The sequence below is a fragment of the Azospirillum brasilense genome (assembly GCF_007827815.1).
In the GTDB taxonomy this organism is placed as follows: Bacteria; Pseudomonadota; Alphaproteobacteria; order Azospirillales; family Azospirillaceae; genus Azospirillum; species Azospirillum brasilense_C.
Map to the genome: position 1 here is coordinate 221822 of NZ_VITH01000002.1, position 110240 is coordinate 332061.

Annotated in this window: 107 protein-coding genes, 1 other RNA gene and 2 pseudogenes (1 of these 110 cut by a window edge); 55 read left to right on the forward strand and 55 right to left on the reverse strand. The window is 69.3% G+C overall.

All coding sequences use genetic code 11. The features are described from left to right. Nucleotides 1–30 precede the first annotated feature (30 nt). The 4 genes and pseudogenes from FBZ83_RS32265 to FBZ83_RS04980 all read left to right on the forward strand — a co-directional run. Nucleotides 31–168: pseudogene (locus tag FBZ83_RS32265) on the forward strand (helix-turn-helix domain-containing protein); the annotation flags it as partial. Nucleotides 169–213: 45 nt separating this feature from the next. Next, the gene (locus FBZ83_RS04970) at nt 214–693 is read left to right on the forward strand and encodes a helix-turn-helix transcriptional regulator (RefSeq protein ID WP_247888149.1); all 480 of its coding nucleotides are present in this window, start codon (nt 214–216) and stop codon (nt 691–693) included. A gap of 104 nt (nt 694–797) precedes the next feature. After that, nucleotides 798–1175 (forward strand): VOC family protein, encoded by a 378-nt coding sequence (locus FBZ83_RS04975; RefSeq protein WP_145681352.1) that lies wholly within the window; start codon nt 798–800, stop codon nt 1173–1175. A gap of 8 nt (nt 1176–1183) precedes the next feature. Then, nucleotides 1184–1624, forward strand: coding sequence for an EVE domain-containing protein (locus FBZ83_RS04980; protein WP_145681353.1), 441 nt, complete (start codon nt 1184–1186; stop codon nt 1622–1624). A gap of 21 nt (nt 1625–1645) precedes the next feature. On the opposite strand, the gene FBZ83_RS04985 is transcribed toward FBZ83_RS04980, so the two are convergent. The 7 genes from FBZ83_RS04985 to rmuC all read right to left on the reverse strand — a co-directional run bounded on the left by FBZ83_RS04985 (nt 1646) and on the right by rmuC (nt 7684). Further along, complete coding sequence (locus tag FBZ83_RS04985; protein ID WP_145681354.1) at nt 1646–2992, reverse strand: branched-chain amino acid ABC transporter permease; 1347 nt, start codon at nt 2990–2992, stop codon at nt 1646–1648. Between the two features lie 83 nt (nt 2993–3075). After that, on the reverse strand, nt 3076–3813 hold the full coding sequence (truA, locus tag FBZ83_RS04990) for a tRNA pseudouridine(38-40) synthase TruA (protein ID WP_145681355.1): 738 nt from the start codon (nt 3811–3813) through the stop codon (nt 3076–3078). Beyond that, entirely contained in the window at nt 3795–4772 is a 978-nt protein-coding gene (gene fmt, locus FBZ83_RS04995; protein WP_145681356.1) for a methionyl-tRNA formyltransferase, read from the reverse strand. The genes truA and fmt overlap by 19 nt, the downstream gene beginning before the upstream one ends. A 39-nt stretch (nt 4773–4811) precedes the next feature. Next, nucleotides 4812–5318 (reverse strand): peptide deformylase, encoded by a 507-nt coding sequence (gene def, locus FBZ83_RS05000; RefSeq protein ID WP_145681357.1) that lies wholly within the window; start codon nt 5316–5318, stop codon nt 4812–4814. Between the two features lie 126 nt (nt 5319–5444). Continuing rightward, nucleotides 5445–5675, reverse strand: coding sequence for a hypothetical protein (locus FBZ83_RS05005; protein WP_014239339.1), 231 nt, complete (start codon nt 5673–5675; stop codon nt 5445–5447). A gap of 107 nt (nt 5676–5782) precedes the next feature. Then, nucleotides 5783–5992, reverse strand: coding sequence for a cold-shock protein (locus FBZ83_RS05010; protein ID WP_014239340.1), 210 nt, complete (start codon nt 5990–5992; stop codon nt 5783–5785). Nucleotides 5993–6193: 201 nt separating this feature from the next. Further along, nucleotides 6194–7684: a DNA recombination protein RmuC gene (gene rmuC / locus FBZ83_RS05015; protein WP_145681358.1), complete on the reverse strand. Its 1491-nt coding sequence runs from the start codon at nt 7682–7684 to the stop codon at nt 6194–6196. Nucleotides 7685–7847: 163 nt separating this feature from the next. Between rmuC and FBZ83_RS05020 the strand changes: the two genes are divergently transcribed. Further along, entirely contained in the window at nt 7848–8432 is a 585-nt protein-coding gene (locus FBZ83_RS05020) for an NUDIX hydrolase (RefSeq protein ID WP_145681359.1), read from the forward strand. Nucleotides 8433–8451: 19 nt separating this feature from the next. Here FBZ83_RS05020 and FBZ83_RS05025 read toward each other — a convergent pair whose 3' ends face one another. Then, entirely contained in the window at nt 8452–9627 is a 1176-nt protein-coding gene (locus FBZ83_RS05025; protein ID WP_145681360.1) for a ChaN family lipoprotein, read from the reverse strand. 141 nt (nt 9628–9768) lie between these two features. On the opposite strand from FBZ83_RS05025, the gene FBZ83_RS05030 reads away from it, so the two are divergent. Further along, nucleotides 9769–10506 carry an SDR family NAD(P)-dependent oxidoreductase gene (locus FBZ83_RS05030; RefSeq protein WP_145674790.1) on the forward strand — a complete coding sequence of 246 codons (738 nt, stop codon included), beginning with the start codon at nt 9769–9771 and terminating at the stop codon, nt 10504–10506. Nucleotides 10507–10723: 217 nt separating this feature from the next. Here the strand turns inward: FBZ83_RS05030 and FBZ83_RS05035 are convergent, their stop codons facing one another. The 3 genes from FBZ83_RS05035 to hemA form a co-directional block, all read right to left on the reverse strand. Further along, the gene (locus FBZ83_RS05035; protein WP_109070772.1) at nt 10724–11500 is read right to left on the reverse strand and encodes a response regulator; all 777 of its coding nucleotides are present in this window, start codon (nt 11498–11500) and stop codon (nt 10724–10726) included. A gap of 112 nt (nt 11501–11612) precedes the next feature. After that, nucleotides 11613–12158 carry a hypothetical protein gene (locus FBZ83_RS05040; RefSeq protein ID WP_145674787.1) on the reverse strand — a complete coding sequence of 182 codons (546 nt, stop codon included), beginning with the start codon at nt 12156–12158 and terminating at the stop codon, nt 11613–11615. Nucleotides 12159–12351: 193 nt separating this feature from the next. Then, complete coding sequence (gene hemA / locus FBZ83_RS05045; protein WP_145674785.1) at nt 12352–13566, reverse strand: 5-aminolevulinate synthase; 1215 nt, start codon at nt 13564–13566, stop codon at nt 12352–12354. A 545-nt stretch (nt 13567–14111) separates the two neighbouring features. Here hemA and FBZ83_RS05050 point away from each other — a divergent pair. Next, nucleotides 14112–14438, forward strand: a complete 327-nt coding sequence (locus FBZ83_RS05050; protein WP_145681361.1) for a hypothetical protein — start codon at nt 14112–14114, stop codon at nt 14436–14438. A 74-nt stretch (nt 14439–14512) separates the two neighbouring features. Here the strand turns inward: FBZ83_RS05050 and FBZ83_RS05055 are convergent, their stop codons facing one another. Then, nucleotides 14513–15928 (reverse strand): aspartate aminotransferase family protein, encoded by a 1416-nt coding sequence (locus FBZ83_RS05055; RefSeq protein ID WP_145681362.1) that lies wholly within the window; start codon nt 15926–15928, stop codon nt 14513–14515. 309 nt (nt 15929–16237) lie between these two features. Between FBZ83_RS05055 and FBZ83_RS05060 the strand changes: the two genes are divergently transcribed. Then, nucleotides 16238–16873 carry a glutathione S-transferase family protein gene (locus FBZ83_RS05060; RefSeq protein ID WP_145681363.1) on the forward strand — a complete coding sequence of 212 codons (636 nt, stop codon included), beginning with the start codon at nt 16238–16240 and terminating at the stop codon, nt 16871–16873. 50 nt (nt 16874–16923) lie between these two features. Here FBZ83_RS05060 and FBZ83_RS05065 read toward each other — a convergent pair whose 3' ends face one another. Next, nucleotides 16924–18672, reverse strand: coding sequence for a putative bifunctional diguanylate cyclase/phosphodiesterase (locus tag FBZ83_RS05065; RefSeq protein ID WP_145681364.1), 1749 nt, complete (start codon nt 18670–18672; stop codon nt 16924–16926). Nucleotides 18673–19134: 462 nt separating this feature from the next. Here FBZ83_RS05065 and FBZ83_RS05070 point away from each other — a divergent pair, with 462 nt between their 5' ends. From FBZ83_RS05070 to FBZ83_RS05085, 4 genes are all read left to right on the forward strand, one after another. Then, nucleotides 19135–19974 (forward strand): universal stress protein, encoded by an 840-nt coding sequence (locus FBZ83_RS05070; protein ID WP_145681365.1) that lies wholly within the window; start codon nt 19135–19137, stop codon nt 19972–19974. Between the two features lie 136 nt (nt 19975–20110). Then, entirely contained in the window at nt 20111–20515 is a 405-nt protein-coding gene (locus FBZ83_RS05075; RefSeq protein WP_145681366.1) for a hypothetical protein, read from the forward strand. 176 nt (nt 20516–20691) lie between these two features. After that, complete coding sequence (locus tag FBZ83_RS05080; protein ID WP_247888150.1) at nt 20692–21246, forward strand: hypothetical protein; 555 nt, start codon at nt 20692–20694, stop codon at nt 21244–21246. A gap of 161 nt (nt 21247–21407) precedes the next feature. Next, a complete protein-coding gene (locus tag FBZ83_RS05085; protein ID WP_145681367.1) occupies nt 21408–21743 on the forward strand; it encodes a hypothetical protein in 336 nt (111 codons plus the stop codon). A gap of 472 nt (nt 21744–22215) precedes the next feature. On the opposite strand, the gene FBZ83_RS05090 is transcribed toward FBZ83_RS05085, so the two are convergent. Further along, nucleotides 22216–23106 (reverse strand): LysR family transcriptional regulator, encoded by an 891-nt coding sequence (locus tag FBZ83_RS05090; protein WP_145681368.1) that lies wholly within the window; start codon nt 23104–23106, stop codon nt 22216–22218. Between the two features lie 451 nt (nt 23107–23557). Here FBZ83_RS05090 and FBZ83_RS05095 point away from each other — a divergent pair, with 451 nt between their 5' ends. Continuing rightward, nucleotides 23558–23803, forward strand: coding sequence for a hypothetical protein (locus FBZ83_RS05095; RefSeq protein ID WP_145681369.1), 246 nt, complete (start codon nt 23558–23560; stop codon nt 23801–23803). 27 nt (nt 23804–23830) lie between these two features. On the opposite strand, the gene FBZ83_RS05100 is transcribed toward FBZ83_RS05095, so the two are convergent. After that, a complete protein-coding gene (locus FBZ83_RS05100; protein ID WP_145681370.1) occupies nt 23831–25270 on the reverse strand; it encodes a DHA2 family efflux MFS transporter permease subunit in 1440 nt (479 codons plus the stop codon). A gap of 114 nt (nt 25271–25384) precedes the next feature. Beyond that, nucleotides 25385–26164, reverse strand: a complete 780-nt coding sequence (locus FBZ83_RS05105; RefSeq protein ID WP_145681371.1) for an enoyl-CoA hydratase-related protein — start codon at nt 26162–26164, stop codon at nt 25385–25387. A 205-nt stretch (nt 26165–26369) separates the two neighbouring features. On the opposite strand from FBZ83_RS05105, the gene FBZ83_RS05110 reads away from it, so the two are divergent. From FBZ83_RS05110 to FBZ83_RS05120, 3 genes are all read left to right on the forward strand, one after another. Continuing rightward, nucleotides 26370–28031 (forward strand): peptide ABC transporter substrate-binding protein, encoded by a 1662-nt coding sequence (locus FBZ83_RS05110; protein ID WP_348982498.1) that lies wholly within the window; start codon nt 26370–26372, stop codon nt 28029–28031. A 145-nt stretch (nt 28032–28176) separates the two neighbouring features. Next, nucleotides 28177–29142, forward strand: a complete 966-nt coding sequence (locus FBZ83_RS05115) for an ABC transporter permease (RefSeq protein ID WP_114861773.1) — start codon at nt 28177–28179, stop codon at nt 29140–29142. Further along, a complete protein-coding gene (locus FBZ83_RS05120; RefSeq protein WP_145681373.1) occupies nt 29139–30047 on the forward strand; it encodes an ABC transporter permease in 909 nt (302 codons plus the stop codon). The genes FBZ83_RS05115 and FBZ83_RS05120 overlap by 4 nt, the downstream gene beginning before the upstream one ends. 133 nt (nt 30048–30180) lie before the next feature. On the opposite strand, the gene FBZ83_RS05125 is transcribed toward FBZ83_RS05120, so the two are convergent. The 4 genes from FBZ83_RS05125 to FBZ83_RS05140 all read right to left on the reverse strand — a co-directional run bounded on the left by FBZ83_RS05125 (nt 30181) and on the right by FBZ83_RS05140 (nt 33324). Next, complete coding sequence (locus FBZ83_RS05125) at nt 30181–30645, reverse strand: protease complex subunit PrcB family protein (RefSeq protein WP_145681374.1); 465 nt, start codon at nt 30643–30645, stop codon at nt 30181–30183. A gap of 8 nt (nt 30646–30653) precedes the next feature. After that, nucleotides 30654–31274, reverse strand: coding sequence for a glutathione S-transferase family protein (locus FBZ83_RS05130; RefSeq protein ID WP_145681375.1), 621 nt, complete (start codon nt 31272–31274; stop codon nt 30654–30656). Between the two features lie 139 nt (nt 31275–31413). Then, the gene (gene hemN / locus FBZ83_RS05135; protein ID WP_186465979.1) at nt 31414–32820 is read right to left on the reverse strand and encodes an oxygen-independent coproporphyrinogen III oxidase; all 1407 of its coding nucleotides are present in this window, start codon (nt 32818–32820) and stop codon (nt 31414–31416) included. Between the two features lie 81 nt (nt 32821–32901). Further along, nucleotides 32902–33324: a DUF4112 domain-containing protein gene (locus FBZ83_RS05140; protein ID WP_145681376.1), complete on the reverse strand. Its 423-nt coding sequence runs from the start codon at nt 33322–33324 to the stop codon at nt 32902–32904. A 484-nt stretch (nt 33325–33808) separates the two neighbouring features. Here FBZ83_RS05140 and FBZ83_RS05145 point away from each other — a divergent pair, with 484 nt between their 5' ends. From FBZ83_RS05145 to FBZ83_RS05155, 3 genes are all read left to right on the forward strand, one after another. After that, nucleotides 33809–34045, forward strand: coding sequence for a hypothetical protein (locus FBZ83_RS05145; protein ID WP_145681377.1), 237 nt, complete (start codon nt 33809–33811; stop codon nt 34043–34045). 149 nt (nt 34046–34194) lie between these two features. Further along, nucleotides 34195–35271 carry a Tim44 domain-containing protein gene (locus FBZ83_RS05150; protein WP_145681378.1) on the forward strand — a complete coding sequence of 359 codons (1077 nt, stop codon included), beginning with the start codon at nt 34195–34197 and terminating at the stop codon, nt 35269–35271. A gap of 137 nt (nt 35272–35408) precedes the next feature. After that, a complete protein-coding gene (locus FBZ83_RS05155) occupies nt 35409–36221 on the forward strand; it encodes an ImuA family protein (RefSeq protein ID WP_247888151.1) in 813 nt (270 codons plus the stop codon). An 83-nt stretch (nt 36222–36304) separates the two neighbouring features. On the opposite strand, the gene FBZ83_RS31340 is transcribed toward FBZ83_RS05155, so the two are convergent. Further along, nucleotides 36305–36475 carry a hypothetical protein gene (locus FBZ83_RS31340; RefSeq protein ID WP_186465980.1) on the reverse strand — a complete coding sequence of 57 codons (171 nt, stop codon included), beginning with the start codon at nt 36473–36475 and terminating at the stop codon, nt 36305–36307. Between the two features lie 248 nt (nt 36476–36723). On the opposite strand from FBZ83_RS31340, the gene FBZ83_RS05160 reads away from it, so the two are divergent. Beyond that, on the forward strand, nt 36724–37413 hold the full coding sequence (locus tag FBZ83_RS05160; protein ID WP_145681379.1) for a tRNA-uridine aminocarboxypropyltransferase: 690 nt from the start codon (nt 36724–36726) through the stop codon (nt 37411–37413). Nucleotides 37414–37724: 311 nt separating this feature from the next. Beyond that, on the forward strand, nt 37725–38303 hold the full coding sequence (locus tag FBZ83_RS05165; RefSeq protein ID WP_145681380.1) for a tyrosine phosphatase family protein: 579 nt from the start codon (nt 37725–37727) through the stop codon (nt 38301–38303). Nucleotides 38304–38324: 21 nt separating this feature from the next. Here FBZ83_RS05165 and FBZ83_RS05170 read toward each other — a convergent pair whose 3' ends face one another. After that, nucleotides 38325–41612: an error-prone DNA polymerase gene (locus tag FBZ83_RS05170; protein ID WP_145681381.1), complete on the reverse strand. Its 3288-nt coding sequence runs from the start codon at nt 41610–41612 to the stop codon at nt 38325–38327. A 10-nt stretch (nt 41613–41622) separates the two neighbouring features. Further along, nucleotides 41623–43221 carry a Y-family DNA polymerase gene (locus FBZ83_RS05175; RefSeq protein WP_145681382.1) on the reverse strand — a complete coding sequence of 533 codons (1599 nt, stop codon included), beginning with the start codon at nt 43219–43221 and terminating at the stop codon, nt 41623–41625. 167 nt (nt 43222–43388) lie between these two features. On the opposite strand from FBZ83_RS05175, the gene FBZ83_RS05180 reads away from it, so the two are divergent. From FBZ83_RS05180 to FBZ83_RS05190, 3 genes are all read left to right on the forward strand, one after another. Beyond that, a complete protein-coding gene (locus FBZ83_RS05180) occupies nt 43389–43919 on the forward strand; it encodes a hypothetical protein (RefSeq protein ID WP_145681383.1) in 531 nt (176 codons plus the stop codon). A gap of 103 nt (nt 43920–44022) precedes the next feature. Next, nucleotides 44023–44586, forward strand: coding sequence for a HupE/UreJ family protein (locus tag FBZ83_RS05185; RefSeq protein WP_145681384.1), 564 nt, complete (start codon nt 44023–44025; stop codon nt 44584–44586). Between the two features lie 102 nt (nt 44587–44688). Next, the gene (locus FBZ83_RS05190; protein WP_145681385.1) at nt 44689–45795 is read left to right on the forward strand and encodes a TAXI family TRAP transporter solute-binding subunit; all 1107 of its coding nucleotides are present in this window, start codon (nt 44689–44691) and stop codon (nt 45793–45795) included. 28 nt (nt 45796–45823) lie between these two features. On the opposite strand, the gene FBZ83_RS05195 is transcribed toward FBZ83_RS05190, so the two are convergent. Further along, on the reverse strand, nt 45824–46486 hold the full coding sequence (locus tag FBZ83_RS05195) for a glutathione S-transferase family protein (protein WP_145681386.1): 663 nt from the start codon (nt 46484–46486) through the stop codon (nt 45824–45826). A 149-nt stretch (nt 46487–46635) separates the two neighbouring features. Here FBZ83_RS05195 and FBZ83_RS05200 point away from each other — a divergent pair, with 149 nt between their 5' ends. The 4 genes from FBZ83_RS05200 to FBZ83_RS05215 all read left to right on the forward strand — a co-directional run bounded on the left by FBZ83_RS05200 (nt 46636) and on the right by FBZ83_RS05215 (nt 52300). Further along, nucleotides 46636–48039: a leucyl aminopeptidase family protein gene (locus FBZ83_RS05200; RefSeq protein ID WP_145681387.1), complete on the forward strand. Its 1404-nt coding sequence runs from the start codon at nt 46636–46638 to the stop codon at nt 48037–48039. Nucleotides 48040–48199: 160 nt separating this feature from the next. Next, complete coding sequence (fliG, locus tag FBZ83_RS05205; RefSeq protein WP_035670918.1) at nt 48200–49222, forward strand: flagellar motor switch protein FliG; 1023 nt, start codon at nt 48200–48202, stop codon at nt 49220–49222. A 351-nt stretch (nt 49223–49573) separates the two neighbouring features. Beyond that, nucleotides 49574–51685 (forward strand): FG-GAP-like repeat-containing protein, encoded by a 2112-nt coding sequence (locus tag FBZ83_RS32270; protein WP_186465981.1) that lies wholly within the window; start codon nt 49574–49576, stop codon nt 51683–51685. A gap of 174 nt (nt 51686–51859) precedes the next feature. Next, on the forward strand, nt 51860–52300 hold the full coding sequence (locus tag FBZ83_RS05215; protein ID WP_145674738.1) for a MarR family transcriptional regulator: 441 nt from the start codon (nt 51860–51862) through the stop codon (nt 52298–52300). Between the two features lie 13 nt (nt 52301–52313). Here FBZ83_RS05215 and FBZ83_RS05220 read toward each other — a convergent pair whose 3' ends face one another. Further along, a complete protein-coding gene (locus tag FBZ83_RS05220; protein WP_145681389.1) occupies nt 52314–53240 on the reverse strand; it encodes a 2-hydroxyacid dehydrogenase in 927 nt (308 codons plus the stop codon). Between the two features lie 55 nt (nt 53241–53295). Here FBZ83_RS05220 and FBZ83_RS05225 point away from each other — a divergent pair, with 55 nt between their 5' ends. Further along, nucleotides 53296–53943, forward strand: coding sequence for a pseudouridine synthase (locus tag FBZ83_RS05225; RefSeq protein WP_145681390.1), 648 nt, complete (start codon nt 53296–53298; stop codon nt 53941–53943). Here the strand turns inward: FBZ83_RS05225 and FBZ83_RS05230 are convergent. The 5 genes from FBZ83_RS05230 to FBZ83_RS05250 all read right to left on the reverse strand — a co-directional run bounded on the left by FBZ83_RS05230 (nt 53918) and on the right by FBZ83_RS05250 (nt 61769). Further along, complete coding sequence (locus FBZ83_RS05230) at nt 53918–55555, reverse strand: ABC transporter ATP-binding protein (RefSeq protein ID WP_145681667.1); 1638 nt, start codon at nt 55553–55555, stop codon at nt 53918–53920. The two genes, FBZ83_RS05225 and FBZ83_RS05230, sit on opposite strands and share 26 nt — an antisense overlap. A gap of 49 nt (nt 55556–55604) precedes the next feature. After that, entirely contained in the window at nt 55605–56717 is a 1113-nt protein-coding gene (locus FBZ83_RS05235) for an ABC transporter permease (protein ID WP_137139256.1), read from the reverse strand. 160 nt (nt 56718–56877) lie between these two features. After that, complete coding sequence (locus tag FBZ83_RS05240) at nt 56878–57987, reverse strand: microcin C ABC transporter permease YejB (protein ID WP_038526163.1); 1110 nt, start codon at nt 57985–57987, stop codon at nt 56878–56880. Between the two features lie 29 nt (nt 57988–58016). Then, nucleotides 58017–59876, reverse strand: coding sequence for an extracellular solute-binding protein (locus FBZ83_RS05245; RefSeq protein ID WP_145681391.1), 1860 nt, complete (start codon nt 59874–59876; stop codon nt 58017–58019). Between the two features lie 93 nt (nt 59877–59969). Continuing rightward, nucleotides 59970–61769, reverse strand: coding sequence for an extracellular solute-binding protein (locus FBZ83_RS05250; RefSeq protein WP_247888153.1), 1800 nt, complete (start codon nt 61767–61769; stop codon nt 59970–59972). 230 nt (nt 61770–61999) lie between these two features. On the opposite strand from FBZ83_RS05250, the gene aqpZ reads away from it, so the two are divergent. Beyond that, nucleotides 62000–62740, forward strand: a complete 741-nt coding sequence (gene aqpZ, locus FBZ83_RS05255; protein WP_114861845.1) for an aquaporin Z — start codon at nt 62000–62002, stop codon at nt 62738–62740. A 256-nt stretch (nt 62741–62996) separates the two neighbouring features. Here aqpZ and FBZ83_RS05260 read toward each other — a convergent pair whose 3' ends face one another. Together FBZ83_RS05260 and hisN are read right to left on the reverse strand one after the other, a co-directional pair. Then, nucleotides 62997–63533: a hypothetical protein gene (locus FBZ83_RS05260; protein WP_145681393.1), complete on the reverse strand. Its 537-nt coding sequence runs from the start codon at nt 63531–63533 to the stop codon at nt 62997–62999. 31 nt (nt 63534–63564) lie between these two features. Beyond that, on the reverse strand, nt 63565–64347 hold the full coding sequence (hisN, locus tag FBZ83_RS05265) for a histidinol-phosphatase (RefSeq protein WP_145681394.1): 783 nt from the start codon (nt 64345–64347) through the stop codon (nt 63565–63567). Between the two features lie 142 nt (nt 64348–64489). Between hisN and nudC the strand changes: the two genes are divergently transcribed. Further along, a complete protein-coding gene (gene nudC, locus FBZ83_RS05270; protein WP_145681395.1) occupies nt 64490–65431 on the forward strand; it encodes an NAD(+) diphosphatase in 942 nt (313 codons plus the stop codon). A gap of 122 nt (nt 65432–65553) precedes the next feature. Here the strand turns inward: nudC and FBZ83_RS05275 are convergent, their stop codons facing one another. Both FBZ83_RS05275 and FBZ83_RS05280 read right to left on the reverse strand, forming a co-directional pair. After that, a complete protein-coding gene (locus tag FBZ83_RS05275) occupies nt 65554–66438 on the reverse strand; it encodes a prephenate dehydratase (RefSeq protein ID WP_145681396.1) in 885 nt (294 codons plus the stop codon). 14 nt (nt 66439–66452) lie between these two features. After that, nucleotides 66453–67241 (reverse strand): 3-deoxy-manno-octulosonate cytidylyltransferase, encoded by a 789-nt coding sequence (locus FBZ83_RS05280; protein ID WP_145681397.1) that lies wholly within the window; start codon nt 67239–67241, stop codon nt 66453–66455. A 239-nt stretch (nt 67242–67480) separates the two neighbouring features. Here FBZ83_RS05280 and FBZ83_RS05285 point away from each other — a divergent pair, with 239 nt between their 5' ends. The 5 genes from FBZ83_RS05285 (at nt 67481) to recR (ending at nt 71203) form a co-directional block, all read left to right on the forward strand. Then, the gene (locus FBZ83_RS05285) at nt 67481–68020 is read left to right on the forward strand and encodes a c-type cytochrome (RefSeq protein ID WP_114857667.1); all 540 of its coding nucleotides are present in this window, start codon (nt 67481–67483) and stop codon (nt 68018–68020) included. 135 nt (nt 68021–68155) lie between these two features. Further along, an RNA gene (gene ffs / locus FBZ83_RS05290) (signal recognition particle sRNA small type) lies at nt 68156–68253 on the forward strand. Nucleotides 68254–68352: 99 nt separating this feature from the next. After that, the gene (locus tag FBZ83_RS05295; RefSeq protein WP_145681398.1) at nt 68353–70209 is read left to right on the forward strand and encodes a DNA polymerase III subunit gamma/tau; all 1857 of its coding nucleotides are present in this window, start codon (nt 68353–68355) and stop codon (nt 70207–70209) included. Between the two features lie 3 nt (nt 70210–70212). Further along, nucleotides 70213–70536 carry a YbaB/EbfC family nucleoid-associated protein gene (locus FBZ83_RS05300; RefSeq protein ID WP_014239409.1) on the forward strand — a complete coding sequence of 108 codons (324 nt, stop codon included), beginning with the start codon at nt 70213–70215 and terminating at the stop codon, nt 70534–70536. 73 nt (nt 70537–70609) lie between these two features. Beyond that, nucleotides 70610–71203, forward strand: coding sequence for a recombination mediator RecR (gene recR / locus FBZ83_RS05305; protein WP_145681399.1), 594 nt, complete (start codon nt 70610–70612; stop codon nt 71201–71203). Nucleotides 71204–71361: 158 nt separating this feature from the next. Here the strand turns inward: recR and FBZ83_RS05310 are convergent, their stop codons facing one another. Further along, entirely contained in the window at nt 71362–72558 is a 1197-nt protein-coding gene (locus FBZ83_RS05310; protein ID WP_145681400.1) for a phosphoglycerate kinase, read from the reverse strand. A 149-nt stretch (nt 72559–72707) separates the two neighbouring features. Between FBZ83_RS05310 and FBZ83_RS05315 the strand changes: the two genes are divergently transcribed. The 4 genes from FBZ83_RS05315 (at nt 72708) to FBZ83_RS05330 (ending at nt 76786) form a co-directional block, all read left to right on the forward strand. Continuing rightward, nucleotides 72708–73814, forward strand: a complete 1107-nt coding sequence (locus FBZ83_RS05315; protein WP_145681401.1) for a class I SAM-dependent methyltransferase — start codon at nt 72708–72710, stop codon at nt 73812–73814. A 96-nt stretch (nt 73815–73910) separates the two neighbouring features. Next, nucleotides 73911–75518 (forward strand): CYTH and CHAD domain-containing protein, encoded by a 1608-nt coding sequence (locus FBZ83_RS05320; RefSeq protein ID WP_145681402.1) that lies wholly within the window; start codon nt 73911–73913, stop codon nt 75516–75518. Nucleotides 75519–75529: 11 nt separating this feature from the next. Beyond that, nucleotides 75530–76153: a ParA family protein gene (locus FBZ83_RS05325; RefSeq protein WP_014239415.1), complete on the forward strand. Its 624-nt coding sequence runs from the start codon at nt 75530–75532 to the stop codon at nt 76151–76153. A 111-nt stretch (nt 76154–76264) separates the two neighbouring features. Further along, a complete protein-coding gene (locus FBZ83_RS05330; RefSeq protein WP_145681403.1) occupies nt 76265–76786 on the forward strand; it encodes a DUF4405 domain-containing protein in 522 nt (173 codons plus the stop codon). Between the two features lie 18 nt (nt 76787–76804). Here FBZ83_RS05330 and FBZ83_RS05335 read toward each other — a convergent pair whose 3' ends face one another. From FBZ83_RS05335 to FBZ83_RS05340, 3 genes are all read right to left on the reverse strand, one after another. After that, nucleotides 76805–77569, reverse strand: a complete 765-nt coding sequence (locus FBZ83_RS05335) for a methyltransferase domain-containing protein (protein ID WP_145681404.1) — start codon at nt 77567–77569, stop codon at nt 76805–76807. 33 nt (nt 77570–77602) lie between these two features. Then, entirely contained in the window at nt 77603–77767 is a 165-nt protein-coding gene (locus FBZ83_RS31345) for a hypothetical protein (RefSeq protein WP_160174793.1), read from the reverse strand. 150 nt (nt 77768–77917) lie between these two features. Continuing rightward, a complete protein-coding gene (locus tag FBZ83_RS05340) occupies nt 77918–79372 on the reverse strand; it encodes a sensor histidine kinase (RefSeq protein WP_145681405.1) in 1455 nt (484 codons plus the stop codon). Nucleotides 79373–79539: 167 nt separating this feature from the next. Between FBZ83_RS05340 and FBZ83_RS05345 the strand changes: the two genes are divergently transcribed. Continuing rightward, on the forward strand, nt 79540–79872 hold the full coding sequence (locus FBZ83_RS05345; protein ID WP_145681406.1) for a hypothetical protein: 333 nt from the start codon (nt 79540–79542) through the stop codon (nt 79870–79872). Nucleotides 79873–79941: 69 nt separating this feature from the next. Then, nucleotides 79942–81387 (forward strand): D-glycero-beta-D-manno-heptose-7-phosphate kinase, encoded by a 1446-nt coding sequence (gene rfaE1 / locus FBZ83_RS05350; protein WP_145681407.1) that lies wholly within the window; start codon nt 79942–79944, stop codon nt 81385–81387. Between the two features lie 70 nt (nt 81388–81457). Here the strand turns inward: rfaE1 and FBZ83_RS05355 are convergent, their stop codons facing one another. After that, nucleotides 81458–81616 carry an entericidin A/B family lipoprotein gene (locus FBZ83_RS05355; RefSeq protein ID WP_114857656.1) on the reverse strand — a complete coding sequence of 53 codons (159 nt, stop codon included), beginning with the start codon at nt 81614–81616 and terminating at the stop codon, nt 81458–81460. A gap of 125 nt (nt 81617–81741) precedes the next feature. Between FBZ83_RS05355 and FBZ83_RS05360 the strand changes: the two genes are divergently transcribed. Together FBZ83_RS05360 and FBZ83_RS31790 are read left to right on the forward strand one after the other, a co-directional pair. After that, on the forward strand, nt 81742–82623 hold the full coding sequence (locus FBZ83_RS05360; protein ID WP_145681408.1) for an alpha/beta fold hydrolase: 882 nt from the start codon (nt 81742–81744) through the stop codon (nt 82621–82623). Between the two features lie 84 nt (nt 82624–82707). After that, nucleotides 82708–83436: a hypothetical protein gene (locus FBZ83_RS31790; RefSeq protein ID WP_247888180.1), complete on the forward strand. Its 729-nt coding sequence runs from the start codon at nt 82708–82710 to the stop codon at nt 83434–83436. A gap of 36 nt (nt 83437–83472) precedes the next feature. On the opposite strand, the pseudogene FBZ83_RS32455 reads toward FBZ83_RS31790, so the two are convergent. Then, nucleotides 83473–83973, reverse strand: a pseudogene (locus tag FBZ83_RS32455) (hypothetical protein); the annotation flags it as partial. Between the two features lie 147 nt (nt 83974–84120). Between FBZ83_RS32455 and lpdA the strand changes: the two are divergent. Next, nucleotides 84121–85521, forward strand: a complete 1401-nt coding sequence (gene lpdA / locus FBZ83_RS05370) for a dihydrolipoyl dehydrogenase (RefSeq protein ID WP_145681410.1) — start codon at nt 84121–84123, stop codon at nt 85519–85521. A 193-nt stretch (nt 85522–85714) separates the two neighbouring features. On the opposite strand, the gene FBZ83_RS05375 is transcribed toward lpdA, so the two are convergent. Genes FBZ83_RS05375 through fsa form a run of 3 tightly spaced genes read right to left on the reverse strand, consistent with a single transcriptional unit; the run spans nt 85715 to nt 88068 of the window. Beyond that, nucleotides 85715–86674: a tyrosine recombinase XerC gene (locus tag FBZ83_RS05375; protein ID WP_145681411.1), complete on the reverse strand. Its 960-nt coding sequence runs from the start codon at nt 86672–86674 to the stop codon at nt 85715–85717. A gap of 13 nt (nt 86675–86687) precedes the next feature. After that, complete coding sequence (locus FBZ83_RS05380) at nt 86688–87401, reverse strand: DUF484 family protein (RefSeq protein ID WP_145681412.1); 714 nt, start codon at nt 87399–87401, stop codon at nt 86688–86690. Nucleotides 87402–87411: 10 nt separating this feature from the next. Further along, nucleotides 87412–88068 (reverse strand): fructose-6-phosphate aldolase, encoded by a 657-nt coding sequence (gene fsa / locus FBZ83_RS05385; RefSeq protein ID WP_014239434.1) that lies wholly within the window; start codon nt 88066–88068, stop codon nt 87412–87414. Between the two features lie 88 nt (nt 88069–88156). On the opposite strand from fsa, the gene FBZ83_RS05390 reads away from it, so the two are divergent. Both FBZ83_RS05390 and FBZ83_RS05395 read left to right on the forward strand, forming a co-directional pair. Beyond that, on the forward strand, nt 88157–90436 hold the full coding sequence (locus FBZ83_RS05390) for a primosomal protein N' (protein WP_145681413.1): 2280 nt from the start codon (nt 88157–88159) through the stop codon (nt 90434–90436). Between the two features lie 159 nt (nt 90437–90595). Further along, a complete protein-coding gene (locus FBZ83_RS05395; RefSeq protein ID WP_247888154.1) occupies nt 90596–91099 on the forward strand; it encodes a cache domain-containing protein in 504 nt (167 codons plus the stop codon). An 86-nt stretch (nt 91100–91185) separates the two neighbouring features. On the opposite strand, the gene FBZ83_RS05400 is transcribed toward FBZ83_RS05395, so the two are convergent. Continuing rightward, nucleotides 91186–91509, reverse strand: a complete 324-nt coding sequence (locus tag FBZ83_RS05400; RefSeq protein WP_014239437.1) for a hypothetical protein — start codon at nt 91507–91509, stop codon at nt 91186–91188. A gap of 436 nt (nt 91510–91945) precedes the next feature. On the opposite strand from FBZ83_RS05400, the gene FBZ83_RS05405 reads away from it, so the two are divergent. The 6 genes from FBZ83_RS05405 to FBZ83_RS05430 all read left to right on the forward strand — a co-directional run bounded on the left by FBZ83_RS05405 (nt 91946) and on the right by FBZ83_RS05430 (nt 98038). Continuing rightward, a complete protein-coding gene (locus FBZ83_RS05405) occupies nt 91946–92515 on the forward strand; it encodes a F0F1 ATP synthase subunit delta (protein WP_038526237.1) in 570 nt (189 codons plus the stop codon). Beyond that, the gene (gene atpA, locus FBZ83_RS05410) at nt 92515–94044 is read left to right on the forward strand and encodes a F0F1 ATP synthase subunit alpha (protein ID WP_035671446.1); all 1530 of its coding nucleotides are present in this window, start codon (nt 92515–92517) and stop codon (nt 94042–94044) included. Before FBZ83_RS05405 ends, atpA begins: the two co-directional genes overlap by 1 nt. 72 nt (nt 94045–94116) lie before the next feature. After that, nucleotides 94117–95007 carry a F0F1 ATP synthase subunit gamma gene (locus tag FBZ83_RS05415; RefSeq protein WP_038526240.1) on the forward strand — a complete coding sequence of 297 codons (891 nt, stop codon included), beginning with the start codon at nt 94117–94119 and terminating at the stop codon, nt 95005–95007. 69 nt (nt 95008–95076) lie between these two features. After that, nucleotides 95077–96516, forward strand: a complete 1440-nt coding sequence (atpD, locus tag FBZ83_RS05420; protein WP_014239441.1) for a F0F1 ATP synthase subunit beta — start codon at nt 95077–95079, stop codon at nt 96514–96516. Between the two features lie 90 nt (nt 96517–96606). Further along, nucleotides 96607–97023, forward strand: coding sequence for a F0F1 ATP synthase subunit epsilon (locus tag FBZ83_RS05425; protein WP_145681415.1), 417 nt, complete (start codon nt 96607–96609; stop codon nt 97021–97023). A gap of 196 nt (nt 97024–97219) precedes the next feature. Then, the gene (locus FBZ83_RS05430) at nt 97220–98038 is read left to right on the forward strand and encodes an acyl-ACP desaturase (protein ID WP_145681416.1); all 819 of its coding nucleotides are present in this window, start codon (nt 97220–97222) and stop codon (nt 98036–98038) included. Nucleotides 98039–98263: 225 nt separating this feature from the next. Here FBZ83_RS05430 and FBZ83_RS05435 read toward each other — a convergent pair whose 3' ends face one another. The 9 genes from FBZ83_RS05435 to FBZ83_RS05475 all read right to left on the reverse strand — a co-directional run bounded on the left by FBZ83_RS05435 (nt 98264) and on the right by FBZ83_RS05475 (nt 107520). After that, nucleotides 98264–98761 carry an RNA pyrophosphohydrolase gene (locus tag FBZ83_RS05435; RefSeq protein ID WP_145681417.1) on the reverse strand — a complete coding sequence of 166 codons (498 nt, stop codon included), beginning with the start codon at nt 98759–98761 and terminating at the stop codon, nt 98264–98266. Between the two features lie 5 nt (nt 98762–98766). Next, entirely contained in the window at nt 98767–100014 is a 1248-nt protein-coding gene (locus tag FBZ83_RS05440; RefSeq protein WP_145681418.1) for a divergent polysaccharide deacetylase family protein, read from the reverse strand. Nucleotides 100015–100031: 17 nt separating this feature from the next. Next, the gene (locus FBZ83_RS05445; RefSeq protein ID WP_145681419.1) at nt 100032–101462 is read right to left on the reverse strand and encodes a S41 family peptidase; all 1431 of its coding nucleotides are present in this window, start codon (nt 101460–101462) and stop codon (nt 100032–100034) included. Next, the gene (locus tag FBZ83_RS05450) at nt 101463–102842 is read right to left on the reverse strand and encodes a murein hydrolase activator EnvC family protein (protein WP_145681420.1); all 1380 of its coding nucleotides are present in this window, start codon (nt 102840–102842) and stop codon (nt 101463–101465) included. 14 nt (nt 102843–102856) lie between these two features. Further along, a complete protein-coding gene (gene gpmI, locus FBZ83_RS05455) occupies nt 102857–104422 on the reverse strand; it encodes a 2,3-bisphosphoglycerate-independent phosphoglycerate mutase (RefSeq protein ID WP_145681421.1) in 1566 nt (521 codons plus the stop codon). A 145-nt stretch (nt 104423–104567) separates the two neighbouring features. After that, complete coding sequence (rlmH, locus tag FBZ83_RS05460; protein ID WP_145681422.1) at nt 104568–105026, reverse strand: 23S rRNA (pseudouridine(1915)-N(3))-methyltransferase RlmH; 459 nt, start codon at nt 105024–105026, stop codon at nt 104568–104570. Between the two features lie 41 nt (nt 105027–105067). After that, entirely contained in the window at nt 105068–105508 is a 441-nt protein-coding gene (rsfS, locus tag FBZ83_RS05465) for a ribosome silencing factor (protein ID WP_014239450.1), read from the reverse strand. Next, the gene (locus FBZ83_RS05470) at nt 105505–106122 is read right to left on the reverse strand and encodes a nicotinate-nucleotide adenylyltransferase (protein ID WP_145681423.1); all 618 of its coding nucleotides are present in this window, start codon (nt 106120–106122) and stop codon (nt 105505–105507) included. The genes rsfS and FBZ83_RS05470 overlap by 4 nt, the downstream gene beginning before the upstream one ends. 117 nt (nt 106123–106239) lie before the next feature. Further along, nucleotides 106240–107520, reverse strand: a complete 1281-nt coding sequence (locus FBZ83_RS05475; RefSeq protein WP_145681424.1) for a glutamate-5-semialdehyde dehydrogenase — start codon at nt 107518–107520, stop codon at nt 106240–106242. Between the two features lie 197 nt (nt 107521–107717). Here FBZ83_RS05475 and FBZ83_RS05480 point away from each other — a divergent pair, with 197 nt between their 5' ends. Continuing rightward, the gene (locus tag FBZ83_RS05480; RefSeq protein WP_145681425.1) at nt 107718–108599 is read left to right on the forward strand and encodes a c-type cytochrome; all 882 of its coding nucleotides are present in this window, start codon (nt 107718–107720) and stop codon (nt 108597–108599) included. A gap of 108 nt (nt 108600–108707) precedes the next feature. Next, nucleotides 108708–109451 (forward strand): sulfite exporter TauE/SafE family protein, encoded by a 744-nt coding sequence (locus tag FBZ83_RS05485; RefSeq protein ID WP_145681426.1) that lies wholly within the window; start codon nt 108708–108710, stop codon nt 109449–109451. Nucleotides 109452–109474: 23 nt separating this feature from the next. On the opposite strand, the gene FBZ83_RS05490 is transcribed toward FBZ83_RS05485, so the two are convergent. After that, nucleotides 109475–110158, reverse strand: coding sequence for an HAD family hydrolase (locus tag FBZ83_RS05490; RefSeq protein WP_145681427.1), 684 nt, complete (start codon nt 110156–110158; stop codon nt 109475–109477). Next, nucleotides 110155–110240, reverse strand: partial view of a glutamate 5-kinase gene (gene proB / locus FBZ83_RS05495; protein ID WP_247888155.1) — the final stretch only. The gene runs 1123 nt beyond the window's last position; the window shows 86 of its 1209 coding nt (coding positions 1124–1209); its start codon lies off the right edge, out of view — the gene reads right to left on this strand; its stop codon occupies nt 110155–110157. Before proB ends, FBZ83_RS05490 begins: the two co-directional genes overlap by 4 nt.

The window sequence follows — 110240 nt, forward strand, 5'->3', positions numbered from 1 at the left end:
CCGCTGTCGCGCGCCGAACGCCTCATCGACCTGATCCAGTGCCTGCGGCGCCATCGCCGGCCGGTCAGCGGGCATGTCCTCGCCGACGAACTCGGCGTCAGCCTGCGCACGATCTACCGCGACATCGCCACCCTCCAGGCGCAGGGCGCCCGCATCGACGGCGAGCCGGGCGTCGGCTATCTCCTCCAACCCGGTTTCCTGCTGCCGCCGCTGATGTTCGCGGAGGAGGAGATCGAGGCGCTCGCGCTGGGCATCCGCTGGGTGGCCGACCGGGCGGACGGCGCGCTGGGGGCGGCGGCGCAGAACGCGCTCGCCAAGATCGCGGCGGTGCTGCCGCCGGACCTCCGCGACCGCATGGACGCCTCGGCGCTGCTCGTCGGGCCGGGGGAGCCGATCATCGGGGACGGCGTCGACCTCGCCGTCGTCCGGCGGGCCATCCGCGGGGAGCGCAAGCTGTCCATCGCCTACCGCGACCGCGACGGGGCTGCCAGCGAGCGCGTCGTCTGGCCCTTCGCGCTCGGCTTCTTCGACCGGCTGCGCGTCCTGGTCGCGTGGTGCGAGCTGCGCGGGGCGATCCGCCATTTCCGCGCCGACCGCATCGTCTCCGTGACGGCGCTGGAGGCCCGCTACCCGCGGCGGCGGCAGGCGCTGCTGAAGGAATGGCGCGAGGCCGAGGGCATCCCGGCGCGGTGAGCGCGTCCGCGCACGACTGCTGACAGAAACTGTCAGTGTGGTGCCTTAGCTTGGTCTTCACCGGACGGGATCGCCCGCACCGGAGACCAGCGAGGAAGCAGCCCATGTTCAGCGCCAACACCATCCTCCTCTATGTGGACAGCCCGACCGCCAGCGCCGCCTTCTACGCCGACCTGACCGGTAAGCCGCCGGTCGAGGCGTCGCCCACCTTCGCCATGTTCGCCCTGGACTCCGGCGTCATGCTGGGGCTGTGGTCGCGCCACACAGTGGAGCCGGCGGCTTCCGTCGGGCCGCTCGGCGGCAGCGGCGAGATCGGCTTCCGGGTGGCCGGTGCCGAGGCGGTGCAAGCCCTTCACGACGACTGGGTGCGGCGCGGCCTGACCATCGCCCAGCCGCCGACCGCCATGGATTTCGGCCACACCTTCGTCGCGCTGGACCCGGACGGGCACCGCCTGCGCGTCTTCGCCCCGACCGAAGCGTGAGGTCCGCCATGGATCGGACCACCGCCAGCCGCAGCTGGATCGCCGTCGCCTCCGCCGAGCATGTCCGGCGGGGGCGGGCGGAGGGCTTCATGCAGGTCTGCCACGGCAAGGCGGCGCCGCTGCGTCGCATCCGCCCGGGGGACCGCGTCGCCTACTACTCGCCGACCGAGCGCTTCCAGGGGAAGGACCGCCTGCAGTCCTTCACCGCCGTGGGGATCGTGCGGGACGGCACGCCTTACCCGTTCGACATGGGCGGGGGCTTCGTTCCCTTCCGCCGCGACGTGCGGTGGCTGGACGGGCGGGAGACGCCGATCCAGCCCCTGCTCGACCGGCTGGACTTCTCCGCCGGGGTGCGGAACTGGGGCTATCCGTTCCGCTTCGGGCTGTTCACGGTGACCGACCGCGACCTGGACACCATCGCCGCCGCCATGGGGGCGGTCCTGTGCTGACCGGCTTGCGGTGTGGGGGCTTCAATCCCCCCGCCCACGGCTTCGGCCCATCAGCCCGTCCGGGCGGTAGATCAGGAAGAGGGTGAGCAGGCCAAAGGCCACGATGTCCTTGTAGGCGATGGCGAAATAGGCCGACCAGAAGGTCTCGACCAGCCCCAGCAGGGCGCCGCCCAGCATGGCGCCGGGGACCGACCCGATGCCGCCGACCACCGCGGCGGCCAGCGCCTTGAAGCCGATCAGATAGCCCGTGTAGAAATTGACCCCGCCGTAATAGAGCGCGATCACCGCCCCCGCCGCCGCCGCCAGTGCGCCGCCCACCGCGAAGGTGGTGGCGACGGTGCGGTCCACGTCCACCCCGACCAGCTCCGCCGCCCCCACATCGTCGGCGCAGGCGCGGTGGGCGCGGCCGTAGGCGGTGCGCTGCATGATCGCCCACAGCAGGGCGTAGAGCCCCCCGGTCATCAGCAGGATGACCGCCTGCGAGGTCAGGGCGGTGACGGTGAAGGCGCCGTCGCTGAGCAGCTCGTGCCGGTTGGCCAGGAACTGGGCGGGCCACCAGTCGCGGGCACCGTGCAGAAGCCGCATCCCCTCCTGATAGGCGATGGACAGGCCGACGGCGGCGATCAGCGGCGTGTGGTTGTGGGCGCGGCGCAGGCGGCGGAACACCAGCCGGTCCATGGTCCAGCCCTGGACGGCGGTGAAGGCCATCACCGTGGCGAAAACGCCCAACACCGCCAACGGCATCCCGCCCAGCCCAGCCATGCCCAGCGCCGCCGCCCCCATGGCGGTCAGCATGGCGCCGATCATCGTCAACTCGCCCATGGCGAGGTTGATCTGCCCGAGGATGCCGTAGACCAGCGTGTAGCCCAGCGCCAGCAGCCCGTAGACGCAGGCCACCGTGGCCGCGTTGATGAGCTGTTGCAGGAAGAACAGCAGCGGCGCCCAGTCCGTCCGCGGTTGCGGTTCCGGTCCGCTCGACTCCGGCGGCAGGCCGAGGCGGGCGGCGGGCAGGCCGGCCCAGATGCGCAGCATGGTGAATTGCATGGGCCGCAGCCGCCCCATGCGGTCGGTCGCCACCGCCACCAGCTCGTGCCGGCGCGAGTCGAAGAAGCGTCCGCCGAAGCGGCAGGCGATCCAGTGGGTGCCCGTTTCTGCGCCGCCGTTGTCCGCCCGGTAGGTCAGGCGCAGCGCCGGCTCGTCGCCGCCCAGCGCCTCCGTGTCCAGGATGGTGACGGGGCCGGAGTCGAAGGCCGGGATCAGCTTGCCGCACAGCGCGGCCTGATCGCCGTCCACGCCGCAGCCGGTCAGCAGCAGGGCGGCCATCAGCAGAAGGAACGGCGGGAACAGGCGCGGCGGACAGCGGTGCACGGCGGAGGGAACCCGGCCGGTTGTGCTTCGCCGGAGAGTCTATCGGCAATTGGCGACGAGCGCCAGACGCCGCCTTATGGGCGTCAGTAGCGGGCGTTGACGAAATACAGCCCATCGGGCGGGGCGGTCGGCCCGGCGGCGGAGCGGTTGCGGGCCTCCAGCGCGCGGCGGAGATCGTCGGCGCTCCATTTGCCGGCCCCGACCAACTCCAGCGTGCCCACCATGTTGCGCACCTGATGGTGCAGGAAGGAACGGGCGGCGGCGTGCACCCGGACCTCGTCGCCGACCCGCTCGACGGCCAGCCGCTCCAGCGTCTTGACCGGGGAATTGGCCTGGCAGAGCGCGGCGCGGAAGCTGGTGAAATCGTGCTGGCCCACCAGGACTTGAGCGGCCGTGTGCATCGCCTCGGCGTCCAGCGGCCGCATGACGTGCCAGGCGCGGCCCGTTTCCAGGGCGAGCGGGGCGCGGCGGTTGACGATGCGGAAGACGTAGCTGCGCCCCAGGCAGGTCATGCGCGCGTGGAAGTCCTCCGGCACCGCCTCGGCCAGCAGGACGGCCACGGGGGCGGGCCTCAGGTGGAAGTTCAGCGCGTCGCGCAGCTTCAGCCCGGTGAAGGGCTTTTCCAGATCGAAATGGCAGACCTGTCCCAGAGCGTGCACCCCGGCGTCCGTCCGTCCGGAGGTGTGGACGCGCACGGTTTCGCCGGACAGGCGCTCGATGGCATCCTCCAGGGTCTGCTGGACGGAGGGGCCGTTGTCCTGCCGCTGCCAGCCGACGAAGGGCCGGCCGTCATATTCGAGGGTCAGTTTCCAGCGCTGCATGCGGCGTCGCCGAGACGGGTGCCGACGGGCAGGGCGCCGTGCAGGCCGCGCAGGAAGTCCGCACCGCTCACGGGCGCCTTGCCCGGTCGCTGGACGATCAGAAGGCGGATAGCCCCGAAGTGATCTTCGCAGGCAATGGTCAGGTAATCATCCAGCAGTGTTCCGGTCGGCCTTCCATGAGGAATATCCTCAACTTCGGCCGCCAGCACCTTGATGCGCTCGACTCTGTTCGCAATCGGCACGTCGAACCAGCAACCGGGCCAAGGCGTCAGTGCGCGCACCTGCTTGTCAATATACGGAGCGCCTTTACTCCAGTCGAGCCGGCCGTCCTCGCGCGTCAGCTTGGCGGCGTAGGTCACGCCCGCCTCGGGCTGCGGCACGGCGGTCAGGCGGCCGGCGGCGAGGCCGTCGAGCGCCTCGACGATCAGGCGGGCGCCCATGTCGGCCAGCGCGTCGTGCAGGCTGCTGGCGGTGGTCTCGGCGGTGATCGGCACCGCGTCCTTCAGCAGCATGGCGCCGGTGTCCAGCCCGATGTCCATCTGCATGATGGTGATGCCGGTCTCGGCGTCGCCGGCGAGGATCGCGCGCTGGATCGGGGCGGCGCCGCGCCAGCGCGGCAGCAGGGAGCCGTGCACGTTCAGGCAGCCCAGCCGCGGCGCGTCGAGGATCGGCTGCGGCAGGATCAGCCCGTAGGCGGCGACCACCGCGGCGTCGGCCTTCAACTCGGCGAACTCGGCCTGGGCCTCGGCGTTGCGCAGCGACTTGGGCGTGCGCACGGGGATGCCGCGCTCCTCGGCGAAGCGGTGGACCGGGGATTTCTGGACCTGCTGCCCGCGCCCGGCGGGGCGGGGCGGCTGGCTGTAGACGCAGACCACCTCGTGCCCGGCATCGGCCAGGGCGCGCAGGCTGGGCACGGCGAAATCCGGCGTGCCCATGAAAACGAGGCGGAGCGGCGTCATGAAGAGTCGTCCAACGTCAGAAGGTTAGGCGTCAGAAGGTTAGGCGCGCTGCATCTTCTGGACTTTGCGCAGGATCATGTTGCGCTTCAGCATCGACAGGTAGTCGACGAACAGCACGCCGTTCAGATGGTCGATCTCGTGCTGGATGCAGGTGGCCAGCATGCCGTCGGCCTCGATCTCGCGGGTCTCGTTGGTCTCGTCCAGATAGCGGACGCGGACCGAGGACGGGCGGGTGACCTCGGCGTACTGGTCGGGCACCGACAGGCAACCCTCCTCGCACACCGACGTCTCGTCCGACTTCCAGACGATTTCCGGGTTGGCGAGGCGGATGGGGTTCGGCTTCTCGTCCTTGTCGTGCACGTCCACGACGATCACCCGCTCCAGGACGCCGATCTGCGGCGCGGCGAGGCCGATGCCCTTCGCGGCGTACATGGTCTCGACCATGTCGTCCATCAGCTTGGCGATGCGGGCGTCGACCTTATCGACGGGCTTCGCCTTCTGCTTCAGGACGGGGTGCGGGGCGACGAGGATATCGAGAACGGCCATGGGAACTCAGCAACGGTGCGTGGAGGTGCGACAATCCGTCAAAATATGAGGGGCGGGCCACGAGGTCAAGGAAGGCGCAAGGCACAACCCGGGGCGACCCGCCGATCCGGTCATGACGGCCGCTCCTCAGAGGGGCGAGCGGGTGATCGACTTGATGGGGCCGCGGGGATTGCCGGACATCTCGGCGATCTTGCGGTCCTGCTCCTCGATGAAGCCGCGGGCCGGCTCGTCGCCGTCCAGGCCGCCGACCAGCGTACCGGGGACCTTGCGGTTGGAGGTGCGGGCGCCGTCTTCGTACAGCACGTCGAACAGCACGAAGGCGCTGTCCACCGGCTGCTTCTTCTTGGTCTTGGCCATGGGGGGAACTCCGAACGTCAGGGGGGTGCTTGTAGAGGAAAAGCGCGCAACGGAAAAGGGCACCGGTTTCCCGGTGCCCCCTCCGATGCCGTGCCGTGAGACGTGGCTCAGACGGCCTTCAGGTTCTCCGCCGAGGTCTTGCCGCGCTTCGGATCGCGCTGCTCCTCGTAGGACACCTTCTGGCCTTCATTCAGGCTGCGCAGGCCCGCACGCTCGACCGCGGAGATGTGGACGAAGACGTCCGCGCCACCGTTGTCCGGCTGAATGAAGCCATAACCCTTGGTGCTGTTGAACCACTTGACGGTACCGACGGGCATGATTGCTCTCCGATTAGTATGAAAGGCGCCGCATCGGCCGGTGCGGCGCATCAGACTGTGTCCAGGCATAGCGACGATCTGGGCACCCGAAGGCGTAGCAGGCCGGCAGTCCGAAGCAGAATGACAGGAGGGAAATTGGGACCGCTCCTCTCCTTTGCAAGGCGAAACAAGACGGGCAAATCTGGGTTGCAGACTTCGGCCCTACGCTCTGGCCGCCGCGCGCAGTTCCGCCGCCCTCAATTCTGTTGCTCTCAATTCCGCTGCCCGGGGCTCGGCCGCACGAAGTTCCGGCGCCTGGAGCGGGCGCGGGGCGTGGTCCAGCGGTTCCAGCAGGGGAATCTCCTCGGCGCTGTCCGGGGTGGCGTGCAGGTCGCGAAAGCGGCGGGCGGTGACCAGCACGCGGGATTCCAGGCTGCCGACCGCCCCGTTGTAGCTGCCCACGGCCTTTTCGAGCTGCCCGCCCAGCCGTTCCATATGGCCGCCCAGATCGTGCAGCCGCTTGTAGAGTTCGGCGCCCAGCGCACTGATTTCGCGGGCGCTGTCGGTCAGCCGTTCCTGCCGCCAGCCGTAGGCGACGGCGCGCAGCAGCGCGATCAGCGTCGTCGGGGTGGCGAGGATCACCCGGTGGTCGATGCCGGCCTCGATCAGCGCCGGGTCGTGCTCCAGCGCCGCGGAGAAGAAGTTCTCGCCGGGCAGGAACAGCACGACGAATTCCGGGGAATCCGCGAACTGGTCCCAATAGGCCTTGGTGCCGAGCTGCTTCATATGCTCCCGCACATGGCGGGCGTGGCGCGACAACCCGTCGCGGCGGGCGCCGTCGTCGGCCGCCTGCACGCCGTCGAGATAGCCCTCCAGCGGCGTCTTGGCGTCCACCACGATGGTCTTGCCGCCGGGCAGCTTGACCACGAGGTCGGGGCGCAGCCGGCCGCCGGCGGCCTCCACGCTCATCTGCTCCACGAAGTCGCAATGGTCCAGCATGCCGGCCATCTCGCAGACCCGGCGGAGCTGGATCTCGCCCCAACGCCCGCGCGCCACCGGGCTGCGCAGGGCGCGGACGAGGTTGCCGGTCTCCGTGCGGAGCTGGGACTGGGTCTCCACCAGCGACAGCACCTGCTGCTTCAGCCCCTCGTAGGCGCCGGCGCGGCTGCGCTCCATCTCCTGGATCTGGCCGTCCATGCGCTCCAGCGACTGGCGCACCGGGGCGACGATGTCGGCTATGGCGGTCTGCCGCTTCTCCAGGTCGCCGCGCGCCTGCTCCTGGAAGGTCGTCAGCGTCTCCTTGGCGAGGTCGAGGAAGCTCTGGTTGTTCGAGCGCAGAGCCTCCGCCGAGAGGGCCTTGAAGCTGTCGGACAGGGTGGCCTGCGCGCGCTCCAGAAGGGCCAGCTTCTCCGCCGCCGACGCGCGCTCGCGGGCCAGCGTGGTGGAAAGCTCCGCCTGCCGTTCGCGGGCGGCGGACAGCTCGCCGGTCAGCCGGGCGATCTGGTGGTCGCGGGCCTCGACCTCCTCCCGCAGGTCGCCCTCGATTCGCTCGGCGACGTCGAGCCGGGTGACCAGTTCGGCGTGGATGGCGGCGGCCTCCGCCTCGGCGCGTGCGGCGTAGAGGCGCACGATCATGCCCGCCAGGATCGCCCCGAGAAGGGCGCCGGCAAGGCCGCCGAGAAGCACCGACTGTGCATCGAACGCGAACTGCATGAAATTCCCCGGAGATCGCTGCGAACGCCGAGACTACAGGAACGAATCAGGAAAGAGAACGGGCAATGAACAAAGAAGAACCCATCGGCGGTTCCGTTCCACTCGCGATTCGGGTCGGCGATGCGGGCTTGCCCGTCGTCCCCGTCTGCGCCATATCCGACGGATGCCCGACGATCCCTCCTCCCATTCCGGCTCTTCCCAAGGTCCCCTCAAGGGCCCCCGCGTCCGCACCATCCCGCCCGGCGAGGACCGCGAGCGGCTGACCTGTCCGGACTGCGGCTACATCGCCTACCAGAACCCGCTGATCGTCGTCGGGTCGGTGGCGACCTGGGAGGACCGCATCCTGCTGTGCCGCCGCGCCATCGAACCGCGCAAGGGCTACTGGACGCTGCCCGCCGGCTTCATGGAGGAGCGGGAAAGCACCATGGAGGGCGCCGCCCGCGAGGCGTGGGAGGAGGCGCGGGCCAGGATCACCATCGATTCGCTGCTGGCCGTCTACGACATCCCGCGCATCAGCCAGGTGCAGATGATCTTCCGCGCCCGCCTGCTGTCGCCGGACGTGTCGGCCGGGCCGGAAAGCCAGGAGGTCGGGCTGTTCCGCTGGGAGGAGATCCCCTGGGACGATCTCGCCTTCCCGACCGTCCAGTGGGCTTTGCGCGAACACCGGTCGCGGCTGGGCCGCCAGGACTTCGCCCCGGCGGTGAACCCCACGCCGGACGTGCTGGCGCAGTGGGAGCGGATGCTCTAACTCCGATCACTCCACCCCGTTATTCCACGGTGGGCGCGGCGGGGAACTTCGCCACGAGTTCCGCCGTGCCCTGCTCGCGCTTCACGGTCAGCGGCAGCCATGTGCCGGGGGCCTGACGCTGCACCACCGCCGTCAGGTCGGTGGCTTCGCGGACCGGAGAGCCCGCAGCGGCGACCACAAGGTCGCCCGCCGTCAGGCCGGCGGCGGCGGCGACGCTGCCCTCGGTGACGGAGCGCACGCGCACACCCTCCGGTCCCGGCTCCAGCATCACGCCCAGCCGGGGGCGGGGCGTCTCGGCCGGCGCCTCGCTCTCGCCAAGCCCGTAAACCGCATCGGCGATCCGCCCGTCCAGCTCGGCGCAGGGCCGGTCCTCGTCCCAGGGCAGCAGGACGACGCTGTTCCGGACGCCGAGGTCGGCCAGCTGATGGGGGACACCGTCGCGGCCTTCGATGTGCCCTTGGCCGAGGATGGCGACGACGGTGCGGTTGGTCTGGCGGTGGGTCTCGGCGATCCGCTCGGCCATGGCGCGGTCCCAGACGGATTGCGCCTCGACGAAGCGCTCGAAACTGCCGGAGCGGCGCTCGGTCGGGCCGTGGGCGGCCATCACCTGGCGCAGCCGCTCGGTGTAGGAGGCGGGGGGAGGGGCCGGGTCGCCCACGCCCTCCCGCTCGCCGGCGGGGACGGCGGCCCAGCCCTCGCGCGCGGTGCGGCTGACCAGCCCGCGGTCGATGTTGAGCGCGACCACCGGCAGCCGGTTCATCCGGGCGAAATGCAGGATCGGCAGGTAGAAGCGCGCGTCGTAGCCCCAGACCTTCGGCCAGTTGGTCTCGCGCAGCAGCTCCGCCTCGGTCAGCTGCCCGGCGCTCCAGCGGTCGAGGACCGGCTGGACGCTGCGTGGGAACATCTCCATGCCGACCGCCAGATCGGGGTTCAGCGCGTGCAGCGCCGCAAGGCTGTGAAGCTGCCAGCGGTGGTGGTCGGCGTCGTCGTGCCGCTCTCCCAGCAGCACGGCGGGCGATGCCGCGGCGCGGCGCAGCAGGTCGGCGGCGTTCAGCGGGCGCGCGGCGGCGTCGGCCCAGCCGCCGGGCGGCACGCAGGCATCGGTTCGGGCGGCGGCCTGCGCCGCAGCCGTGTCGCCCAGGCCGGCCAGCAGGCCGCCGGAGAGCAGAAGGGCAGCCATCAAACGGGGGAGCACGTCGGCGGCCCTCCTGGATATCGTGAAACGGTTGGACTCAGGCTGAAGGTTGGGCGGTGGAGCGCGCCCGTCAACGGTGGAGGGTCTGACCGGCAACGGCCGCGCTGGCGCGGTGCGACGAAGCGGGCTATCGTGGACATCATGCCGCACCGTAAAACCGTCATTCTGACCGGCGCGAGCCGGGGCATCGGCCACGCCACCGTGCAGCGCTTCAGCGCCGAGGGCTGGCGGGTCATTTCCTGTTCCCGCGAGGAGGTGCCGGACCATTGCCGGCGCGATCCGAACTGGACCCACCACATCCCGACGGACCTGTCCGATCCGGACAGCCGCGCCCGCTTCCTGGAGGAAGCCAACCGGGCGCTGGATGGAGCGCCGCTGCACGCGTTGATCAACAACGCCGGCATCTCGCCCAAGACGCCGATCAAGGAGCGACTCGGCTGCCTGAACGGGGCCATCGAAGGCTGGCACCGGGTGTTCGAGCTGAACTTCTTCGCCCCGCTGGTGCTGGCGCGCGGCTTCGCGGCGCCGCTGTCGCGGGCGAAGGGGGCGATCGTCAACGTGACCTCGATCGCCGGCCATTCGGTGCACCCCTTCGCCGGGTCGGCCTATTCGACGTCCAAGGCGGCGCTGTCCGGCCTGACCCGCGAGATGGCGGTGGAGTTCGCCGAGATCGGCGTGCGCGTCAACGCCGTGGCGCCGGGCGAGATCGAGACCGCCATGACCGGGCCGGAATACGACGTGCTGATCCCGCGCATCCCGCTGAAGCGCATGGGGACGCCGGAGGATGTGGCGGCGGTGGTCTTCTACCTGTGCGGCCCCGACTCGGGCTACGTCACCGGAACGGAGATGTTCATCACCGGCGGGCAGCATTTGTATTGATGCGGGTGGTCGCCCGTTGGGGGTAAGACTCTGGGCGCACAAGATTTACGCGGATTTCGCGGATTTAAAGCACGGATCACACGGATTTTTTCTGATGCTTGCTCGGCAATGGCTTTTTGAGAGGCTTCTGCTGAGCAAGATCAAAGAAAAATCCGTGTAATCCGTGGAAAGATCCGTGTAATCCGTGAAGTCCTTTTGCCCGCAAGACTCCTGAACCTCAGCCGAGGTTGTGCTTGGCCACCACCGCCGCGAAGTCGTCGCCGAAATGCTCGCCGACGCGGATGACCGAGACGCCGTGCGGGATTTCCTTGAGCGCCGGGTTGTCCAGGCTCATCGAGGTCAGCAGCGCCATCGGCACGTTGTGGGTGACGCTCATCGCGCGCAGGCCGCGGATCAGGTCCAGGCCGGACAGGCCGTCCATCACCATCGACGCGATCAGCATGTCCGGCGGGACGCGCACGGCGAGGCTGATCGATTCGATGGGGTCGCTGACCGTCACGGTGCGGAAGCCGCAGGCCGCCAGTTCGCTGCCCAGCTTCTTGGCGACGACCTTGGACGGGGTGACCAGCATGATCTCGACGTTGCTGATCTGGATGTCGGTGATCTCGAACTGGTAGCGCACCGGCAGGGCGCGGATGATCCGGTTCGTTTCCGCAACCTGCGGCTGCTCGGCGCGGTCCACCAGCTCGGCGATCCGGTCCACGAAGACCTGGGCGTCGTTCAGCTCGCGGGCCTCCAGCCGTTTCAGGCCGGACAGATACTCCTCCAGGCGGTGCGCGACGAGGCTGACGGTGGGGTAGCCGAAGCTGGTGCCCATGCCCTTGAAATTGTGGGCTTCCAGCCGGAGAACGCCAATGACCGCGGTTTCCTCCCGCGTGCCCTTGGCCACGCCTTCCAGTGCGGCGTTCATCACCTCCAACCGGTCGCGGGCGTCGTCCATGAATTCGACGCGCAGGCGGTCTTCGAGATCGTCGGGCGACAGGTTGGAAGCCATGGCGGGGGGTCCTGACTATGCTTTCGGGTTAGGCAGTATGGCCCGAAAACTACACCAGAACCCTAACGCGGAACAGACACTCGCATGAAAGGCGACGAAAACGCCGCGCCGATCACAACCGTGACAGGAGAGTGTTGAACCAGGCCAGCCGTTCCTCGGCCTGGGCGATGTCATGCTCCAGCCAATCGGCGAAATGGCCGTCGGTCCCCGCACTTCCCCGCTTCAGGTCGCCCAGGCGCGCCAGCTCGGTCTCGCAGAGCGAGGCGAGGTGGTCGATCTGGTCGCGCTGCGACTCGACGTCCAGCAGATGCAGGAAGCGCAGCTTCAGCGCGATGACCAGCTTGTTCAGCCCGTCCGCCGACGGAGCGCGGACGTTGGCGCGCATCAGCGTGTCGAACTCCGCCCGTCCGGCCTCGGTCGCGCCGAGCAGGGCGTTGTCCTCCATGCCGGTGCCGTCCAGCGCCTCGATCAGCCCCTCGTAGCGCAGCATCTCCAGCGACGTGCCCATGAGGTCGAGCGACGGGCCGACGATGCGGTCGAGGAAATGGCGGAGCGCGCCGGCCAGGTCGGCGTAACGCTGCGGCCCGTTCTGGATCAGCGTGCCCAGGACGGCGAGGCGCACGGCCTCCTTCGGCATCAGCGAGTTGTCACGGTACATGGCGAACCCCTGGGCGGTGGCGATTGGACGGCGGCTGTCGACGGTTGCGGACCGAACGTTGCGAAACGTTCTCAGCAACGTCTAAAGGTAAGGCGCTCCGGCCCACAAGTCCAGAGCGCCGATGCCGTTATCGCCGGGAGATCACCGAATCCCCTCCTGCGCGCGGGAGAGCGCGCAGGAGGGGGGGGAGGGGTTACGCCGCCAGACGCAGGTCCAGGCGGCTCCACACGTCGAGCAGGGCGTCGACGAGGCGCGCCATTTCGGCATCGCTGTGCAGCGGGGTGGGGGTGAAGCGCAGGCGCTCGCCGCCGCGCGGCACGGTCGGGTAGTTGATCGGCTGGACGTAGATGTCGTGCCGTTCCATCAGCTCGTCCGAGGCGCGCTTGCAGCGGTGGGCGTCGCCGACCATCACCGGAACGATGTGGCTGGCCGACGGCATCACCGGCAGGCCGGCCTCGGCCATCAGCCGCTTCAGCGTCGCCGCGCGCTCCTGGTGCTGGTCGCGCTCCGTCTGGCTCTGCTTCAGATAACGGATGCTGGCCAGAGCCCCGGCGGCCAGGACCGGCGACAACGAGGTGGAGAAGATGAAGCCGGCGGCGAAGCTGCGGATGCAGTCGACCAGCGCGGTGGAACCGGTGATGTAGCCGCCCTGCACGCCGAAGGCCTTGCCCAGCGTGCCCTCGATGATGGTCAGCCGGTCCATGGCGCCGTCGCGCTCGGCCACGCCGCCGCCGCGCGGGCCGTACATGCCGACCGCGTGCACCTCGTCCAGATAGGTCATGGCGCCGTGCTTGTCGGCGACGTCGCACAGGTCATGGATCGGGGCGACGTCGCCGTCCATGGAATAGACGCTCTCAAACGCCACGACCTTCGGGCGGTCCGGGGCGATCTGCGACAGCAGCTCGTCCAGATGCTTGGGGTCGTTGTGGCGGAAGATGTGCTTCTCGGCGCCGCTGTTGCGGATGCCGGTGATCATCGAATTGTGGTTCAGCGCGTCCGACAGGATCACGCAGTTCGGCAGCAGCTTGCCCAGCGTCCCCAGCGTCGCGTCGTTGGACACGTAGCCGGAGGTGAAGAGCAGCGCCGCCTCCTTCTGGTGAAGGTCGGCCAGTTCGCGCTCCAGCAGCACATGGTAGATGTTGGTGCCGGAGATGTTGCGCGTGCCGCCGGCGCCCGCACCCACGCCGTCGACGGCGTCGTGCATCGCCTGCAGGACGACCGGGTTCTGGCCCATGCCCAGATAGTCGTTCGAGCACCAGACGGTGACCTGCCGCTCCTTCCCGGAGGCGTCGCGGAAGGTGGCTTTCGGAAAGTTCCCCGCGTGCCGTTCGAGGTTGGCGAAGACCCGGTAGCGGCCATCCTGTTTCAGGCTGGCGATCTGGGTGCGGAAAAAGCTCTCGTAATCCATCGCGCGTTCCGTTCGCATTCATCCGAAGGGGCGGGTGCAGTCCGGGCAGTCCAGCCACCGGGCCTAGCACGTTAGGAAGATGGCATGATCGTTGCCGTGTTGCCACCCGGCATTGACCGAGGTCAAAAGGTCTGCCCTGTGAGACACCAATTCTCCCCGATCCGCCGCGGCGGGACCATTCGACCTATGGATGATCGCTTGGTCGGAGCGTTTCCCGCCCGGTGCCCGTCGCACCGTTGCCGCCGTTGGGAAACACCCTTTCGCCCTCCCGTTTCATTGATGATTCCAAGTGATTGCGGATGTTCCCGAGGTATAACGGAGCGCAAGTTTTGCTGAATATGCTGTCCGATTGCGCCGAATACCTTTGTTGAGCTCTTTTACGAACAAGGTGGTATGGACGCTGACAAGGGAAGGTGAGAGCATTCATTCAAGACGTTGATGAGGAGTGTTGCGCCATGAATGCCGTTCTGACCTTCGACAGCGCGCGAGGCCGGCGAGTGTCGGGTTTGGAGCCCGGCCGTGGCGCCATTGCCCCCGGTGGGAGCATGGTCATCCCTTTCCGCCCGGCGTCCGCCGCCGCTGTGTCCCCGGCGCCGTCCCTGCCGCGGCGTCCCGCCGTGCCGTCGTCGCTCCGCTCCGACGCGGTGACCCGTGCCGACGAGGGACCGACGGACGAGTCCGCTCCGCCGGCGGGGCGTCTGGCGCGTCTGATCTTCATGGCCAGCGTGGGCGGTTACATGGCCGTGCACGAGGACACGCTGGTGCAATTGAACGGGCGGATGGTCTGGCCGACCGCCGACGCGCTGATCCGCGACGCGGCAGCGGCCGGCGTCCCGGTCTCGTCCCACGTCATCAACACCGCCCGATCCTGAGCACCGCTTCGGAATGAAAAAGGGCCGCCCGCGCCGGATGGCGGGGCGGCCCTTTCCCGTCGCGGAACCGGCCGTTAGCCGCGCAGGACGGGGATCGCGGCGTCCAGCGCCGTGGTCAGGCGGTCGAACATCAGGTTGATGTCCGCCTCGCCGATGACCAGCGGCGGGCAGACCGCCACGCTGTCGCCCATGGCGCGGATGATCAGGCCGTTCTCCTGGCTCAGCCCGTTCACCACGGCGCCGGCCCGGCCCACCGGATCGAACGGGGTCTTGCTCTCCTTGTCGGCGACCAGTTCGAGGGCGCCGATCAGGCCGACGCCGCGCGCCTCGCCGACCAGAGGATGGTCGGCCAGGGCCTTCAGACGGCGCTGGAACAGCGGGGCGACGGCGCGGACATGGCCGATCAGGTCCCGCTCCTCGTAGATCTTCAGCGTCTCGATCGCCACCGCCGCCGCCACCGGGTGGGCGGAGTAGGTGTAGCCGTGGCCGAAGGTGCCGATCTTCTTGCTCTCCTCGACGCAGGCCCGGTAGACCGCGTCCGACACCATCACCGCGGAAATCGGCAGGTAGCCGGAGGACAGCTGCTTGGCGCAGGTTATGATGTCCGGCTGCATGCCCATGGTCTGGCTGCCCCAGAAATTCCCGGTGCGCCCAAAGCCGCAGATCACCTCGTCGGCGACCAGGAGGATGTCGTACTTCTTCAGGATCGGCTGGATCTTCGCGAAGTAGGTCGCGGGCGGGACGATGACGCCGCCGGCCCCCATCACCGGCTCCGCGAACATGGCGGCGATGGTCTCCGGCCCCTCGGCCAGGATCAGCGCCTCCAGGCTTTCCGCCAGACGGGTCGCGAAATCCTCCTCGCTCTCGCCCGGCTCGGCGAAGCGGTAATGGTGCGGGCAGTCGGTGTGCTGGATGCGGGCGATCGGCAGGTCGAAGTCGCGGTGGTTGTTCACCAGGCCGGTCAGGCTGGCCGTCGCCACAGTGACGCCGTGATAGGCCTTCACCCGCGACAGGATCTTCTTCTTCTCCGGCCGGCCCAGCGCGTTGTTGTAGTACCAGACCAGCTTGACGGCGGTGTCGTTCGCCTCCGACCCGGAGTTGGCGAAGAACACCTTGGACATCGGCACCGGGGCCAGCTTGATCAGCCGCTCCGCCAGATCGATGCCCGGCTCGTGGCTCTTGTGGCCGAAGACGTGGTAGGTCGGCAGTTTGCGCATCTGGCGGGTGGCGGCCTCGACGAGGCGCTCCTCGCCCCAGCCCAGCGACACGCACCACAGGCTGGCCAGACCCTCGATGTATTCCTTGCCGCTGTCGTCGAAGACGCGCACGCCCTCGCCGCGCTCGATGATCAGCGGACCCTGGGTCTCGTGCGCGTGCAGGTTGGTGTAGGGGTGGAGGAAATACGCCTTGTCGCGGCTGGCGGCGGAGTTCCCGGCGCCATGATTGTCGGGCCCGGAATTTTCAGTCGCCGCGACGCCCTGTTCGGTCATGATCTCTATCCCTGTGTTCACTGCCGGTGTCGGTCGTTGCCGATGCTGCTTCGCCGATGTTGAAAATGTTAAACGGCGCCCCCGATCATAGGCATGGTTGGCCCTCCTGACAAAGCCGGAGAATCGGGGGGTGGAGCGGGCATTCCCGTCCTGCATGGCACCCCGCCCGCTGGCGGGATTCTTCGCCACGCGGACACGCCGGTGCACGGTGTTAGAGAATGGCATCGGATCTCCGCGTCTCGGCGGTGGAAGACGCCTTCGGCCGGACCCGTTGCGCGAGGTCCGGCGATTCGGACGGGAAGGGGACACATGATCACTTTGTATGGAATGCCGAGCAGCGCATCGATGGCGCCGCACATCCTGCTGCGCGAGATCGGGCTGCCCTTTGACCTGGTCATGCTGGACCGCGCCACCGCGGCCCACAAGGCGCCGGACTATCTGCGCCTGAACCCCAACGGGCGGGTGCCGACTCTGGTGGAGGGCGATCTTGTGCTGTTCGAGGCGGCGGCGATCTGCCTGCATCTGGCCGATTCGCATCCGGCCGCCGGACTGGCCCCGGCGCTTGGCACGGCGGAGCGCGCGCGTTTCTACCAGTGGCTGGTCTTCCTGACCAACACCGTCCAGGCCGACATGATGGTCTATTTCTACCCGGAGCGCCACGCCGAAGGGGCGGAGGCGCAGGCCTCGGTCAAGGCCATGGCGGAGGCGCGGCTGCTGGAGCGCTTCAGGCTGCTGGACGGTCAACTGGGCGACGCGGCGTGTTTCCTCGGCGACCGCTACAGCGCCGTCGACCCCTACCTGTTCATGCTGGCCCGCTGGACCCGCTTCATGGGCACCCCGGCGCGCAGCCTGCCCAACCTCGGCCCCTACCTCGCCCGCGTGCTGGAGCGCCCTGCGGTCACGGCGGCGTTCGAGGCCGAAGGGCTCGGCGCGCCCTATTATTGATTGGAAGAAGGGTTGCCGCTCCGTCTTAAAAGCGGAGCGGCATCAGCCGCTCAGCGCGGCACCTGCCAGGGAAGATGCTCGGCCCCGACCAGCCGGTCGGCGTCGGCGGCGGGCATCGGGCGGGCGAAATGGTAGCCCTGTCCATAGTCGCAGGCCAGCGCGCGCAGCAGGTTGGCGTCGGCGCTCGTCTCGATGCCCTCGGCGATGACGTCGAAGCCGAGAAGCCGCGCCAGATCCATGATGATGCGGACGATGGCGCGGTTCTCCTCCGACTGGTGCATGGCCATGACGAAGGAGCGGTCCACCTTCAGGCTGTCGATGGGCAGCTTGTGCAGGTAGGACAGCGACGAATAGCCGGTGCCGAAATCGTCGATGGACATCTTGATGCCCAGCCCGCGCAGGGTCTGCAGCAGGCGGATCGACTGCTCGGCCTTTTCCATGACCGCGCTTTCGGTGATCTCCAGCTTGATCCAGGACGGCTCGGCCCCGGTCTCGCGCAGCACCTCGCGCACCAGCGCGACCATGTCGGGATCGTTCAGCTGGCGGGTGGACAGGTTGATGCTCATGAACAGGTTGGCGGAGCCGGGAAGGCGCTGGTCCTGCCATTGGGCGATCTGCCGGCACGCCTCGCGCAGCACCCAGGCGCCCAGCGTGACGATCAGGCCGGTGCTCTCGGCGATCGGAATGAAGACGCCGGGGGGGATGTTGCCGCGCTCCGGATGGTTCCAGCGCACCAGCGCCTCGAAGCCGGCCAGCCCGCCGGTGACCATCTCGACGATCGGCTGGTAGGCGACCCACAGCTCCTCGCCGCGCTCCAGCGCGCGGCGCAGGTCGTGCTCCAGCCGGACCTGTTCGACGACGCGGGCGTGCATGGCCGGGTCGAACCAGGCGTGGCGTCCGCCACCCTGCTCGCGGGCGCGGCCGGTGGCGATCTCCGCGTCGCGCAGCACGTCCTCCGGACGGGTGTGGGTGTCGCAGGAGGCGGCGACGCCGATGCTGGCCGACAGGAAAACCGAGGCGCCCGACGCCGTCTTGGCGGAGCGGACCAGCGACGCGATGGTGGACAGCCGCTCCTCCACCGCGAGCGGGTCCTGGGTGCCGCCGATCAGCAGCGCGAAGGCGTGGTCGCTGATGCGGGCGATCAGGTCGACCGACCCGGCCCGCACGCTCAGCCGCGTGGCGACGTCGGTCAGGATCTCGTTGGCGAAGCCCTGGCCCAGGCTGGTGCGCACGTCGACAAAGCGGTCGAAATCGACGATCACCACCGTGAAGGGTTCCCCCATCGCGTGGAAATCGGCCATGTGCTTGACCAGCAGCAGCCGGTTCGCCAGCCCGGTCACCGGGTCGTAGTAGGCCAGCCGGAAAAGGTCGTCCTGGGTGCGGCGCCGCTCCGTCATGTTCTGCATGATGACGAAGTAGCCGGCGATGGAGCTGTCCGGGTCGCGGTAGGGCGCGTACACCCGCAACACGTAGTCGTTGCCGCCGTTGGACCGGGGAAGCCAGCCCTCCACCTGCACCGTCTCGCCGTCGAGCGCGCGTTCAACCGCGGCGCTATTGTTGCGCAGCGTCTCCGGGCCCAGGATGTCGCCCACCGTGGTCCCGATGAGGGCGTCCAGCTTGCGGCCCATATAATCCAGATACGCCTGGTTGCCGTAGAGGTGCCGCCGCTGCGTGTCGAGCAGGCCGACCATCGCCGGCATGACGTCGAGAAGTTGCCGCAGGGTGTCGAGCGCCGGAGCCCCGGAAGCGGTGCCGGACAGGGCTGCGGCAAGCGAGGCGAGATGAGGGTCCGGCTTCATGGGCGGGAATGGTCGAGACACCGTTGGGAAAACCACGATCAACACTTACGCGAAAGAATGCCCGCCCGTCAAAACCAAAGCCGCCGAAGATGGTGGAAAGCATCGCCCCACTATAATGGGCGAACGACCGGGCCAACCATCATACTCGGGTATTCGTGCAAATCACGGTTGATGTTTCGGGCGGAGTTGATTGGATTTGTGGCATCGGCAGTGTTCCGGGCCGGCGGGTCGTGTGGCGATCCACGGCGGACCACGACAGGTTGCCGGCGTCGCCGCAGGCAATCGTAGGCCCGCCGAATCGTAGGCCCAAGGATGGTCCGGACGGGCGCGCAGATGCGGCATGTCAGCGTTCTCCATTCTGACCGTCGTCAGAACCGGCCACCGCAGGCTATAATTTCGACCAATGCGCGAGAAGAGGTGGTGCGCCACGATCGCCACCCGCGCCAGCGAGGGAGAATCGCCATGGCACTCAAGGATTTGCTGGTGGTCGTCGACGACACCGCCGCCGCAGCGGCGCGAATCGATGCCGCCGCCCAACTGGCCGCGCGCACCGACGGCCACATCACCGGCCTCTACCCCATCGTTCCGCTGACACTGCCGGGCTATGTCGAGGCCGAACTGCCGGACGAGGTGCGCGCCATGCAGCGGGGCTTCACCGAAAGCCAGGCGGCCAAGGCGGAAGCCCTCTTCGACGACGCGGTGCGCCGCAACGGCCTGACCGACCGCTCGGAGTGGCGGGCGCTCTATGGGCATCCGACGGACAGCGCGGCGCTGCACGGGCGCTACGCCGACGTGCTGGTGGTCGGGCAGGCCGATCCGCACCGCGACCGCGACCGCCCGATCGCCCTGCCGCAGGATCTGGTGTTCGAATGCGGGCGCCCGCTGCTCGTCGTGCCCTACGCCGGCAGCTTCCCGCACATCGGGGAGCGCGTTCTGGTCGCCTGGAACGGCAGCCGCGAGGCAGCCCGCGCGGTGGCCGACGCCATGCCCATCCTGACCGCCGCCAAGCGCGTGGTGGTGATGGCCGTCAATCCCAAGGCCGGTCCCGTCGGCATCGGCGACGAGCCGGGGGCGGACATCGCCAAGCACCTGTCGCGCCATGGCTGCCGGGTTGAGGCCACCCACATCGTGACCGACCAGATCGATCCGGGCGACACGCTGCTGAACACGGTCGCCGACGAATCCTGCGATCTGCTGGTCATGGGCGCCTATGGACGGTCGCGGCTGCGCGAACAGGTGCTGGGCGGCATGACCCGCTACATGCTGGAGCACATGACGGTTCCGGTCCTGATGAGCCATTGAGGCCATTCGGTCGTCCGGGAATAGTCCGGCGGGGCCGCCTGTTCATCCCAGTGTGGCGGCGCCGGGCTTCGGCCGAAAGACTTTGGTCGATGGGCTTGCATCGACGGGCGCCGCGGACCTGCGAAGGAAGGCCGGCATGAGCGCGCTGATTTCCACATTCCTCCACCGCGTGCGTCCTTCGGGCATCGCTGCGGTGTTCCGTCCGGCGGCCCGCATGGCGGTGCTGGGCATCGCCGGGGCGCTGGCGCTGGCCGTCCTGCCGACGGCGGCGGACGCGCACGGCCCGCGCGACCGTGGGTCCTGGTATGGCGGTCCTCCCTATGGTGGGCCGTCGGTGATCGTGCCGCCGCCGGGAAGCCGGGTGATCGTCGTGCCCGGCTACCGCCCGCCGCCGCCCATCGTGGTCGCTCCGCCGCCCTATTGGGGGCCGCCTCCCCGCCATCACCACCACCGCGGATGGCGCAACGATTGGGGGCCGCGCCCCTATCCGGGACCGAGCGTGCAGTTCTACGGCGGCTGGTCCGCCGGCCGGGGCTGGTGAAGGCGCGATCCGCTTGAGGCCGATCCGGGGGACGCCGGTCCATCCGCAAGGGGAAGGCTTCCCGTCATCGGCACCGAAGCGGCGCATTCTCGCATGGACATCATCCCGTTGCCCGGCCATGCTCGCCGTGGTGGCGCTTGGTTTCGAGCGCCGCGCCGTGCGTGCATGAGGGTGCGATGTCCTTTTCCAAGCAAGAAACGAGTGTTCGACGGACCGCGAGGCGCGGCCTGACCGCGGCGGTGCTGGGGGTGGCGGTCCTGTCGCTCGGCGCCTGCGCCAGCCAGAGCCAGAACCGCTACAGCTACCGGGACGTCGGCCACGCGACCTCGGTCGATTTCGGCACCGTGATGGCGAGCCGTCCGGTGGACATCCAGGGTCAGAACACCGGGGCCGGCGGGCTGGTCGGCGCCGCCGCGGGCGGGCTGGCGATGTCCAACGTCGGCAAGGGCTCCGGCAACGTGGCGGCGATCCTGGGCGGCGCGCTGGTGGGCGCCGTGGCCGGCGCCGTGGCGGAGCAGGCGATCTCGGACCGCATGGGGATCGAGTATGTGGTGACGCTGGCCACCGGCCGGACCATCACCATCGTGCAGGAGCAGGCGGCCAACGAGCCGGTCTTCGCCCCCGGCCAGCGCGTGATGGTGCAGACGAACGGCACCTACCAGCGCGTCCTGTCCGCCGACCATCTGCCGACCGAGACGAGCCGCCCCAAGGGCATCAAAGTGGTGGATTGAAGCCAGCCGGTCGCCGGTCGGCAGCCAACGACCCGGCACAGGGCATCCTCCCGCCTGTTGATCCGAGGCAACGACGGAACGCTGCGTGGGAGGGTGATCCGATGCCGGGCGGAACAGTGAAAAAGGCGGCGTGTCTGCGAACCGTCCTGCGGGGCGGGGCCATGGCGTCGGCGGTCCTCGTGGCCGCCTGCGCCGGGCTGAGTCCACCGCCTCAGGCCGCTCCCGAGCCCGGCGCGGTGAGCGCCCTGGACCGGCTGAGCCCGAGCCGCTGCAATGGAGCCGTCGCCTCGTCCCTCGCCGGGGTGCGTATCCCGGTGTCCGACGTCCGCTATCTTGCCTATGGTCTGTATCGCAACATACCCGGGGACATCGTCGGCTACGACGCGTGGGTCGGCTTGAACAGCCAGCCCGGAGCCGTGGTGGTGCAACTCGATGAAGTCTGCACGCCGCGTCAGATCTACGCGCGCGAGGGCGCCCGGCTCCCCGGCGCCCGATGACGCTCCGGCGGCTCCCCCATGGGCCGTGACCAGTTCCACATAAAAAAACTGCCGCTAACCCATTGGGCTAGCGGCGAGTTGAACAGGGAGGCTTCACGTCTGGGAGACGCTGGGTCCGAGGACCCAACCCCGGAAGCGGGCTTCCGGGACGAAACGCCGGATGCTGCGGCGCAACATCCAACGCCCAAGATTTGACCATTCTGCCCAAAGGATTCCATCCCCAAATATCCAATTCGGCCATGCGCGAACCGCATAGCTTGTAAAGCATTGAAGAGACACGAGAAATTGGCGTGCGGAGGCGTATGGAGCTGAAGGGTGGGTGGACCCGCGGGGAAAACGGCAACCGTATTGCAAAGATGCGGGGTGGGTTTCGGTACAATCCGTACAAAAAGAAAGGCGCCCGGCATGGCTGGACGGGCGCCTTTGCATCAAAAACAGGCAAACACCCTGCCTGCACAACGACTGGGCGGTATCAGAAGGCCGACTCCGCCACCTTCTTCACCAGGAAGTCGCGGAACACCGCGATGCGCTTGGAATGGCGCAGTTCCTCGGCGTAGACGAAGTAGGCGTCGACCTTTGGGCCGTCCACGTCGGGCAGGACGCGCGTCAGCTCCTTGCTGCCGTCGACCAGGAAGTCGGGCAGGGCGGCGATGCCCAGGCCGCTCTCCACGGCGCGGTACATGGCGTAGATGCTGTTCACCTGGAGGATCGGCTTGCGGGCCCCCGGGGCCGGATCGCCGACCTCGTTGATCCAGTTGACGTTGGCGATGGGCGCGCGGACGTCCGGCGGGTAGGCGACGATGTCGTGCCCGTCCAGGTCGGCGCCAATCTTCGGCGCGCCGCGCTTCTTCAGATAGTCCTGGTGGGCGTAGAGGTGGAAATGCACCGACATCAGGTGGCGCTGGATCAGGTCGGGCTGGCGCGGCGTGTTCATGCGGATGGCGATGTCCGCCTCGCGCATCGCCAGATCCAGCTCGTTGTCGTCGATCAGCAGGGTGAGCTGGATGTCCGGGTAGATCGACAGGAACTCGTTGACGCGCGGGGTCAGCCAGGTCGAGCCGAAGGCCACCGTGGTGGTGACGCGAAGCGGCCCCTTCGGATGCTCCCGGCTTTCGGTCAGCATCGCCTCGGTCATCGACAGCTTGGCGAAGACGTCGCGGGCGGTGCGGTGCAGAAGCTCGCCCTGCTCGGTCAGGATCAGGCCGCGCGCGTGCCGGTGAAACAGCGGCACGCCGAGGCTCTCCTCCAGCGCGCTGATCTGGCGGCTGACCGCCGACTGGCTGAGGTTCAGCGTCTCGCCGGCGTGCGTGAAACTTCCAGCCTCGGCCACGGCGTGGAAGACCCGAAGCTTGTCCCAGTCCATCATGCCTGTCTTGCTGCCCGCGCCCTGGCGGGGAGCCTCCCGTTCATTCTTGAAGACGGCGCATAGCCGCCATGCTCATTTATACCGGGAACGCGCGGCGAACGCACCCCCAACCAAAGGCGCACCGCACGAAAAAGAGCCAAGCTTGGTAAGAATTTTCCGATGTGCTGCGAAGAGCGCACATTTGTTTATCCCGCATTGTGGGATTTTTACCTTTTCCGCAACCGAAGGACGACTTCGCCGCGCTGGATTTGCTCGGAGGACAATCGAGGACCGGCGTGGCAGCCGGAGACTCGGGCCGGCGACCCCTGGGAAGGCACCTTACTTGCTGTTGCGGCCCCCTGTTGCGGCCCCCTGTTGCGGTGGGGCTTCCCCCCTTGCGCGGTTGCGCCGGGCGGGCGGCGGATCGCTAATCGGGGGGTGACGCGGATTTGGGAAGGAGGGGTTCCGAATGCCCGATCAGCATCAGCCGGCGCTCACCCGCGATCAGGTGATCGACATCTGCGGGCGCCTGGACGACATGCGCATCGCCAGCATCATCGGCACGGGCGCGACGCCCGCCGAATTGATGAAGGCTACCAGCTGGACCGGTGCCGACGATTATATGGGGGAGGCGACGCGGCATCCCCCCTCGGGCCGGGTCGCCCGGCTCCTGGAGCTTCTCAAGGCCGACGAGCCGGACTGGGAAGACCGCTGATCCGGCCGCCTTTGATCCGGCTGCGGTTCAGTCGGCCGCTTCCAGCGCGCGCGGCGGCTCCTTGGCCCGCGCGCGGGCGCGGTGGCCGCTGATCTCGGCGCCGGCGTCGGGCGGCAGGCGCAGGAAGAACAGGGCCGAGACGCAGGCCATCCCGCCGACCGTCAGGAAGGCCGGCACGAAGTCGGTCGGCGTCAGCGTCGCGCCGGGGCCGCTGGTGACGCTCTGCGTCAGGTGCAGCACCGTCGCCCCGACCGCCACGCCCAGGCTGAGCGAGACCTGCTGCATCACGCTGGCCAGCGTGTTGGCGCGGCTCAGGCACGCCTTGGGCACCTCGGCGTAGGCCAGGCTGTTCAGGCCGGTGAACTGCAGCGAACGGAAGAAGCCCCCCATCAGCAGCGCGCCCAGGATAACCCAGTGCGCTGTCTCGGGCCGGAAGGCGGCGTAGCTCGCCAGGATCAGGCCGCTGAGCAGCGCGTTGGCGGTCAGCACCCGGCGGAAGCCCAGCCGGCGCAGGATGGGGCCGGCCAGCGCCTTCATGGTCAGCGCCCCGGCGGCCCCGGCGAAGGTCAGCGCCCCGGACTCGAAGGGCGTGCGCCCGAAGCCGACCTGGAGCATCAGCGGCATCAGGAAGGGCACCGCGCCGATGCCGATGCGGAACAGCGTGCCGCCCATGACCGAGGCGAAGTAGGTCGGCAGGCGCAGCAGCGAGGGGTCGAGCACCGGCCGCTCCATTCCGCGGGCGTGGCGCAGATAGAGCCACGCGGCGGCAAAGCCCAGCCCCAGCACCCCGGCGACCGCGGCGGGCGGCAGCACGCCGCGGCCGACATTCTCCAGCCCGAACATCAGCGCGGCCAGGGCCAGCGCGCTCAGCATGAAGCCGCGGCCGTCGAAGGGGTCGCGCTCGGTCTCGCGCACGTTGGGGATCAGGGTCAGCACCAGCGCGATCCCGATCAGCCCGATCGGCACATTGATGTAGAAGATCCAGCGCCAGGAGGCATAGGTGGCGATGAAACCGCCGACCAGCGGACCCAGCGCTGGGCCGATCAGCGCCGGCAGGGTCATCTGGGCCATGGCGGCGACCAGCTTCTCCTTGGGCACCGTCTTCAGCAGGATCAGCCGGCCGACTGGCACCATCATCGCCCCGCCCAGCCCCTGGACGATGCGCGCGCCCACCAGCTCGTACAGCCCGTCCGACTGGCCGCAGAGGATCGAGCCGACGGTGAACACCGCGATGGCCGCCGCGAAGACCGTCCGCGTGCCGTAGCGGTCGGCCATCCAGCCGCTGACCGGCAGGAACACCGCCAGCGCCAGCATGTAGGAGGTCATGGCGAGGCTGAGGCGCAACGGGTCCTCGCCCATCGACCGCGCGATCTCCGGCAGCGCGGTGGCGATCACCGTCGCGTCCAAATTTTCCATGAACAGAGCGCAGGCGATGATGAAGGGAATGTAGCGGGTGGCGCGGGGCATGGTGGGAGGCATGGCGGGGATGGGGCGGTGGGACGGGGGAGGCAGTTTTCCCAATCTGGACTTCCCCCGTCCGGAAACCACCGCTATGGCGCGAACCCTGGCATGCGCGGCCGCTCAGCGCCCTTTGAAGACCGGCTTGCGTTTCTCCAGGAACGCCCGGTAGCCCTCGCGGAAATCCTCCGTGCCGAAGCAGTGGTAGCATTCGGCGATCTCCGCCTCCGACAGCGGGGCGGGGTCGGACAGGCGGCGGACGAACTGCTTGTGCAGGCGGGCGGCCAGCGGGGCGCCCCCGGCGATGCGTTCGCAGGTCGCGGCGATTTCCTCCTCGAAGGCCTCGTCGGCGACGAGGCGGTGGACCAGCCGCTTGTCCTTGGCCTCCTCCGCGCCGAAGACGCGGCCCTCCAGCAGGATCTCCAGCGCCGCCGGGCCGCCCGCGATGTCGTGGAGCAGCTTCAGCTCCGGCAGCGCCATGGAGATGCCGAGCCGGCTGACCGGCACGCCGAAGCGGCTGCCCGCCGTGCAGACCCGCAGGTCGCAGGCCAGCGCGACGGCCAGCCCGATGCCGCAGCAGGCGCCCTGGATGGCCGCCAGCGTCGGGTGCGGCAGATCGCGCAGCAGGGCCAGCCCCTCGTCCATCAGCACGCCGTAGTCGGCGCCCTGCTCGGGGCTGTTGCGCTCCGTCTCGAATTCGGAGATGTCGGCGCCGGGGCTGAAGGCCCGCCCGCCGGCGCCGCGCAGCACCACCGCGCGCACCGTCTCGTCGGCGCCGAGCCGGCGCAGCAGCGGGATCAGCGCCTGCCACATCGGCTTGTCGAAGGCGTTCAGCTTGTCGGGGTTGCTGAGGGTCAGCGTGGCGACGACGCCGTCGCGGCTCAGGGTCACGGTGCCGGCCATGGCCTGTCGGGCTCCCCATCCATTCGGTTGCGTATGGGAAAGACCACAAACACCGGCGGCCCCGTTCCGTCAAGGGCTTCCCTTGGGGCTTCGCAAAGCCTGCTTCCACTCTGGACCGCAAGGCCGCGGGTCCCCATAGTTCGTAGCCGGGACTTCACCGGACGGAGATGACGCCGCGATGCGAACGGGATTGGCGCGAACGGGATTGGCCGCTTTCACCCTGGCCGCCGCTCTGGCCGCCGCCCCGATGGGCTCGTCCGCGCAAGCGGCGAAGGACGAGCTGGTGATCGGCATGACCCAGTTCCCGTCCAACTGGCACCCCTCCATGGAAGCGATGATGGCGAAGAGCTACGTCCTGTCCATGGCGCGCCGGCCCTTCACCGCCTACGACCCCGACTGGCGGCTGACCTGCCTGCTCTGCACCGAGCTGCCGGCGCTGGACAAGGGCACCGCGGAGTATGAGACGCGGGCCGACGGCAAGAAGGGCATCAAGGTCACCTACACCATCAACCCCAAGGCGACCTGGGGCGACGGCACGCCGGTGACGACCGAGGACGTGCTGTTCACCTGGGCGGTCGGCAAGCACCCGCAAAGCGGCTACAGCAATTTCGACCTGTTCGCCCGCGACATCGTGGCGATCGACGCGAAGGACGAGCGCACCTTCACCATCCACCGCGACAAGGCGGTGTGCAGCTACGCCGAGATCAACGACTTCGAGATCCTGCCCGCCCATTTGGAGCGCGCGGTGTTCGAGGCCGACCCGGCGACCTACCGCAACCGCTCCAAGTACGAGACCGATACGACGAATCCCGGCCTGTGGTTCGGTCCCTACCGCATCGCCCAGGTCGAGCCGGGCAGCCATGTGGTGCTGGAACCCAACCCGACCTGGTGGGGCGCCAAGCCGGCCTTCAAGCGGGTGATCGTGAAGTCCATCGAGAACACCGCCGCGCTGGAGGCCAACCTGCTGGCCGGGCAGGTCGACATGGTGCCGGGGGAAACCGGCCTGCCGCTCGACCAGGTGCTCGCCTTCGAGAAGCGGCACGGCAGCCGCTACAACGTCTTCTACAAGCCGGGCCTGTTCTTCGAGCATGTCGAGCTGAACCTCGACAACCCGGCGCTGGCCGACGTGCGGGTGCGCCGGGCGCTGCTCCACGCCATCGACCGCGAGGCGATCTCCAAGCAGCTCTACGACGGGCGCCAGCCGGTCGCCCACAACGAGATCAGCCCGCTCGACCGCGTGCACGCGCCGGGCTACCAGACCTACGCCTTCGACCCGGCGCTGGCCGGCAAGCTGCTGGACGAGGCGGGCTGGAGCGAGCGGCGCGCCGGGGTGCGTCACAACGCCAAGGGGGAACGGCTGTCGCTGGAGATCATGACGACCGCCGGCAACCGCTCCCGCGAGGTGCTGCAGCAGGTGCTCCAGGCGCAATGGCGGCAGGCCGGGGTGGAGGTTCGCATCGTCAACGAGCCGGCCCGCGTCCTGTTCGGCGACACGCTGGAGAAGCGCCGCTTCAAGTCGATGGCGCTGTTCGCCTGGATCAGCGCGCCGGAGAACATCCCGCGCACCATCCTGCATTCCAGCATGATCCCCACGGAGGCCAACAACTGGGCGGGCCAGAACTACACCGGCTACCGGAACCCGGAGATGGACAAGGTCCTGGAGGACCTGGAGCATGTCTGCGAGCCCGACGCCAACCGCGCGCTCTGGGCGAAGCTGCAGACGCTCTACGCCCAGGACCTGCCGAACCTGCCGCTGTTCTTCCGCGCCGATCCGTTCATCCTGCCGCCCTGGCTGGAGGGCGTGGTGCCGACCGGACATCTGGATTCCAGCACGCTGTGGATCGAGACGTGGAAGGCGAAGGAGTGAGGGTGTCGCGTCGGGCCCCCACCCCGGCCCTCCCCCGCTTCGCAGGGGAGGGTGCCTTCTGCAAAGCGGCGGCAGTTCCCTCCCCTGCGAAGCGGGGGAGGGCCGGGGTGGGGGCAAAGCTCTTCGCCGTGGGCGCTCCGCTCCCATGACCCGCTTCCTCGCCTCCCGCCTGCTCCAGGCGCTGGTTGTCCTGCTGCTGATGAGCTTCGTCATCACCGTCCTGATGACGCTGATGCCGGGCGACCCGGTGGACATGATGCTGGCCGGCAACCCGCGCGCCACGCCCGCCGACGCGGCGCGGCTGAAGGCGCTCTACGGCCTCGACAAGCCGTTGCTGGACCGTTACTGGCATTGGCTCCAGGCGGCGCTGATGGGGGATTTCGGCTTCTCCCGGCTCTACGCGCAACCGGTTCTGACGATCCTGCTGCCGCGGCTGGGCAACACGCTGCTGCTGCTCGGCGCGGCGATGGCGCTGACCCTGGCGGTGGCGCTGCCGCTCGGCGTCTACGCGGCGCGGCGGCCCTACGGCTGGGCCGACAACGCCATCAACCTGTTCTGCTTCGCCGGCATCTCGGTCCCGGCCTTCTGGCTGGCGCTGCTGCTGATCCTGCTCTTCGCGGTGGAGCTGCAATGGCTGCCCGCCTCCGGCCTCGGCCCGGTCGGCGGCGAGGGCTGGTGGGAGCGGCTGCCCTACCTCGTGCTGCCGGTGGCCTCGCTGACGCTGGCGAGCATCGGCGGCTACACGCGTTACGTCCGCGCCGCGATGATGGGGGAGCTTCGCCAGGATTACGTCCGCACCGCCCGCGCCAAGGGGCTGGGGGAGGGGCGGGTGGTCTGGCGCCACGCGCTGCGCAACGCGACCATCCCCATCGTGACCATCGTGGCGCTGGAGTTCGGCGCCCTCTTCTCCGGCGCGCTGGTGACCGAGACGATGTTCGCCTGGCCGGGCATGGGCAAGCTGATCTACGACAGCATCATGGGCAACGACCTGAACGTGGCGCTGGTGGCGCTGCTGTTCGCCACGCTGACGACGCTGGCCGGCAACCTGCTGGCCGACGCCGCCTACGCCGGGCTGGACCCGCGCATCTCCTTCAAGGGGGACGGGGCGTGAAGGCGGGGGGCTTGAAGGCCGGGCGCTTCCTGCGGCGCTTCGCCCGCCACCGGCTGGCGGTGGTCAGCGCTCTGCTGCTGCTTGTGCTGGCGGTCGCGGCGGCGGCCGCACCCTGGGTGGAACACTGGCTGGGGGTGGAAGCGACGGGCATCAGCCTGCTCGACCGCTTCGGCCCGCCCTCCGCCCTGCACCCGCTGGGCACGGACGAGCTGGGGCGCGACGTGCTGGTGCGGCTGCTCTACGGCGGGCGGGTGTCGCTGTTCGTCGGCGTGGCGGCGGCGCTGGCCTCCGCCGTCATCGGCACGGGGATCGGGCTGCTGGCCGGCTATTTCGGCGGGCGGCTCGACGACCTGCTGATGCGCGTGACGGACGGGCTGATCGCGCTGCCGCTGCTGCCGCTGCTGATCGTTCTGGGCGCCATCGACCTGACGCGGCTGGGCATCCCGCCCGAGGTGGCGGGATCGGAGGACGCCAGCCTGCTGCGCATCGTCGTTCTGGTGGCGCTGTTCGGCTGGACCACGGTGGCGCGGCTGGTGCGCGGGGCCACCCTGTCGGCGCGGCGGCGCGACTATGTGCGGGCGGCGGTGGCGATGGGGGCGGGCAGCCGCCGGATCATGCTGGCCCACATCCTGCCGAACGTCGCCGCTCCCGCCGTGGTGGCGACGACGCTGACGGTCGGCAACGTGATCCTGCTGGAGTCGGTGCTGAGCTTCCTGGGTCTTGGCATCCAGCCGCCGCTGCCCTCCTGGGGCAACATGCTGACCAACGCGCAGGAGCTGGTGGGGACGGCGCCGCTGCTGGCGGTGTGGCCGGGGCTGTTGATCTTTTTGACGGTGATCGCCGTCAACCTGCTGGGCGACGGGCTGCAGGACGCGCTGGACCCGCGGGTGGTGGGGAAGAAGTAGGGGAGCGAGGTCTTGCCCCCTCCCTGACCCTCCCCCGCTTTGCGGTGGAGGGGATCAAGCTCCCTCTCCTGCGTCAGCGGGGGAGGGAAGGGGCCCGCGGCGAAGCCGTGGGAAGGGTGGGGGCAAGTGCCCCTCACTTCTCCCGCTGAAACTTCGCCGCCCCGGCCGCCATCGGGATCAGCCGCACTGCATAAGGCGACGTCTGCATCTGCGCCACCGCCTGGGCCGGGCCCGGAACCCGCTCGCGGTAGCCGACGACCACGTCGCCGCCCGCCGCCCGCGCGCTGACGATGGACACGCCGTAGCCGCCGGTGTCGCGCGGGCCGAGGAAGACCGCCGCGGCCATGCGGTCGCCGGGCAGGGGACCCGGCGCGGCCTCGCCGACGCGGGCCCAGAGGTCGTTCCATTCCTGCGGGTTGCGGGCGACCACATAGGCGCGCTCGTAGGCCTGGCTGCGATCGCCCTGCCAATAGGTGCCGGGATCGGCGTCGGCGGGAAGCAGGGCCTGCGGCTCCGTGCCGTCCGGGGCGGTCTGGCAGGCGCCGAGAAGGGGAAGCGTGACGGTGAGGGCGAGCAAGGCGACGGCTGGGCGGGTCATGCGGCGGCTCACTCCGGCACCGCCATGCCGCGCTTGACCGCCGGGCGCTCGGCGACGGCGTCGTGCCAGCGCTTCAGATTGGGGTAGCGGTCCAGCACGTTGCCCTCCGCCTTGGCGGCTACGGCGACGAAGGGGAAACAGGCGATGTCGGCGATGGAAAAGGCGCCGCCGGCCAGATGCTCCGACCCGCCCAGACGCTCCTCCATCGCGGCGTGGATGCGCTGCAGCTCGCCTTTGAAATAGTCGATGGCGTAGGGGATCTTTTCCGGTGCCATGACCGCGAAGCGGAACTTGCTCAGGCCCGAGGGGCCGAGGTCGCTGACGCCCAGCATCAGCCAGCTCATCGCCTCCGCCCGCTCGTCCTCGTCCTCGGGCAGCAGGCGGCCGGTGCGCTCCGCGTAGTGCAGCAGGATGGCCCCCGACCCGAACAGGCGGCGCCTCTTGCCGCCGGGAAGTTCCTCGACGACGGCCGGGATCTTGCCGATCGGGCTGACCGCCAGATAGTCGGGCTGACGGCCTTCGCCGGCCACGAGGTCGACCTTGTGGACCTTGTAGGTGAGACCCAGCTCTTCCAGCAGGATCGAAGCCTTTTGCCCGTTCGGCGAGGCGAAGGTGTAGAGCGTGATCATCGGTGCCCGTCCCTGGAGCCTGTCCCTTTGCCATGTCCGCAAAGGCGTTCAACAGGCGCCAGTTTCGCCGATTTGCGCACGGAAGGCCAGAGGCAGGCCAAAAGCGCCTTTCTGCCGGCCGTTCCGAAGGACTCCGTCGTCACACCGCGCGGCTGTGCTTCCCGGCGCCGGTGGACAGGTAGGTGTCGAAGCGCGCGGCGACGATGCGCATCAGCGGGCGGGCGGGCTCCGGCACATGGACGCGGCGGCCCTCCACCACGGCGACCCCGTCGGCCACCAGATCGGCCATGGCCTCAAGGTCGGCGTCGAAGGCCCCGGCGGCCAGCCCATGGGCCTCGGCCACCGCGCCGACATCCACCGACAGGTCGCACATCAGCCGCACGATCAGGTCGCGGCGCAGCCGGTCGTCGGCGGTCAGCGTCAGCCCCTTGCCGGTCGGGAAGGCTCCGGCCTCGACAGCTTGGGCGTACTGGTCGAAGGGAACGGCGTTCTGCACATAGCCCTGCGGCAGCGCCCCGATGGACGAGGCGCCGAAGCCCAGCAGCACCTCCGCGTCGTCGGTCGTGTAGCCCTGGAAGTTGCGGCTGAGCCGCCCCTCGGCCTGCTGCACGGCCAGCTCGTCGTCGGGCCGGGCGAAGTGGTCGAGGCCGATGGGCTGGAAGCCGGCGTCGGTCAGCACCGCGGCGATGGACGCGAACTGCTCCCAGCGGCCCAGCGTTCCGGCGAGCGCCGATTCGTCGATCTTCTTCTGGTGCGTCTTCATCCACGGCACATGGGCGTAGCCGAAGACCGACAGCCGGTCCGGCGCCATGGTCAGGGCGATCTCGGCGGACCGCGCGACGCTTTCCACCGACTGGCCGGGCAGGCCGTACATCAGGTCGAGGTTGATGTGGCGGATGCCGTTGGCGCGCAGCCACTCCAGCGCCTGCTCGGTCTGCTCCCGCGGCTGGATGCGGTTGATGGCGGCCTGCACCCCGGCGTCGAAGTCCTGCACGCCGAGCGAGGCGCGGTTGACCCCGGCGCGGCCCAGCGCCTCGGCCATGTCGCGGGTCAGGGTGCGCGGGTCGATCTCCACCGCGATCTCCGCGTCCGGCGTCACGTCATAACGCTCGCGCAGCAGGGCGATCAGCGATTCGAAGTCGTCCGGCGCCATCATGGTCGGCGTGCCGCCGCCGAAATGGATGTGCCGCACCCGCAGCCGTCCGGAAATGCGGTCGGCGACCATGCCGATCTCGCGCCGGAGATGGCCGAGATACTCGGCGATGGGGGCGTAGCGGGCGACGATCTTGGTGTGGCAACCGCAGTACCAGCACATCTTCGCGCAGAAGGGCACGTGCAGGTACAGCGACCCCGTGTGCGCCGCCGTGTCCAACTCCGCCAGCCAGCCCGCGTAGCGCTCCGCCCCCACGGCGGCGGTGAAGTGCGGCGCCGTCGGGTAGCTGGTGTAGCGGGGCACCCGCAGCCCGTCGTACTTGGCGAGCAGGGCGGCGTTCAGCGGGGCGGTCGGGGCGGCGGTGGCGCAGGCCACGGGGGAGATCGCGTTCATGGCGGGGAGGATCGTGCAGACCGCCGTCCGCCGCTTTGACACAAGTCAAGCGTTCGAACGCCCGCCGGTCAGACCCACCCGTCAGGCGGCCGCCAGCCGGTTCTCCAGATGCTCCAGCAGCAGGTTCAGGTTGCGGCGGTTGGCCTTGAAGCCGATGTCGAAGAGGGCGCCGACCACCGGGACCGAGCCGCCGGCCCAGTCCACGGCCATGTTGGCGATCATCCGGGCGATCAGGCTCTTCGGAAGGTCGAAGCGGGTGGCCTCCATGATGATGTAGGCGGCCACCACGGTGGTCGCCGTGCTGCCGGCGACCGGGACCAGGGCGGCGATGCCGTCCAGTCCGAAGGGAATGCGGGTGCCGGGAACGCGCCAGCGCGTGTCCATCAGCCGGGTCAGCCTGCGCAGCCGTTCCAGCCGTTCGAGATCGATGGAGATGACCGGCGGCGCCGTGGCGACGCCCGAGAGGGTGGTGGCGGGCGCGGGACGCGTGCGGATGTCGCTCATGGGGCTTCACCGGAGCAGGAGAGCCGCCGTGGGGAGCCGCCGGCGGGGAAAGCCGTGGGCGGTGCCGGTCGGGCGTGTCGGGTTGAGCAACCCGCGGCTGTCCCCGCGGTTCCCGGCCTATCTCCATCGGGTGTCCGGCACCACGGACGCGCTCACGGCCCGGGCGGGGCCGTCGTCATACGGATGATCGGGCGGACGCAGGGTCATCGTCCGAAAGGAGAGGGGGTGGCGGACCGGATGCGGCGAATGGACGCGCGAGTCCCGCGTGCCTGGAGCCAGTGATTTGATATTTCAGGAGATTCTGCGGCGTTTCCGGACTTTTCGGCGGCCATATGTCGAAGGCCTCTCTGGTCTGGAACGCCCTTAAGCACAACAATGGTGCGCGCAGGTCGATACTTAAGACCGAAAAGAACCGAACGGGCACCCGCTCCACAGGGTGATGGGCGGGGCACCAGTCATCGGAAAAAAAGCAGGGAGGATCGTCATGACCACACTCTATTGCGCCTGCTGCGGACAGCCGTTCCGCCGCAGTTCGCCGCGCGGCCCGGCGCCGCTCTATTGCTCGCGCGATTGCCGCCGTCAGATCGAGGTCCGCCGCCGCGTCTGGGCGTCTCTGCAGGCGTCGGAACGGTCGGCTGCCGCACCGCTGACGCCGGTGGTGCCGGTCGGTTCGGGAGCCTTCCATCCGGTGGACAGGGTGTGGGAGCGCGCCTCCGCCTGAGCGGTGACGATGGGAACGTCGCAGGCAGTCTGCGCATTTTTTGGCCGGTTTGGTTGTGGCCCCTCTAAAACAGCAGGGCTGCCATACCATATAGGAGGACGCTCCATGAGTGAGCGTCCCCCGAACCGAGGGCTTTACCGAACACGGCCATGACCCAGAACACGCGATCCCCCCGCACCGTTTCCCGCACTCCGGCCCGCGCCTTCGGCGCCGTCGCTCTGGCGCTGGCCGTGGCGCTGACCGCCGGAACCGCCGACGCCCGCGCCGGTAAGAGCAGTTCCGCGGGCAGCCGCGGCTCGCGCACTTACGAGGCGCCGGCCCAGACCAACACCGCGCCGCGCGCCGCGCCGATGGAGCGGTCGGCCGCCCCCGCCCAGACTCCGGGCGCCCAGCAGCCGGGCATGGCGTCCCCGGCGGCGGCGCAGCGCGGCGGCTTCTTCTCGCGCGGCGGCTTCATGCCGGCCCTGATGGGCGGCCTGATCGGCGCCGGCATCGCCGGCATGCTGTTCGGCGGCGGCTTCCTCGACGGGCTGGGCAGCTTCGCGGGCATCCTGGGCTTCATCCTCCAGATCCTGCTGGTCGTTTTCCTGGTCCGGCTGGCCATGCGCTTCTTCCGCAACCGTTCGGCGGGCGCGGCGCGGCCGGCGGGCATGGGCGCTTCCAACGCCGCCTATGCCGGTCCGAATCCGGGCGCGGTGAACCCTGGTGCGATGAACCGCGAGGCGGTGGACGCGCGCTCGAACCCGCTGGGTGGTGGCGCTCGCGGCAGCGCCGCGGCGGGTCCGGCTTCGTCCGGCCGTCCGGGCGTGCGCCGTGACGACCTGGGCATCGGTCCGGCCGACTATCAGGCGTTCGAGCAGACTCTGGTCGCGGTCCAGACCGCCTACGGCAACGAGGACCTGACGGCCCTGCGCGCCGCCGTGACGCCGGAGATGGCCTCCTACTTCACCGAGGAACTGGCGGCGAACCACAACCGCGGCGTGGTCAACCGCCTGTCTGACGTCCGCCTGCTCCAGGGCGACCTGGCCGAGGCGTGGCGCGAGGGCAACGTGGAATACGCCACCGTGGCGATGCGCTTCTCGCTGACCGACGTGACGGTGGACCGCGCGAGCAACCGCGTGGTCGAGGGCGATCCGAACCGTCCGGTCGAAGCCACGGAAATCTGGACCTTCACCCGTCCGCGCGGCGGGCGCTGGGTCCTGTCGGCGATCCAACAGGCCGGCTGATCCACTCTCCACTCCTCAACCGGTCTCGCGGGGGGGCGTCCGAAAGGGCGCCCCCTTTCGCATTTCCGGACTCCCCTGGACAGGCGGGGCATGATAGAACATATCAGAAACAAATACCTGTCCAGCGGAAGCGAGTCATGCCCGATTCCCAAATGCCACATTCCCGGATGTCCGAAGAGCCCCCGCCAAACCGGGCGGCGGTGCTGGCCGACCTGCGCGCCCGCATCCGGGGCCTGGAAGGGCTGGGCGGGGAGGGGGCGCGGGTGCTGCCCTTCGGCCTGCCGGACCTCGACGGGGCCTTCCCGGCGGGCGGGCTGCCGCTCGGCTGCCTGCACGAGGTGGCGGGGGAGGAGCCGGGGGCCAGCACGGCCTTCGCCGCGCACCTGCTGGCCCGCCTCGCCAGCGTGGCGGCGCCCGCGCTGTGGGTCGTGCGCGGGCGTGACCTGCACGCCGCCGGGCTGGCCGCCTATGGACTGACGCCGGACCGGCTGATCGCCGTGCGCGTCACCCGTGACGCCGACGCGCTGTGGGCGATGGAGGAGGCGCTGCGCTGCCGGCGGCTGTCCGCCGTGCTGGGGGAGGTCGGGGGGGTGGACCTGACGGCGAGCCGCCGGCTGCAACTGGCCGCCGAGTCGTCGGGTGTGACGGGATTCCTGTTGCAGGGCACCGCCCGCCGCTCGGCGGCGAGCGCGGCGGTCACCCGCTGGCGGATCGCGCCGGCCGCCAGTTGGACGGCGGAGCCGGGCGTCGGCGATCCGCGCTGGCGCGCCGAGTTGGAGCGCTGCCGGGGCGGTCGCCCGGGGGCGTGGCTTCTGGACTGGCGCGACGGCGCCCTGGTCCCGGCGCAAGCACCGGAGCGGGCCGTTCCCGCGCCGGCATCAACGTCCACCCCGGTTCGGCGTCCGGCCCCGGCGAGCGGAAGCGGACCGTCCTGGGCCGAGGTGGCGTGATGCGGACGGAAGGACGGGCGGCGATGTCGCTTACGCGACAGTTGCCCGTGTCGCTTGCGCGACGGCCGTCTGTCGGCTTCCGGTCAGTAGTTGGTGGCCCAGTCGGGCAGGGGACGCCCGGTTTCGCCATCCCGGTCGGCGTCGGGCGGAAAGGGCGCGTCGTCCGCGTAGAGCGGCAGTTGCCGGGCGAATTCCGCCGATTCCTCGGCCCGGCGTTGCTCCAGCAAGCGGGCGGCCAAATGAGCGGGCAGCATGGCAAGCCTCCTTCTGAGCGTCGGGAGAGCCTGGGGAGCGGTCCTGTCGGCCGCCCTCGGCCCAACCCGTCCTGTGTGTCTGGACGCTATCATGCAAGGTCCAGGCCTCTAAGTGATGCAGATCACGCGTTATGCAAACTTTAATGCGCCCGTTTCTTTTTTCAGGCCCCGTTCCTTTTTTCGGATGAGAGGCCCATAGTCCCCGCCTCCCGCTTTTCCCGCCGATGTTCCTTCTTCCGAGACCGACCATGCACGCCGAACCCTGCCCCACCTGCCTAAAACCTATGCATTTGTGCGTCTGCGAGGCAGTGGAGCCGATCGACAACGCCGTCTTCCTGCTCATCCTCCAGCACCCGCAGGAAAAGCGCGAGACGCTGGGCACCGCGCAGATCGCCCATCTCCAGTTCAAGAACTCCGCGCTGAAGGTGGGGCTGAGCTGGTCGAACCTGAAGCGCATCCTGGGACGCGAGGTCGATTACAAGCGCTGGGGCGTGCTCTATCTCGGCCCGGTCAAGCAGGGTGCGGCCCCGCTGCCGGAGGTGTCCGTGGTGGACAAGGGCGGCGTCCCGCAGAAGGACAGCGAACTGGTGCTGGGCGACCTGGAGGGCGTCATCGTCCTGGACGGCACCTGGAGCCAGGCCAAGACGCTGTGGTGGCGCAACCCGTGGCTCCTGAAGTGCCGGCGCATCGTGCTGAACCCGCAGTTCCGCTCCCTCTACGGGCAGGCCCGCAAGGAGCCGCGGCGCGACAGCGTGTCGACCCTGGAGGCCGCCGCCTTCCTGCTGTCGCGGCTGGAGGCCGAGCCGGCGGTCCTCGACCGCGCGCTGAAGCCTTTCGCGCTGCTGCTGAAGAAGCTGCGAGCGCCGCGCCCGCGCCCCGTTCTGCCGCCCCGCGCGGACGCGGCGGAGCCGGCCGCGGAAGGAGACGAGGCGGAATAATCCGCATTTCTTCCGGGATCGCCCTTTCCGGGTAAGCCCCCTCGACCAGGGCGGCCGCGGCAACCAACACGCCGTTTCGCTGTTGGGGATTGCATCGGCCGCTTGGGTCTCAACGCAAGCGGGCCTCAACCAAGGGAGCGATCCATGAAGGGCGTTTTGCTGTGGCTTGTCGGTATTCCCATTCCGATCATTCTTCTGCTGTACCTGTTCAACGTCCTCTGATCGGGCCTTCGATCGGCTTGACGGCACGGACCGGCGGCGCCACATGCGAACCGCGCCGCCCTCCGCGCGCACGGCAAGAGACGAGGACCATGGCCCGCGATTTCGTTCCCTTCGGACTGACCGTCTGCGGCATCGAGGAGCTGAACGGCTTCTGCGAGGCCGGCGTGACCCACGTCCTGTCGATCCTCGACCCCGGCCACCCGGAGCCGACTGCTTTCGGGTCCTATGGCGAGCACACGCGGCTGGAACTGCGCTTCCACGACATCATCGACCCCTACATGGGCCAGTCCCTGCCGCAGCGCGCCGACGTCGAGCGCATCCTGGCCTTCGGGCGCGACCTGATGACCGAGCCGACCGGGGTGGGTGGGCTGCTCGTCCATTGCCACGCCGGCATTTCGCGCTCGACCGCCGCCCTGACCATGATCCTGGCCCAGGCCAGCCCCGACCGTCCCGCCGCCGAGGCGATGGCCGCCGTGGTCAACATCCGCCACAAGGCGTGGCCCAACCTGCGCATGATCGAATTCGCCGACGAGATCCTGGAGCGCAAGGGCGAGCTGGTCGCCGCCGTCCGCGCCCGCCATCGGAGCTATGGCCTGGAGCGCCCCGATCTGGTCCAGTTCATGATCGACAACGGCCGGGTGCGCGAGGTCGCGGATCTGATCGACTGACCGTTCCTTTCCAACCGTTCCTCAGCGGAAGTTCCGCCCCTCCGGGAAGACCGCGGCGGCGGAGCGGTTGGGCAGCGCGTCGGGGTCGGTCAGGTCGTGCAGCCGGTGCGTCAGGTCGCTCAGCCGCTCGACGCGCAGGTGGATGACCTCGCCGCCCTCGGGGTTTGGCTTGCCGCTGCGCTCCACCCGGCCGGTGGCGGCGATCAGGCGGGCGCCGATGATCGTCTTGCGGAACGTCTCGAACACGTCGGGCATGATGACGAGGTTGGCGATGCCGGTCTCGTCCTCCAGCGTGATGAAGACCACGCCCTCGGCGCTGCCCGGCCGCTGCCGGACCAACGCCAGCCCCGCCACGGTCAGCCGCGTTCCGGCCCGCACCGTGCCCAGCCGTTCGGTCGGGACCACCCCGGCGAAGCCGTCCCGCAGCAGCGCCATGGGGTGCGCCTTCAGCGACAGGCACAGGCTGCCGTAGTCCATCACCACATGCTCGCCCAGCGCCATGGCCGGCAGGAGCGCCTGTGGCTCGTCCCGGCCGGAGTCGGCGAGGCCGGCGAACAGCGGCAGCGGCTGCGCCCCCAACGCCTTCACCGCCCACAGCGCGGCCCGCCGGTCCAGCCCGACGGAGCGGAAGGCGTCGGCCTTGGCCAGCCGCTCCAGCCCGGCGACCGGCATGCGCGCGCGGCGCCACAGGTCGTAGGGATCGCGGTAGCCCGCTCCACGGCACAGCACGAGTTGCTGCGCGTCCTCCTCGTCCATCCCCCGGACCAGACGCAGGCCGAGACGCAGGGCATGCCTTATTCCCTCTCCCGCCCCGGGAGAGGGTGGCCGCGCAGCGGCCGGGTGAGGGTGCATCCAAGGATTGGCGCGCTGATTCTCGGCGTTACCCTCACCCTCCCGCCTTTGGCGGGTCCCTCCCTCTCCCGGGGCGGGAGAGGGTGACAGCGGTTCCAGCGTGCAGTCCCAGTTGGAGGCGTTCACGTCCGGGGGCAGCACAATCACCCCATGCTCGCGGGCGTCGCGGACGATCTGGGCGGGGGCGTAGAAGCCCATGGGCTGGCTGTTCAGCAGCGCCGCGGCGAAGACGTCCGGGTGGTGGCACTTCATCCAGGCCGACACATAGGCCAGCAGGGCGAAGCTCGCCGCGTGGCTTTCGGGAAAGCCGTACTCGCCGAACCCCTCGATCTGCTGGAAGCAGCGCTCGGCGAAGGCGCGGTCGTAGCCTTTCCCGACCATGCCCTCGATGAACCGGTCGCGGAAGAGCTGGACCTCTCCGGTCTTGCGGAAGGTCGCCATGGCGCGGCGCAGCCGGTCGGCGTCCTCCGCGCTGAAGCCGGCGCCGACGATGGCGATCTGCATCGCCTGTTCCTGGAACAGCGGCACGCCCAGCGTCCTCTTCAGCACCGCTTCCAGGTCGGGAGATGGGTAGGTGACCAATTCCTCTTTGTTGCGGCGCCGCAGGTAGGGGTGGACCATGTCGCCCTGGATCGGGCCGGGGCGCACGATGGCGACCTGGATCACCAGATCGTAGAACCTCTTGGGCCGCAGGCGGGGCAGCATGGACATCTGCGCCCGGCTCTCCACCTGGAAGACGCCCAGGCTGTCGGCCCGGCACAGCATGTCGTAGGTCGCCGGGTCCCCCTGCGGCACCGTCGCCAGCGTCAGGGGACGCTCGTAATGCCGCTTCAGCAGATCGAAGCCGCGGTGCAGGCAGGTCAGCATCCCCAGCGCCAGCACGTCCACCTTCAGGATGCCCAGCGCGTCGATGTCGTCCTTGTCCCACTCGATGGTCGTGCGACCTTCCATGGCGGCGTTGGCGATGGGGCAGAGGTCGCTCAGAGGGCCGCGGGTGATGACGAAGCCACCGACATGCTGCGACAGGTGGCGGGGGAAGCTGATCAGCTCCTGCGCCAGTTCCAGCGTTTGGCGCAGCCGCGGGTCGTCGGGGTCGAAGCCATATTGCCGGGCGCGCTCCTCGTCCACGCCGTGGCGGCTCCAGCCCCAGACGGAGGAGGACAGCCGCGCCACCAGATCGGCGGACAGGCCCATGGCCTTGCCGACCTCGCGGATGGCGCCGCGGGCGCGGTAGCGGATGACGGTGGCGGTCAGCCCGGCCCGCTCACGCCCGTATTTCCGATAGATGTACTGGATGACCTCCTCGCGCCGCTCATGCTCGAAATCCACGTCGATGTCCGGCGGCTCGTTCCGGGCCGAGGAGATGAAGCGCTCGAACAGCAGCGTGGTGGTGGCGGGATTGACCTCCGTGATGCCCAGGCAATAGCAGACCGCCGAATTGGCCGCCGAGCCGCGCCCCTGGCAGAGGATGTCCTGCGAGCGGGCGTGGCGGACGATGTCGTGCACCGTCAGGAAATAGGGCGCGTAGCCGAGCTGCCCGATCAACGCCAATTCGCGGTGCAGGGTCTGCGCCACCGTCTCCGGCACGCCGTCCGGGTAGCGGCGGGCGGCGCCGACCCAGGTCAGATCGGTCAGCGTCTCCTGCGGGCTGCGCCCGTCCTCGGCCACCTCGTCCGGGTATTCGTAGCGCAGCTCCTCCAGCGAGAAGCGGCAGGCGGCGGCGATCTCCACCGTGCGGGCGACGGCCTCGGGGTGGCGGTGGAACAGGCGCGCCATCTCCACCCCGGCCTTCAAATGCCGCTCGGCGTTGGCGGACAGGCGCCAGCCCGCCTCGTCGATGGTCGTGCCGCTGCGGATGCAGGTCATCACGTCGGCCAACGGGCGGCGGTCGGGCGTGTGATAGAGCACGTCGTTGGTCGCCACCAGCGGCACCCGCTCCGCCTCGGCCAGCCCGCCCAGCCAGGACAGCCGCCGCTGGTCGTCGCCGAGGTAGCGGTGGCTGGCGGCGAGGTGCAGGCGGTCCCCCAGATCGTTGCGCCAGCCGCGCAGCGCGTGGACGAAGGCGGGGTCGCGCTGGTCCGGCGGCACCAGCAGGAACAGCATCCCCTCCGCATGCTCCAGCACGTCGGCGCGGCCGATGAAGCAGGCGCCCTTGGGCGCCCGCCGCTTGCCCAGCGTCAGCAGCCGCGACAGCCGCGCGTAGGCCGCCCGGTCGGTGGGGTAGGCGAGCAGGCTGTCCGCGTCGGTCAGGTCCAGCCGGCAGCCGACGATCAGGCGCAGCCCGTGCTTGCGGGCGGCGGCGTGCGCCTGCACCACCCCGGCCAGCGAGTTGCGGTCGGTCACCGCCACCGCGGCGTGGCCGAGGCCGGCGGCGGTCAGCGCCAGCTCGTCCGGGTGGGACGCGCCCTCCAGGAAGGTGAAGCTGGTCGAGACCTGGAGTTCGGCGTAGGGAGTCATGGCGGCCCCGTCACCCGAAGAAGCCGTGCAGGAACCACAGCGCCGCGACGCCGGGCCGGTACAGCCCCTGGCGGAACACCCAGAAGCGGCGGCCGGCCTCGTCCTCAATGCGGTAATAGTCGCGGGGCTCGCCGTCGCGCCGCCACCATTCGGCCGCGATCCGCTCCGGCCCGTCGGCGCGGCGGACGCGGTGCCGGGCGCCGCGCCAGCGGAACATCGACGGCGGGTCGTCGGGAAGCAGGGCCATGGCCTCGATGGGCTCCGGCGGGGCGAGCAGCCGCACCGGGCGTGGGCGGTCGGCGGGCCATAGGGCCCCGCCGGAGGCAGCGGCGAAGGCCGAGGCGGGGGCCACGCTGCGCTCCGGCAGCCAGCTTTGCCGCGGGACCAGCCGCAGCACCGCCCGCTCCCCCAGCCGGTTGCCCAGACGGTCCATCAGCTCGGCCAGTTCCGGCTGCCCGTCCGCACCGCCATCCAGCGCGGCCTGCGCGGCGGCGAGCGGGCCGGCCTCGGTGGCCGACAGCACCATCAGCTCCAGGCCGGGGCCGGGCTCCACCCGGTCGAGCTTCTGGGCGAACAGCCGCATCAGCGCGTCCGGTCGGCGCACCGGGTGGCCGGTGCCGATGGCCAGCGTCTGGGGCGCCTCCTCCAGCCGGCGGTCCACCCGGTGCAACTCCAGCAGCAAGCGGCGGGCGCCCTCGCCGGTCTTTTCCAGCCCGGCGCAGAGGGCGGTCAGCAGGCGGCGCAGCGCCTCGGCGATGGCCTCGGCGGTGGTGATCGGCTCGGGCAGGGCGAGGCGGGCGCAGTGCGGCGGCACCGGCAGGCGGGGGGACAGCGGCTCGTCCAGCCGTCCGTAGGCCTGGTCGAGCCGCCGCAGCAGCTCCGGCCCGAAGCGGGCGGCCAGCGTGGCGCGGGGGAGGGCGCGCAGGTCGCCGATCCGCCGCAGCCCCACCGCGGCCAGACCCTCCACCGTGGCGGCGGGCAGGCGCAGCGCGGCGACGGGGAGGGGGGAGAGGAGGGTGTCGGCCCGGTTGCCCCCACCCTCCCGCTTCGCGGGTCCCCCCCTCCCCCGCTGCCCAGGGGAGGGCTGGATCCCCTCTCCCGCGCAGCGGGGGAGGGTTAGGGAGGGGGCAGCAAACCGCGCCAGCGCCCAGGCCGCCGCGGGCGTGTCGGCCATCGCCAGCCGCGACTCGAAGCCCGCCGCGGTCAGGCGGGCGGTCAGGTCGGCGGCCATGGCCGCCTCGCCGCCGAACAGATGGGCGCAGCCGGTGATGTCCAACGCCACCCCGTCGGGGCCGTCCGGGGCGGTCCAGGGGGTGTAGCGCGTGCACCAGCCGGCGATCCGCTCCAGCAGGCGGGCGTCCGACTCGGGATCGGCGTCGAAGACGGCCAGGGCGGGTTCGATGGCGCGGGCGTCGGCCAAACTCATGCCGGGCCACACCCCGGCCTCCTCGGCCCCGCGGTTGACGGCGGCCACGCCCAGCCGCCCGCGCTCGGCCAGGATGGCGGCCAGCGGATGGCCGCGCCGCTCGGGATGGCGGCGGCTGTGGGCGTCGGTGGGCAGCCGCGGCAGCCACAGGGACAGGATGCGCCGCGCCGCCCGTTCCGTCATGCCCAACCCTCCCTTCGCCGCTGCGGATTCCAACAATCCCAGACCGAACAAAACAAGAACATTCTAGCGGCAAAATCCGGCGGGTGGGAGTCCCTTGCGGCCTCGCCAAAAAGGGGCAGATGGGTGGTGGGCCTTGTCACGCCCTTGCAGGACACGACATGGTTGGTATGACACCGCTCCGCCCCCCCGCCGCCTTTCTGCCCGTCGCCGTCGCGCTCACCGCCTTCGCGCTGGGGGCTTGCGCTCCGGATGTGCACGACGAGATGCCGGGACGGGCCCAGGCGGCACCGCCGGCGGCCGCGCAGAGCGGCGGGTTGAAGACGTTGCGCCAGATCCAGGCGGAGGAGAACGCCCGCCCGATTTCCCCACCGCGACCGCAGCCACCGCCCGCCCCGCCGCAAAAGCTCTCCGACGCCTCGCAGGCGCCCGGCCAGCCTCCCGGCCAGCCGCCGGTGCGCCGCCGCGGCAGTTCGTCCCCGCCGCCGCCGCCCATCGACCAGCCGGCCACGCCCGCCCTGCCGGCGCCGGGCTCCACCCAGGGGCTGACCGACCGCGCCAAGCGCGACCTGATGAGCCCGGAGGTCGACCGGCTGCGCACCGACGACGCCATGGGCCGGCTCGACCCGCTGCAGCAGCGCGACCTGCTCCGCAAGCAGCAGGACCTCCGCCAGTACGGACCCGGTCCCCTGGGATACTGACGTCCGGCCTCCACAAGCTCCCGCCCTGGTCACTTGACCCCACCCCGCGCAGCGGCCATACCGGCCCGGTGCGGCGCAAGACGTTGGGGAAAAGGGGTAGGGGATGGTGGCGATCCGGTCGGTTCTTCTGGCGATTCTGTTGATTGGCGTCGGGGCTGCGCCCGCGCTGGCGCGGATGACGGTGACCGGGCCGTTCGGCACCGGCCTGACCGAACCCGTGTGGGTGCTGCAGCATCTGCTCGGCTTCCTCGCCATCGGGCTGTGGAGCGGGCAGAACGGCGGCGCCGCCGTCTGGCAGCTTCCGGTGGCGACGCTGACCGCGGTTCTGGCGGCCGGGCTGGCCGCGCAGATCGGCATCCGCCTCCCCTATGCCGCGGAAGGGCTGTCGGCGTCGCTGATCGTGATGGGCGGGCTGGTCGCCGTCGCGCTGAAGGCTCCCCTGGCCCTTGGGGTGCTGACGGTCGCCGCGGCGGGGGCCTTCCACGGCTACGTGCACATGGGCGGGCCGCTGTTCTGGGCCGGGCTGTCGTCCGGCGTGCTCCTGGTCATCTGCGCCGGGCTGGGCCTGTCGGCGGCGCTGGGGCAGGCGGCATCGGGCCGGGTCGTGCAAATGTGTGGCGGCGCGGTAGCACTCGCCGGAGTTCTTGATCTGGCGGGCGTCTTTTAAGCCCCCGACGCCTTGAAAAAGCCCGGCTGCGGGTATTCTTGTAAGAGCGTGTCCAACACACGCCGCCGGGACGGCTGGCCAGCAGGAAAGGTGGACCCGCCGGTGCCGCGCGCAGGAGCCAACCCCCGCCTTTCCGACGCCCGCCTTTCCTCCCAGGGCCTTCCCAGCCGCCGCCATGTGCTGGCCGGTTTCGCGGGGGGGTTCCTCCTGGGCCTGCTGCCGCGGGGTGTCGCGGCGCAGGACATCCGCTATTTCCGGATCGGCACGGGCACCACGTCGGGCACCTATTTCCCGATCGGCGGCCTGATCGCCAACGCCATCTCCAACCCGCCCGGCTCCCGCCCCTGCGACCGCGGGGGAAGCTGCGGCGTGCCGGGGCTGATCGCGGTGGCGCAGGCCACGCTCGGCTCGGTGGAGAACATCGAGCTGCTGCGCTCCGGCGCGGTCGAGGCCGGGATGTCCCAGGCCGACATCGCCTATTGGGCCTACACCGGCTCCGGCATCTTCCACGGCAAGGCGCCCTTCGAGGGGCTGCGCTCCATCGGCATGCTCTACGCGGAGGCGATCCAGCTCGTCGTGCGCGCCGACAGCGACCTGCACAGCGTGGCCGACCTGAAGGGCAAGGCCGTCTCGCTGGGCGAGGAGGGCTCCGGCGTGCTGGTGGAGGCGCGGGCGATCCTCGACGCCTTCGGGGTGAAGGAGGGCGAGCTGCGGCCCCCGGCCTACCTGAAGCCCGGCACCGCGGCGGACCGGCTGGCCAAGAAGGAGCTGGACGCCTTCTTCATGGTCGGCGGCTTCCCGGTGGCGGCGGTCACCGACGTGGCGAACCGCGAGCCGATCCGCCTGATCCCGCTCGACGGCGACATGGCCGACCGGCTGCGCATCCGCCAGCGCTTCTACATGGACCAGACCATCCCCGCCGACACCTACCCCGGCGTGCCGGAGACGCACACGCTGGGGGTGGGGGCGGAGCTGTTGGTCCGCGCCGACCGCGACCCCGCCCTGATCCACGGCGTCACCAAGGCGCTGTGGCACGAGAACACCCGCCGCCTGCTGATCGAGGGCCACCCCAAAGGGCGCAGCTTCGACGCCACCAAGGCGGTCGCCAACGTCTCGGTCCCGCTGCATCCGGGGGCCGAGCGCTACTACCGCGAGGTCGGGCTGATCGGCAACGCCGCCAACGAGCCGACGGGCGGGGCGACGCCCTGATGTCGTCCTGCTGCGGGTCCTACTGCTCCTATTGCGGGTCGCGCTCGTCGGCGTAGAGGTCCCACGGCTCCGCCTTGGCGGCGACCACCCACTCCACCATGGCCGGCAGCTCCATCACCGCCCGCGCATAGTCGCCGCACAGCCCGTCCATCGCCACCCCGTAGGTGAGGAGGCGCGTCACCACCGGCGCGTACATGGCGTCAGCGATGGAGAAGTCGCCGAACAGGAACGGGCCGCCCGCCCCGAAGCGGGCGCGCGTGTCGCGCCACAGGGTGAGGACGCGGGCGATGTCGGCCTCGCTCTCGGCGTTGCGTCCCACGCCGGGGCGGAAGGCCTTGAGGTCCATGGACATGTGGGTGCGCAGGCCGACGAAGCCCGAATGCATCTCCGCCGAGACCGACCGCGCCACCGCGCGGGCGTGGGCGTCCGCCGGCCAGAGGGCGGCCTCGGGGAAGGACTCCGCCAGATACTCGCAGATCGCCAGCGAATCCCAGATCACCCGGTCGCCGTGCCGCAGGCAGGGCACCCGGCCGGAGGGTGAATGCTCGGCGATGCGGGCCGCGGTGTCGGGCTGGCGCAGCGGGATGACGATCTCCCGGAAGGGCCGGCCGATCCGCTTCAGCGCCAGCCAGGGCCGCAGGGACCAGGAGGAGAAGGCCTTGTTGCCGATGACCAGGGTCAGATCGTCCATGGGTGCGCCTCGGTCGCGAAGGGAGGGGGGCGGAGCATGCCTGTCCCGCGACCTTGCGGCAAGCCGGCACGCAATCCCCCTTTTCAGGCGCGCCCCGGCGCGCCATGCTTTCCTTCATTGTTTCCGTTTCCTGACGAAGGACGCCCGCCTTGCTCGCCACCCTGCTCGCCACGGCCGGCCCCGGCACCGTGACCATCACCCCGCTGAACAAGGCCGGCCTCGCCACCTGGCTGGAAGGTCAGCCGCCCGCCACCGCGGCCTGGGTGAAGGCCGTGAACTTCACGGCGGAGGCCGGTTCCCTTGCCTTTTTGCCGGGGGCGTTCCTGCCGGGGGAGGGCGGGGCGGTCGCCCGCGTGCTGGCCGGCGTGTCGGCGCTGGATGACCTGTGGGGCCTCGCCGGTCTTCCCAGCGGCCTGCCGCCGGGGAACTACCAACTCGACGCGGCGGTGGACGCCGCGCTCGACCGCCGCGCCGCCACCCGTCTGGCTCTGGGCTGGGCGCTCGGCAGCTACCGCTTCGGGCGCTACAAGGCGTCGGAGAAGACCTTCGCCAACCTCGTCTGGCCGAAGCACGCCGACCAGGGCGAGGTGCAGCGCACCGCCACCGCGACCACCCTGCTGCGCGACCTCGTCAACACGCCGGCCAACGACCTCGGCCCGGCGGAGCTGGCCGCCGCCGCCGCCGCGCTGGCCTCGGAGTTCGAGGCCGGGCTGGACGTCATCGTCGGCGACGGGCTGCTCGACCGCGACTATCCGGCGATCCACGCGGTGGGTCGGGCCAGCCCGCGGGCGCCGCGGCTGATCGACCTGCGCTGGGGCAACCCGACGCACCCGAAGGTGACCATCGTCGGCAAGGGCGTCTGCTTCGACAGCGGCGGCCTGGACATCAAGCCGTCGTCGGGCATGCTGCTGATGAAGAAGGACATGGGCGGGGCGGCGCACGCGCTGGCGCTGGGCCGCATGGTGATGATGGCGGGGCTGCCGGTGCGGCTGCGCGTCCTGATCCCGGCCGTGGAGAACGTGATCTCCGGCAACGCCTTCAAGCCGATGGACGTGCTGAAGACGCGCAAGGGGCTGAGCGTCGAGGTCGGCAACACCGACGCCGAGGGCCGGCTGATCCTGTGCGACGCCCTGGCCGAGGCGGATTCGGAGAAGCCCGCCCTGCTGATCGACTTCGCCACCCTGACCGGGGCCGCCCGCGTCGCCCTGGGGCCGGACCTGCCGGCGCTGTTCGCCAACGACGACGCCCTCGCCAACGAGCTGCTGGCCGCCGGCGAGGAGCAGAGCGACCCGCTGTGGCGCCTGCCGCTGTGGGCGCCCTACCGCAAGGGGCTGGACAGCAAGGTGGCCGACCTCAACAACGTGACCAGCAACGGCATGGCCGGGGCGATCACCGCCGGGCTGTTCCTCCAGGAGTTCGTGTCGAAGGACACGCCCTGGGCGCATCTCGACACCTTCGCCTGGAACAGCGGCGCCCGCCCCGGCCGCCCGGAAGGCGGCGAGGCGCTGGGTCTGCGCGCGGTCTATGCCGTCATCGCCAAGCGGTTCGGGTGACCAGCCGGCTCTGGTGATAGGACGGCGCAACAACCGGCATATGGTTAAAATTGTCACCCCCGCGGGCGTCGCGGGGGTGGCGTGCCGATTTGGAAAGGATTAAAACCTTCGGGTAGGACCGGTGGACTCGGGTGCCGGCCGGGTTTTTGGAGGCGGATACATGGCGCTGAAGGTTCGTGAGGATTATCGCACCCTCACCGGTCCGGAAAAGGCGGCCATTCTGATGCTGGCGCTGGGCGACGAGCATTCGTCCAAGCTGTTCGCGATGATGGACGACGAGGAGATCAAGGAGCTGTCGCAGGTGATGGCGAACCTGGGCACCGTCTCCGCCAACCTGATCGAGCGCCTGTTCGTCGAATTCGCCGAGCAGATGTCGGCCACCGGCTCGCTGGTCGGCTCCTTCGACTCCACCGAACGCCTGCTGCTGAAGACTCTGCCCAAGGACAAGGTCGACTCCATCATGGAGGAGATCCGCGGTCCCGCCGGCCGCACCATGTGGGACAAGCTGGCCAACGTCAACGAGTCGGTCCTGTCCAACTACCTGAAGAACGAATACCCGCAGACCGTCGCGGTGGTGCTGTCGAAGATCCGCCCGGAACACGCCGGCCGTGTGCTGACCCAGCTGCCGGAGAGCTTCGCCATGGAGGTCATCATGCGCATGCTGCGCATGGAGGCCGTGCAGAAGGAGGTTCTGGACGACGTGGAGCGCACGCTGCGCACCGAGTTCATGACCAACCTCGCCCGCACCAGCCGCCGCGACAGCCACGAGATGCTGGCGGAAATCTTCAACGGCCTGGACCGCACGACCGAGCACCGCTTCATGGCCGCCCTGGAGGAGCGCAACCGCGACAGCGCCGAACGCATCAAGTCGCTGATGTTCACCTTCGAGGACCTGTCCAAGCTCGACCCCTCCGGCGTCCAGGCCCTGCTGCGCAGCGTCGACAAGCAGAAGCTCGCCACCGCCCTGAAGGGCGCGTCGGAGACGCTGAAGGACCTGTTCTTCTCCAACATGTCCGAACGCGCGGCGAAGATCCTGCGCGAGGACATGGCCGCCATGGGCCCCGTCCGCGTCCGCGAGGTGGACGAATCCCAGATGTACATGGTCCAGCTCGCCAAGGACTTGGCGGCCCGTGGCGAAATCGTCATCTCCGAAGGCAGCGGTGAGAACGAATTGATTTACTGAGGCCGATGGCGGCACCGGAACATAGGCTTTCCGGGCCGTCGTGATCCTGTTTTCGGACGTGCCTGGGGCGTTCGTGTCGCCCGACCGTTGCCACGCCTGCTCTCGTTTCCGCAAGCGGCCGGGTCATTGTTGACTCTGCTGCGCGTCTCGCGGTCATGACTCCACATCTGTGTTCAGGCGTGTGACGCGCAGATGATTGCGAAGTGAACCGCGAATAGCGCGGCCTTGACTCCCCCTGAGGTTGACGAACAGTATTTCAGCCGCGCCAAAGGTCGTTGTGGACTTGGTGCGCAGGGACGTTTCTTTCTCAATGATTGATTGATATCGATTCTCGTCAACCGGAGAATGCAAATGACGTTGTTCATGGGAACTAACGGAAATGATTATCTGGTTGGCACCAGTAAAGATGATACGATTTCAAGTCATGATGACTTTATTTATGGTTATGATGGCAATGATGTTCTGCTTGGGGAAGATGGTTTTGATTATCTGGTCGGGGGAGATGGAAGCGATAATTTATACGGAGGCGATGGAATCGATACGCTCCTCGGAGGGGAGGGGTCGGACCGTTTGTGCGGTGGACCGGGTCCGGACCTCCTTGATGGAGGAAATGGATTTGATTGGGCCGACTATTCCCTCGCATCAGCGGGCGTCGTGGTCGATCTTTCTCTAAACGGGCTGCAACTCGGTCTCAGCGAGGCTTTCGGTGATCACTTGATCAGCATCGAAGCGCTCGCCGGATCGAACCACGGCGACATACTGTCCGGTGCCGATGGCAATGAGATCATCGCCGGCAACGATGGAGCGGACTATCTGAGCGGTAGGGCCGGGGACGATGTTCTGTACGGAAATGCCGGTGACGATACGCTCCTGGGAGGGGAGGGGGCGGATCATCTGAGCGGTGGGCCGGGCGCCGATTCCCTCGATGGAGGAAATGGCATCGACTGGGTCGATTACATTTTCTCGGCAACAGGCGTCGAGGTCGACCTTTCCCTGGCCGGGCCGCAACTCGGCGGCGACGCTGTCGGCGATGTGCTGGTCAGCATCGAACGGCTTGGCGGATCGGACTACGGTGACCGGCTGACCGGAATGTCCGGTGACGACGACATCCATGGCTTCAGCGGCGACGACACTCTGATCGGGTTGAGCGGGAACGACTTTCTTGTCGGTGGTGGCGGCCGCGATTGGCTGGACGGTGGTGCGGGAAACGACCAGCTTGTCGGTGGCGGCGGTGATGGCAGCCAAATCTATCAGGAAGACGGTCCCGACACGCTGTTCGGTGGCTTCGGCAACGATTACCTTTCCGGGGGGGAGGGGGATGATCTGCTGGACGGCGGCGCGGGTGACGATGTGATCGTGGGAGGCAGCGGAAACGACGTCATCTACGGCGGCAACGGCTTCGACACGCTGATCCTGCCATCGGCGTCCTTCGTCACAATCCGCTACCTTGGCTATGGCTTCGAACTGACGAGCGTCGAGGGTGTCGACATCATCCGGGGTGTCGAATACATCCAGATCGGCACGCAAACCCCTGTTTCTCCTCGAAAACTCGTGGATTCACCGGTCGAATCGGATTTCGACGGGGACGGGCGTACCGATCTCCTGTGGCAGGACGCGCATGGGGCCCTGACGCTCTGGCTGATGAATGGATCCCAGGCGACCCAGAAGGTGATCGGCGACACCGGATCGGCGGATTGGCAGCCGGTGGGGTTCCAGGATCTCAGCGGCGATGGCAGGACCGATATACTCTGGCGCTCGGAGTCCACGGGCATCATGTCGCTGTGGACGATGGATGGAGCCGGAGGCGTGGCCGCCGTCACCCCGATCGGCGATCCGGGATCGACCGATTGGCGTGTGGCCGCGGTCAAGGATTTTAGCGGCGACGGTAAGGCCGACATCCTCTGGCGCTCCGCGTCCAGCGGGAGCATGTCCTTGTGGACCATGAACGGCGGCACCGTGTCCGCGGTGCATCCGGTGGGTGACCCTGGCTCCACGGACTGGCAGGTTGCGGCAACCGCGGACTTCAGCGGCGACGGTCGGCCCGACATTCTCTGGCGCTCCGCTTCGACGGGCATCATGTCGCTGTGGACGATGAATGGAACGGAGGTGGTTGCGGTCAACGGCGTCGGAGATCCTGGATCGACGGACTGGATCATTGCGGGAACGGCTGATTTTACGGGGGACGGCGCCATCGACATCCTTTGGCGCTCGGCGGCCACCGGAGCGATGTCGTTGTGGGAAATGGACGGCACGCGGGTGTCGGCGGTCCGGGCGATCGGCGACCCGGGTTCCGTCGATTGGCAAGTCGCCAAGCTCGGCGACTTCAATGGTGACGGACAAACGGACATTTTGTGGCGATCCACTTCGACGGGCGGCATGTCGCTGTGGACGATGCAGGGAACGACCGTTCAGTCGGCCCTGCCCCTGTCCGCAACGCCACATTCCGATTGGCGGCTTCTGTAACAGGGCATGGCGCTTCCGGGCGGAGGACGCGCTCGCCCACCCGCGACACCCTGACCGATCGATCCGGCTGCGAAACGCTTGCCTGTCCGGGCCGGGTTGGGGGACACTCCTTCGTCGCGCGTTCCGAATGCGGGGGCCTTCGGGACAAGGGACGCGGCTCGCGGGGGGAAAAACATGGCACGGAACCTGAAAGCGCTCGGCCTGTGGCGGACGGCTCTGATCGCCAGCGTCCGGCAGGACGGGCCGGACCTGTCGGCGCGGCAGATGGCCATCATGCTCCAGGTCTATCTGACCGATCCGCCGCACACCGTGCGCGGTCTGGCGGCGGCGCTGAACATCTCCAAGCCCGCGGTGACCCGCGCGCTCGACCGGCTGTCGCTGCTCGGCTTCATCAAGCGCAAGCGCGACGTCGAGGACAAGCGCAGCGTGCTCGTCCAGCGTACCGTGAAGGGCAGCGTCTTCCTGTCCGACTTCGCCGAGCTGGTCGTCGCGGCCGGCGCCGTGGCGCCGGAGGACATGGCGGTCATCCGCGCCGAGGAGGAGGTGGCCGCCTCCGCCAAGGCGCGGCTGGAGGCGCAGCTGGGCGCCTCCACCCCGGTGGCGGTGCCCGCCTGAGCGGCGACCGCTTTCAATAGCCCTGGCTGCGGTCCACGAGGTTCGGCAGCGGACGGCCCTCGCGGAAGGCGGTGATCGCCTCGGCCACCACCGCGGCGGAGCGCGACGGGTGGGTGACGGCGGCGACGTGCGGCGTCACATGGACCTTCGGGTGGGTCCAGAAGGGATGGCCGGCGGGCAGCGGCTCCTCCGCGAACACGTCCAGGCTGGCCCCGGCGATGTGCCCGCTCTCCAGCGCCGCCAGCAGATCCTCCTCCACCAGATGGCCGCCGCGCGCGGCGTTGACGACCACCGCCCCCTTGGGCAGGGCGGCGAACAGCTTGCGGTTCAGCAGGCCGCGCGTCTCCGCCGTCAGCGGCAGCAGGCAGACCAGCATGTTGCACTGCCCGAGCATCGCCGCCAGCCCGTCGGGTCCGGAGAAGCTCTCCACCCCCGGCAGCGTCTTCGGCGTCCGGCTCCAGCCCAGCACGCGGTAGTCCATGCTCAGCAGAGTCTTCGCCGAGGCCATGCCCAGCTCGCCCATGCCCAGGATGCCGACCTTCACCTCCGACGCCGGGCAGGGGTCCAGCGGCTCCCACCGCCCGGCCTGCTGGAGCGCCTTGTACTCGTCGAGGAGCCGGTGCCAGCGCAGCACCTGCAGCGCCACATAACCGGCCATGTCCACCGTCAGCCCCTCCGACACCATGCGGACCAGCGGCACGTCGGGCAGGGTGGGGTCGAGCAGCAGCGATTCCACCCCGGCGCCCAGCGACACGATCAGCTTCAGGTTCGGCAGGGTGGCGAGCAGCCCGTGCGGCGGCTTCCACACCAGCGCCATCTCGATGTCCGCCGGGTCCCCCATCTCGGGCCACACCCGCACCTCCAGCCCGGGCAGGCGGGCATCCAGCTCGCCCAGCCAGCGGTCGGACCGGTCGGTGGTGGAGCAGAAAAGCAGCGTCACGGTGCAAACCCCTGTACTGTTGTCGTTGTTCGTCTCAAACCCGTTCGAGCCAACCGTGCCCCGTCTGATCCTGCTGAACAAGCCCTATGGCGTGCTGCCCCAGTTTACCGATGAGCAGGGGCGCCCGACGCTGGCCGACCATGTGCCGGTGAAGGGGGTCTACGCCGCCGGGCGGCTGGACCGCGACAGCGAGGGGCTGCTGGCGCTGAGCGACGACGGCGGGCTGATCGCCCGCATCGCCTCGCCCAAGCACAAGCTGCCGAAGACCTACTGGGTGCAGGTGGAAGGCGTCCCGACCGAGGAGGCGTTGCAGCGCCTGCGCGACGGGGTGACGCTCAACGACGGCCCGACCCTGCCCGCCGAGGCCCGCCGGATGGCGGAGCCGGACGGCCTGTGGCCACGCGACCCGCCGGTGCGCTTCCGCGCCGCCATCCCGACAAGCTGGATCGCCCTGACCCTGAAGGAGGGGCGGAACCGTCAGGTGCGCCGCATGACCGCCGCGGTCGGCTTCCCGACCCTGCGGCTGATCCGCTGGTCCATCGGCGACTGGACGCTGGACGGTCTGGCGCCCGGCCAATGGCGCGAGGTGACGGTGCCGGGACGGGAAACCCCGAAGGCGCCGCCGCATCGGCTGAAGGCGCCGCCCGCCGACACGAAGGCGAAACGCCCGCGGGCCGCTACATCCGCACGGCGTCGGACTTGACGGCTTCCAGGTTGAGGGCGGCGGCGAGCAGGGCGCGGGTGTAGTCCTCCCGTGGCTCCTCGAAGATGCGGCGGGTGGGCCCCTGCTCCACCACCTTGCCGTCCTTCATGACGATGACGTGGCTGCTGAGCGCCCGCACCACCCGCAGGTCGTGGCTGATGAACAGGTAGGCAAGGTTGTTGCGCGCCTGGATGTCGCGCAGCAGGTCGACGATCTGCGCCTGCACCGACATGTCGAGCGCGCTGGTCGGCTCGTCCAGCACCACGAATTTCGGCTTCAGCACCAGGGCGCGGGCGATGGCGATGCGCTGGCGCTGGCCGCCGGAGAACTCGTGCGGGTAGCGGTGGCGGCTGGACGGGTCGAGCCCCACCTCCTCCAGCGCCTTCGCCACCATGGCGTCGCGCTCGGCGCCGGAGCCGATGCCGTGGATCGTCAGCCCCTCGCCGATGATCTGGCCGACCGACAGGCGGGGCGACAGGCTGCCGTAGGGGTCCTGGAAGACCACCTGCATCTCCCGGCGCAGCCCGCGCAGCTTCTTCGCCTGCCAGCCCTGGATGTCCTTGCCGTCGAAGCGGATCGCCCCCTCGCTGGCGTGCAGGCGCAGCAGGGCCAGCCCCAGCGTCGTCTTGCCGGAACCGGACTCGCCGACCACCCCGACGGTGTGTCCCTGCCGCACGTTGACCGACACGCCGTCCACGGCGCGGACGTGATCGACGGTGCGGCGCAGCAGGCCCTTCTTGATGGGGAACCAGACCTTGAGGTTGTCGGCGGCCATGACCTCCGGCGCGTCGGCGGGCGGGGTCAGCGGGTCGCCCTTCGGCTCGGCGGCCAGGAGCTTGCGCGTGTAGGGGTGCTGCGGGCGGGCGAAGATGTCGGCGACGTCGGCCTGCTCGACGATCTCGCCCTGGTTCATCACGCAGACCCGGTCGGCCATCTTGCGCACCACGCCCAGGTCATGGGTGATGAGCAGCAGCGCCATGCCGAAGCGGCGCTGGAGGTCCTTCAGCAGTTCCAGAATCTGCGCCTGGATGGTGACGTCCAGCGCGGTGGTCGGCTCGTCGGCGATCAGCAGGTCGGGCTCGTTGGCGAGCGCCATGGCGATCATCACGCGCTGGCGCTGGCCGCCCGACAGCTCGTGCGGGTAGGCGTTCAGCCGCTTTTCTGGGTTGGGCAGCCCGACCAGCCGCAGCAGCTCCAGCGTGCGCTTGCGCGCGGCGGTACGCGACAGGCCCTTGTGCAGGAACAGCGTCTCGTTGATCTGTCGCTCGATGCTGTGCAGCGGGTTCAGCGAGGTCATCGGCTCCTGGAAGATCATGGCGATGCGGTCGCCGCGCACGTTGCGCAGAACCTTCTCCTCCGCCCCCACCAGCTCGGTCCCGCGGAAGCGGATGGAGCCATGCGGGTGGCGGGCCATGGGATAGGGCAGCAGTTGCAGGATCGACAGGGCGGTGACCGACTTGCCCGACCCGGACTCGCCGACCAGCGCCAGGGTCTCCCCCTTGGCGATGTCGAAGGACACGCCCTTCACCGCGTGCATCGCCCCGCCGCCCGAGCGGAACTCGACATGGAGGTTGCGGACCTGGAGGAGATCGTCGGTCCCATTGGTCGTCATGTCGGTCATGGGCGGTTCCGCCTTCTTGGGCTGGTGGTCGTGGGGTGCATCATTCCGCGGCCTTCTGCGCCACCGCGCCCGCCTCGTTGGCGGTTCCGGTGGCGGTGGAAAGCTGGCCGATGGTCTTGCGCGGGTCGAAGGCGTCGCGCACCGCCTCGCCGATGAAGATCAGCAGGCTCAGCATGATCGCCAGCACGAAGAAGGCGGTCAGGCCCAGCCAGGGCGCCTGGAGGTTGGCCTTGCCCTGGGCCAGCAGCTCGCCCAGCGAGGGGGAGCCGGGGGGCAGGCCGAAGCCCAGGAAGTCGAGCGCCGTCAGGGTGGTGATGGAGCCGTTGAGGATGAAGGGCAGGAAGGTCAGCGTCGCCACCATGGCGTTGGGCAGCACGTGGCGTACCATGATCGTCGCGTCGGTGGCGCCCAGCGCGCGGGCCGCCCGCACATAGTCGAAGTTGCGCGCCCGCAGGAACTCCGCCCGCACCACATGGACCAGCGAGGTCCAGGAGAACAGCAGCAGCAGCCCGAGCAGCCACCAGAAGTTCGGCGTCACCACGCTGGACAGGATGATGAGCAGGAACAGCGTGGGCAGGCCCTGCCAGATCTCGATGAAGCGCTGGAACAGCAGGTCGGTGATGCCGCCGAAGTAGCCCTGGACCGCCCCGGCCATGATGCCGACGACCGAGGAGAAGGCGGTCAGCACCAGCCCGAACAGAACGGAGATGCGGAAGCCGTAGATCAGCCGCGCCACGACGTCGCGCCCCTGGTCGTCGGTGCCCAGCCAGTTGTCGGCCGACGGCGGGGCCGGGGCGGGGACCGGCAGGTTGTAGTTGATGGTGCGGTAGCCGTAGGGAATCGGCGGCCAGACGATCCAGCCCTTTTCCTCGATCAGCTGGCGCACATAGGGGTCGCGGTAATCGGTCTCCGTCTCGAACTCGCCGCCGAAGGTGGTCTCCGGATAGGCCGTGAAGACGGGCCAATAGAGCGCGTTGTCGTACTTGATGACCAGCGGGCGGTCGTTGGCGATGAACTCCGCGCCCAGCGACAGGGTGAACAGCACCAGGAAGATCCAGAAGGACCAGAAGCCCCGCCGGTTCGCCCGGAAATTCGCCAGCCGCCGCCGGGTGAGCGGCGTGACGCGCAGGCCGAGGAAACGGTCGCCGCTCATGCACGGCCCTCCCGACGGGCATTTGCCCTCTCCCCTCTGGGGAGAGGGGCGGAGTGAGGGGGTTGCGCTTTTGCCGGACGCACCGCCACGCGCAACCCCCTCACCCTCCCCTCTCCCCAGAGGGGAGAGGGGGCAAGCGCCAGAAACGGATGCATGTTCATCACACCCTCCGCGCTTCGAAGTCGATGCGGGGATCGACGGCGACGTAGGTCACGTCGCCGACGAGGTTCATGATGAGCCCCAGCAGCGTGAAGAAGTACAGCGTGCCGAACATCACCGGATAGTCGCGGTTGATCGCCGCCTCGAAGCCCAGCAGCCCCAGCCCGTCCAGCGAGAAGATCACCTCGATCAGCAGGGCGCCGGTGAACAGGATGCCGATGAAGGCGCCGGGGAAGCCGGCGATGACGATCAGCATGGCGTTGCGGAAGATGTGGCCGTAGAGCACCCGCCGCTCCGCCAGCCCCTTGGCGCGGGCGGTGACGACATACTGCTTGTTGATCTCCTCCAGGAAGGAGTTCTTGGTCAGCATGGTCAGCCCGGCGAAGCCGCCGATCACCATGGACAGCACCGGCAGCACCATATGCCACATGTAGTCGAGGATCTGCTGCCACCAGGGCAAACTCGCCCAGTTGTCCGACACCAGCCCGCGCAGCGGGAACAGGTCGAAGTAGCGCCCGCCGGCGAAGACGACGATCAGCAGCACGGCGAACAGGAAGCTGGGGATGGCATAGCCGACGATGACCACGCCGGAGGTCCAGACGTCGAAGGGCTGGCCGTCGCGCACCGCCTTGGCGATGCCCAGCGGGATCGACACCAGATAGACGATCAGCGTCGTCCAGATGCCCAGCGAGATCGACACCGGCATCTTCTCGATCACCAGATCGACGACGCTGCGGTCGCGGAAGTAGCTCTTGCCGAAGTCGAACATCAGATAGTTCGACATCATGTGGATGAAGCGCTCGTGCAGCGGCTTGTCGAAGCCGAATTCCTTCTCAAGCTGCTTGATGAATTCCGGGTCGAGCCCCTGGGCGCCGCGGTAGCGGCTGCCGGTGTCGCCGCCCTGGGCCTGCTGCGCCGCCGGGCCGCCGGTCTCGCCGCCGCCGGTGCCGCCGATGCGGGCGGTCGCCTCCACCGCGGTGCCCTGGACGCGGGCGATCATCTGCTCGATGGGACCGCCGGGGGCGATCTGCACGATCAGGAAGTTGATGACCATGATCCCGAACAGCGTCGGGATGATCAGCAGCAGACGGCGGATGATGTAGGCCAGCATCGCGCGGGTTCGCCTTTCTGTTTGCCGTCTCAGGGCGCCGCGCGGCGGGCCGTGTTGGCGAGCTTCGCGTTCTTGTCGGGATCGACCCACCAGGTGTCGGTGAAGGCCAAGCCGTATTTGGGCGCAACCGCCGGATGGGAGAAACGGTTCCAATAGGCGACGCGCCGCACGTCGTCGTGCCATTGCGGGATGACGTACCAGCCCCACAGCAGCACGCGGTCGAGCGCGCGGGTCGCGGTGATCAGGCTCTCGCGGTCGGGGGCCTGGATCACCCTGTCGATCAGCGCGTCGACCACCGGGTCCTTGATGCCGGCCAGATTGCGGCTGCCCGGCTGGTCGGCGCGGGCCGCCTGCCAGTAGTCGCGCTGCTCGTTGCCGGGCGAGGTCGATTGCAGGATGCGCTGGATGACCATGTCGAAGTCGTAGCGGTCGATCCGGTTCTGGTACTGGGCGGTGTCCACCACGCGGATGGCCGCCTCGATCCCGGCGCGCTCCAGGTTGCGGACGAAGGGTTGGACGATGCGGTCCATGTCCGGCTGCACCAGCAGGATCTCGAAGCGCATCGGCTCGCCGGTCTTGGCGTTGAGCAGCTTGTTGCCCTTCAGCTCCCACCCGGCCTCTTTCAGCAGGGCGAGCGCGGTGCGCAGGTTCGGGCGGATGTTGCCGGACCCGTCGGTCTGCGGCGGCTCGAAGGGCTTGGTGAAGACCTCCTCCGGCACCTTGCCCCGGAACGGCTCCAGCAGTTTCAACTCCTCCGGCGAGGGCAGGCCGGCGGAGGCCAGTTCGGAGTTGGAGAAGAAGCTCTTGGTGCGCTGGAACAGCCCGTAGGACAGGTTCGTCCGCGTCCATTCGTAATCGAATAGATAATTCAGCGCCTCGCGCACCTTGCGGTCGGCGAAGACCGGGCGGCGGCTGTTGAAGACGAAGGCCTGCATGCCCTGCGGGTCCTGGTGCCTGATCTCCTCGCGGACGATGTGGCCGTCGCGGACCGCGGGCACGTCGTAGCCGGTGACCCAGTTCTTCGACGAATGCTCCACCCGGAAATCGATGGCCCCGGCCTTGAAGGCTTCGAACACCACGTCGAGGTCGCGGTAATAGTCGAAGCGGATGCGGTCGAAGTTGTAGCGCCCGCGGCTGACCGGCAGGTCCTTGGCCCACCAGTCCTGCACCCGCTCGAAGACGAGCGAGCGGCCGGGCTGCACCTCGACGATCCGGTAGGGGCCGCTGCCGACGATGGGGTCGAGCGTCGTGCTGGCGAAGTCGCGCTCCTGAAAGACGTGCTTGGGCAGCACCGGCAGCTGGCCCATGATGACCGGCAGCTCGGGGTTGCCGCCGTCGCGGAAGGTGAAGGTGACCGCGCGCTCGCCGGTCTTCTCCGCCTTCACCACGTCGGCGTAGTAGGTGCGGTAGAGCGGGTGGCCCTTGTCGCGCAGCGTCTCGAAGCTCCACACCACGTCGTCGGCGGTCACCGGGGCGCCGTCGTGGAAGCGCGCCTGCGGGCGCAGCGTGAAGCGCACCCAGCTCCGGTCCTCGGCGACGGTGATCGTCTCTGCCAGCAGCCCGTAGCGGGTCAGCACCTCGTCCCCGCTCTCCACCGTCAGCGTGTCGAAGGGCAGGCTGGCCCCGGCGGCGGTCGACCCGCGCAGGATGAAGGGGTTCAGGCTGTCGAAGCTGCCGTAGGTCGCCAGCTTGATCTCGCCGCCCTTGGGGGCGTCGGGGTTGACGTAGTCGAAATGCTGGAAGTCCGGCCCGTATTTGGGCGTCCCATGGGCCGTGACGGCATGCCCCGCGGTTTCGCGCGGGTTGGCCTGCGCGCGGGCCGTGGCGAAAGGTTCGGCCAGATACAGGCACATGACCGCGGCCAGGATCGCTTTACCGGTCTTCCTCATGCCCCTCTCGGTCCTTATTGTTTCCGGTAAGGTAGGGTCTCCCTTGTGGCACAATCAAGGCGGAGCCTCGGCTTTAAGGGGCTAAGCGGGCGATCACGGCTTCACCCACCACGCCTCGGGGAAGCCGCTGTTGCGGAAGCCCAGATCGTATTTCGGCGTCTTCTCCGGGAAGCCGAGAGTCGTCCGATAGGCGATCCAGTTGTCCGGGTTGTACCAGTGCGGCACCATGTAGAAGCCCCACAGCAGCACGCGGTCGAGCGCGCGGGTCGCCGCCTGGACCGACGCCAGGTCCTTCGCCGTCAGCGCCTTTTCGATCATCGCGTCGGCGGCCGGCTCCTTGATGCCGGCGTAGTTGGCCGATCCCCGGACGTCCGCGGCGGCGGAGCCGAAATAGCTGCGCAGCTCGGTTCCCGGCGGGGTGAAGAAGTTGAAGTTCGCCACTACCACGTCGAAGTCGAACTCGTCGGTGCGCGCCTGGAACTGGGCGGTGTCGACCACCCGCAGCACCGCGTCGATGCCCGCCTTGCGCAGCGCCTCCACATAGGGCTGGATCACGCGGGTCAGCGCGCCGGTGCCGTCGAGGAACTCGATGCTCAGCACCTCGCCGGTCCTGGCGCTGGTCATCCGGCCGTTCTTCAGCTCCCACCCGGCCTCGCGGAACAGGCGCATGGCCTCGCGCAGGTTGTTGCGGGTGTTGCCGCTGCCGTCGGTCTTGGGCGGCTCGAAGGGGGTGGTGAAGACACGCTCCGGCAGCTGGGCGCGGAAGGGCTCCAGCAGGGCCAGCTCATCCGGCGTCGGCGGCCCCTTGGCGCCGAAGTTGGAGTTGGGGAAGTTCGAGGTGGTGCGGAGATACTGGCCGTACAGGATGTTCTTCTGAATCCATTCGAAGTCGAACAGATAGCCCAGCGCTTCGCGCACCCGCGGGTCGGCGAACTTGGCGCGGCGGGTGTTCAGGCGGAAGCCCTGGGCGCCCAGCGGCAGGTCGCTCTTCACCTCGACGCGGTTCACCCGGCCGTCCTTGGCGGCGGGGAAGTCGTAGCCGATGGTCCAGCGCTGCGCCCGGTGCTCGGTGCGGAAGTCATAGGCGCCGGCCTTGAAGGCCTCGAACATCACGTCGTCGTCGCGGTAGTAATCGACCTTCACGCTGTCGAAGTTGTAGAAGCCGCGCGCCGTCGGCAGGTCGCGGCCCCACCAGTCGGTCACCCGCTCGTAGGTGATGGAGCGGCCCGGATCGACGGATTTGATGCGGTAGGGGCCGCTGCCCAGCACCGGCTCCAGCGTCGTCTTGGAGATGTCGCGCCCGTTGGCGGTCCACCAATGCTCGGGCTGGGGGGCGATGCTGGTGGCGAAGTCGATGATCGGCTTCATCTCCCCGGTGGTCTTCAGGGTGATCTTCAGCTGGTGCTCGTCCACCGCCTCCACCGCGGCGACGCGGTCGAGGAAGGATTTCAGGAAGGGGTTGCCGTGCGCCTGGATCGAGTCCCAGGCGAAGACCACGTCTCCGGCGGTCACCGGCACGCCGTCGTGCCAGCGCGCGTCCTTGCGCAGGTGGAAGATGGCCCAGCTCTTGTCGTCGGGCAATTCCACGCTTTCCGCCAGCGCCCCGTAGGCCGCGTCCATCTCCCAGCCGGAGCCGACCATCAGCGAGTCGGCGATCAGCCCCAGCGTGCGCGGGGTGACGCCGCGCAGGATGATCGGGTTCAGGCTGTCGAAGCTGCCCTGCGCGGCCAGGGTAATCTGTCCGCCCTTGGGGGCCTCCGGGTTGGCGTGCGGGAAATGGGTGAAGCCCGGCTTGAACTCCGGCTCGCCGAACTGCTTCAAGGCGGGGACGGTGACGGTTTGCGCCTGAGCCCCGTTCGCCTGGATTGGCGCCGACAGCGCAAGGAGAGCCAAGAAAGCGGTCGTCCGGGCGGCAGCGAGAACTCGGCGCATCGTCGGTCCTGATGTGGTTGGGCCTGATGTGGTTGGGCCTGAGATGATAAGGCGGATCAGCCCTAGCATGTACGCGCCTTGCGGCGCGTCAAGTCCGCGTACGCAACGGTATCTTACGCCCGACCGCTGGCGCCGGCCCGTTCGGGGGCGCAAACAAGGCGGAAATGTGGCAAGCCCGACGAGGTGGTGACATGTCGATGTTCCGGCGCACGAGCGCGGAGTTTCTCGGCACCTTCTGGCTGGTCTTCGGCGGCTGCGGCAGCGCCGTGCTGTCCGCCGCCTTCCCGGAGGTCGGGATCGGGCTGACCGGCGTCTCCCTGGCCTTCGGCCTGACCGTGCTGACCATGGCCTATTCGGTCGGCCACATCTCCGGCTGCCACTTGAACCCGGCGGTCACGGTGGGGCTGTGGGCCGGCGGGCGCTTCCCGGCCAAGGACATCCTGCCCTACGTCATCGCCCAGGTGGTCGGCGCCTTTCTGGCGGCGGTGGTGCTGTACGTCATCGCCACCGGCAAGGCCGACTGGTCGCTGGCCGCCAAGGGGCTGGCCGCCAACGGGTACGGGGAGCATTCGCCGGGCGCGTACAACCTCACCTCCGGCCTGCTGATCGAGGTGGTGCTGACCTTCATGTTCCTGATCGTCATCCTGGGCTCCACCGACCGGCGGGCGCCCGCGGGCTTCGCGCCGCTGGCCATCGGTCTGGCGCTGACGCTGATCCACCTCATCAGCATCCCCGTCACCAACACGTCGGTGAACCCGGCGCGCAGCACCGGACCGGCGCTGGTCGTCGGCGGCTGGGCGCTGCAACAGCTCTGGGCATTCTGGGTGGCGCCGCTGGTCGGCGGTCTGCTCGGCGGGCTGGCCTACCGCGCGCTGGCCGAGGAGATGCCACCGAAACCGGCCATCACCGGCGAGGCCCGGCCGTCTACCTGAGCCTTTGCTGACCCTTTCCCTTCGGGTCCCTCCCGACTCAGCGGACCGTGCCCCTCCGGCGCGGTCCGTTTTTTATGGGGACATTCCTTCCTTCCCGGCGGAAGTCACGGCCTTGTCGCGGGAACTTCGCGTGCGTCAACGGTTATTCTGAACATCCGTTGACGCACAGGGAGTATATCATGCGGCAGTTCGACCCCGATTCCAACCCGATGACCGACGAGGATTACGGCATCGTCCTCGGCCTGTTCATCGGCATTTACCTGGGGCTGCTGGCCGTCTCGCTGCTGCCCTGACCGGCGCGGGTCTTCTTCCAGTGGTCGGCCATGCGCTCCATGAGCTGACGGTAGCGGCGGTCGGACCGCATCATCCGGCGCACCGCCTTGCCGTTGCGCGGGTCGGCGAGCATCCATTCCTCGGCGGCCATCTGGTGCTCCGGGTGGATGGACAGCATGTAGATCGCCGCCTGCTCCGGCTGCGTCACGGCCTCTTCCTTCAGCCCCTCCAGGATCGCCCCGACATAGAGCGGCAGGACGTTGCGGAAGTCCTCCGGCCCGGTGCCGTCCTGGCTGCCGTGGGAGGCGGCGTCGTCTCCGGCGCCCATCAGGGCGCGGCGCTCCTCCGCCGGCAGGGCAAAGAAGGCGTCCAGCCCCAGCAGCAGGTCGCAGATCGTCTTCTTGCGGACCATCCAGTTCGCCCCGCCCGACACCCGGCCGGCCAGAGAGTGCAGGAAGGGGCGCAGCTTCTCCGGTGAGGTCTCGAAGACGGAGCGGGCGGGCGTGACGATGGTGGCCATGGGCGTGGTTCTCCTGTCTCAGCCGGCTGTCTCAGCCGGCCAGGGCGGCCAGCGTCTCGCGGTGGGTGCGGGCGTCGCCCGCGGCGACCACGCGCCCGCTGGAGGTGGCGTCAAGCGGGCGTCCATCCCAATCGGTCATCAGCCCGCCGGCCCCGGTCACCACCGGCACCAGCGCCGCGAAGTCGTAGAGCTTCAGCCCCGATTCGACGACGAGGTCGTAATAGCCCGCCGCCAGCAGGCCGTAGCTGTAGCAGTCGCCGCCATAGACCGACACCTTGGCCGTTCCCGCCACCCGGCGGAAGGCGTCCTGGTCCGCGCCGGGGAACAGGTCGGGCGAGGTGGTGCCCAGCGTCGCCGCGGCCAGCCCCCCGGCGCAGGCGCGCACGCGGGCCGGCTGGCCGTTGAACAGGGTGGGGCGCCCCTCGACGCCCAGCCAGCGGTCCCGGACGATGGGCTGGTCGATGACGCCGAGCACCGGGCGCCCGTGGTGCAGCAGGGCGATCAGCGTGCCGAAGATCGGACGGCCGGTGATGAAGGACTTGGTGCCGTCGATGGGGTCGATCACCCAGACCCATTCGGCGTCCAGGTTCTTCGTCCCGAACTCCTCGCCATAGATGCCGTCGTCGGGGCGCTCGGCCTCGATGATGGCGCGGATGGTCCGCTCCGCCTCGCGGTCGGCGATGGTGACGGGGGAGGCGTCGGCCTTGTCGTCCACCGCCACCGGCGTGCGGAAATACTGCCGGATGACCGGGCCGGAGGCGTCGGCCAGACGCTCCGCCAGGGTCACCAGGGGGGTGGGGCAGGGTTCGGTCATGGTCGCTCCGCCGGATCGCGCGTGGTGGGAAGGAGGGCCGCATCCTAGTCGGGCGCTCTCCCGGCGCAAACCATCAATGAAGGAGGAGGGTTACACGCGACGCCGCTTCCCCGTTTCGCGGGCTTGTGGCAGCCTCTTCGCCATGCACGACCGCTCCTCCCCATCCGACCGCCCGAACGCCTCCCCGAACGCCTATGCCGGCATTCCGCTCGACCGCGCCGGCATGCGCCGCAAGGACAAGGACTGGCTGAAAGACGCCTGGGCCTCGCCGACCGCGCGCCTGCTGCCCGTGGCGAAATCGCGCAACTTCGTGACCGGCGACGCCGACTCGGCCCACGCGGTCGCCGTCGCCTGTGGTGGCGATTGGGGGGTGGAGCCGGTGTTCCTCGGCCTGCTCGACGGCGTTCCGCACTTCACCGTGGACCTGACCGGCCTGGAAGCGCCGGAGGAGCATCCGGCCCTGGCCGGGCTCGGCCGTTTCGAGGACCTGCGCGCCGTCGGCCCGGTGATGGAGGCGACGGAGGCCGGGCTGTGCGCCTACGCCCGCGGCATTACCTGGTGGAACGCCCGGCACCGCTTCTGCGGCGTCTGCGGCTCGGTCGCGGCGGGGGCCGAGGGCGGGCATGTGCGCGTCTGCACCAACCCGGATTGCGCCACCCACCATTTCCCGCGCACCGACCCGGCGGTGATCATGCTCGTCCATGATGGGGCCGGGCGGATGGTGCTGGGCCGCAACTCCCGCTTCCCGCCGGGCATGCATTCGGTTCTGGCCGGCTTCGTCGAGCCGGGCGAAAGCCTGGAGGACAGCGTCAGGCGCGAGGTGCTGGAGGAGGTGGGGTTGGAGGTCACCGACATCCGCTACCACTCGTCCCAGCCCTGGCCCTTCCCGTCCTCGCTGATGCTGGGCTTCAGCGCGCGGGCGGTGACGCTGGACATCCAGACGGACCTGGAGGAGTTGGAGACGGCCCACTGGTTCGACCGCGAGTTCCTGCGGACCGTCACGCCCAGCGAGGAGTTCCGCCTCGCCCGCCCCGACAGCATCGCCCGCCGCCTGATCGACGAGTGGATCGCCGAGGGGGAGTGAGGGAGACGGCGGGGCGCTTGCCCCCTCGCTCATTGCCCCCTCCCTAGCCCTCCCCCGCTTCGCAGGGGAGGGAAGGGGCCCGCGGCGAAGCCGTGGGAAGGGTGGGGGCAAGTGGGGGGGGCTCAATCCTCGCCGATGCGCTGGCTTTCCTGGTAGCGGAAGGGGTTGGCGGGGTAGACGCCCAGGATCTTCACCTCGCCGGCGCGGGCGAAGAAGGCCAGCTCCTCCAGCGCCAGACGCAGGGAGCGCTCCTCCGGATGGCCCTCCACGTCGGCGTAGAACTGGGTCTGGGTGAAGTGCCCGCCCACCATGTAGCTTTCCAGCTTCGTCATGTTGATGCCGTTGGTGGCGAAGCCGCCCAGCGCCTTGTAGAGGGCCGCCGGCACGCTGCGCACGCGGAAGACGAAGGTGGTGATGATCTTGGCCCCGGTCCCCTCGGCGGGCAGCGGCGGGGTCTTCGGCTCGCGCGACAGGATCAGGAAGCGGGTGGTGTTGTGCTCCGCGTCCTCGATGCCGCCCTTCAGGATGTCCAGCCCGTAGATCTCCGCGGCCAGCGAGGAGGCGATGGCGGCGTGCTGCGGATCGCCCAGCTTGGCGATCTCGGCGGCGGCGCCCGCGGTGTCGGCGTGGGAGATCGCCGTCAGCCCCAGTTCCCGCGTCATGTTGCGGCACTGGGACAGCGCCTGGATGTGGCTGCGCACCGTCTTCAGCCCGGCCAGCGTCGCGCCCTTCGGGGCGAGGAGCTGGTGGTTCACCCGCTGGAAGTGCTCGCCGATGATGTGCAGGCCGCCTTCGGGCAGCAGATGGTGGTTGTCGGCCACGCGCCCGGCGATGGAGTTTTCCACCGGGATCATGGCGAGCGCCGCGCGCCCCTCGCGCACGGCGGCGAAGGCGTCGTCGAACGTGGCGCAGGGCAGCGTCGTCATCTCCGGAAAGACCGTCCGGCAGGACAGGTCCGAATAGGCGCCGGGCAGGCCCTGGAAGGCGATCACGTTCGAGGTCGTCATCGGGAGGTCTTCTTTTAAAGGGGGGTGCGCTTGGCGAGGATCGCGCGGGCGCGCTCCAGGTCGGCGGGAGTATCGACGCCGAGCGGAACCGCGTCAACGACGGCGGCGTCGATGCGCATCCCGAAGGCCAGGGCGCGGAGCTGCTCCAGCCGCTCCCGCTGCTCCAGCGCCGAGGGCGGCAGCCGGACGTAGCGCTCCAGCGCGGCGCGTCGGTAGGCGTAGAGCCCGATGTGGTGGAACAGCGGCCCGTCGCCCCAGGGCGCGGTGGCGCGGCTGAAATAGAGGGCGCGGCCCCGCCGGGCGCCGGGCGGCAGCTCCAGGATGGCCTTCACCACGTTGGGGTCGGTGCGCTCCTCCTCCCGCGTGATCTCGACCACCAGGGTGGCGATGTCCACCTGCGGGTCGGACAGCGGGGCGAAGGCGGCGCGGACCACCGCCGGCTCGATGGTCGGCAGGTCGCCCTGCACGTTCACCACCGCGTCGTATTTTCCCTCCGGGTCGAGCAGGCTGACCGCCTCGAAGATGCGGTCGGAGCCCGAGGGATGGTCGGGCCGGGTCAGCACGGCGGTGCCGCCCGCCGCCTCCACCGCCGCGGCGATCTCCGGCTCGGCGCAGGCGACCACCACCGGGCCGATCTCCGCCTCCATGGCGCGGCGCCACACCTGCACGATCATCGGCGCCCCGCCGATGTCGGCCAGCGGCTTGCCCGGCAGGCGGGTGGAGGCCATGCGGGCGGGGATCACGACGATTGGATTCGAGGGCGGCGGGTTCGCCGTGCTCTGGATATTTGCGTTGGCGTTCATGTGTGGAACGGCCCCCTGTCGCGTCGGAAAGGTGGGGCGGGTGAACCATGGATCGCCCTTTGCGTCAAGCGGCGTCACTCCAATATTCAACTGGCCAACAGTCGGGGAACCGACATTCCTGTGGCAAGGGAGGGGGCCGAAGCGGTGACAAGCCGCCGCGGTCACGCTATCGTGCGGCGGAGAACCAGCCAGCCCTGGCGACGGGCCCGCGGCACGACAAAAAAGGGGAACAAGACGTTATGAGCATGGAGTGGAACAAGATTTTCGGCGCCGTGCTGCTGGCGGGTCTGATCGCCATGCTGGCCGGCTTCGCCGCGGAAGTTCTGGTGCACCCGAAGACGCCTGAGAAACCCGGCTATGTCGTGGCCATGCCGGAGGGCGCCGCCCCGGCTCCCAGCGGTGGCGCGGCCCCGTCCGGCCCCGCCGAGATCGCCCCGCTGCTCGCCAAGGCCGACGCCGCCGCCGGCCAGTCCGCGGCCAAGGCCTGCGCCGCCTGCCACAGCTTCGACAAGGGCGGCCCGAACAAGGTCGGCCCGAACCTCTACGGCATCGTCGGCGCCCCGCACGGCCATCTGGACGGCTTCGCCTATTCCGACGCCATCAAGGGCAAGGCCGGCCCCTGGAACTACGACGAGCTGAACCACTTCCTCTACGACCCGAAGGCCTACGCGCCGGGCACCAAGATGACCTTCGCCGGCGTCAAGAAGGACCAGGACCGGGCGAACATCATCGCCTATCTGCGCTCCCTGTCCGACAGCCCGGCGCCGCTGCCGCAGTAAGACGCAGCGGTTCCATCCGGGAAACCGGCAAAAGCCCCGCGCTCCATCGGACGCGGGGCTTTTTCGTTCCGCCTCAACCGGAAAGCCGGCAGATTGGCCTTGCATATGACGGCCCTATCGCCGATATAGAGCGCGGGAGGCTGGCGGCGGACGAGTCCCTCGCCAACCCGGTCAGGTCCGGAAGGAAGCAGCCGTAACGAGTTTCGGCTCGGGTCGTTCGTCCAGTCTCCCACCCTTCCCCATAAAATCCGGCAGCGAATTCAAACGGCGACAGCCCCGTGCCGTGACGCTATTCTGCGCTCCGTCGTGAAGCCGATTACCGGGCCAGCCGCGTGACCGATACCACCGTTGCCGATGCATCCTCTTCCGTTTCCGGGACGTCCGGGGGCCTCGCCTACCGGGTTCTGGCGCGGAAATACCGTCCGAAGAGCTTCGCCGAGCTGATCGGGCAGGACGCGCTCGTCCGCACCCTGACCAACGCCATCCATTCGGGCCGCATCGCCCAGGCCTTCATGCTGACCGGCGTGCGCGGCGTGGGCAAGACGACCACCGCCCGCATCATCGCCCGCGCGCTGAACTGCACCGGGCCGGACGGCAGCGGCGGGCCGACGGTGACGCCCTGCGGCGTCTGCGACAACTGCCGCGCCATCGCCGAGGACCGCCACGTCGATGTGATGGAGATGGACGCCGCCAGCCACACCGGCGTGGACGACATCCGCGAGATCATCGACGGCGTGCGCTACGCCCCGGTCTCGGCGCGCTACAAGCTCTACATCATCGACGAGGTCCACATGCTCTCCAAGAGCGCGTTCAACGCGCTTTTGAAGACGCTGGAGGAACCGCCGGCCCATGTGAAGTTCGTCTTCGCCACCACCGAGATCCGCAAGGTGCCGGTGACGGTGCTCTCGCGCTGCCAGCGCTTCGACCTGCGGCGCGTCGACGCCCAGGTGCTGAAGGAGCACTTCACCCGCATCACCGGTCTGGAGGGGGCGGGGATCGAGCCGGACGCTGCCGCGCTGATCGCGCGGGCCGCCGACGGGTCGGTGCGCGACGGGCTGTCGCTGCTCGACCAGGCCATCGCGCTGGCCGCCGGCACGGTGACCGCGCAGCAGGTGCGCGACATGTTGGGTCTGGCCGACCGCAGCAAGGTGATCGACCTGTTCGAGGCTGCCGTCTCGGCCAGGCCGGCGGAGGCGATGGACCTGCTGTCCGACCTGCACCGCGTCGGCGCCGATCCGGTGGTGATCCTGCAGGATCTTCTCGACCTCGTGCACAATCTGACGCGACTGAAGGTCGTGCCGGACAGCGCCAACGACCCCGGCCTGCCCGAGGCGGAGCGCACCCGCGGCGCCGCCCTGTCGGCCAAGCTCGGCATGCCGGCGCTGACCCGCGCGTGGCAGCTCCTGCTGAAGGGGTTGGGCGAGGTGCAGGCGGCCCCGGTGCAGCAGCAGGCGCTGGAGATGGTCATCGTGCGGCTGTCCTACGCCGCCGACATGCCGACTCCCGGCGACCTGATCCGCCAGTTCCAGAATGTGCAGAATGGCGGCGGGCAAGGCGGCCAGGGTGGCAATCCGGCCCCGCGCGGTCCCGGTGGTGGGCCGGTGGCGGTCGGCGGCTCCGCCGTGCGCGCCGTCGCCCAGGTTCAGGCGAGCCCTCAGCCGAGCCAGCAGCCTGTGCAAACCGTTGCCGTCGCCGTGGCGGACGAGGAGCGTGTGGCGATGCCGCGCGACTTCCGTACCCTGGTCCAGGTCTTCGCGGAGAAGCGCGAGGGTGCGCTCTACGGCCACTTGACCGGCAGCGTCCATCTGGTGCGTATGGAGCCGGGGCGGCTGGAGCTGCGCCTGACGACTTTGGCGCCGGCAACCCTGCCGAATCGCGTCGGCCAACTGTTGACGGAATGGACCGGCCAGCGCTGGGTCGTCATCGTCTCGGACGCGCCGGGCGAGCCGACGCTGATCCAGCAGGAGCAGGCCGCCCAGCGGCGCGCGCTGGAGGAGGCGGAGGCGCATCCGGTGGTGCGCGCCGTTCTGGACGCCTTCCCCGGCGCGAAGATCACCGATGTCCGCGACCTCAAGGCGGCGGTCGAGGCCGAGCCCCAGGTTGCGGATGACGGGGAGAATCCCGACCTTATGGTCATGCAGCAGGACGACGGGGTTTATTACCCGCTCGACGATGAAGGAGATTTCTGACCCATGAAGAACCTCGGCCAGATGATGAAGCAGGCCCAGCAGATGCAGGCCAAAATGCAGGAGATGCAGGCCCGCCTGGGCGAGGTCGAGATGACCGGCCAGTCGGGCGCCGGCATGGTCAACGTGACGGTGAACGGCAAGGGCGAGATGAAGAAGATCAAACTCGACAAGTCGATCGTCGATCCGGAGGACATCGAGGTCCTGGAGGACCTCATCATCGCCGCCTTCAACGACGCCAAGGCCAAGGTGGAGCAGCACGTTGCCAACGAGACCCAGAACCTGATGGGCGGGATGAAGCTGCCGCCGGGCATGAAGCTGCCGTTCTAAGCGTTGAAAGGCCGGGCGCGAAGGCGGCCCGGCCGCCCTTTTAAAAAACGAAGCCGTGCCAGCGAAGCCTTGAATGATCGGATCTGAAATCGAGCGCCTGATCCAGCTCCTGTCCAAGCTGCCGGGGCTGGGGCCGCGGTCGGCGCGGCGGGCGGCGCTGCACCTGATGAAGCGTCGCGACAGCCTGCTGGTGCCGCTGTCCGAATCCATGGCGCTCGCCGCGGAGGCCATCCGCAACTGCTCGGTCTGCGGCAACCTCGACAGCCGCGACCCCTGCTCCGTCTGTTCCGACCACAGCCGTGACCGCTCGACCATCTGCGTGGTGGAGGATGCCGGCGACCTCTGGGCGCTGGAGCGTACGCGCGCCTTCCACGGCACCTACCATGTGCTGGGCGGCACGCTGTCGGCCTTGCAGGGGGTGGGGCCGGACGATCTGAACATCCCGTCCCTGGTGGAGCGCGCGAAGGACCCGGCGGTGACCGAGGTCATCCTGGCGCTGAACGCCACGGTGGACGGGCAGACCACCGCCCATGTGGTGACCGACCGCCTGTCCGGCAGCGGGGTCTCCGTGTCCCGTCTGGCCCACGGCGTGCCGGTGGGCGGGGAACTGGACTATCTGGACGACGGGACGCTGACCGCGGCGCTGAAGGCGCGGCGGCCGCTGTAGCGAGGTGTTTGTGGGGGAGGCCTTGCCCCCTCCCTAGCCCTCCCCCGCTTCGCAGGGGAGGGGATCAACTCCCTCCCCTGCGGAGCGGGGGAGGGAAGGGGCCCGCGAAGCGGGAAGGGTGGGGGCCCGTCTCGACCACCCACCCAATCCCCCAAACCTTACTTCTTCTTCAGCGCGGCGACGCCCGGCAGGTCCTTGCCTTCCAGCCACTCCAGGAAGGCGCCGCCGGCGGCGGAGATGTAGGTGAACTTCTCCTCTACGCCGGCATGGGCCAGCGCCGACACGGTGTCGCCGCCGCCGGCCACCGACAGCAGGCCGCCTTCCGACGTGCGCTCGGCGACGAGGCCGGCGACGGCGTTGGTGCCGCCGTCGAAGGGCTGGATCTCGAAGGCGCCCAGCGGGCCGTTCCACACCACCGTCTTGGCACCCTGGAGCTTCAGGCCGAGGAACTCGACCGTCTTGGGGCCGACGTCCAGCGCCATCTCGTCGGCGCCGATGCCGTCCGCCGGAACGGCGCGGTTGGCCGCACCGGCCTTGAACTCCTTGGCGACGATGAAGTCCTTCGGCAGCAGCAGCTCGCAGTTGGCGGCCTTGGCGGTCTCCATGATGGCGCGGGCCTGATCGGCCATGTCCTTCTCGCAGAGCGAGGCGCCGACATCCACGCCTTGGGCGAAGAGGAAGGTGTTCGCCATGCCGCCGCCCAGCGCCAGCATGTCGACCTTCTTCACGAGGTTGCCGAGCAGGTCCAGCTTGGTGGAGATCTTGGCGCCGCCGACGACGGCGGCCACCGGACGCTCCGGCTTCTCCAGCGCCTTGGTCAGCGCCTCCAGCTCGGCCTGCATCAGGCGGCCCGCGGCGGCCGGCAGATACCGGGCGACGCCCTCGGTCGAGGCGTGGGCGCGGTGCGCGGCGGAGAAGGCGTCGTTGACGTAGAGGTCGCCGAGTTCGGCGATCCGCTTGGCGAAGGCCGGATCGTTCTTTTCCTCTTCCGCGTGGAAGCGGGTGTTCTCCAGCAGCACGATGGCGCCCGGCCGCACGCCGTCGATGGCGGCCTTGGCCTTCTCGCCGACGCAATCCTCGCCGAAGGCGACGGTCTGGCCGACGGCGGCGCTCAGCGCGTCCAGCACGTTGCGCAGCGAGTTCTTGGCGTCCGGGCCGTTCTTCGGGCGGCCGAAGTGCGACAGAACCACGACCTTCGCACCCTTCTTCGCCAGCTCGGTCAGAGTCGGCGCCAGACGGTCGATGCGGGTCGTGTCGGAGACCTTGCCGTCCTGCATCGGGACGTTGAGGTCGGCACGCACCAGCACCGTCTTACCGTTCACGTCGAGGTCGTCGATGGTGTTGAACTCGGTCATGGTTGCTGTCCCTGCGGGTTGAACTTTTGCCCGGCAATCCAGCACAGGGGCGCACGCTTTGCAACGGCCCGCGTGGGCGACCGGTTGCCCCATGCGGCGAAAGGACCGGGCTCTGGGCGGGCGGGACCGCCGATCCCATCTCTATCCTCATGAACAGGATCACCCCGCAGTCCTCCGCCCGGCCAGCTCCCCGGCCAGCCCCCCGGTTGACTCCCCGGCTGGCTTACGCGGCCAGCCAGTCCGCCCGCGTCGCTTGGTTTCTCGGCCAGTACATGATGGCCACGCGGATCGGCCGGCGGATCACCGGGCCGCCGCGGCAAAGCCCTCCCGATGCCCGTCCGGTGCCCGGCACCCGCGCGATCCTGGAGGAGCTGCGCGCGCTGCTGGCCCGCGACCTCGCCAACATCGAAGCCGGCTACTACCGCCTGCCGCACGATCTGCTGCCCGACCCGCGCCGGCTGCTGACCGAGGCCGCGGCCTTCTTCCGCGACGTGCCGGAGGTGTCGCGGCGGCGCCGCGACCACGCGGCGGTGGAGGTGCGCGCCAACCCGCCGCCCGGCAGCGGGGGGCTGCCCGCCTACTACCGCCAGAACTTCCATTATCAGACCGGCGGCTACCTGACCGAGGAGAGCGCCCGCCTGTACGACCATCAGGTGGAGGTGCTGTTCGGCGGCGGCGCCGACGCCATGCGCCGCCAAACCCTGGTGCCGATCTTTGAGTATTTGAAAACGCGCCGCAGCGCCGATTGCCGCCTGCTCGACGTGGCCGCCGGGACGGGGCGCTTCCTGACTTTCGTGAAGGACAACCACCCGCGTCTGCCGGTCACCGCGCTCGACCTCTCCCCGGCCTATCTGCGCGAGGCGCGGCGCAACCTCGCCCCCTGGGCGCGCAGCAGCGCGCTGGTCCAGGCGGCGGCCGAGGCGATCCCGCTGGCCACCGGGTCGCAGGACATCGTGACCTGCATCTACCTGTTCCACGAGCTGCCGCCGAAGATCCGGGCCCAGGCCGCCGCCGAGATGGCCCGCGTGCTGAAGCCCGGCGGAATCCTGGTCTTCATGGACAGCGTGCAGTACGGCGACAACCCGATGATGGACGGGCTGATCGACCGCTTCCCGCAGTCCTTCCACGAGCCCTTCTACGCCCATTACGCCCGTAACGACCTGTTTGCCTTGTTCGCCGCCGCCGGGCTGCGCCTGCGCGACACGTCGCTGGCCTACATGTCCAAGCTCCTGGTTTTGGAAAAGCCGGAGGCCTGATCACGGAAGGTTGCAACAAAAGCGTCATGGTTCTGTAACTTGACCGTGGCTGGGGCCTGTGCAAAACGGGGACCCACCGGAAACGACGGGGCACGAATGGTGGTCGAAGCGGAGTCCAACCGGGAAACCGAGCTGAAGCTGGCCGTCAGGGCCGAAGACATGGCGAAGCTCCGATCCTGCCCGGCGGTCGCGTCCCGAGCCAAGGGAAAAGCCGGCACCAAGACCCTGGAAAGCACCTATTACGATACCGCCGACCGGCGTCTGGCCGGGCGTCTGGTGACGTTGCGCGTGCGCAAGGTCGGCAACCAGTATCTCCAGACGGTCAAGGGCGCGCCGGAGAGCGGCGAGCTTGGCCGGGCGGAGTGGGAGCATCCGGTCGCCGGACCGGCTCCCGACCTGTCGGCCATCGAATCGCAAGACGCGCTGGACCTGCTGGGCTCGGTCGGCGCGGCGGAGTTGCAGCCGCTCTTCACCACGCTCATCCAGCGCACCGTGCGGGTGGTGACGATGGGCGAGGGCGAAAGTGCCAGCCGCATCGAGGTCGCCTTCGACAGCGGCGAAGTTCGCGGCCCGGACGGCGCCTCCATCCCGGTGTCGGAGGTGGAACTGGAGCTTCTCGAAGGCTCCGCCGCCGCCCTCTACGATCTGGCGCTGGAGCTGGCCCAGGCCGCCCCGCTGCGGCTCGACCCGCGCACCAAGGCGGAGCGCGGCTACGCGCTCGCCGACGGGACGGTGGACAAGGTGGTCAAGGCGGGCAAGCTGGAACTGGACCGCGACACCACGGTGGAAGGCGCGCTGGCACGCATCCTGCGCTCCTGCATCGGCCACATGCTGGCGAACGAGGCCGTCACCCTGGTCGGCGAGGATGCGGAGGGCGTCCACCAGATGCGTGTGGCGCTGCGCCGCCTGCGCTCGGCGCTCGCCCTGTTCAAGGACTTCATCCCCGCCGACTCCTACGCCTGGCTGGTCGGCGAGGTGAAGTGGCTGGGCGGCAGCCTCGGCCCGGCGCGCGACTGGGACGTCTTCCTGGCCGAGTTGCTGGAGCCGGTGAAGGACTCCTTCCACCGCGCCGATGGCCACGGCAAGCCGCTCCAGGAGGACATCGACGCGCTCGCCGCCGCGGCGCGCGCCCGCCGCGACCGTGCCTACGAAGGGGTGCGCGAGGCCATCCGGTCAGAGCGCTACACCACCTTCCTGCTGAAGTTCGGCGCCTGGGTCGAGTCGCGGGGCTGGCGCGACCAGCCGGTCAGCGAGCATTCCGCCCGGCTGTTCGACCCGGTGGAGGATCTGGCCGACCATCTGCTGTCGCGCCGCGCCAAGAAGGCCCGCCGCGCCGGTCACGGCTTCGCGAGCCTGTCGGTGACCGAGCGGCACGAGCTGCGCATCGCCTTGAAGAAGCTGCGTTACGCGGCGGAGTTCTTCCGCAGCCTCTACGACGACAAGCCGGCCCGCCGCTACATCCAGGACCTGTCGGCCTTCCAGGACGCGTTGGGCCATCTGAACGACGTGGCGACGGCGACCCGCCTGCTGCACGAGTTGCACGACGACGGCAGCCGGCCCGAGCCGGGCGAGCCGCGCGCCGCCGGCATCGTCATCGGCTGGCACGCCCGCGGCGTGGCGGAGTCCGAACCGTCGCTCCGCGACCTGTGGAAGGAGTTCGCCGACGCGAAAGCCTTCTGGTCAAAGCCCGACCGGGAGGGGTAACCTTTCCCCCCATGCGGACCATCCTCGTCGCCAACATCAAGGGCGGTTGCGGCAAGACCACGATCGCCACCCACCTCGCCGCGGCCTGCGCCGCCGCCGGTCACAGCACGGCGCTGGCCGACGTGGACCGCCAGCGCTCCTCGCTCGGCTGGCTGGCCCGCCGCCCGGCCACGGCTTCCGCCCTGGTCGGTCTGGACTGGGCGAAGGACCTGTCCGACGCGCCGAAGGGCATCCAGCGCCTCGTCATCGACGCGCCGGCCGCGCTGAAGACCAAGCAGATCGAGGATCTGGTGCGGATGGCCGACGTCGTCGTGCTGCCGGTGCTGCCCAGCGCCTTTGACGAGCAGGCGACGCAGCGCTTCCTCGGCAAGCTGGAGGAGCTGAAGTCGATCGCCAAGAACCGCAAGTCGGTGGCGGTGGTCGGCAACCGCCTGCGCGCCCGCACCAAGGCGGCGGATCGGCTCGACCAGTTCCTCGGCGGGGTCGGGCACAGCGTGGTGACCCGCCTGCGCGACAGCCAGATCTACGCCGATGCCGCGGCCTCCGGCCTCAGCCTGTTCGACCTGACTGGCAAGCGCGCCGCCGAGCACCGCGCCGACTGGGAGCCGCTGCTGGCCTACATCGAGAAGGCGTGAGCCGGAAAGGCGCCGTTACACTCTGTTACGTTCGGCGGCAGCGCGGGACATCAAGCGGTTACAATCCGGCCTCACTTTAGCCGCATTCCGTTCAACCCGCGAGCCGTCCCCATGCCCTCCCTCTCCTCCACCATCACCCGGCAGATCGTCACGCCGGTGACCATCGTCCTGTTCGTGGTCTCCACAGTGACGGGAATCATGCTGCTGCTGCACTGGAACGGCAATCTGGTGCGCTTTTCCCACGAATGGCTCAGCGTCGGCTTCTCGGCCATCGGCCTGTGGCATCTGGCGCGCAACTGGACGGCATTCCTTCAGTATTTCAAGCGCAACGTGGCGCTGTCGGCCTTCGTGGTCAGCGTTGCCGGCTCGCTGGTCTTCACCGCGATGACCGGGACGCCGGCCTCCACCGGCGGCCCCGGCGCGATGATGCGGGCGGTGGCGAACGCCCCGCTGGCGACGGTGGCGCCGGTCTTCGGGCTGGACCCCGACAAGGCCATCCAGGCGCTCAAGGCCGCCAACATCGAGGCGCAGCACGGCGAATCGCTGTCGGTTATCGGCAGCCGCGCCGGCATGAACGCGGTGGGCGTGGCGAACATCCTCACCGCCGCCAAGCAGCCGAAGCCGGCATCGTAACGTCGTGGAAGCGCCCGCCTACACCCGCGCCACCAGGAACAGCCGCTTGAAGGGAAACAGCGTGCGGCCGTCGGGGCGTCGGGGATAGGCGGCGGCGAGCCGGGCGCGGTAGGCCGCCAGGAAGGCGTCCAGCTCCGCGCCCGCCAGCGTGTCGAGGACGGGCAGCAGCGTCGTGCCGCGCGTCCATTCCAGCACCGGGTCCTCACCCTCCAGAACCTGGAGATACTCGGTCTCCCAGAGGTCCAGGCGTCGGGCGAGCGGGGCGAGCCAGCCGTAATAGACGTCGGGCGCGTGCACCGGTGCGGTGCGCAGGACCGGCGCCAGCCGCTCGGCCCAGGGGCCGTCTGCCGCCGTCTCATACAACAGGCGGTGCGAGGGTGCGTCGAAGTTGCGGGGCATCTGCACGGCCAGCACCCCGCCGGGGGCCAGCGCTTGAAGCAGGTCGGGGAACAGCCGCTCGTGCCCGTCCAGCCATTGCAGGGCGGCGTTGGAGATCAGCAGATCGACCGGCCGGTCGGGGCGCCAGACCCTCAGATCGGCCTGGAGCCAGCGCACGCCGGACGGCGTGGTCCGCGCGCGCTCCAACATGGCGGGGGAATTGTCCACCCCCAGAACCTCGGCCTCCGGCCAGCGTTCGGCCAGCCGGCGGGCGAGCTGCCCGGCCCCGCAACCGAGATCGACCACCGTCCGCGGGGTCAGGGAGGGCAGGGCCGCCACGAGGTCGTGGGCCGGGCGGCGGCGCCAGGACTCGAACCGTGCGTATTGCTCGGGGTCCCACGGCATGCCCGGCCTCCACCGGTTGAAGGGGTTTGGGGGTTATTCCTGCTCGCGCTGGCGGGCGATCTGCTCGTCCATGTGGTTGTAGTGCTTCGTGACCATCATGAAGATCGTCCCGATGCAGCCGATGGCCAGCAGCCAACCGCCGTAATAGAACGCCGTGTCCGCCGCGCGCGACGCCGCCAGCAGGCCGATGAACGCCATGAAGCCCAGGATCCCCCCGGTGATCCACTTGCCCGTGCCTTCCAAAGTCCCGTTCCCTTCCTTCGCTGCCGGTCCCGCGCGGGGCGTGCGCCCGGCGGGATGCCGACGGGTTGACCGTGCCGCGAATTCTGGTGGAGCGGGCGCCGGAAATCAATCCGGGATGGGCGAATCCGATGTGGGCATTTCGCCCAAGCGGGCGGCCCCCTCCACGACGATCCCCGGGGGAAGCTCCAGCGCGAAGACGGTGCCCGTCGCGGTGCTTTCCACCAGCCGCAGGTCGCCGCCATGGGCGCGCAGCACCTCCCGCGCGATGGCGAGGCCCAGCCCGACACCGCCCGCCCGCGCGGAGCCGGCGAAGGGCTGGAACAGGTTGTCCCGCGCCCGCGGCGGCAGGCCCGGCCCGTCGTCAGCGACCAGCAGGAGCAGCCCGCCGCCGGGCCGGGTCTCCACCATCACCGTCACCGCTCCGGCCCCCGCCTGCGCCGCGTTGCGCCCCAGATTGACCAGCGCGCGGGAGAGCTGGGCGGCGTCGGCGCGGACGGTCAGCCCCTCCGGCACCCGGTTGTTCCAGCGCAGCTCCGCCCGCTCCCCATCCGGGCGCAGGGCGGCCAGCGCCGCGGCCCCGGCCTCCTCGACCAGCGGGCGCAGCGGCACCGCGGCCCGCGCCAGGGGCAGCAGGCCGTCGCGGGTGTAGGTCATCGTCTGGCCGCACAGCTCCACCGCCCGGTCGATGGAAGCCATCAGCCGCGGCGTGACCCGCCGCACCTCCGGATCGGCGCTTTCGGCCAGCCGCTCCGACAGCAGGGCGGCGGTGGACAGGATGGCGCGCAGGTCGTGGTTGATCTTGGCGACCGCGGTGCCCAGAGCGGCCAGCCGCTCGCGCTGGCGCAGCGCGCTGCGGATGGTGGCCTGCATGTCGGCCAGCTCGCGCTCCGCCACGCCGATCTCGTCGGTGCGGGTGCTCGGCTGGAAGGGCGGCGTGCCGTCGGGGTCGCGGCGGATGGCGACCAGCCCCTCGGTCAGGCGGCGCATCGGCCGCACCAGCAGCCGGGTCAGCGAGACGAAGACCAGCACCGCCGCGATCAGCGAGATCGCCACCGACAGCGCCAGGATGCGGCCCGAGAAGTCGACCATCGCCCGGATCATCGGCCGCTCGTCGATCACCATCTCGACCTGGAACGCAGGGTCCTTGGGCGACGGCCCGATCACCCGGATCACCCGGTCCCGCCGCTGGGCCAGCGCCATGAAGGCGTCGGCGGCCAGCCGCGGCGCCATGGTGGCGCGCAGGTCGAAGACGGCGTCCACCGTCGGCGGCATGGAGCGGGACAGCATGTAGACCCGGCTGTCCGGGCGGATCAGCTCCACCGCGTGGGCGCCGACATGGGCCAGCAGTTCGTTCTGAAGCTCCATCGCCACCATCATGTCCGGCGTCGCCTCGACCGACAGGGCGGCGAGATGGGCGGCGGCCAGCCGCTCCTCCAGATAGGTCAGGCGGTAACGCGCGATGGACGGCGTGTAGATCAGCACCTCGGCCAGCAGGACGAACAGCACGGTCAGCACCAGCAGCTTGGCCGACAGGCTGCGCGTCACGGAGGGCATGGGCATGGGCGGCGTCCGGGGGCAGGGTCCGGGGGAGAGGATGGCGGAAGATAGGTCAGGCGGGGGCGGCTGCCTAGCCGCAGCCGGGTCGGTGCGGGGTTTTGTCCGGTTGAGGGCGCGCTGCCGCCGGTCCATACTGGTTCTTCCGAACAGCCCGAAAAGGAGGGCAGGCCATGTCCATCCTGAGATTCGAAGCGGTTCTGCAGACCGACCGGACCGCCGCGCTGATGGCGACGACCGACGGGATCACCGGCAGCGGCGGCTGGATCGTCGACCACACGCTCTTTTCCGACGTGATGGCGGTCATCGCCTTCTGCGTCCCCGCCAACCGGACGACGGCGCTGGGCGACGCGCTGGCCGCCGCCGGCATCCTGGTCAGCCCGCCGCTGCCGCCCTCCCTTCCGGGGACCGGCGAGGCGGCGGAGCGGGAGCTGCAGGGGCAGTTGACCCTGACCTTCGCCAAGGGCACCGGCGACCTGCGGCACGAGGTCCCGGCCTTCGAATAGGCGTAGCGCTCGGTCCGGGGCCGCGCTCTCCTCTGGCGCGCCACTTCCAAGATTGGTAGTAGAACCGGCATGAGCGACCTTGCCCGTCACATCGACTCCCTGTCCCGCGCCAGCGTGCTGTGCGTCGGCGACGTCATGCTTGACCGATTCATCTACGGGTCGGTCGACCGCGTGTCCCCCGAAGCGCCGATCCCCGTTCTGCGGATCGAGCGCGAGACGGCCATGCTCGGCGGCGCCGGCAACGTGGCCGCCAACCTCATGGCGCTGGGCGCCGGCTGCCGCTTCGTGTCGGTGGTGGGCGAGGACGCGGCGGGGCTGGAGCTGGTCCGCCTCGTGGCGAAGGAGACCGGCGACGGTGGCGGGCTGGTGGCCGAGCCGGGGCGCCAGACCACGGTCAAGACGCGCTTCATCGCCGGCCGCCAGCAGCTTCTGCGCGCCGACGCCGAGTCCATCGCCGCCATCGCGTCGGAGGAGGAGGTGATGGTCGCCGCCCGCACCGGACTGCTAACGGTGGGCGCGGTGATCCTATCCGACTACGGCAAGGGCGTGCTGACCGACGCTCTGGTGGCGCAACTCATCCAGGCGGCGCGCGAGGCCGGGCTTCCGGTCGTGGTCGATCCCAAGGGCGACGATTTCGGGCGCTACCGCGGGGCCAGCGTGATCACGCCCAACCGCAAGGAGCTGATCCAGGCGACGGGGATGCCCGCCGACAGCGACGCCGAGGTCGAGGCCGCCTGCCGCTTCCTGTTGGAGACCTGCGGCATCGACGCGGTGGTCGCGACGCGCAGCGAGCGCGGCATGTCCGTGGTCACCCGCGACGGCGCCACCCATCTGCCGGCCAACGCGCGCGAGGTCTTCGACGTGTCGGGCGCCGGCGACACGGTGGTGGCGACGCTGACCTCGGCCCTGTCGGTGGGGGTCGAGTTGACCGACGCGGCGCGGCTGGCCAATCTGGCCGCCGGGATCGTGGTGGGGAAGGTCGGCACCGCGGTGGTCCGCGCGCCGGAGCTGCTGTCCGCCCTGCACGAGCAGGAATGGCGCAGCGGCGAGGAGAAGGTCGACACGCTGGAGCAGGCGGTCGAGCGGGCCGAACGCTGGCGCGCCCGCGGCAAGCGGGTGGGCTTCACCAACGGCTGCTTCGATCTGCTGCACCCCGGCCACATCTCGTTGCTGAACCAGGCCAAGGCGGCCTGCGACGTGCTGGTGGTGGGGCTCAACAGCGACGCCTCGGTGAAGCGGCTGAAGGGCGAGACGCGCCCGGTGCAGACCGAGACGGCGCGGGCGACGGTGCTCGCCTCGCTGGCCTGCGTCGATCTGGTGGTGGTCTTCGGCGAGGACACGCCGGAGGAACTGATCCGCGCCCTGCGGCCCGACGTGCTGGTCAAGGGGGCGGACTACACGGTCGCCACGGTGGTCGGCGCCGGCTTTGTGCAGAGCTACGGTGGCAAGGTCGTGCTGGCCGACCTCGTGGACGGCCAGAGCACGACCAACACCATCAAGCGCATGCAGCGCTGAGCGCCGAGGCGCTGGAGAGCGGGGCGCCGAAACCCCGGAGCCGGGGCTCCGGGGCGTCCGCGCCGCGCGATCACATCTTCTTCTGGACGCTGTCCGACGAGCGCTCCATGGCGCGGCCGCCCGCCTGCACGTCCTGGCCCATGCCTTCGACGGTGTTGCAGGCGGCGAGGCTGGTGGTCAGGGCGGCACCCAGGGCGGCGAAAAGGACGAGCTTCTTCAGGCTGCGCATGGCATTTTTCCTCTTGAGGTCGAAAACAATCGCCTGAAAAACGCGAGAAACCCACCCAAGGTTTCCGAAGACCCGCGATGCGGAAGGACAGTTCTCCACACTCAAACGGATAGGGGAGGGCGCGCATGTTCGAAGGGTTCACCCGCCACCGCATCGCCACCGACGGCGCCGAGATCCACACGCTGGTCGGCGGCGAGGGGCCGCCGCTCCTTCTGCTTCATGGCTTTCCGCAGTGCCACGCCCTGTGGAACCGGGTCGCGCCGCGGCTGGCCGAACGCTTCACCGTGGTGCTGACCGACCTGCGGGGGTACGGCCAATCGTCGAAGCCGCCGGGCGATTCCGCGCACGAGACCTACTGCAAACGCGCCAACGCGCGCGACCAGGTGGCGGTGATGGCCGCGCTGGGCTTCGACCGCTTCCGGCTGGCCGGGCACGACCGCGGCGCGCGGGTGGCCCACCGGCTGGTCCTCGACCATCCCGACCGGGTCGAGCGCGTCGCCTTCCTCGACGTGGTGCCGACGCTGGAGGTCTTCGCCCGCATCGACCAGCGCATGGCGACCGCCTATTACCACTGGTTCTTCCTGATCCAGCCGAACAATCTGGCGGAACGGCTGATCGGGTCGGACCCCGACTTCTATCTGGGGCAGGTGCTCGGCTCGATCGGCAGCAGCGCCGATATCTTCGAGCCGGAGGCGATGCAGGCCTACCGCGCCGCCTTCCGCGACCCCGCCACCGTCCACGCCATGTGCGAGGACTACCGCGCCGCGGCGAGCATCGACCTGGAGCACGACCGCGCCGACCGCGCGGCGGGCCGCAAGGTGGAAGGACCGGCCCTGTTCCTGTGGGGCCGCAACAGCGCGGTCGGGCGCCTCTACGACGATCCGCTGGGCATCTGGCGCGGCTACGCCCCGGCCATCGGGGGGCAGGTGATGCCCGCCGGCCATTTCATCCCCGAGGAGGCGCCGGAGGAGACGGCGCGGACGCTGCTGGACTTCTTCACGGAGTGATCCTCACGCCGTGCATCGCGGGACCGTCCTTTTGCCGAGACCCGAAGCACCGCTTCGGGCCGGCACTGAGGATGGAACACCGCTATGCGCTGCCAGCAGTTTCTGGAAACCATCAAAAAATGCTTCGACAAAAGCTTGATCGATTACCCCAAGTTCGAAGAATTTTCCACGAGCAAGGCGATCACGGGCGGCTGGGAAGTCTGGTTGCAGCTTGAAATCGCCTACGGCTTTTTGAAGATTGCCACCGATGAGGGCTATGGCTTCACTTGCGCGCGGGAAGAAACCTATCCTTATACCGTAATGGGGCATTACATCAACAGGGCGGGGGTCACCCTCGACCAACGCTCAGCGGCATGTTCAGATTTTCTTCTGAGAAAGAAGGGGCTCCTCTTTGGGGACGACACATACGTGGAGCTGAAGTGCATCAATCAGTCTCATGTCGATCCGCTTGGGAATGCCTGGAAGCGTTTCGATGATGATATCGAAAAGCAGACGGACCTTCTTCGCCACAATCCAACCCTGAACTGCATTTCGGTTCTTGTGGCGCGTGGCTACTTTCCGGAGAACGCGGTGAGGGGAGAGCAGCCTGCTCTTGCTGGTTACTGGGAAACTGGAAAGCGCGTTGCCTATGTCTATGATTTGGAATTGCAGAGCGTCACCAAGCTTGAAGATGTCGATCTTAATGAAAAAAATCGTCCGTTCTTCATTGCTGTTTCCGTCATCAATCAGCCGGATTACAAAGGAGGCATGTTCAGGCCCGAGTTGTGGGGTAGTCCAATGAAGATCGAAGAAAAGACACTGTTCAAGGAGTGACAACGGCTGCGGGAATGGTTGTGCCAGCGGTTGTCGGGTTTCAGGTGCGTGGGTGACAGCTTCCAGGTCTTGCGCGCCCGTGCAGAAGCCCATGACCCGCGCGACTCCGGCGCGGTTCTGCCAGCTCCGGTCGAAGACCATGTGCTCGCCCGTCGCGGGAAAATGGGGAATGAAGCGCTGGATGGACATCTGCGACATTTCGCGCTCCATCGGGATGGGCGGTGCGACGACGCGGAAGACGCGCGGGCGTACCCGCTCCTGAAGCTTTGCCAGTTCCATACGGAGTCTCGCCGGCTCCGCGCTGTATTCCTTCCGTTTCAGCGTCTTCGGAGGCCGGCCCACCGTCCCGTCATGATGTTTCGCCTTGTGCGTCTTGGCCCTGGGGCCAATCCTCTCCGCGCTTTTCCTGCGTGATGGCGCAGTCCGGCGGATGGTCCGGATCCCGGAGACGCGGCGGGAGCCGGAGCATCGCGACGGGGAGACCGGGGGTCCGCCGCTGATTACCATCAATTCGGGGCGGTTCCCGCGCGTTCCCATGCCGGTCGTTCAACCCGGCATCCCTCCCTCCGGACGAACTGTTCCGTTGCCAGTTGGCGTGAGCGGCGGCATAAATCGGCGCGCGGCCCTCCCCGCTGGACGGGAAGGCTTTTGGCGAACACAAAAATGGCGGAAGGAAAGCCCCCAATGGCTGAAAGCACTTTCGACGTCGTCGTGGTTGGCGGCGGTCCCGGCGGGTATGTCTGCGCGATCCGTGCGGCGCAGCTCGGTTTCAAAGTCGCCTGCGTCGAGAAGCGCAGCGCGCTGGGCGGCACCTGCCTGAATGTGGGCTGCATCCCCTCCAAGGCGCTGCTCGCCGCGTCGGAGAAGTTCGAGGAGGCCAAGCACGGCCTCGCCAAGTTCGGCATCAAGGTCGGCGGCGTGGAGCTGGACCTGCCGGGCATGCTGTCCCACAAGGACAAGGTCGTCAAAGAGAACACCGGCGGCATCGAGTTCCTGTTCAAGAAGAACAAGATCGCCTGGCTGAAGGGTGCCGGCCGCATCACCGCCCCGAACACCGTCGAGGTCGAGGGCGTGGGCACCGTCACGGCCTCCAAGGCCATCGTCATCGCCACCGGCTCGGAAGTCACCCCGCTGCCGGGCATCGAGATCGACGAGCAGAAGATCGTCTCCTCCACCGGCGCCCTGGAGCTGCCGGAGGTGCCGAAGCGCCTCGTCGTTATCGGCGGCGGCGTCATCGGCCTTGAGCTGGGCTCGGTCTGGGGCCGCCTCGGCGCGCAGGTCACCGTGGTCGAGTTCCTGGACCGCATCCTGCCGACCATGGACGGCGAGGTGTCCAAGCAGATGCAGCGCATCCTGGGCAAGCAGGGCATGACCTTCAAGCTCGGCTCCAAGGTCACCGGCGCCAAGGTCACCAACACCGGCGTCACCCTCTCGGTCGAGCCCGCCGCCGGCGGCACTGCCGAGGAGGTCGAGGCCGACGTCGTGCTGGTCGCCATCGGCCGCCGCGCCTTCACCAACGGCCTGGGCCTCGACGCCGTCGGCGTGGAGATGGACAACCGCGGCCGCGTGAAGATCGGCGCGCATTTCGAGACCAACGTGCCGGGCATCTACGCCATCGGCGACGTGGTCGAAGGCCCGATGCTGGCCCACAAGGCCGAGGAGGAGGGCGTCGCGCTCGCCGAGCTGCTGGCCGGCCAGGCCGGCCACGTCAACCACGACCTCGTCCCCGGCGTCGTCTACACCTGGCCGGAAGTGGCCGCGGTCGGCAAGACCGAGGAGGAGCTGAAGGCCGCCGGCGTCGCCTATAAGGCGGGCAAGTTCCCCTTCACCGCCAACGGCCGCGCCCGCGCCAGCGGCACGACCGACGGCTTCGTGAAGATCCTGGCCGACGCGCGCACCGACAAGGTGCTGGGCGTCCACATGGTCGGCCCGAACGTGTCGGAGATGGTCGGCGAGCTGGCCGTGGCGATGGAGTTCAGCGCGTCGGCCGAGGACATCGCCCGCACCTGCCACGCTCACCCGACCCTGTCGGAAGTGACCAAGGAAGCCGCCCTCGCTGTGGACGGCCGCGCCCTGCACATCTGAGGCGCGTCTCTCTCATAACCCTCTCCCCTCCGGGGAGAGGGTGGCCCGGAGGGCCGGTGAGGGGGTTGCGCTTATGGGAAGTTCGGCAAAAGTGCAACCCCCTCACCCTAACCCTCTCCCCAGAGGGTAGAGGGGACTTCAAGTGGGGTCGCTCCGGTCGGGGAGGGGGCAATGCACCTCCCACCTTCCGACTCTACGGCGTCTTCTTCGCCCGCGGGTGCGCCGAGCGGTACACCTGCATCAGCTGCTCGCTCTCCACGTCCGTGTAGCGCTGCGTCGTCGACAGCGAGGCGTGGCCAAGCAGATCCTGGATCGCCCGCAGATCGCCACCGTCCGCCAGCAGATGCGTGGCGAAGCTGTGCCGCAGCGCGTGCGGCGTCGCGGTCTCCGGAAGCCCCATCAGGCGGCGCAGGTCGCGCATCCGCCGCTGCGCGATGGCCGGGGCGAGCTGCCCGCCGCGCACCCCGACGAACAGCGGCGCGTCCGGACCCTGGCGGTAGGGGCAGGCGTCCATGTAGGCGCGCACCGCCTCCGTCACCGCCGGCAGCACCGGGACGATCCGTTCCTTGTTGCCCTTGCCGGTGACGCGCAGCGTCTCACCCAGCGGCGCCTCGCGGCGCGTCAGGTTCAGCGCCTCCGAGATGCGCAGGCCGCAGCCGTAGAGCAGGGTGAACAGCGCCCGGTCGCGCTTGCCGACCCACGGCTCGTCCGGCTCCTTCTCCGACTCCTCCAGCAGGCGGTCGGCGTCCAGCACGGTCAGCGGTTTCGGCGCCGGGCGCTTGATGCGCGGGCCGGAGAAGGTGTTGATCGCCGGGTTGTGCAGGCGGCCGTCGCGGTCCATCCAGCGGAACAGGTTGCGCACCGACGACAGGGCGCGCGACCGGCTGTTGGAGCCGATCCCCTTCATGGCGAGGTGGGACAGCCAGGAGCGGAAGTCGGTGACGGTCAGCGCGGCGAGGTCGTTCATCGACGGCGGCTTCGCCTGATAGCCGGTGATGAATTCCAGGAAGGTCGCGACGTCGCCGATGTAGGCGGTCAGCGTGTGGGGCGAGACGTTGCGCTCGCTCTCCATCCAGCGGCGCCAGTGGACCAGCACGTCCTGCACGTCGGGCTGGGCGGCGAAACCGAGGACGGGGTTCTGCTTTCCGGTCATGCGTTCTGTCGGGTCAGGCCGGGAGTTCGAGCCAGCCGCGGATCACCCGCTCTACCACGCGGGCGAGGAAGCCGACCAGCTCGGTGCCCTGGCTGCCGTGGAAGGTGTCGGGCTCGCGGCTGCCGAAGGCCAGCATGCCGTCCGGCGTCTCGCTGGAGACCTGGAGGCGGATCAGGATTTCCGACCGCACCAGCCCGGCGCCGGGGCCGTACAGCTCCGGGTCGCCCTGGATGTCGGCGTTCAGCGCCACGTCGGCCTTGCCCAGCCAGCGGTCGACGGTCCCCGGCTCGACCACCCGCACGCCGGAGGTCTGGACGTGCGGAGTGTCGTGGCCGTTCGATTCGACGATCAGGCAGGCGACGTCCAGGTCCAGGAGCACCGCCAGATCGGTGGTGATGGTCTGGATGAGCTGTTCGAAGCTCTGCGCGTCGAGGAGGAACAGCACCGCCGCGTGGATGCGGTTCTGGCTGTTCATGTTGGCGCGCGAGGTGCCGATCAGATCGCGCTGCTGGTCCTTCAGCAAGCGGACCTCGCCGCGCAGACGTTCGAGCATATAGGCCTGCAGGTCCACCACCCCGCGCCCGCGGTCCTGCGACGGCGGGGTCAGATGGTGGACCAGCTCGCCGTGATGGACCAGGAAGTCGGGATGGTCCCGCAGGTAGGCGCACACGTCCTCGGCGGTCGGCGCGTCCTTCCTCTGGGGGGTGTGTCCCGGTTCCCGGCCCATGCCGCCGTCCTCAGAGGATGGACTGGCCGGTCTTCTGCCAATCGGCGACGAACTGGGCGAGGCCCTTGTCGGTCAGCGGATGGTTGAAGAGCTGCTTCAGGACCGACGGCGGGGCGGTGACGACGTGGGCGCCCAGGCGGGCGGAGTCGACGATGTGGATCGGGTTGCGGATCGAGGCGACCAGCACTTCGGTCTTGAAGTAGTCGTAGTTGCTGTAAATCTCCACGATGTCGGCGATCAGGCCCATGCCGTCCTGCCCGATGTCGTCCAGGCGGCCGACGAAGGGCGACACGAAGCTGGCGCCGGCCTTGGCGGCCAGGATCGCCTGGGCCGGGGAGAAGCACAGCGTGACGTTGACCATCGTGCCTTCGGAGGACAGCGCCTTGCAGGTCTTCAGGCCGGCCGGGGTCAGCGGAACCTTGACCGTGACGTTGTCGGCGATCTTGGCAAGCTTCTTCCCTTCCGCCAGCATGGTCTCGAAGTCGGTGGAGGCCACCTCGGCGCTGACCGGGCCGTCCACCACATCACAAATTTCGGCCACGAGGTCGAGGAAGCTGCGACCGGTCTTGGCGACGAGGGAGGGGTTGGTGGTAACACCGTCCAGCAGGCCCGTGTCGGCCAGATCGCGGATCTCGGCGATGTCGGCGGTGTCAACGAAGAACTTCATGACCTGGAATCCATACTTGCTGAGGAAGACCGTGCCCTGTTTCCCGGGATTCGCTGCCCGGCGTCGCGGCCAGGGGGCACTCTAGCCGATGCGTGAAAATTCCGCCAGATCCGGGGCCAACCCCGGAACCGCTTCCGGGATCACCTCCGGAGGGGGGCCGGCGCAGGCTCTTCTGCCGGGCACGGTGCCGGTGGACGCGGACCCGCGCGTCCGCGTGCTCCTGCCGCTGCCGCTGCGCGAGGCCTACGACTACCGCGTGCCCGCCGGGATGACTCTCGTCCCCGGCGACTATGTGGAGGTTCCGCTCGGGCCGCGCCGCGTGCTGGGGGTGGTGTGGGGCGACGGTGCCGGAGTCGTCGAGGCCGCGCGGCTGAAGCCGGTGGTCCGCCGCTTCGACGTGCCGCCGATGCCGGAGGTCGAGCGCAAGTTCGTGGAGTGGGTCGCCGCCTACACCATGACGCCGCCGGGCCATGTGCTGCGCATGGCGATCAGCGTGCCGTCGGCTCTGGAGCCGGCGAAGGCGACGCTCGCCTATCTGCGCAAGCCCGACGCGGAGCCGCCGCCCGGCTTCAAGATGACCGAGCCGCGGCGGCGCGTGCTGGCCCTGCTGGACGACGGCCCGCCGCGCACCCCGGCGGAGCTGGCGGAGGAGGCCGGCTGCGGCGTCACCGTGGTGCGCGGGCTGGCCGAGGCCGGGCTGCTGGAGCCGGTGCTGCTCCAGCCGACCAAGCTCGGGCGGCCCGACTGCCACCGTCCCGGCCCCACCCTGTCCGCCGACCAGGAGGCGGCGGCGGCGGACCTGCGCGCCCGCGTGGAGTCCGGCGTCTATTCCACCGTGCTGCTCGACGGGGTCACCGGCTCCGGCAAGACCGAGGTCTATTACGAGGCGATCGCCGCCGCCCTGAAGGCGGGCAAGCAGGCGCTGGTGCTGCTCCCGGAAATCGCCCTGTCGGCGCAGTGGCTGGATCGCTTCGCCCGCCGCTTCGGCGCGCCGCCGGCGGAATGGCACTCCGAGCTGACCGGGGCGCAGCGCCGCGACACCTGGAGGGCGGTGGCCAACGGCGAGGTGCCGGTGGTGGTCGGCGCCCGCTCCGCCCTGTTCCTGCCCTACAAGGCACTCGGCGTCATCATCATCGACGAGGAGCACGACCCCGCCTACAAGCAGGAGGAGGGGTCGATCTACCACGCCCGCGACATGGCCGTCGCGCGGGCGCATCTCGGCGGCATCCCCACCGTGCTGGTCTCCGCCACGCCGTCGCTGGAGACCAAGGTCAACGCCGACAGCAACCGCTACGCCCGCATCGAGCTGCCGGGCCGCCACGGCGGGGCGGTGCTGCCCGACGTCGAACTGGTGGACCTGCGCAAGGACCGGCCGCCGGCCCGCCACTGGCTGGCTCCGTCGCTCAAGAAGGCCATCGAGCAGACGCTGGCGGAGAAGGAGCAGGTGATGCTGTTCCTCAACCGCCGCGGCTACGCCCCGCTGACCCTGTGCCGGGCCTGCGGGCACCGGCTGCAATGCCCCAACTGCACGGCGTGGCTGGTCGAGCACCGGCTGGCCCGCAAGCTCCAGTGCCACCATTGCGGCCTGTCGCAACCGCTCTCCCCGACCTGCCCGGAATGCGGCGAGGAGGGGACGCTGGCCGCCTGCGGTCCCGGCGTGGAGCGCATCGCCGAGGAGGTGGCGGAGCTGTTTCCCGACGCCCGCGCCGCCATCATGGCGTCCGACACGCTGTTCGGCCCCCGCGCCATCCAAGAGATGGTCCGCCGGATCGCCGACCATGAGCTGGACATCCTGATCGGCACCCAGGTGATGGCGAAGGGGCACCATTTCCCCATGCTGACCCTGGTCGGGGTGGTGGACGCCGACCTCGGGCTGGCCGGCGGCGATCTGCGGGCGGGGGAGCGGACCTACCAGCTCCTCCATCAGGTGGCCGGGCGCGCCGGGCGCGGCGAGCGGCCGGGGCGGGTGATGCTGCAGACCTACATGCCCGAGCATCCGGTGATGCAGGCGCTGGCCGCCGGGGACCGTGACGGCTTCTACCAGCTGGAGGCGGAGATGCGGCTGGAGGCCGGGATGCCGCCCTTCGGACGGCTGGCCGCCCTGATCGTGTCGGGGGAGGACGCGGCGGCGGTGGAGAAGCTGTCCATCGCGCTGGGCCGCGCCGCGCCGCGCAGCGACACCGTCGCCGTGCTGGGCCCCGCCCCGGCGCCGCTCGCCCTGCTGCGGGGGCGGCACCGGCGGCGCCTGCTGCTGAAGGCGCCACGCACCGTCCAGGTGCAACCGCTGATCGCGCATTGGCTGGAGCAGGTGGATATTCCGCCCAATGTGCGCGTGCAAGTGGACGTCGATCCCTACAGCTTCCTGTAGAGGTGCGGTGCCCGTTAAGAAATATCGCACTCCTGTAAAGGGGGGCTGCGACCGATTGTCCCTGCGCGCTCCGCAAGGCACCTGTGACGTTTGGTCCGTTGCGAGCGGCGGGTCATGGTATTACCAGAGTATGGAAGTCATCTTTCGCCGAGCGATCTCATGTCCAGGCTGCGCGGTCGTTTCCACCTCCCCACCTTGCTGACGGTTCTCCCGGTTCTCGCGTTGCTGGCGATCATCGCGCTGGCGGCGGGCGTGCCCGCCCAGACCCGGGGGACGGAATCGGACGCCAAGGCGCTGCTCGACAAGACCAGCGGCTATCTGCGCCAGCATGGCGCCGACGCCGCCCCGGACGCCTTCGCCCAGCGGGACGGCGCGCTGATCGACCGCGACCTCTACCCGATGCTGATCGACCGCGACGGCGTGATGGTGGCCCACGGCTGGACGCCGTCGCTCAACGGCTCGAACCTCAAGGACCTGAAGGACGTCGACGGCAAGCCCTTCATCCGGGAGGCGCTGGACATCGTGGCGGAGCGGGAGTCGGGCGCCGTCAGCTACAAATGGACGGACCCGCTGTCCGGCCAGATCGCGCCGAAGACGATGATCGTGCGGCGCGTCGTTCTGGGCGGCGAGCCCTACCTGCTGTCGGTCGGCGTGTATCGCTGACCGGCTTCATCGGAGGGCGATCCGGCAGGCGATCCAGCGGGCCGGCGGCGGCCGAATCGAACTTTTCCGAAGGGTGAAAAAGAGGCTCAGAGCACCGAGACGGACCGGTCGGCCCGCGGCCGGGGGCGCCAGATCGACAGGCATTCGGACGCGCTGCCGCCCGAGCCGATGCCGTACCAGCCGGAGCGGTCGTTGAAGGACAGGCTGTAGCGCCCGCGCCCGTCGCGCTCGAAGCGGAAGACGGGACGGTCCACGCCGGGCAGGAGGACGAGGAGCCGGTCATGCTCCCGGCCCGTTTCGCGGATGACCCCGGCCCAATGGCCAAGGCGCAGCTTCGGCTCGGCCACCGCCTCGAACTCGTTGAGGTCGGCGGGCGTGAAGCGGGCGCAGGAAAAGGCGACGACGGTCATGATTGGCCTGGGTTTGTCCTGTCAGACGGGCTGTGAGGCGACCGTGCGCGCGAATGGTTAAACGGGTGTTAAGCGAGGCGTTAGGTCACAGTCTGGTCTCTGGCGGGGCTCCGGACCGCCGCGCGGCGGGCACCGGAAATCGGCCTCCGGGGCCGGCCTCCGGGAGGGCAGGTCCTTCAGATGCCAAGGTGATCCGTTGCAGTTGTGAAGTGGTATGCCCATTTCCAGCCGCCGTCGCCAAGAACGGACCCCACGCCGCAGGGGCGCAAAACGCCGCACGCAAGCCGCGTGCAAATTGTCCAGACCCCGTTGCGCAGGGCCTAATCCTGTGATATTGGACCGCTCGCTTTCGCGGGCTGGGCCGCCGCGATGTGGGTTTTGCCCTATTTAAGGCCCTGAAAATTCACCGTCTACCGAACTCAATTCGAGGGATCAGGTGGCAATCGAAGGTACAGGCGTTTCCGAACTCGCTACGCGCTACTCCATCGCGCTGTTCGAGCTTGCGGACGAGAACAAAGCGTTGGATCAGGTCGCGAGCGATCTGGTCGCGCTGAAGCAAATCCTGGCTGAGAGCGCCGACCTTCGCCGCCTCGTCCGCAGTCCCGTGATCAGCCGCGCCGACCAAGGCCGGGCGATGGCCGCGGTTCTGGACCGCGCCGAAGTGTCCGATCTGACCAAGCGCTTCATCGGGCTGGTGGCCAAGAACCGCCGCCTGTTCGCGCTGGAAGGCATGATCGAAGGCTATCTCGCCGAACTGGCCCGCCGTCGTGGCGAAGTGACCGCCCAGGTCACCTCCGCCCAGCCGCTGAGCGACGCTCAGCTGGCCGCGGTCACCGACGCGCTGAAGGCGTCGATCGGCTCCAAGGTGTTGATCAACACCACGGTCGATCCCGCGCTGATCGGGGGCATGATCGTTAAGTTCGGCTCGCGCATGGTCGACACCTCGGTGCGCACGAAGCTGAACAAATTGCAACTCGCCATGAAGGCCTCAGGGGGATCAGTCTGATGGATATCCGCGCCGCAGAAATCTCTGCGATCCTCAAGCAGCAGATCGCGAATTTCGGGACCGAGGCGGATGTCGCCGAGGTCGGTCAGGTCCTCTCCGTGGGTGACGGCGTCGCCCGCGTGCACGGCCTGGACAACGTGCGCGCCGGCGAGATGGTCGAGTTCCCCGGTGGCATCAAGGGCATGGCGCTGAACCTCGAGACCGACAACGTCGGCGTCGTGATCTTCGGCACCGACAGCGAGATCAAGGAAGGCGACACCGTCAAGCGCACGGGCACCATCGTGGACGTGCCGGTCGGCAAGGGTCTGCTGGGCCGCGTCGTGGACGGCCTGGGCAACCCGATCGACGGCAAGGGCCCGCTGGTGGACGTCACCCGCACCCGCGTCGAGGTCAAGGCCCCCGGCATCATCCCGCGCAAGTCGGTGCACGAGCCGATGCAGACCGGCCTGAAGGCCGTCGACAGCCTGGTTCCGATCGGCCGCGGCCAGCGCGAGCTGATCATCGGTGACCGCCAGACCGGCAAGACCGCCGTCGTCATCGACACCTTCCTGAACCAGAAGCCGATCAACCAGGGCGACGACGAGAGCAAGAAGCTCTACTGCATCTACGTCGCCGTCGGTCAGAAGCGCTCCACCGTCGCCCAGATCGTCAAGACCCTGGAAGACGCCGGCGCCCTGGAATACTCGATCGTCGTCGCGGCCACCGCGTCGGAGCCGGCCCCGCTGCAGTTCCTGGCGCCGTACACCGGCTGCACGATGGGCGAGTACTTCCGCGACAACGGCATGCACGCCCTGATCGTGTACGATGACCTGTCCAAGCAGGCCGTCGCCTACCGTCAGATGTCGCTGCTGCTCCGCCGTCCGCCGGGCCGCGAAGCCTACCCGGGCGACGTGTTCTACCTCCACAGCCGCCTGCTCGAGCGCGCCGCCAAGATGGGCGACGCCCACGGCAACGGCTCGCTGACCGCCCTGCCGGTCATCGAGACGCAGGCCGGCGACGTGTCGGCCTACATCCCGACGAACGTGATTTCGATCACCGACGGCCAGATCTTCCTCGAGACCGGCCTGTTCTATAAGGGCATCCGTCCGGCCATCAACGTCGGCCTGTCGGTGTCGCGCGTCGGCTCCGCCGCCCAGATCAAGGCGATGAAGCAGGTCGCGGGCACCATCAAGATGGAGCTGGCCCAGTACCGTGAGATGGCCGCCTTCGCGCAGTTCGCCTCGGACCTCGACGCCGCCACCCAGCGCCTGCTGGCCCGTGGCGCCCGTCTGACCGAGCTGCTGAAGCAGCCGCAGTTCCAGCCGCTGCCGGTCGAAGAGCAGGTCGTGTCGATCTTCTCGGGCGTGAAGGGCTATCTCGACAAGATCAAGGTCGAGGACGTCAACCGCTTCGAGCAGAAGTTCCTCGCCGAGGTCCGCTCCAAGGGGGCCGACATCCTGGCGACGATCCGCAACGAGAAGCAGATCACCTCTGCGACCGAGGAGCGCCTGAAGGCCTTCCTCGACAACTTCTCCAAGGTGTTCGTCTGATCGACGGCGGGGGCGCAGTTCCTGCGCCCCGTCCGTCAACCCGAACGACCCCGAGCGGAATGAAGGGCCGGCATGCCTAACCTCAAGGACCTAAAGAACCGGATCGCCAGCGTCCAATCGACGCGGAAGATCACCTCGGCGATGAAGATGGTCGCCGCCTCCAAGCTCCGCCGCGCGCAGGAGCAGGCGGAAGCCGGTCGTCCCTACGCCGAGCGCATGGGCCGCATGCTGGCCTCTCTCGCGGCCAACGTGCAGGACTCGGGCAACGGCCCGAAGCTGATGACCGGCACCGGTTCCGATCAGGTGCATCTCCTCGTCATCATCAGCTCCGACCGCGGCCTGTGCGGCGCCTTCAACGGCGCCATCGTCCGTGAGTCCCGCCGCCAGATCCTGCGCCTCCAGTCGGAAGGCAAGACGGTCAAGCTGCTCACCGTCGGCCGCAAGGCCCGCGACCAGCTGCGCCGCGAGTTCGGCTCGCTGATCGTCGAGACCTACGAGGATGTGGGTCGCCGCAAGCTGTCCTTCGCCGACGCCGATGTCGTCGCGCAGAAGGTTCTGGCGATGTACGACGCCGGCGAGTTCGACGTCTGCTCGGTGATCTTCAACAAGTTCAAGTCGGCGATCTCCCAGATCGTGACCGTCCAGCAGCTCGTTCCCTTCGCCGTCGAGGCGCAGGCGGACGAGGACGCCGCGGGCGCCGAGGTCAAGGCGATCTACGAGTTCGAGCCCGACGAGGAGCAGATCCTCGCCGAGCTGCTGCCGCGCAACCTGTCGATCCAGGTTTATCGCGCCCTCCTGGAAAGCGCCGCGTCCGAACAGGGCGCCCGCATGACCGCGATGGACAACGCGACGCGCAACGCCGGCGACATGATCAACAAGCTGACGATCACCTACAACCGCACGCGCCAGGCCTACATCACCAAGGAGCTGATCGAGATCATCTCCGGCGCCGAGGCGGTTTAACGGCGCAGCGTTCGCGGTCGATACGACGGCACATCCGACAATTATCGAGTTCCGAGGGAGCTTTACTCCATGGCCACCACCACCCAGGCGACGAACGCCGTCGGCAAGATCACGCAGGTCACGGGCGCCGTTGTCGACGTCCAGTTCGACGGCGAGCTGCCGGCCATTCTGAACGCTCTGCACACCCAGAACGACGGCAAGGTCCTCGTGCTCGAGGTTGCCCAGCACCTCGGCGAGAGCACCGTCCGCGCCATCGCCATGGACAGCACCGACGGCTTGGTCCGCGGCGCCGAAGTGACGGACACCGGCGCCCCGATCGCCGTGCCGGTCGGCCCGGCCACCCTCGGCCGCATCATCAATGTGATCGGTGAGCCGATCGACGAGCGCGGCGACGTCGGCGCCGAGCGCACCCTGCCGATCCACCGTGCGGCCCCGGACTTCGTCGAGCAGTCGACGGACGCCGAAGTGCTGATCACCGGCATCAAGGTCATCGACCTGCTGGCTCCCTACGCCAAGGGCGGCAAGATCGGCCTGTTCGGCGGCGCCGGCGTGGGCAAGACCGTGACCATCATGGAGCTGATCAACAACGTCGCGAAGGCGCACGGCGGCGTGTCCGTGTTCGCGGGCGTGGGCGAGCGCACCCGTGAGGGCAACGACCTCTACCACGAGATGATCGAGTCGGGCGTCATCAAGCTCGACGGCCCGGGCTCCAAGGTGGCCCTGGTGTACGGCCAGATGAACGAGCCGCCGGGCGCCCGCGCCCGCGTCGCCCTGTCCGGCCTGACCCTCGCGGAGTACTTCCGCGACGAGGAAGGCCAGGACGTGCTGTTCTTCGTGGACAACATCTTCCGCTTCACGCAGGCCGGTTCGGAAGTGTCGGCTCTGCTGGGTCGCATCCCGTCGGCGGTGGGTTACCAGCCGACGCTGGCCACCGACATGGGCGCCCTGCAGGAGCGCATCACCTCCACGAAGAAGGGGTCGATCACCTCGGTGCAGGCCATTTACGTGCCCGCCGACGATCTGACCGACCCGGCCCCGGCCACCTCCTTCGCCCACCTGGACGCCACCACGGTGCTGTCGCGTTCGATCGCCGAAATGGCGATCTTCCCGGCGGTGGACCCGCTGGACTCGACCAGCCGCATCCTGGACCCGCGCGTCGTCGGTGAGGAGCACTACACCGTCGCCCGTTCGGTGCAGCGCGTTCTGCAGACCTACAAGTCGCTGCAGGACATCATCGCGATCCTGGGCATGGACGAGCTGTCGGAAGAGGACAAGCTGGTCGTGGCCCGCGCCCGCAAGATCCAGCGCTTCCTGTCGCAGCCGTTCCACGTCGCCGAGGTGTTCACCGGCACCCCGGGCGTGCTCGTCAGCCTGGAAGACACCATCAAGGGCTTCAAGGGCATCGTGAACGGCGACTACGACCACCTGCCGGAAGCGGCCTTCTACATGGTCGGCACCATCGACGAAGCCATCGCCAAGGCGAAGAAGCTGGCCGCCGAAGCCGCCTGATCAGGGTCGGCTGAGGTTCGGTAACGAGGCTAACCCTCTCCTCCGCCCGCGCGGGGGAGGGGGTTCTTATGAAGAGGCACCAGGAAACCCATGGCCGATAAAGTCGAATTCGAGCTGGTCTCTCCGGAGAAGCTGCTGACCTCGCAGCCCGTCGACATGGTCGTGGTGCCGGGTTCGGAAGGTGACTTCGGCGTCCTTGCCGGCCACTCGCCGATGATTTCGACCGTCCGTCCGGGCGTGATCGACGTCTACGAGGCCGACCGCGTGGTCGACCGGGTGTTCGTCGCCGGCGGCTTCGCCGAGGTGACCGAGACCCGCTGCACCGTCCTGGCCGAGGAGGCCATCGCGGTCGCCGAGATCGACCGCGCCAAGGTCGAGCAGCAGATCCGCGACCTGGGCGAGGATCTGGAAGACGCCAAGTCCGACGACGAGAAGGCCCGCGTGGAGGCGAAGATCGCCATCGCCCGCGCCAAGCTCGACGCGACCGGCGCGACCACCACGCACTGACAGCGGCCGCGGCCCGCCGGTAAGCGCCGGCCGGGCCGTTTCCGTTGCATTGCGCCATCGCAGCCATACATAGTGTCCCCTAGGGGATCGAACGCCTCCCGGCCCGTCCGTCGAGGCGTTTTTGTTTTTATCGTCCTATTCTCCGTCAGAGCGTCGAACAACCGGCCCGGAACGGCGGCCGCAGCGGGAGTGGAGTGTGGCGTTGCACTGGAAATACGAAGAGCTTCCCTGGGATCAGCTGGACCACAGCAAGGTCGATCCCGATCTCGTTCCGCTCATCAAGGCGGCGGCCCTGGTGGAGTTCAACGCCGACGACTACACGGCCTATCTCTGCAACGTCTTCCACGACGATCCCGAGTTCCAGGAGGTCGCCCACGGCTGGGCGGTCGAGGAGGTCCAGCACGGCCGCGCGCTCGGCAAGTGGGCGGAGCTGGTCGATCCGACCTTCGACTTCGACCGGGCCGTCGAGCGGTTCCGCGCCGGCTACAAGGTGCCGATCGACCTCGACGCCTCGGTCCGCGGCTCGCGCACCGGCGAGATGATCGCCCGCTGCATGGTCGAGACCGGCACCAGCAGCTATTACGCGGCCATCGGCGACTCGACGGACGAACCGGTCCTCAAGCTGATCTGCAAGAACATCGCCGCCGACGAGCTGCGCCACTTCAAGCTCTTCTACACCTACACGAAGAAGTATCTGGAGCTGGAGCAGCTCAACAAGTTCCAGCGCCTCAAGGTCGCGCTGTCGCGCATCGGCGAGTCGGAGGACGACGAACTGGCCTACGCCTACTACGCGGCCAACGCGCCGGAGGGCGAGCCCTACGCGCACAAGACCTACAATCAGGCCTACATGCGCCGCGCCTACGGCCGCTACCGGCCCAAGCACGTCGACCGCGCGGTGGCGATGGTCTTCAAGGCCTGCGGGCTGAAGCCGCACACCCGCTTTTACAGCGTCGCCGCGCGCGGCGCCTGGTGGCTGATCGAGAGCCGCGCCAAGCGGCTGGCCAAGGTGGCCTGAACGGTCGGGCCTCAACTGTGGCCCTGTCCCCTCCGGGGAGAGGGTGCCCGCGAAGCGGGCGGTGAGGGGGATGCGCGAGGCGGTACGTCCGGCACAAGCGCAACCCCCTCACCCTAACCCTCTCCCCGCTTTCGGCGGACCGAAGGTCCGCCTGTCGCGTCAGCGCAAACGAAGTTTGCGCGAGAGCGGAGGGGAGAGGGGACTTCAAATGCAATTCTTGTAAAATCAGCCCCGCCGCAGCGCCGCAATGATCGGGGCGAACTCCGCAAGGACCGATTCGTAGACCGGGCGCTTGAAGGGCACGATCAGGCCGGCCAAGTCGTCAGAGTCGACCCATTTCCAGGCGTCGAACTCCGGGTGCTCCGTGGCGAGGTCGATGTCGGCGTCCGTGCCGGTGAAGCGGGCGGCCAGCCAGACCTGCTCCTGACCGCGCCAACGGCCCTTCCAGACCTTGCCGATCAGATGGTCGGGCAGGTCGTAGCGCAGTTTTTCCGCCGTCTCGCCGAGGATCTCGGCCTTGTCGGTGCCGATCTCTTCCTTCAGCTCGCGCAAGGCGGCCTCATGCACGCCCTCGCCCTCGTCGATGCCGCCCTGGGGCATCTGCCAGGCGTCCTTGCTGTCGCAGCGCCGGGCCACGAAGACCTGCCCGCGGTCGTTCAGCAGCATCACGCCCACGCAGGGGCGGTAGGGGAGGGCTTCGCGGTCGATGGGCTTCTTGCTCATGCGCCTTATTGCTTCTGCATGTTGGCCACGGCGGAGACCGGCACGATGGCGATGCCACGGTCGGCCAGCCCGGTGAGCCACAGGTTGATCCGTTCGATGGTGCTGGGATAGGGCGCGCCGATTCCCACCGCGGCCCCATTGGTCTTGGCGATGGTCTCCAGCTCGGCGAGCTGGTCGTCGATGGCGCCGCGCGACAGGTCGCGGTCGATCACCCGGTCGGCGAAGGCCCGCGGCACCCCCGCCTCGCCCGCTAGGGTGCCGGCGACGCTGCGCGGGTTGGCGCGGGCGTCCAGCACCATCAGGCCGCGCGCCTTCATCGCCGCGACGACCGGGGTCACCGCGTCAGGGTTGGCGGTGAATTTGCTGCCCGTGGTGCTGGTGATGCCGACATAGCCGACGGCCTTGCCCAGCGACCATTCCAGCCGCTCCATGTTGCGCTCGGGCGGCAGCATGCTGAGCAGGGCGTTGGGGCCCGGGTCGTTGCGCGGGTAGTCCTGCGGCTCCATGGGGATGGAGAGCATCACCTCGTGCCCCTTGCTGCGGGCGCGCTCGACCCAGTTGTCCAGCCGCTCGGCGTAGGGGACGAAGGCCAGCGTGATCGTCGGCGGCAGCTTCTGCAGGGCGTTGCCGGTGGTCACGCCGGAGATGCCCATCTCGGCCAGCACGATGGCGATGCGCGGGCGCCGGTCGGCGGCAGGGAAGGGGCGGGCGTAGACCTGCCAGGGCTTGCGCCCGTCTTCGGCGATGCGCGGCAGCGGCCCGTTGCGCGAGTCCTCGACCAGGCCGGGGACCGGCGCTGGGGTCAAGGTGACCGGCTCGTTCACGGCCACGGCAAGCGGCGGCGGGGGAGGCGCGGCGGCGGGCGGCGGGGCGGGCGCCGCTGTGGGCGTGGCGGGTGCGGGCTGGACGGGAACCGCCGCCGCCGTGGCGGGCGGTGCCGCCGGCACGGCCGGGGGCTGGGCGCCCTTCACCGCCACCTCGACGCTGGGAATGGCGGCCCGCCACGCCTCGGTGGTGTGCTCTGCGTTCATCACCAGCCAGCCGGCCAGCCCGCCCAGCCCGAGGGCCAGCACGGCGTAGGCGCCGAGCAGCCGTTTGGCGAGGGGCGACAGCGGGCGGCGCTCCTTGCGCGCGCGCGGCGCGTCGTCGGAATCGCCACCGGCCTTGCGGCGCCGGAGGCGGGCCAGCAGGCCGGGTCCGGAACGTTCCCGTTTCGCGGGCTTCAGGCGGCCCAGCAGGGCGGCAGCGTTCACGGACCCGGTCCCTCCTCTCAGTGCGCGCGGGCCTGGAACAGGGCGACGCCCCGCAGCAGGTCGAGCGCGCGGGCCAGCTGGTAGTCGAAGGGCGGCTGGTTGGGCGCGCCCTCGCCATTCTCCGCGGACGGCGCCGCCGGGGCGTTGCCGTTGGCGGGAGCCGGCGTCGCACCCGGCGCGGGGGCCGCGCCCGGGGCCGCGCCTGGAGCCGCACCGGGGGCCGGAGCGTTGCTGGCGCCCGGCGCCGGGGCCGGCTGGGTGGTCGCCGGACGGGGGGCGTCCGGGTTGCGCAGCGCGCCGCGCAGGTCGCTCTCGCGGCGGCGGATCAGACCCTGGTCGGTCTCCTCGACGCGGGCCGGGTGCACCTCGATGTCCGGGGTGATGCCCAGGGCCTGGATCGACTTGCCCGACGGCGTGTAGTAGCGCGCCGTGGTCAGGCGCATGGCGCCGTGGCCGGGCAGCGGGATGATCGTCTGGACCGACCCCTTGCCGAAGGACTGGGTGCCGAGGACGAGCGCCCGCTTGTGATCCTGCAGCGCGCCGGCGACGATTTCCGAGGCCGAGGCCGAGCCGCCGTTGACCAGCACCACGATCGGCAGGCCCTTGGCGAGGTCGCCGGGCTTGGCGTTGTAGCGCGTGCCCTCCTCGGCCTTGCGGCCGCGGGTGGAGACGATCTCCCCCTTCTCCAGGAAGGTGTCGGAGACCGAGACCGCTTGGTCGAGCAGGCCGCCGGGGTTGTTGCGCAGGTCGAGGACGTAGCCCTTGAGCTTGTCGCCGAGCTGCTGCTGGATCGAGGCGATGGCCTTCTCCAGCCCCTGCTGCGTCTGCTCGTTGAAGCTGGTGATGCGGACGTAGCCGATGTCGCCCTCGGTGCGGTAGCGGACCGACTGCACCTTGATGACGGCGCGGGTCAGCGTGACCTCGAACGGTTCGCCGGCTTCGCCGCGGCGCACGGTGACCTTGATGTCGCTGCCCACCGGGCCGCGCATCTTCTCCACCGCCTCGTTCAGCGACAGGCCCATCACGGCCTCGCCGTTGAGCTGGATGATCAGGTCGCCCGGCTGCAGCCCGGCGCGGAAGGCCGGAGTCTCGTCGATGGGCGACACGACCTTGATCAGGCCGTTCTCCATCGTCACCTCGATGCCCAGCCCGCCGAACTCGCCGCGGGTCTGAACCTGCATGTCCTGGAAGCTCTTGCGGTTCAGATAGCTGGAGTGCGGGTCGAGCGAGGTGAGCATGCCGTTGATGGCGGACTCGATGAGTTGCTCGTCCGTCGTCGACTCGACATACTCGGCGCGCACGCGCTCGAAGACGTCGCCGAACAGGTTGAGCTGGCGGTAGGTCTCGGAACTGTTGCCGGTGCTGTTCACCTGCGCGGTGACGGTGGCGACGCCGGCCCCCAGAAACACCAGGGCCGCGGCGGTGGCGGCACGCTTGACTATCCTCATCTACCCTTGTCCTTTCCCCTCCGGGGCGCCGAAACCGCGCTGTGGATTGATCGGCTGTCCGTGACGTCGAAGCTCGAAGTAAAGATCGGGTGACCCGTCGGCGGGCATCAGGCCGATGGGTTCCCCCGTGGCCACGCGCCGTCCGACGGCCGTGTCGATGCGGCCAAATCCAGCGATGAGACTATGATATCCGTGGCTGTGTTCCACGATCAAGATTTGGCCATAGCCGCGGAACGGACCGGCGAAGACGATCGTTCCGGCCTGCGGTGACACCACCGTCGAACCGGCGCGGGCCTGGATGGTGACGCCCCGGCTGGTCGCGCCGTAGCGGTCGGCCTCGCCGTAGCGGACGGTCACCCGGCCGCCCACCGGCAGGCGTTCCCCGGCGGGCGCGCTGGGCGCGGCGCGGGCGGTTTCCGTCTCGGCCCTGGCCCTCTGGTCTGCGGCCCTCTGCTCCGCGAGCTTCTGCTCGGCCGCCCTCTGCTCCGCGGCCTTCTGCTCGGCGAGGCGGCGTTCGGCGTCGCGGCGCTCCGCCTCCAGCCGCTCGGCCTCGCGCTTGGCCGCCATGGCGGCGGCGGCGCGGCGTTCGGCCTCGATGCGGTCCATCAGCTGGCGCAGGTCGGCGGCCTGACCGGTCAGGCGGGCGGTGCGCTGGGCGACCTGCTGCCGTTCCTCCTCGGTCTGGCGCGACAGCTCCTCGCGCCGGGCGACGAACTGGCCGATCTCCTTCTGGCGGTCGATCAGGGTGAGGCGGGCGGCGTAGGTGCGGGTGCGCTGGGCCTGCAGCGTCTCGCGCGTCTCGGCCAGCCGGGTCAGCGCCTGGGCCAGCGCGTCGGCGCGGGCGCGCAGGGCCGGCACCGTGTCGCGCAGCAGCAGGGCGGAGCGCAGCGTGTCCACCGGCCCGTCCGGGCGGGCCAGCGCCGCTTCCGGCGGGATGCGGGCGACGCGCTGCAGGGCGGCGAGCAGGGCGGCGATCTGCTGCCGCTCGCCCTCCAGCTTCTCGGCCTGATTGCGCTCCTGCGTCTCCAGGGCGGTCAGGGACTCTTCGAGATGGGCGAGTTCGTCCTCCTGCGCCCGCTCCTGGTCGGCGAGGCCAACCAGCCGGTCGCGCAGCTCGTCCAATTCCTTCTGGAGCGTCTGGGACTGGCGGTCGAGCTGCCGTTGCAGGGCCTTGTCCGACTGGAGATCCTGCTCCACCCGCTTCAGCGTCTGGCCGGGGGACTCGGTCTGCGCCGCGGCGGTGGTGGAGAGGACGAGAAGGGTGGCGGTCAGCAGGGCCGGCCGCCAGGAAAACGCCCGCTCCCGCCCGGCGCCTTGCGGACGGGAGACGGGGAGGGGGAGCAGAGCAACACCCGCCGGATGATCGCGCCCTGCGCCCATGCTCCAATTCCGCCTTATTCCGCGGCGGCCCGCGCGCTGGCGCGGTCGATCAGGCTCTTGCCGGTCATCTCGGCCGGCTGCGGCAGCTTCATCAGATCGAGCAGCGTCGGGGCGATGTCGGCCAGACGCCCGCTGCGGATCGCCGACACCCCGGCGGGGCCGTTCACCAGCACCAGCGGCACCTTGTCCAGCGTGTGGGCGGTGTGCGGGCCGTTGGTCTGCGGGTCCCTCATCAGCTCGCAGTTGCCGTGGTCGGCGGTGACCAGCATCACGCCGCCCTGGGCGCGCACTGCGGCCTCCAGCCGGCCCAGGCTGACGTCCACCGCCTCGACCGCCTTGATGGCGGCGGACAGGATGCCGCTGTGGCCGACCATGTCGGGGTTGGCGTAGTTGATGACCACCAGATCGTACTTCCCGCTGTCCACGGCGGCGACGACCTTGTCGGTCACCTCGGCGGCGGACATCTCCGGCTGGAGATCGTAGGTGGCGACCTTCGGCGACGGCACCAGGATGCGGTCCTCGCCGGGGTACACGCGCTCCTCGCCACCGTTGAAGAAGAAGGTGACGTGCGGGTACTTTTCCGTCTCGGCGATGCGCAACTGGGTCAATCCGGCCTCGCTGACCACTTCGCCCAGCACCTTGGTCAAGGATTTCGGCGGAAAGATGGTCGTCATCAGCTTGGCGAGTGTGGACGAGTACTCGACCATACCGACGGCGGCGGCCAGCTTCGGGACCGAGGCGCGCTCGAACCCGTCGAAGGCCGGGTCGACGAAGGCGGCCAGGATCTCGCGGGCGCGGTCGGCGCGGAAGTTCGCCATCAGGATGGCGTCGCCGTCCTTCATGCCGGCGTAGCCGTCGATGACGGTCGGCAGGATGAACTCGTCGTGAGTGCCGGCGGCGTAGCTCTGCTCGATCGCCTGGATCGGATCGGCCGCCGTCACGCCCTCGGCGCTGACCAACGCGGCGTAGGCCTTGGCGACGCGGTCCCAGCGCTTGTCGCGGTCCATGGCATAGTAGCGACCGCTGACCGTGGCGACGTTGACGCCGGGCAGGGCGTGGACGTCGGCCATGAATTCGGCCATCTGGTCCTTGGCGCTCTGCGGCGGCACGTCGCGGCCGTCGGTGAAGGCGTGGATCTCGACCGGGACGCCCTCATGGGCCAGCACGCCGGCCAGCGCCGCGATGTGGTCCTGGTGCGAATGGACGCCGCCCGGCGACAGCAGGCCCAGGATGTGGCAGCGCCCGCCCGAGGCCAGCAGCGTCTTGGCGAGGTCGTTCAGCGCGGCGTTGCGCTCCAGCTCCCCCTCGACGATGGCGTGGTCGATCATCACCAGATCCTGGCGGACGACGCGGCCGGCGCCCAGATTCATGTGACCGACCTCGGAGTTGCCCATCTGGCCCTTGGGCAACCCGACCTCCTCCTCGCTGGCCTCCAGGAAGGCGCGGGGCTCCGACGACCACAGCCGGTCCCAGTTGGGCGTGTTGCCCTGCGCGATGGCGTTGTCCTCGCGCTCCTCGCGGTAGCCCCAGCCATCCAGGATGCACAGCACTACGGGTCGGGGACGATTGGTCTCGGTCATCACGGTCCTCATACGCCTGTCACGGTCGGGTTGCGGGTCTCGGTCGAACTGTCTGACGCGGTTTCTTGTGGCTGATGCCTTTTACGCGCGCATCGCCTTGGGCCGGATCAGAAAATGGCATGCCTGCGCACGCGCACAATGGGAGTCATGCACGGTGATAGGGGTGTCCGGCCAGAATTTGCTGGGCACGGTAGATTTGCTCCGCCAACATGCCTCGCACCAGCATATGCGGCCATGTCATGGCGCCCAAGGCCAAAAGCAAATCGGCGCGCGCCCGCACGGCGTCGCCGTGGCCGTCGGCCCCGCCGATGAGAAAGGCGATGTCGCCCGCCCCCTGGTCCCGCCAGCCGCCGATCTTCGCGGCGAAGGCTTCGCTGGTGATGGTCTTGCCGCGCTCGTCCAGGGCCACGACGATGGCCCCGGCGGGGATGGCGGCCAGAAGCAGCTCCGCCTCCTGCCGCTTCAACTCGTCGGAGGCGAGGCGCTTCTTCACCTCGACCTCGCGCAGAGTCAGCGGCCAGGACAGGCGGCCGGCGTACTCGTCATACAGGTCGCGCGCCGGACCGGTCCGTGACCGCCCAACCGCGGCAAGCCACAGACGCATCGGTCCGACTCCCGTTCGTCACCCGTCCTGAATGGTGTCCGTCAGGCGCTCATGCGCTCGGCGGAGGGCCGCGGCGTCTCCAGACCCCACATCTTCTCGATGTTGTAGAAGGTCCGGACTTCCGGGCGGAACAGGTGGATGATGACGTCCCCGGCGTCGACCAGAACCCAGTCGCACTGGTTCAGGCCCTCGACCTCGACGCCGCGCAGACCGGCCTGCTTCATGCGGTCGGCCAGCTTCATGGCCATGGCGGCGATGTGCCGGGTGTTGCGGCCCGACGCCACGATCATGTAGTCGGCGATGCTGGTCTTGCCGGCAAGGTCGATGACGACGACGTCTTCGGCCTGATCGTCGTCCAGGGACTTCTCGACGAGCGCCTTCAGTTCGTCCGGCTGGGGAACGGGAACGGGCGCGGGCCGCACAACGGGCGCGGCCGGTTCGATGAACGTGTTGATGGTACCTACCTCGCGATACAGGGTCACGACCCGCTGGCGCGTGCCCGGCGGATCGCCGTCGCCGAAGCCGGATGCAGCGGGTTGCGGAGGAAAATCCAGGCCGGTGTTTTCGAACCGGCCAACCCCTTGGCCTTGTGCATGCTCACCCGGCGACGGGCATAGCGCTGAGCGGCTATGCCACCAAGCGCCCCCATAGAATAAGTTGGACGGGCGAGAACTGCAACCGGCACCAGCCGGAAGATGCGCGTCCAATGCCGCCAGCGGGGGATTTGCCGAAGATTGTCCGCCCCCATCAGCCAGACGAAGCGCGTTTTGGGGAAGCGGAGCGTGAGCTTGGCCAGCGTGTCGGCGGTGTAGCGGGTGCCAAGCTCTTGCTCGATGGCGGTGACCCGGATGGCCGGATGGCGGGCGGTGCGCCGGGCCTCCTCCAGCCGCTCGGCGAGCGGCGCCATGCCGTGCACCGGCTTCAGCGGGTTCTGCGGGCTGACCAGCCACCACACCTGATCGAGGCCCAGCGCCTTCAGCGCGTACAGGCTGATGTGCCGGTGCCCGGCGTGGGCCGGGTTGAAGGACCCGCCGAGCAGCCCGACGCGCAGGCCGGCGTGGAGCGGGCCGGCGTAGCGGTGGGGGGGTGGCGACATGCTTGCCCCCTCCCTAACCCTCCCCCGCTTCGCAGGGGAGGGAATCAATCCCCCTCCCTCGCCGAAGGCGGGGGAGGGTCGGGGAGGGGGCAGACGTAAGCTCCAGGGACTTGAACCTCACGGCCGCGTCTGACCATCGCCGCGCACGACATACTTGTAGCTGGTCAGCTGCTCCGCCCCCACCGGGCCGCGGGCGTGGAACTTGTCGGTGGAGATGCCGATCTCCGCACCCATGCCGAACTCGCCGCCGTCGGCGAACTGGGTGCTGGCGTTCCACAACACGATGCCGCTGTCGATGCGCTGCAGGAAGCGCTCCGCCGCCGCCGGGTCCTCGGTCACGATGGCGTCGGTGTGGTGGGAGCCGTGGCGGTTGATGTGGTCGATCGCCCCGTCCACCCCGTCCACCACGCCGCAGGCGATGATGGCGTCGAGATACTCGGTGTCCCAATCCTCCGCCGTCACCGCCGTCACGCGCGGATCGACCGCCTGGGCGGCGTCGTCGCCACGGACGGCGCAGCCGGCGTCCAGCAGGTCCTTCACCAGCACCGGCAGCATGGCGTCGGCGATCCGGCGGTCGACCAGCAGCGTCTCGGCGGCGCCGCAGATCGAGGTGCGGCGCATCTTGGCGTTCATCACCACCTTGCGCGCCTTCTCCGGGTCGGCCCCGGCGTCGACGTACACGGTGTTGTTGCCGTCCAGATGCTTGATGACCGGGATGCGGCTCTCCTCGGCGATGCGCTGGATCAGCGACTTGCCGCCGCGCGGGACGATCACGTCGATGCAGTCGCGCATGGTCAGCATATGGCCGACCGCCGCCCGGTCCGTGGTCGGGACGAGCTGGACCGCCGCTTCCGGCAGCCCGGCGGCGCGCAAGCCGTCGGCCAGGCAGGCGGCGATGGCGCGGGACGAGCGGATGCTCTCCGACCCGCCGCGCAGGATCGCCGCGTTGCCCGACTTCAGGCAGAGGCCGCCGGCGTCGGCGGTCACGTTGGGGCGGCTTTCGTAGATGATGCCGATCACCCCCAGCGGCACGCGCACGCGCTGGATGGCCAGCCCGTTGGGGCGGGTCCATTCGGCGATGACGCCGCCGATGGGATCGGGGAAGTCGGCGATGTCCTCCAGCCCCTTGGCCATCGCCTCGAGGCGGGCGTCGTTGAGGGCCAAGCGCTCGATCATGGGACCGGCGAGGCCGCGCTCCCGGGCGGCGGCGACGTCCGCATCGTTGGCCGCCTGGATCTCCGCCTTGCGGGCGCGGATCGCGGCGGCCGCGGCCCGCAAGGCCTGATCCTTCGACGGGCTTGGCACGGTCGCCAGCTCCGCCGCGGCGGCGCGGGCGGCGCGGCCGAGGGCGAGCATCTGATCGTGCAAGGCGTCGGTGGTCTCAAGCAGGGCGGACATCGGTCTCACTCCAGTGGCGTTCGCCAAGCGGCATCGGCCGGTTGAAAAGGGCGGAAACCATAGCCCATCCCGCGCCGCCGCGAAAGCCATGGCGGCTAAGCCGAATTGCTGATCGGCCTACTCAACAATCCGCCTGGGCCACGGTCGATTGCCGGCGTAGCGTGGCCCTCTGCGTCATCGGTGAGGGGGAGAACTCCATGGTCCGGCTTGTCCGCCGCGGCAGCGTCGCCGCGTGCCTGATGCTGTCCGGCATGATCGCGACCGCCATGATCGCGACCGCTAGGGCCGAAACGCCGTCGGAATCACCGGTGGAGCGGGGGCGTGCCCTGGTCAACGGCATCGTCGCCTGCGGCAACTGCCACACCCCGCAGGGACCCGGCGGTCCGGTCGCGGGACGGGAGCTGGCCGGCGGGACGCCCTTCGTCGAGGAGCCCTTCACCGCCTACGCCTCCAACATCACGCCGGACCCGGAGACGGGGATCGGGCGCTGGACCGACGAGCAGCTGGTCACCGCCATTCGCGAGGGCAAGAGGCCAGACGGCAGCCTGATCGGGCCGCCGATGCCCTTCGGCTTCTACCGCGGCCTGTCGGACGGCGACCTGCGCGCCATCGTCGCCTATCTGCGCAGCGTGCCGCCGGTGCGGCATTCTGTCCCGAAGTCCGAGTACCGCATGGCGCTGCCCGCCGCCTACGGACCACCGGTCGGGTCGGTGGCGGATGTGCCGCGTACAGACCCGGTGACGTACGGCGCGTACATGGCCGGTCCGCTCGGCCACTGCATGGAATGCCACACGCCGATGCTGCCGGACGGGCGGCTCGACACGACCCGCATGGGGGCCGGCGGGCGGAACTTCGCCGGGCCGTGGGGCAACGCCGTCTCCCGCAACATCACGCAGGACAAGGAGCACGGGCTGGGCGGCTGGACCGACGCGGAGATCCGCCGGGCCATCACCGAGGGTGTACGTCCCGACGGCCACCGGCTGAGCCCGCCCATGGGCTATCACTATTACAAGTCCATGAGCGATGGCGAGTTGGGCGCCCTGGTCGCCTACCTGCGTACGCTTCCCCCGGCCCGCTAGACCCCACCGGCCGTGCGTGAAATACCGCACCGCCGAAAACGCAGTACCGTAAGCTTTGCCGAGAGGGCATAGTCCGCGGGTTTTTTCCACCCGCCGGACCGTGGCCCCATGCTGACCCTGCTGCTGATCGTCTCCGCCTTCTTCGCGGGCGTGCTCAACGCCGTGGCCGGTGGCGGCAGCTTCCTGACCTTTCCGGCGCTGATCATGGCCGGCGTGCCGCCGCTGAACGCCAACGCGACCAGCACGGTGGCGGTGTCGCCGGGCGCGCTGGCCAGCGCCTACGGCTACCGGCGAGAGCTGGGGCGGATCAAGGAGGTCAGCCTGCCGGCCTTCCTCGGCGTCAGCCTGGTCGGCGGGCTGCTGGGCGCGCTGCTCCTGCTGTGGACGCCGCAGCGGGTGTTCGAGGCGGTGATTCCCTGGCTGCTGCTGTTCGCGACGGTGCTGTTCGCCTTCGGCCCGAAGGTGTCGGCCTACATCCGCCGCAACTTCAAAGTCGGCCACAGCACCGTGCTGATCGTGCAGTTCTTCATCGCCATCTACGGCGGCTATTTCGGCGGGGGGATCGGCATCCTGATCCTGGCGACGCTGGGCGTCTTCGGCCTGACCGACCTGCACGCGATGAACGGGCTGAAGGCGCTGGTGTCCGGCTGCCTGAACGCGGTCGCGGTGGTGGCCTTCGTCTTCGGTGGCGCGGTCTATTGGAACGAGGCGCTGATCATGCTGGTCGCCGCCATGGCCGGCGGCTACGCCGGGGCCGCCGTCGCCCGCCACATCCCGCCGCCGGTCCTGCGCAAGTTCGTGATCCTGGTGGGCGTGGCGATGACGGTCTATTTCTTCGTCGTGAAGGGCTGAGGCGCCCCAGGGAGCGGCGGCGGTCAGTCCGCCGCCATGCGCTCCGCGATGCCGCACAGGCCGTCCCAGTCCAGCGCGGCCGGGTCCGCCACCACATGGTCGGCGGCGTCGAACAGCAGGTCGGCGTGCTGCGGCCAGGCGATGGTCAGCATGCCGGCGGCCTTGGCGGCGCGGGCGCCGGTCGGGCTATCCTCGATCACCGCGCAGGCCGCGGGCGGCACGCCGAGGCGGGCGGCGGCGGTCAGGTAGGGCTCGGGGTCGGGCTTGCCCTTGGTCACGTCGTCGCGGCTGAGGCCGAACAGGAAATGCGGGCTGCCCATGTGGCGCAAGTTGGCCTCGACCACGCGGCGCCCGCTGTTCGACACGCAGGCTTGCAGCAGCCCCCGTTCCGCGAAGGCGTCGACCAGCGCCAGGGCCCCGGCCCGCGCCTCGACCTCGGCGATGCGCTCCAGATAGAGGTCGGTGATGGCGTCCGCCCATTCCCGAAAGGTCAGGGCCATGGGACGGGCGGCGTGCAGCCGGGCGTACAGCTCGGGGAAGGCGACGCCCAGCGTGGCCGCGTAGTCCGTGTCGGACATAACATGGCCGTGCAGCCGGCAAACCGCGATGGTGGCGCGCTGGTGCCAGGGCTCGCTGTCGAGCAGCGTGCCGTCGATGTCCCACAGGATGGCCTGGAGGGGCGGGCGGGCCAGGATCGGAACGCTCACCGCACCACCAGATCGTCGCGGTGGATCATCTCGTCGCGGCCGTGGTAGCCGAGGATCTCCTCGATCTCGTGGCTCTTGCGGC

Coding starts and splice junctions, on each gene's coding strand:
- FBZ83_RS05380 (WP_145681412.1), bottom strand. CDS start 87,401: ATGGGCCGGGAACCGGGACACACCCCCCAGAGGAAGGACGCGCCGACC.
- FBZ83_RS05360 (WP_145681408.1), top strand. CDS start 81,742: ATGTTCGAAGGGTTCACCCGCCACCGCATCGCCACCGACGGCGCCGAG.
- FBZ83_RS05060 (WP_145681363.1), top strand. CDS start 16,238: ATGATCACTTTGTATGGAATGCCGAGCAGCGCATCGATGGCGCCGCAC.
- FBZ83_RS05075 (WP_145681366.1), top strand. CDS start 20,111: ATGAGCGCGCTGATTTCCACATTCCTCCACCGCGTGCGTCCTTCGGGC.
- FBZ83_RS05080 (WP_247888150.1), top strand. CDS start 20,692: ATGTCCTTTTCCAAGCAAGAAACGAGTGTTCGACGGACCGCGAGGCGC.
- FBZ83_RS05035 (WP_109070772.1), bottom strand. CDS start 11,500: ATGGCTTCCAACCTGTCGCCCGACGATCTCGAAGACCGCCTGCGCGTC.
- FBZ83_RS05240 (WP_038526163.1), bottom strand. CDS start 57,987: ATGCTGGCCTACATCATCCGCCGTCTGCTGCTGATCATCCCGACGCTG.
- FBZ83_RS31790 (WP_247888180.1), top strand. CDS start 82,708: ATGCGCTGCCAGCAGTTTCTGGAAACCATCAAAAAATGCTTCGACAAA.
- FBZ83_RS05245 (WP_145681391.1), bottom strand. CDS start 59,876: ATGAGGAAGACCGGTAAAGCGATCCTGGCCGCGGTCATGTGCCTGTAT.
- FBZ83_RS05400 (WP_014239437.1), bottom strand. CDS start 91,509: ATGACCGTCGTCGCCTTTTCCTGCGCCCGCTTCACGCCCGCCGACCTC.
- lpdA (WP_145681410.1), top strand. CDS start 84,121: ATGGCTGAAAGCACTTTCGACGTCGTCGTGGTTGGCGGCGGTCCCGGC.
- FBZ83_RS05300 (WP_014239409.1), top strand. CDS start 70,213: ATGAAGAACCTCGGCCAGATGATGAAGCAGGCCCAGCAGATGCAGGCC.
- atpA (WP_035671446.1), top strand. CDS start 92,515: ATGGATATCCGCGCCGCAGAAATCTCTGCGATCCTCAAGCAGCAGATC.
- FBZ83_RS05390 (WP_145681413.1), top strand. CDS start 88,157: ATGCGTGAAAATTCCGCCAGATCCGGGGCCAACCCCGGAACCGCTTCC.
- FBZ83_RS05445 (WP_145681419.1), bottom strand. CDS start 101,462: ATGAGGATAGTCAAGCGTGCCGCCACCGCCGCGGCCCTGGTGTTTCTG.
- FBZ83_RS05310 (WP_145681400.1), bottom strand. CDS start 72,558: ATGACCGAGTTCAACACCATCGACGACCTCGACGTGAACGGTAAGACG.
- FBZ83_RS05195 (WP_145681386.1), bottom strand. CDS start 46,486: ATGGACGATCTGACCCTGGTCATCGGCAACAAGGCCTTCTCCTCCTGG.
- FBZ83_RS05130 (WP_145681375.1), bottom strand. CDS start 31,274: ATGATCACGCTCTACACCTTCGCCTCGCCGAACGGGCAAAAGGCTTCG.
- FBZ83_RS05115 (WP_114861773.1), top strand. CDS start 28,177: ATGACCCGCTTCCTCGCCTCCCGCCTGCTCCAGGCGCTGGTTGTCCTG.
- FBZ83_RS05105 (WP_145681371.1), bottom strand. CDS start 26,164: ATGGCCGGCACCGTGACCCTGAGCCGCGACGGCGTCGTCGCCACGCTG.
- FBZ83_RS05320 (WP_145681402.1), top strand. CDS start 73,911: ATGGTGGTCGAAGCGGAGTCCAACCGGGAAACCGAGCTGAAGCTGGCC.
- fliG (WP_035670918.1), top strand. CDS start 48,200: ATGGCGCTGAAGGTTCGTGAGGATTATCGCACCCTCACCGGTCCGGAA.
- FBZ83_RS05010 (WP_014239340.1), bottom strand. CDS start 5,992: ATGCCCGTCGGTACCGTCAAGTGGTTCAACAGCACCAAGGGTTATGGC.
- FBZ83_RS05215 (WP_145674738.1), top strand. CDS start 51,860: ATGGCACGGAACCTGAAAGCGCTCGGCCTGTGGCGGACGGCTCTGATC.
- FBZ83_RS05315 (WP_145681401.1), top strand. CDS start 72,708: ATGAACAGGATCACCCCGCAGTCCTCCGCCCGGCCAGCTCCCCGGCCA.
- FBZ83_RS05125 (WP_145681374.1), bottom strand. CDS start 30,645: ATGACCCGCCCAGCCGTCGCCTTGCTCGCCCTCACCGTCACGCTTCCC.
- FBZ83_RS05140 (WP_145681376.1), bottom strand. CDS start 33,324: ATGAGCGACATCCGCACGCGTCCCGCGCCCGCCACCACCCTCTCGGGC.
- FBZ83_RS05165 (WP_145681380.1), top strand. CDS start 37,725: ATGGCCCGCGATTTCGTTCCCTTCGGACTGACCGTCTGCGGCATCGAG.
- FBZ83_RS05005 (WP_014239339.1), bottom strand. CDS start 5,675: ATGGCCAAGACCAAGAAGAAGCAGCCGGTGGACAGCGCCTTCGTGCTG.
- fsa (WP_014239434.1), bottom strand. CDS start 88,068: ATGAAGTTCTTCGTTGACACCGCCGACATCGCCGAGATCCGCGATCTG.
- FBZ83_RS05150 (WP_145681378.1), top strand. CDS start 34,195: ATGACCCAGAACACGCGATCCCCCCGCACCGTTTCCCGCACTCCGGCC.
- FBZ83_RS05280 (WP_145681397.1), bottom strand. CDS start 67,241: ATGAACGCCAACGCAAATATCCAGAGCACGGCGAACCCGCCGCCCTCG.
- recR (WP_145681399.1), top strand. CDS start 70,610: ATGATCGGATCTGAAATCGAGCGCCTGATCCAGCTCCTGTCCAAGCTG.
- FBZ83_RS05475 (WP_145681424.1), bottom strand. CDS start 107,520: ATGTCCGCCCTGCTTGAGACCACCGACGCCTTGCACGATCAGATGCTC.
- aqpZ (WP_114861845.1), top strand. CDS start 62,000: ATGTCGATGTTCCGGCGCACGAGCGCGGAGTTTCTCGGCACCTTCTGG.
- FBZ83_RS05185 (WP_145681384.1), top strand. CDS start 44,023: ATGGTGGCGATCCGGTCGGTTCTTCTGGCGATTCTGTTGATTGGCGTC.
- FBZ83_RS05450 (WP_145681420.1), bottom strand. CDS start 102,842: ATGGGCGCAGGGCGCGATCATCCGGCGGGTGTTGCTCTGCTCCCCCTC.
- hemA (WP_145674785.1), bottom strand. CDS start 13,566: ATGGATTACGAGAGCTTTTTCCGCACCCAGATCGCCAGCCTGAAACAG.
- nudC (WP_145681395.1), top strand. CDS start 64,490: ATGCACGACCGCTCCTCCCCATCCGACCGCCCGAACGCCTCCCCGAAC.
- FBZ83_RS05275 (WP_145681396.1), bottom strand. CDS start 66,438: ATGACGACCTCGAACGTGATCGCCTTCCAGGGCCTGCCCGGCGCCTAT.
- FBZ83_RS05020 (WP_145681359.1), top strand. CDS start 7,848: ATGCCCGACGATCCCTCCTCCCATTCCGGCTCTTCCCAAGGTCCCCTC.
- FBZ83_RS05235 (WP_137139256.1), bottom strand. CDS start 56,717: ATGAGCGGCGACCGTTTCCTCGGCCTGCGCGTCACGCCGCTCACCCGG.
- def (WP_145681357.1), bottom strand. CDS start 5,318: ATGGCCGTTCTCGATATCCTCGTCGCCCCGCACCCCGTCCTGAAGCAG.
- FBZ83_RS05415 (WP_038526240.1), top strand. CDS start 94,117: ATGCCTAACCTCAAGGACCTAAAGAACCGGATCGCCAGCGTCCAATCG.
- FBZ83_RS31340 (WP_186465980.1), bottom strand. CDS start 36,475: ATGCTGCCCGCTCATTTGGCCGCCCGCTTGCTGGAGCAACGCCGGGCC.
- FBZ83_RS05485 (WP_145681426.1), top strand. CDS start 108,708: ATGCTGACCCTGCTGCTGATCGTCTCCGCCTTCTTCGCGGGCGTGCTC.
- truA (WP_145681355.1), bottom strand. CDS start 3,813: ATGCAGCGCTGGAAACTGACCCTCGAATATGACGGCCGGCCCTTCGTC.
- FBZ83_RS05340 (WP_145681405.1), bottom strand. CDS start 79,372: ATGCCCATGCCCTCCGTGACGCGCAGCCTGTCGGCCAAGCTGCTGGTG.
- FBZ83_RS05180 (WP_145681383.1), top strand. CDS start 43,389: ATGACACCGCTCCGCCCCCCCGCCGCCTTTCTGCCCGTCGCCGTCGCG.
- FBZ83_RS05345 (WP_145681406.1), top strand. CDS start 79,540: ATGTCCATCCTGAGATTCGAAGCGGTTCTGCAGACCGACCGGACCGCC.
- rlmH (WP_145681422.1), bottom strand. CDS start 105,026: ATGCGTCTGTGGCTTGCCGCGGTTGGGCGGTCACGGACCGGTCCGGCG.
- FBZ83_RS05050 (WP_145681361.1), top strand. CDS start 14,112: ATGGTCATCCCTTTCCGCCCGGCGTCCGCCGCCGCTGTGTCCCCGGCG.
- FBZ83_RS05090 (WP_145681368.1), bottom strand. CDS start 23,106: ATGGACTGGGACAAGCTTCGGGTCTTCCACGCCGTGGCCGAGGCTGGA.
- FBZ83_RS05065 (WP_145681364.1), bottom strand. CDS start 18,672: ATGAAGCCGGACCCTCATCTCGCCTCGCTTGCCGCAGCCCTGTCCGGC.
- FBZ83_RS05100 (WP_145681370.1), bottom strand. CDS start 25,270: ATGCCCCGCGCCACCCGCTACATTCCCTTCATCATCGCCTGCGCTCTG.
- gpmI (WP_145681421.1), bottom strand. CDS start 104,422: ATGACCGAGACCAATCGTCCCCGACCCGTAGTGCTGTGCATCCTGGAT.
- FBZ83_RS05155 (WP_247888151.1), top strand. CDS start 35,409: ATGCCCGATTCCCAAATGCCACATTCCCGGATGTCCGAAGAGCCCCCG.
- FBZ83_RS05145 (WP_145681377.1), top strand. CDS start 33,809: ATGACCACACTCTATTGCGCCTGCTGCGGACAGCCGTTCCGCCGCAGT.
- hemN (WP_186465979.1), bottom strand. CDS start 32,820: ATGAACGCGATCTCCCCCGTGGCCTGCGCCACCGCCGCCCCGACCGCC.
- fmt (WP_145681356.1), bottom strand. CDS start 4,772: ATGACGCCGCTCCGCCTCGTTTTCATGGGCACGCCGGATTTCGCCGTG.
- FBZ83_RS05355 (WP_114857656.1), bottom strand. CDS start 81,616: ATGCGCAGCCTGAAGAAGCTCGTCCTTTTCGCCGCCCTGGGTGCCGCC.
- FBZ83_RS05170 (WP_145681381.1), bottom strand. CDS start 41,612: ATGACTCCCTACGCCGAACTCCAGGTCTCGACCAGCTTCACCTTCCTG.
- FBZ83_RS05085 (WP_145681367.1), top strand. CDS start 21,408: ATGGCGTCGGCGGTCCTCGTGGCCGCCTGCGCCGGGCTGAGTCCACCG.
- FBZ83_RS05325 (WP_014239415.1), top strand. CDS start 75,530: ATGCGGACCATCCTCGTCGCCAACATCAAGGGCGGTTGCGGCAAGACC.
- rmuC (WP_145681358.1), bottom strand. CDS start 7,684: ATGCAGTTCGCGTTCGATGCACAGTCGGTGCTTCTCGGCGGCCTTGCC.
- FBZ83_RS05230 (WP_145681667.1), bottom strand. CDS start 55,555: ATGACGACCAATGGGACCGACGATCTCCTCCAGGTCCGCAACCTCCAT.
- FBZ83_RS05435 (WP_145681417.1), bottom strand. CDS start 98,761: ATGAGCAAGAAGCCCATCGACCGCGAAGCCCTCCCCTACCGCCCCTGC.
- FBZ83_RS04980 (WP_145681353.1), top strand. CDS start 1,184: ATGGATCGGACCACCGCCAGCCGCAGCTGGATCGCCGTCGCCTCCGCC.
- FBZ83_RS05160 (WP_145681379.1), top strand. CDS start 36,724: ATGCACGCCGAACCCTGCCCCACCTGCCTAAAACCTATGCATTTGTGC.
- FBZ83_RS05470 (WP_145681423.1), bottom strand. CDS start 106,122: ATGTCGCCACCCCCCCACCGCTACGCCGGCCCGCTCCACGCCGGCCTG.
- FBZ83_RS32270 (WP_186465981.1), top strand. CDS start 49,574: ATGACGTTGTTCATGGGAACTAACGGAAATGATTATCTGGTTGGCACC.
- FBZ83_RS05335 (WP_145681404.1), bottom strand. CDS start 77,569: ATGCCGTGGGACCCCGAGCAATACGCACGGTTCGAGTCCTGGCGCCGC.
- hisN (WP_145681394.1), bottom strand. CDS start 64,347: ATGACCGAACCCTGCCCCACCCCCCTGGTGACCCTGGCGGAGCGTCTG.
- FBZ83_RS04975 (WP_145681352.1), top strand. CDS start 798: ATGTTCAGCGCCAACACCATCCTCCTCTATGTGGACAGCCCGACCGCC.
- rfaE1 (WP_145681407.1), top strand. CDS start 79,942: ATGAGCGACCTTGCCCGTCACATCGACTCCCTGTCCCGCGCCAGCGTG.
- FBZ83_RS05285 (WP_114857667.1), top strand. CDS start 67,481: ATGAGCATGGAGTGGAACAAGATTTTCGGCGCCGTGCTGCTGGCGGGT.
- FBZ83_RS05260 (WP_145681393.1), bottom strand. CDS start 63,533: ATGGCCACCATCGTCACGCCCGCCCGCTCCGTCTTCGAGACCTCACCG.
- FBZ83_RS05070 (WP_145681365.1), top strand. CDS start 19,135: ATGGCACTCAAGGATTTGCTGGTGGTCGTCGACGACACCGCCGCCGCA.
- FBZ83_RS05030 (WP_145674790.1), top strand. CDS start 9,769: ATGCCGCACCGTAAAACCGTCATTCTGACCGGCGCGAGCCGGGGCATC.
- FBZ83_RS05175 (WP_145681382.1), bottom strand. CDS start 43,221: ATGACGGAACGGGCGGCGCGGCGCATCCTGTCCCTGTGGCTGCCGCGG.
- FBZ83_RS04970 (WP_247888149.1), top strand. CDS start 214: ATGTTCGCGGAGGAGGAGATCGAGGCGCTCGCGCTGGGCATCCGCTGG.
- FBZ83_RS05395 (WP_247888154.1), top strand. CDS start 90,596: ATGTCCAGGCTGCGCGGTCGTTTCCACCTCCCCACCTTGCTGACGGTT.
- FBZ83_RS05095 (WP_145681369.1), top strand. CDS start 23,558: ATGCCCGATCAGCATCAGCCGGCGCTCACCCGCGATCAGGTGATCGAC.
- FBZ83_RS05480 (WP_145681425.1), top strand. CDS start 107,718: ATGGTCCGGCTTGTCCGCCGCGGCAGCGTCGCCGCGTGCCTGATGCTG.
- FBZ83_RS05330 (WP_145681403.1), top strand. CDS start 76,265: ATGCCCTCCCTCTCCTCCACCATCACCCGGCAGATCGTCACGCCGGTG.
- FBZ83_RS31345 (WP_160174793.1), bottom strand. CDS start 77,767: ATGGCGTTCATCGGCCTGCTGGCGGCGTCGCGCGCGGCGGACACGGCG.
- FBZ83_RS05040 (WP_145674787.1), bottom strand. CDS start 12,158: ATGTACCGTGACAACTCGCTGATGCCGAAGGAGGCCGTGCGCCTCGCC.
- atpD (WP_014239441.1), top strand. CDS start 95,077: ATGGCCACCACCACCCAGGCGACGAACGCCGTCGGCAAGATCACGCAG.
- FBZ83_RS05425 (WP_145681415.1), top strand. CDS start 96,607: ATGGCCGATAAAGTCGAATTCGAGCTGGTCTCTCCGGAGAAGCTGCTG.
- FBZ83_RS05375 (WP_145681411.1), bottom strand. CDS start 86,674: ATGACCGGAAAGCAGAACCCCGTCCTCGGTTTCGCCGCCCAGCCCGAC.
- FBZ83_RS05055 (WP_145681362.1), bottom strand. CDS start 15,928: ATGACCGAACAGGGCGTCGCGGCGACTGAAAATTCCGGGCCCGACAAT.